Origin of the sequence: Streptomyces sp. NPDC091972 (genome assembly GCF_044756385.1) — a bacterium.
GTDB lineage: Bacteria > Actinomycetota > Actinomycetes > Streptomycetales > Streptomycetaceae > Streptomyces.
This window is the reverse complement of sequence record NZ_JBIVSV010000014.1, coordinates 227,504-311,431: the sequence shown is the minus strand read 5'-3', so window position 1 is coordinate 311,431 and position 83,928 is coordinate 227,504. Positions and strand designations below refer to the sequence as shown.

Genomic DNA, 83,928 nt, shown 5'->3' with positions numbered 1-83,928 from the left:
CCTCCGTGCGGTGCAGTCCTAGACAGCTCCACCACACCGGAGGTCTTCGCCATGATCAAGCCCTGGCGGCGTTAACAACGCTCGTGATCAATACACCTAGGGCCGTCTTCGGCATGCGGCACGCCATTTGCCCCTGCCGTTCACCGGTCGTACCGTCTCGTTGAAGCGCTTGCGTGGAACCGATTCGATTCCCGCCGTCGCGGGAGCGCGACGTGCAGGGCGCGCGAGGCACGCATTGTGGGAGGCGTACATCGCGTCGGCCGCCGCTCCCGCCGCCGCGAGCCGAGCCACCTCTTGGGTTCCGCGCCGCTTCGGTGCGGAGGCGAGGCACTTCTGTGCTGGGCGCGAGGAGAGCGGGCGCGTCTTTCCGTGGGGCGACCTCGAAGCGGGCGGTGCTGCCTGGTTGCTCACCGACATCAGCCGCCTGGTTCATGGTGTCCGGATCGTGCCCAGTGCGAGAGGGGCCGGGCTGCGTCCCCTGCCGGGGCCCTCCGACTTGTTGCACGGCCCCCGGCGAAGGCGTCCGCCTGTCGACTGCCACATCGAGGTGGCCGGCGCGAGAGCGGAGCACGAGCCCCCCGGCGCTGTCCGCGCCGGGGGCGCTGCCCTGCCCGGGACAGCCGTGGGCTGGCGACGGCGGCCGGCCTGCACGACGACGTGAGAGGTCGTGCCCCTGTCCAGCACATACGTTCACGGGGCCGGTGAGTCTTGGAACACGTTTTACGCAACGCACGCAACTGCGACCCGCCCCGTCCTTGTCTGACAGGAGGACGGGCCCGTCAGGGCCGAAGAGCGAGAAGACGGGGCAGTTCGTGGGACGGCGCAAAGGCAGCATATGGGTCGCATTCGTCACCGGGGTGACACTGCTGGGCGCGAGCGCCTGCGGTGGGGGCGGCAGTGACAAGGCGAGCGGCGACGACGCGAAGGTGTCGGGAAAGCCGAGTGCGAGCGCCTCTCCGTCCCCGACGAAGCCGGCGGGCCCGCCGATGCTGCTGGAGACCATCACCCCGCAGACGGGAACCACGGTCGGCGTGGCCATGCCGATCTCGGTGATCTTCACGAACCCCGTCGCGGCGAAGGCGCGGGCCACCGTGGAGAAGCACATGAAGGTGAGTGCCTCACAGCCGGTGGCCGGCGCCTGGCACTGGATGGGCGACAAGCGCGCCGACTGGCGCCCGAAGACGTACTGGCCCTCCGGTACGACGGTGAAGATCGACGCCGACCTGACCGGCGTCAGCAACGGCAACGGACGCTACGGCGTACACGGCTACACGCACACCTTCAAGATCGGCGACGACGTGCGCGCGGACGTCTCGGTGACCGGCCACACCATGAAGGTCACCCGCAACGGCGCTCTGGTACGCACCCTGTCCATCAACGCGGGCAGCGCCGAGTACCCGACGTGGGACGGCACGATGGCCGTCATCGACAAGCAGGAAAAGGTCCACATGACCTCCTGCAGCGTCGGCATCAGCTGCGACAAGGGCAGCCCCGACTACTACGACCTGACACTGCCCTGGGACATCCACCTCACCCAGTCCGGCACCTACGTCCATTACTCGACCGGTGACCCCAACCCCGGCAGTGGCAGCGCACGCGGCTCACACGGCTGCGTCCACCTCTCTCTGCCGGACGCCAAGTGGTTCTACGGCCAGGTCAAGCAGGGCGACCCCATCACCATCACCGGCTCGCCGCGCGGCAAGGCCCCGGCCGACAACGGCTACGCCGACTTCAACCTGGGCTGGGACCAGTGGCTCGCAGGCAGCGCCTCCGGCGAACAGACGACGAGCACCCTCTGACGCACCTCACTGCCTGCGCTGTGCGCGCGATACGGACAGCCCGGCGGGGACTGTCACCGACTGGGCCTGGAGCTGGACGATGGGCGGCTACAGGCCAATGGGACAATGGTCCGGGCGGCGCAACCGGACGGCACAAACGGATGCCGCCGGCGACACCGCGTCACTCCGAGGGAATGCGGAACTCGAAGGTGGGACGGTCCCACGGCACGGCAGGCGGGTTCGCCGGCTCAGTCCCGGTCCGCACCGCACCCACGCGGTGGTAGAAGTCCTCGGCGGGAAGGTGCGAGACGACCTTGACACGGTCGAGACCCACGGCCCCGGCCTCGGCCTGCATGTGCGCGACGAGCAGCCGTCCGATCCCACGTCCTTGTGCTTCGTCGGCGACGAACAGCAGGTCCAGCTCCGGTGGGGCGAGGACGAGCGCGTAGAAGCCAAGGACCCGGCCGCCGTGTTCCTCGCCGCCGACGGCTACGAAGGTGCGGTGGGCTTCGATGTAATCCGGACCGACCCGGTAGCCCGCGACGGCGGCCGCGTACTTGCCCGCGTAGGCCCCTGAGCCCCGCACGAGCCGCGTGAGCCGTTTGGCGTCCTGCGCGACTGCCCGCCGTATCGTGACCGGCGGGCTGCTCGGAAAAGTACGTGAACCCATCGGGAGAGTAAATCGCACCGCGGGGTGCCTTGCCTCGGCGGGTCGGCCCTTGCCTGGGGCCCAGAGCCGTTCGAAGCCCGCGGTCGTTGCATCGCCAGCCTCGGGGACGAGAGCGTCCGCATCCGGATATGGCCACGCGTGCCCGGATGGCACCGTCGCTGACGGATGACACGAGGGAGGTAGGTGCGGAGCGCGACCTGCACCCGGGACAGCCGCCCGGGTCAGGCTCCTTCCGGTAGGCGGTCTCCGGACCGGTCCACCTCGGACGGGTCGTCCGGCAGAGAGCCTCCGGTCGTCCGGGTGACCACAAGACGGCGCACTTCGTAGGACATCTCGGCAGTCTCGGGTTCGGGGGCTGGATGGTAACGGCCCGCGCACACCGACAGGTTGACGATGAGGTAGGCACTCCAACCGGAGCCCACGCCCCGTCTGTCGGCGAAGATCCGCTCGCCTCCGAGTGTCCACACCACACTGCGCCGTCCGAAGGTCACGCCCAGATCGAGGACGGCCCCTGGACGCACCGCGTCATGACGGACGTAGCTCTGGCCCTGCCGGACATGGTTGGCCAGCTCCAGAAGGTCTGGGTTGTCGGGGTGGTACTCAAAGACGTCGACTTCATTGCCACCGTCCCGCCAGGTCCAGACAGCGGGCCACGCACCGAGTCGGGTGGGCAGGCATACCGTGGTCTCCAGGTGGTCCCCCGTGCGCACCATGAAGCCTTCGGCGCTCCCCTCGGTGGTCAGCAGCCCGGCGTCCCACAGGCCGTCCGCCCTGCGCCGGGCCCTGAACGTCCCCAGCCGGGAGTAAGCGGGGTCCGCGGTGAGGTGATCGAGTTTGTTGTCGCCCGGATTGGTCGGCCCTCCGTCCGGATAGGCCCAGGAGCGGCCCGCCACCCACTGGCGTTCCGAGGAGAAATCGGCGCTGAAAACGACGTCTCTCACCTGCGCTCTCCTTGCCGTCTTGCTGTCAGCAACAACACCGCCCCCCGGTGCATCTCCCAGCCGGACCGGCCTCATGCGCCATCTGCCCGCCCTCGGCCCGCAATTCAGCCTCCCGGGTGACGAGGCGCAGGGAATGCGACCAGCGAGGGTCGCTGTATGCGCGTACGCGGCTGGTGGAACCACGTCCACCGGTACCGGAATAAGACATGGTCTCAGAACTGATGGTATGTCGGTCCCGGATGGATCGGCTCTGAGCGGGGATCGTCGGGTATGTGGTGACGAGACGGCAGGAAAGCCTGATCGATGATCGGCTCTGGGAACTGGTAGAGCCACTGATCCCGGAACGGCCGCCACCGAAGGGTCCAGGGGGAGGCCACGGATCGATGATCGTGCCGCGCTGGAAGGGATCGTGTTCGTGCTCAGCACCGGTTGCCGTTGGCGCGACCTCGCCGCGTGTTGGCGCGAACGCGATCTGCAGCCTGCGATCCCTTCTGAGGCACGGAACTCAGGAGTCGCCGCTCACCGACCGATGCTGACGTGGCCGATGGGCCTGCGTTCCGAAGTGACCCACGGTCGCGACCTGATCAGTCGACGGGTTACTGGTCGAAGAACGTCTTCAGCACACGGGCCATGAGTTCGGGGGCGACGACGTGTCCTTGCCCGTCGAGCGTGTGTCGTTCGCTCTGGGGGGTGGCAGCTGCTACCGCGTTCGCGGCGCGGTCGAAGAAGTCGGTCGGGAGGCCCGCCATCTGGGGCTCGGTGATCGGACCCTCGGTGATCACCAGGACCGACTGAGTGATGCGGGCAAGTCGGTTCGTGGGGATCTTGTAGTCATTGAGGACCATGGCGTCCTTGACGAGCGTGTGGGCGAGCGCGACGGACAAGGCCCAGTACGGGTGCTGTTTGCCAGCCGCGATGTCCGCGTCGGGTCCGCCGGTAAGCCTCATGAACAGTTCCAGCATCTCCTCGTCCCGCCCGGCTTTGTATGCCTCGTGGGTGTCCGCGAGGTACTGGTTGAACCTCGGCCACAGGTCGTCCCCGATCACGTACGGCACGTCCCACACCGCGATCTTGTCGATCGCCGAACCTGCCGCTGCTGCCTCCAGCGCGAGGGCGCCGCCAGATGAGGCGCCGTACAAGTGAGCTGAGCCGCCGGCTGTCGCAATCAGCGCGTCGAGGTCTTCCACCTCCCGCGCCACGGCGTACGGCGGTGTATTGCCGCTGTCGCCCCGGCCGCGTCGTGCGTAGTTGTAGACCGTGAAATGATTGGCAAGGAGCCGGGCCAGCGGCGCGTTCTCAGCGCCGTCGTCTAGGGTTCCGCCGACGAGGATCACCGCCGGGCCAGTGCCTTTCCGGTCGTAGGCGATCCTCGTACCGTCGGCGGACGTCACACGAAGTGTCATCTCGTTCACTGCTTCTCTCCATATCTCGATGCGTGGTCGTCACCGTCGGAGCATGTTGACCCGCGCTGTGTGTAGCCGATGACGGTGCCGTCGGCTCAGGTTACGATTCATACTCCTAATTTAGGAGCATTCACTCCTGTTGTCTAGTACACTCGGGTGCATGAGCAAGAAGCGGGTGTTCGACGACCCCTGCGGCATCGCGCGAGCGCTGAACGCGGTCGGCGAGCGGTGGGCGTTGCTCGTCGTGCGGGAGCTGGTCTTCGGCCCGAAGCGCTACTCCGACCTGCACCGCGGGCTGCCGCAGATGAGCCAGAACGTCCTCGCGCAGCGGTTGCGCGAGCTCGAAGCCGACGGCCTGGTGCGGCGAAGGCGCCTGGGACCGCCTGCGCCCGCCGCCGTGTATGAACTCACCGAGCGCGGGCAGGAACTGGAGCCCGTGCTCCGCGCGCTCGCCCACTGGGGCAGCCGCGCTCCGCTGCCCGAGGACGGCGCGGCGGAACTGAGCGTCGACGCGCTGCTGTTCGCCCTGCGCGCGACCTTCGATCCGGCACTGGCGGGTGAGCTGTCGCTGCGCTGCCAGCTGGACGTCGCGGGAGACCGGTTCCGCGCCACCGTTGCGGGCGGACGCCTCGAGTTGGACCGCGGTGAGCACGCCGAACCCGATGCGTGGCTGACCGTGCCGGAGGCAGCGACATTGCGCGATCTGGTGTTCGCCGGTGCGGCGCTGCACGACGCCGTCGAGCGGGCAGACACCGAAGTGGCGGGCGATACCGAGCGGCTCGCCGCGCTGCTGCGCTGCTTTCCCGCAGCCGTGCGGTATCCGGCGCCACAGGACCCCGGGCCGCCGGATCCGGTATCACCGAACGCCGAACTCCCGGATCCCGCCGTCAGCGCAGGAAGTCGTCGAGGGTGAGCGGCAGTCCGCGGACCCCGGACACCGGTGGCGAGGTTACGCCGGCCGACAGTTCAGACTCCGCGGGCTCGCGGAACTCATCGCCGAGACGACAACGCACCACTTGGATAGCGACCCGCAGCTCAACGCCGGGCGGTGGTCCACGACCGAGCATGATCGACTTGTTGCAGTAGCCCATCCCCATAAGAACCAGCCGAGCAGTTCTGAAAACAAGTCTAAGTGCACACCGGCTACTCGCCAGTGGCGCCATCAATGGCCTCACGCAGGAGATCCGCATGGCCGACATGGCGGGCGTACTCCTCGATGACGTGCTCAAGGACGAACCGGACATCGGTGTCTCCGAACTCCGGGTTCGGCACGATTCGCGCGACGTCGACGGTCACCTTCGAGAATGCCTGCCGCGACTCCTCGCACGCCTTGAGGTAGTCCTCGTAGACATTCCTGGCCGGCGTGCCGTCCGACTCGTCATACCATTCGCCGCCATCAGCGGTGGCGTAGGTCCGATAGGGAAAGTAACGAGGGATTGTGTCGGCCAAGGTCCTCTGGAACCAGGCACGTTCAACCCCCTGCAGATGCCGCATGAGCCCCAGCAGGGTCAACGCCGACGACTGAATGGGACGTAGCCGCAGTTGCGCCTCCGACAGTCCCTCGCACTTCCACAAGAAAGTCGCTCGGTGGTAGTCGAGATTCGAGGCGATCACCTCCAGCCAAGGACCCGAAATCGTGCGCTCAGGTCGGATGATCTTCTGCACGACAATGTCGCTCACGCTAAAGTCTCCTCACCGGTCATCAAGCTTGGTCGCGTACGTCCGCACAGGAAGACCTCCCTTCGCATCGGAACTCATCGCTCGATGCCGTTCATGCACCGCAGGACCGTGGAGTAGGTCGGAACAGCGGGATGTGGAATACGGACTCGGCAGTTGCTCATCCTGTCCTCTGGCGCTCGGACGCCCCTGGTGCCCTCATGCGCTCGGCGGAAGCCGATTGGTCGGCATGGGCCGGCAACTGAGCACCGTCGGCGTGCACCGCATGCGCCACGCCCCCCCTACCCCGTTCTGGTGTCCTCGCCGTCTCCTCGGGCCGGGGCGGCGCCGCCCCGGCCCTGGCGGCCGGCTCGGGAGGCCGCCCTCACCACGCCACTGGCACGCACGACCGAGACCGCTGCCGCGCCGCACCAACGGGCAAGCGCGGCGACGCAGACGTCCATGGGCTACATGTCCCCTGAGAAGCGTTCCTTGTGGAAGAAGGAGGCTCCCGCCAAAACGCCGCCACCGCCGCCGGGCGCGGGACATCCTGCGCCAGCGCCACCTCACCGCTCCGCGCGAAAGCTTCCCCAACAGCACCGCCGGAAGCCCTCGCCGACGCACTCCAGCGGTTGGGCCACGCGTCCAACCGATGCGGCGGCGAGGCAAACGGCGTGGAGAAACTAAGCCCAGTGCCCGAACGAACAGTGAAGAAACCAAGGAGATCGATTGTGTGTTCTGGAATTTGCCGGGCACGAGGAGCGACGGAGGTTGATAACTATGGTTCCCCTGCTTGTCGTTCTTCTGCTGGCTCTGCTCCTCTTCGGTGCGGGTTTCGCCCTGAAGGCACTGTGGTGGCTCGCGGTCATCGTGCTGGTCGTCTGGCTGCTGGGCTTCGTCCTGCGCTCCGCCGACTCAGGTGGCCGCAAGGGACGCTGGTATCGCTGGTAACCCGCCCAGCAGCAATATGCCTGTGGCTCCGGCTTTGTCCGGAGCCACAGGCACGTTCGGATCAGGACATCCCTGCCGTAAAACGGTGTAACTGTCACCGGCCTGGGAACCGGGCCTCATAGCTGGGGTCCGGTGAGCAGTGGAACCTGCGCCTCCAGAACACCGGACCTCAGCCACTCCGATGACGCACCCGCCCCGCGAGGGTGCCCCAAGCGCGCACCGGCTCGGAGAGCAGACGGTCGACCTCGCGCCCCGGAACGCCCCGCTGCCGCGCCTGCGGGCTGAGGCATACGCCCGCTCTCTCATCGATCTCCGTCGAAGGGGTACGGGGTGAACGGTGCCTTCCACCGGAGCGGATACTCGATGATCGTGTCGCCGCGGTGCCTGTGCACCGCCTCTGCCGAGTGGTGGCCCTGACAGGGCGGGAAAAGAAAGTGATGGGGGACATGACGAACACACAGGGTCCGGTTGTGCCGGAGGTGGTGGACAGCCCCGCGCTGCGGACCCAGCCCACCAACGGGCTTGCGCGCTGGCTGCTGCGTCACCGGGTCCAGCCGGTGGGGCCGGCTGCCGGCGAAGCGCACACGGAGCCGCAGTCCTGGTGGAAGGTGATGTGCCTGACAGGCGTCGACTATTTCTCCAGCCTGGCTTACGTGCCGGCGATCGCCGCGGTCGCCGCCGGGGCGGTCTCACCGCTGGCGACCTTGCTGATCGTGGCGCTGACATTGCTGGGGATGCTGCCGATGTACCGGCGGGTGGCCAGGGAGAGCCCTCAAGGGGCCGGGTCGGTGGCGATGCTGGAGGATCTGCTGCCGTTCTGGTGGGGCAAGCTGTTCGTACTGGTCCTGCTCGGATTCGTCGCTACCTCATGGATCATCACCATCACTCTGTCCACGGCCGACGCCTCGGTCCACGTCGTGGAGAACCCCTTCTTTCCCCACGCCCTGCACGGCCATGAGGTGGCCCTGACGGTAGGGCTGCTGCTGATCCTGGGCGGGGTGTTCCTCCTCGGGTTCAGTGAGGCGGTCATGGTGGCCATTCCACTGGTGGCCGTCTTCCTGCTGCTCAACGCCGTGATCATCGGTGTCGGCCTGGCCGAGGTGTTCACCACGCCCGGAGCCCTGTCGGCGTGGACGGATCGGCTCGACGACACCGGAGGCGGGTTCGGTGATCTGGCCGGGCCGGCTTTGCTGGCGTTTCCGCTGCTGGTGCTGGGCCTGTCGGGCTTCGAGACCGGTGTCAGCATGATGCCGCTGGTCGCCGCGAGCGGCGGCGATCCCGCACAGCGGCTGGAGGCCCGGATCCGTAACACCCGAAGGCTGCTGACCACCGCCGCTGTGATCATGAGCGTCTACCTGCTGGCCGCCAGCTTCGTCACCACCGTCCTCATCCCCAAGGACCAGTTCCAGCCGGGCGGAGCCGCCAAGGGCCGTGCACTGGCCTGGCTGGCCCACGAACACGTCGGCGAAGCATTCGGCACCTTCTACGACATCAGCACCATCCTCATCCTGTGGTTCGCCGGCGCCTCCGCGATGGCAGGACTGATCAACATCGTGCCTCGCTACCTGCCCGACTACGGCATGGCTCCCGAGTGGGGACGCGCGGTGCGCCCCGTCGTCCTCGTCTACACCGCCATCTCCGTCGCCATCACCATCGCCTTCGACGCCGACGTCGACAAACAGGCCGGCGCCTACGCCACCGGCATCCTGGCCATGATGGTCTCCGGCGCGTTCGCCGTCACCGTCTCCGTCTTCCGCCATCACAAGCGCCTGGCGGGCACCGGCTTCGCGGCGCTGACCGCCATCTTGTTCTACGCCCTGGTGGCCAACATCGTCGACAAGCCCGACGGCATCGCCATCTCCGGTGTGTTCATCGCCGGGATCATCGCCGTCTCGCTGATCTCCCGCGTCTCACGCACCACTGAACTGCGCGCCGACCGCATCGTCTTCGACGAGGCCGCCCGCCGGTTCATCTCCGACACCCTCGCCCACGACCGCTCCATCAACATCGTCGCCAACCGCCGCCAGGCCGGTGACGCCGCCGAATACTCCGCCAAGGAACACGAACAGCGCCACACCAACCCGGTGCCCGGCCGCGCCGACGTACTGTTCCTGGAGATCGACGTCGTCGATCCCTCCGATTTCAGCGAGACCCTGACCGTCCGCGGTGTCGAAGTCGACGGCTACCGGATCCTGCGCGCCGACGCCCCGGCGGCACCGAACGCCATCGCCGCGATCCTGCTCGCCTTGCGCGATGCCACCGGCGTCCAGCCGCACTGCTACTTCGCCTGGGCCGAAGGCAGCCCCCTGGTCCACATGTTCCGCTACTTCCTCCTCGGCCGCGGCGACACCGCCCCCGTCACCCGCGAAATCATCCGCAAGAACGAGCCCGACCCCGCCCGCCGCCCCGGCATCCACGTCGGCAGCTGACCCCACACCCGCCGGACACCAACCGCTCAAGCACGAGCCGTACGAGCCGAAGCTGGAGGTACGGGACGCCGTTACCTGGTCCGCATATGAGGCTGACCGCCCGACGCTGTCTGCCAGGCGACTCTGGGCGTCGTCCGGAACGCCGAGGCGCGGGGCGAGCTGAACGAGGGCGGTCAGCTCGCTCGTGATGGCGGGGTCCTTGAGCCCCTCGTACTGGCCGTGGGCGGACAGCGGACAGCAACGCGTAGCTGGCCGCGATCAGCGTGGAGGAGGCACTGGTGCCGCCGAAGACCATCCAGCCGGTGGCCGAGCGGTAGCGGTCGCAGACGGCGACGCCGGTGTTCGGGTCGGCGACCGCCGATACGTCGGCCACCGTGCGGTTGGCGCAGCCGGAGCCCTGCTGCCGGCTGGGCTTGACGACGTACTTGGAGCAGCCCCACCCCACCCCGCTCCGCTCCAGACCGTGTCGGTCCGTCCGACGTGGAGGCGGTCTTCGGCCAGGTGTCGCGGACTCAGAGCCGCCGTAGCTGTTGGAGACGAATGTGGCGCCCAGTCGGACAGCGGTGTCCAGGGCCGTGCCGAGGTTGGCCATGCTGCCTGAGCCTGCCTCCACGAGCGGGATCTTGCAGTTGGGGCAGGCGGCGCCGACCATGTCGAGGTCGAGGGAGATCTCCTCGGACCAGCCCGAGTCGCCACGTGGACAGCTGGTCCTTCCGGCCATCGCTGGACAGGGCAGGCCCGCGATCAGGGCGAACCGGGACGTAGCTCACCCTCCCCCCGGGCTCACGACGACTCCCGCACCACGAGCTCCGTCGGAAGCGTCACGCGCCGGCGCGGCCTCTCGGGATCGTCGATCTCCTCCAGGAGGATCTGGGCGATCATGGCGCCGATCTCCTCGACGGGCTGGCGCACGGTGGTGAGGGGCGGGTTGGTGTGCCGGGCGATGATGGAGTCGTCGAATCCGACCACGGCCACGTCGTCGGGGACCCCCCTCCCCTGCCTGCGCAGCTCTGCCAGGGCCCCCGCCGCCATGACGTCCGAGGCGACGAACAGGGCGTCGAGCTCGGGGACCCGTTCAAGGAGTGAACGCATTGCCGCCGCGCCGCCCTCCTCGGTGAAGTCGGCCGAGGTCACGAGGCGGTCCGTGGCGTCGCGGCCCGCCTTCTCGAGGGTCTCGCGCCAGCCCTGGAGCCGGCTGCGCGCCACCTCCATGTCGAGCGGTCCACTGATGGTGGCGACGGTGCGCCGCCCCCGTGCGAGGAGGTGGTCCACGGCCGCCGCGGCCCCGCCCGCGTTGTCGGAGTGCACATGGCTGAGCGACTCGTCGGAGGAACGGCGTCCGGCGAGCACCGTGGGCAGCCCCATGCCCTCCAGCAACCCGGGCAGCGGGTCGTGCTCGTGCACCGAGACGAGGAGCACCCCGTCGACGCGCCGTTCCGCGACCGACTGGGTGAGCTGGTCCCGCTCGGCCTGATCGCGTACGAGCACCAGTTGGAGTTGCGTGCGGGTCTCCGCGAGGGCGGTGCTGACACCGCGGATCACCGCCGAGAAGTAGGGCTCCGAGCCCAGTCTGCTCTCCGACTCGGGGATCACCAGGGCCACGGAGTTCGTCCGGCTCGTCTTGAGCCCGCGGGCAACGGAGTTGGGGACGTAGTTCAGCTCGGCGATGGCGGCGAGGACTGCGGCCCGCGCCTTCTCGCTGACGAGTTCGGAGCCGTTGATGACTCGTGAAACCGTGGTGCGTCCGACACCGGCGCGCGCCGCCACGGTGATGATGGTCGGGCGTTGCCTCTCCCCCATGACGCCTCCCTCGCTCGGTGCTGCCCGGACGGCTTTCACCTGCGCATTGTGCCAGACCTGAGGAGAGCGCCCTCGAGGTCCCGGCGAGGGCCCGCGACATCTCTCGGCAACGAAGTGGATTCAACTTCTTGACAGACACCTTACGCGGCGGACAGGCTGCGGACTCCTGGGTGGGCACGTTCCCACCATCGATTGGGAACGTGCCCACCGGACAAATCTCCCCTTTGGGGCGAGTTGTGGGCTCGAACTCCGGTGCGTCAGCGCCGCCGCTAGGAGGACGAAATGGACAAGTTCCGAAGGAAATTGCGTACGAGGCTCGTGGCCGCCGTCTCGGTCGCGTCGGCCCTGGGTCTGGTCGTGGGCTGCGGAGGCAGTGACGGGGGAACCGGTGGTGGCAAGAAGGACGGCAAGGTCACCATCACCATGGGGCTCTTCGGCGTCATGGGCTTCAAGGAGACCGGTCTGCTCGACAAGTACATGAAGGAACACCCGAACGTCGTCATCAAGGCGGACGTCGCGGGCGACGAGCAGACCTACTACACCGCCCTGCAGACGCACCTGGCCGCGGGCAGCGGACTCAAGGACATCCAGGGCATAGAAATTGGTAGGGCCAAGGAACTGTCCGACACCCAGAAGGACAAGTTCGTCGATCTGGCCGGCGTGGCCGGGACGGACCACTTCCTTCCGTGGAAGCAGAGCCAGGTCACCACCGCCGACAAGAAGGTCATCGGCCTCGGCACCGACATCGGCCCCATGGCGGTCTGCTACCGCAAGGACCTCTTCCAGCAGGCCGGCCTGCCCACCGAGCGCGACGAGGTCGCCAAGCTCTGGGAAGGCGACTGGGCGAAGTACGTCGAAGCGGGCAAGCGGTTCAAGCAGAACTCGAAGGACGACAAGGTCGCCTTCATGGACAGCTCCAGCGGGCTGTTCAACGCCATGATCTACGGCAACTCCCAGCAGTTCTACGACAAGCAGGGCAAGCTGATCTACGCCACCAACCCTGTCGTGAAGGACGCCTGGAAGCTGGCCTCCGAAGCGGCCACCTCCGATCTGACCGCCAAGCTCCGCCAGTTCCAGCCCGGTTGGGACCCCGGACTGGCCAACAGCACCTTCGCCAGCACCGTCTGCCCGGCGTGGATGCTCGCGCACATCAGCGAGAAGGCGGGACCCAAGAACAAGGGCAAGTGGGACGTCGCCAAGGCGCCCAAGGGCGCCAACTGGGGCGGATCGTTCCTCGGCGTGATGGAGAAGAGCCCGGTCAAGAAGGAGGCGCAGGACCTCGTCGCCTGGCTCACCGCCCCCGAGCAGCAGGCCTACCTCTTCGAGAAGATCGGCAACTTCCCCTCGTCCAAGACCGCGTTGGAGATGCCAGAAGTCGTCGACGCCAAGTCGGACTACTTCAGTGGCGCCCCCATCGGGAAGATCTTCGGCGCCGCGGCCCAGGAGATCCCCGACGAGCAGGTGCTCGGCCGCAAGGACGGCACCATCAAGGACATCTTCTCGCAGGGCCTGACCTTGATCGAGGCGCAGAACAAGAGCCCGAACGAGGCGTGGAAGACCACTGACGAGCGCATCGAGAAGGCCGCCGGCTGACCTGGGGCCCTTGCCCGCCGCCCGGCGCCCCACGCACCGCCCGCACGGGGCGCCGGGCCCCTGCCCGCCTCTCCATCCCTCCAGGAAGGACGCCTTCCGGTGGCCATCTCCACCTCCACTCCCCCAGACGCGGCGCCCGGTGTCGGCGCGGAGCGTCAGCGGCGCCGTACGCTGCTGCACCGCCTCGACGTCCGGGGAGCGCCGTACGCCTTCGTCGCCCCGTTCTTCGTCGTGTTCGCCGCCTTCAGCTTCTACCCGCTCATCTACACCTCGTGGATCTCGCTGCACCGCGTCGAACTGTCGACCCTGAACCTCATGGAGTGGGTCGGCTTCGACAACTACACGGCGTTGTGGCACGACGACCGGTTCTGGAACGCGCTGTTCAACACCTTCACCATCGGCGTGCTGTCGACCGTGCCCCAGCTGCTGATGGCACTCGGGCTGGCGCACCTGCTCAACTACCAGCTGCGCGGCTCGACGTTCTTCCGCGTCGCCGCCCTGACGCCGTACGCCACCTCGGTCGGGGCCGCGGCCCTCGTGTTCACGATGCTCTTCGAACGCGACTTCGGCATGATCAACTGGATGCTGAGCCTCGTCGGTGTCGACAACATCGACTGGGAGAACAACAAGTGGGCAGCGCAGACCGCCATTTCGTCCATCGTGATCTGGCGCTGGACCGGCTACAACGCGCTGCTCTACCTCGCGGCGATGCAGGCGATCCCGCGCGACCGCTACGAGGCCGCGGCCATCGACGGTGCCTCGCGGTGGCAACAGTTCCTGAAGGTCACCGTTCCCGGCATCCGTTCCACCATCGTGTTCACCATCGTCCTGTCCACGATCGGCGCCACGCAGCTCTTCGGTGAGCCCCTGATCTTCGGCCAGGGCCCGAACGGCATCACGGGCGGAGCCGACAACCAGTACCAGACGCTGGGTCTGCTGCTGTACGAGGAGGGCTGGAAGAACTACCAGATGGGCCGGGCCGCCACGGTCGCCTGGGCGATGTTCCTGCTGCTCATTCTCGTGTTCGTCGTGCAACGAATCGTCAAGCGCGTCGTCACGCGCAGGGCCTGACCGGGAGATCTCCATGACCACAGACAGCATCCCGGTCCAGGCGGCGGACGCAGGCCCCGGGACCGTGCGGAAGACCCGCCGGACCACCCCGTCCGGTGAACGGCACCGCCGGCTGTTCCGGCACCCGGGCGCGGGACGTCAGCACCACGCGGGCCCCGTCGCGTACATCCTCCTGGGCTTCGCGGCGCTGGTCTCGCTGTTCCCGCTGTACTGGACGATGGTGGCGGCGTCGACCGACAACACGCGTGTCACCCAGACCCCTCCGCCGTTCCTGCCGGGGCCCCATCTCCTGGACAACCTCGGCAAGGCCTGGCAGGACGCCGCGCTGGGCAAGGCCATGCTCAACAGCCTGATCGTGGCCGGCGTGATCGCCCTCTCCACGGTGCTGTTCGCCACCCTGGCCGGGTTCGCGTTCGCCAAACTCCGCTTCAAGGGCCGCAACATTCTGCTGATGCTCGTGATCGGCACGATGATGGTGCCGCCGCAACTGGGCGTCGTGCCACTGTTCATGATGATGACGGAACTGGGCTGGGGCCAGAAGCTGCCCGCCGTCATCTTCCCCACGCTCGTCAGTGCCGTCGGCGTGTTCTTCATGCGGCAGTACCTCGCCGAAGCGCTGCCCGACGAGCTCGTGGAGGCCGGACGGGTGGACGGTGCGCACTCCCTGCGCATCTTCTGGAGCATCGTGCTGCCGATCGCGCGTCCTCCCATGGCTGTGCTGTTCATGATCACGTTCGTGCACGCCTGGAACGACTTCTTCTGGCCCTTCATCGTGCTCGACATGACCAACCCGACGGTGCCCGTCGCCCTCACCCAGCTCAGCGCGGGGTACGTGCGCGACCAATCGCTGATCATGGCGGGCGCGCTGCTCGGCACGCTGCCCCTGCTCGCGCTCTTCATCGTCTTCGGCCGCCAGATCGTCGGCGGAATCATGCAGGGGGCGGTCAAGGGGTGAATGCCGTGCCCTCTCCCCCGTGCCGAGCCCCCTGACGACTCCGCACCGCTTCGCCTCTCCCGCCCCGCAAGTCATCTGGAAGGACCCACGTGAGCACCGTAATCCGACGCGTCGCGCCCGCCCCGGAGAAGATCACCACCCGCACCTTTCCGCAGGGATTCACCTGGGGCACTGCGACCGCCGCGTACCAGATCGAGGGTGCCGCCTCCGCCGACGGACGCACTCCTTCGATCTGGGACACCTACTCGCACACACCCGGCAGGGTCCGCAACGGTGACACCGGTGACGTCGCCACCGACCACTACCACCGCTGGCGCGAGGACGTCGAGATCATGGCCGACCTCGGAGTGAGCGCCTACCGGTTCTCCCTGTCGTGGTCGCGTGTGCAGCCGACCGGCCGCGGCCCGGCCGTCGAAAAGGGGCTCGACTTCTATCGTGCCCTGACCGACGCGCTGCTGGAAAAGGGCATCGAACCGGTCGTCACGCTGTACCACTGGGATCTGCCGCAGGAGTTGGAGGACGCCGGCGGCTGGCCGGAGCGCGCCACCTCCGACCGGTTCGCCGATTACGCGACCCTCGCGGCACGTGCTCTGGGAGACCGGGTGAAGACCTGGATCACCCTCAACGAACCCTGGTGCAGCGCCTTCCTCGGATACGGCTCGGGCGTCCACGCGCCCGGGCGCACCGACCCGGTCGCAGCCCTGCGGGCGGCGCACCATCTCAACCTCGCGCACGGCAAGGCCGTTCAGGCGTTGCGCGCAGAACTGCCCGCCCGCGCCCAGGCGTCCATCACCCTCAACATCCATCACGTCCGCGCGTTGACCGAGACGGCCGAGGACCTGGACGCGGCCCGGCGGATCGACGCACTGGCCAACCGTGTCTTCACCGGCCCGCTGCTGGAGGGCGAATACCCCCAGGACCTCCTGGAGGACACGGCGAGCCTGACCGACTGGTCCTTCGTACAGCCCGGGGACACCGCCACGATCCACCAGCCGCTGGACTTCCTGGGCGTCAACTACTACACGCCGACGCTCGTCTCCGCCGCCACCGGCGAGGCCAGCCACGGTTCCGACGGCCACGGCGCGAGCGAGCACAGCCCCTGGCCGGGCGCCGACAACGTCGCCTTTCACCGGCCGCCGGGCAACACCACCGCGATGGGATGGGCGGTCGACCCCAGCGGTCTGTACGACCTGCTGACCCGCCTCAAGGCGGACTTCCCCGCGATGCCCCTGATGATCACCGAGAACGGAGCCGCGTTCGACGACTACGTGAACCCGGAGGGCGAGGTGTCCGACCCCGAACGCATCGACTACCTCCACGGCCACCTGTCGGCCGTGCACGAGGCCATCCGGGCCGGCGTGGACGTCCGCGGCTACTTCCTGTGGTCCCTGCTGGACAACTTCGAGTGGGGTTACGGCTACAGCAAGCGTTTCGGTGCCGTCTACGTCGACTACCCGACCGGCAAGCGCATCCCCAAGGCCAGTGCGCGGTGGTACGCCGACGTGGTCCGCACCGGCACCCTGCCGGAGGGGAGCGGCGGACACCGGTGAACGAGGGGCGGGCGTACGGCTGCCCGATGCGCTCAAGGCCTCGCAACCAGTTCACGGTGACGGCTTCGGAGAGCCCCCGCCCCGCCGACATCCCCCGCCGCCGGTCACGGCCGTGGTGGTGGGGGGCAGAATCTCCGCCCGGTCAGCGACCTTCCGGGCGGCGGCCGGCGCCATCGGCACCACCCTGGCCTTTCGGCCTTCGGTGGTGTCATGGCCTGATTTCGTCACCGGTGGGTCACAGGCTGACGAGCGTGAGAACTGCCAGATGCCCGGCTCTGTCTGGTTCGACGGGAGACGGCGAGAAGCCGCGCTCCGGACAACTGGAAGCCGGGGGACAGCATGCGGTACGTGAACGGAATGCGCGGTTCGATGATGGCGCTCGTCATGACTTCGGCGGCGCTGGTGGTAGCGGGATGTCAGCCCGGCGGGGTGGGTGCGGGCACCGGAGGCAGCGGCGTCACCCCGTCCGGGGCCGCCGGCTCAACGACCTCCTCCATGCCCGGCAGTTCCACCTTCGTTCCCTCGACGCCCTCGGCGTCCCGGCCCGCGCCCGCCGCCTCAACCCCTCCGGCCTCCACACCTGCTCCCGGCAATTCGGCGGCGGCTTGTACGGCGGGCACCCTGAAGGCGACCGCCCGTCAGGCCGCCGTGCGGCCGGCCGGTACGGGAACCGGGGCGGCCGTCGTCGAGTTCACCAACGGGTCCGGGCACACATGCGTCCTCAAAGGGCACCCCACAGTGGCCGGCGCCGGAAACGGCTCCCCCGAGATGAACGTGCCGCTCACCGTCAAGCCGACCGGAGCCGCAGCGTCAGTGGAGATGGCTCCCGGCGGCAGGGCGTGGGTGAAGCTGACGTTCGTACAGGTGCAGGGAGAGGGCGACGGGTACTGCGCGTCCGGTTCGGCCCCCGTGGTCTACCCCACGATGGTCGTCCGGCTGCCGGAATCCGGGGCCTACCAAGTCGCCCTGGACGACGGCCAGTTCGCCGAGTGCGACGACACCGTGACCGTCACCGCCGTATCGGCGCTCAGGCCCTCTTGACCGAGTGCAGGAACGGGGGGCCAGGTCGCGGCATCCGCACATCGCCATTACGGTGATCCAGGGTGCACTGGATGCCGCATCCGAGGGGACAGGCGCGCCAACTGCTCTTCTCCGCGCGGACGTTGGAGTCATTCGATGTCAGTGGGTCCTGGCAGGATCGCACTCATGACTACCTCGATCGTGGAAGAGCTCGTTCTGCGGGGGGCCGAGAAGCACGGCGTTCCCGGTCCTGTGGCGCACGAGCTGCTCGCCGGCTCCCGGCCGTGCCTCCACCTGGTCCCCTTCCCGAGCCTGACGCCCGCCCAGCGGCAACAGGCCCGTCCCGCCGCGCGCACCGGAGGCCTCCCCAGCCTGCCGGACGGCGTCGACTGGCCCGACGGCCGCGATCCTCTGGTACTGACCGTCGACTGTGCGGCGCTCCCGCACGAAGCCCTGGACATCGAACTGCCGCCCGACGGACGTCTGTTGTTCTTCTCCTCGATCGAGTACGAGCCGGAGTCCTCGGTCGTGCTCCACGTTCCCGCCGACGCGGCGACCGCACAACGCTCGGCGGCGTACGAGCTCGACGGGGAGCCGGAGCAGGTCAAGGTCTACGAACCGGATGATCTGTACCCGGTGCCGGGGCTGACCGTCTCACCCGATTGGCGCGACGCCCCGGCGACCAGCGCATTCCTCGACAGTGGCACCGACCGGGACGACATCCTGGACGACTTCGAGGACGCCGTGCGCAGAGCGGCAGCGGGCGGGGCCTCCTACGGAGTCGCCGTCCAGCTGGGCGGTTTCTCCAGCCCTTGGCAGTCACCACCGGACGAGGACGACCTCGTCCTCCTTGCACAGATACACGGACAGTCGATCGACTTCGACGTCTACACCCAGACCCTCGTCGTCGGCACCCGCGAGGACATCGCCGCCCGCCGGTACCAAGCCCTGGAGTTCGAGCAGCAGGTCTGAAGAACGGCATGTTCCGCTGCGTCGTCGAGCGCACGACGGGGTCATCGCTGTCAGGCCCGGCAGCGCGCACCCGACCAGGATCCCGGCGCGTGCCCTGCCCGCCGGCCACACCCCACATCCGGACCGCACGTTGCAGGAGATCGCCGGAAAAGGCTGCGACCTGGTCCTGCTGCGCGGCTCCCTGAAATGTGCCGGGGCACACAACCCGCCGAACCTTGCGGGTAAGTCCTGCGGCCATCCCGACGCCGTCCCGCCGCTCAAAGCGCTGGTCAGGGAGCCGGCCCCGATCGAGCTCGGCTTCGCCCGCCGCAGAAGCTCGCGTCTGCCTCCAGGTCCGCACGGATGACCTTGTCGCCGGACCCGCTACCGCCGCGGTCCCGCGACAGCGTAGGCAGCGCTGCCGCCGACCATGAGGACCAGGGCCGTCCAAGTGCCCGTTGCCGTGCCGGAAGGAAGCAGCATCCACATCGCCACCTCCATCGGCCCACTCGTAGGGGGTGGGGCGAGGAAGGAGAACGAGAGCCAGCCGAACGGCAGCGTCCATGCGTACTGGCCGCCCGCGAGCGCCGCGCCCAGGGCGACCAGTCCCATCAGGCCCGCGCTGTCCCGGACGACGAACGCGGCGGTGGCCATGGACGCGCCCGTGGTCTGCACAGTCAGCAGCGCCGTGGCGACGACCGCGCCGGCGAGCAGCACGTGCGCCGTTCTGCGGGGAATCCAGCGGATCGCGGCCGTCCGGTCCAAGGCGACATCCTGCCCGCCGAGCCCGGGCGAGAAGGCCATCGCTCCTGTGGCGAGAATGAGCACGGGCAGCCGTGGATCACCTGGTTCCGCGCTCTCGTCCCGGGCGAGCGCCCAGACCGCTGCCACGCCGATCACCACCGCGGCGAGCGAGGCGGGTACCTGACGAGAGCGTGCGTACAGCGTCAGCCATCTCACCGGGACGCACCGCCGGACAGCACCTCGAACGGGTCGCCCTCGCAGGAGAGCGCGGCCGCGCGCATCGCCTTGATCCGCGCGAGCTGTTCGGAGCGGGGAAGCGCGGTGAGCTCCCTCCACACCGGACGGGTCTCGGATTCGACCTCACGGCGCATGTTCTCCGGCGTGCCGTCGAGCGGCTTGAGGTCCCCTAGCACCCAGCCCGCCGCGATGGTCTGCGCGTACTCGTCTCCCCCGAAGCCGCTCCAGCCGACAGGGGTGCACCCCGGCACCATGCCCTTGGCGATGAGGGCGCGGGTGAGGTCCCTGCCCTTCGCGGCGGCGACGATGTCGTCGTCGAAGTCGAGGAGTACGGTCTTGCGGGTCCACTGCGGCGTGGACCCCTCCGGCAGTACGGCGGTGTTCTCCCGGACCGAGACCGGCGTCTGGTCACCCAGGGCACCGTGCAGCAGCCGCAGCGCCTCCTTTCCGGGAGACGCGAGGTCCGCGAGACGTGCCTGCTGCGTCCTGCTCACGCACACCGGGCCCTCGCACACCAGCTGCGCCGCGGCCTCGTCGACGACGTACATCCGGCGCGGATCGGAGGGAAGGACGAGCAGGGCGATCGCCGCGCCCGCCAGGACGGGCGCCAAGGCGGTAAGCCGGGCGCGCGGGGTCGCGGCGACAAGCAGCGCGAAGCCGGTGACGGCCATGCCGAGCAGCCAGATCGTCTGCCCGACGTGCACGGGGGCGGAGAGCGTGACGAACGCCTCGCGCACCTCTTCCACGGTGGGCGAAAGGAGCGAGACCCGGTTCGGCTCCGTGCTGGTGAACCCGTCCGCTGTGTTCGTCCGCGTCCGGCCCAGCGACATGTGCATGAGGGCTGTGAACACGAAGGCGCTCATGGCCAGCGCCGGTGGGGTGAGCGGGGACGGCAGGGCCCTTCCGGCTCCCATGCCGAGCACCGCCCCCGCGACGAGGAAGAAGGCCCCCACCAGTGAGACCGGCAGCCAGCCGACGTGCGTGTACTCGCTGTGGGCGAGCACCTGGACCCCGCCCACGAGGACGAGGAACGCGAAGGCCGAGACCAGTGTGATCGCCGTCGCGCCTGCCAGGACGGCCGCCCGGTGCCGGGCCGGGCGCGGCGTGCTGGTCAGCAGCTCGGACATCTTCGAGCGGTGATCGCGGAGTCCTTGCAGGGCCCCGAGCCCCACGGCGAGCGGCCACAGGTAGAACAGCAGGGAGCGGGTCCACAGGGCCAGTGGTGTCCACTGGGCCGTCCATGCCGTGGTGCCGTTCCACCAGGCACCCTCCAGCAGGTACAGGAACGCCAGCGCCGGTACCAGGACCACGCCGCCGGCCCACGGGGCGACCGAACGCCTCAACTCGATACGCAGGACAGAGCCGTTCACCATGTCCCCCTTCCCTGCTCGGGGTTGAGCAGCAGGGCCGAGTAGCCGCGCTCCAGCGGGCTGTCTCCCACGTGTTCGGGGCCGCCCACCGAAGCCAGCTCGTCCGGAGGGCCCTGGAAGACCAGCCGACCCTCGTCGAAGAGCACCACGTCGGTGCAGGCGGCGGCCACGTCCTCCACCAGATGAGTCGAGACGAGCACGCAGGTGTCCGTGCCCAACTCCTGCAACAGCTCGCGAAAGCGCAGCCGCTGCGCCGGGTCCAGGCCGACCGTCGGCTCGTCGAGGAGCAGGATCGCCGGGTCGTTGACGATGGCCTGGGCGATGCCGACCCTGCGCACCATGCCGCCCGACAGGGCCCGCATCCTCTCGTCGGCGCGGTCCGCCAGCCCCACCCGCTCGACCGCGCGCTGCACCGCCGCGGGGATGTCCGCTTTGGGCACCTCCTTCAGCCACGCCATGTACTCGACGAACTCGCGCACCGTGAAGCGCTTGTAGTAGCCGAACTCCTGCGGCAGATAGCCGATCCGGCGGCGGACCGCACGGTGTTCGCCCCTGTCGCCCACGGACTCGCCGAGCAGCTCCAGGCTGCCCTCGGTGGGGCGCAGTACGGTGGCCAGCGTCCGGATCAGGGTGGTCTTGCCCGCCCCGTTCGGGCCGAGGAGTCCGTGGACGCCGGTGCCCAGCGACAGGTCGAGGCCGTCGACGGCCATCCGTTTCCTGCCGACCCTGACCTTGAGCCCGGTGGCCTGGATCTGCCAGGCGTAGGGGGTCGGTGCGATGTCGGCCGCGCTCACGGCGGTCGTCATGGGGTGTTCCTTTCGCATGTTCTTCCCGATGGTCATCGATGAGCTCCCAGCACGGTGTACGCGCCTCTGCGGGCGATCACGACACCGATACCGACCGCTAGGAGCAGCCCCCACGCGGGCAGACCGCCCGTCTGCAGCGTGAAGGCCGTACGGCTCGTGGCGAGGGTCGGCGCCACGACCAGGGCGGCCCAGACGGTGGCCAGCGCGACGGCTGCGCGCCGCACACCGACGACACCGCCGAGCGCCAGGGTCGTCGAGGTGAAGGCCAGACAGGGCAGCAGCCACTGGGCCACCATCACCCCCGTCGCCCAACCGCCCACCGCCAGCACGGGGACGACGACGGCCAGCACGGACGCGGTGCGTCGCAGCACCAGATAGAGCCCGGCCCTGGGCACCGAGGCCGTCAGTTCGTACGCCGGGTCCAGAGCGCGCGACCAGGACGCCGCCACGCCCAGCACCGGCAGGACCGGCGCGAACAACAGCACCCACGACACCTCGCCGGAGCCCGTGCCGGACAGATCGAGCAGCAGCGCCGCCAGTGTCACGCCCACGACCATGGCCAGCCACGGCACCATCGCCGGGGTCATCCACCTCGACAGCGGCGCCGACCAGCGCCTTCGGCGCGGCATCGTGGCGGTGACCGCCAGTCGGGGTTCCAGGCGGGACCACACCGTGTCGACCAGCGATGCCACGCCGGGCGCGGTGGCTTCGACGGCGTCTGACAACCGGTCACGGCACACCCGGCACATCTCCAGGTGCGCCTCCACGGCCCACACCTCGTCGGCCATGAGGCCCGCGCCGCCGCGCACGTATCCCTCGATGATCCGCTTCGACGCGTGTTCGACACTCATGCCAGCGCCCTCCGCATCTCCGTACGGGCCCGGCGGGCACGGGTCTTGACCGTGCCTTCGGGCAGCCCGAGCAGCACCGCGGTCTCCCGGACGGACAGCCCGTCGAGCACCATGGCCTGCAATACCTGTCTCAACTCCGGCGCCAGGCACCTCAGCGCGTCCCCGACGTCACCGTCGACGGTTTCCGCGAGCGCCAACTCCTCGGCGGCGGGCACCACTTCTGGCACCGCCGCGGCCGGCGGCGGCTGCGCGTGGTGCGCTCTGCGCCTGAACGCGTCGACAAGGCGACGCGCCGCGATCGTCCACAGCCAACCGGTGGCCGTGCCCCCGACCGCGGCCCCGGCGAACGCGCCCGCCGCACGCCAGACCGCCAGGTAGGTCTCCTGCATGACCTCCGCGACGATCTGCTCGTCCCCGCACCGGCGGCGCAACCGCACCGCCATCCACGGCGATGTACGCCGGTACAACTCCTCGAACGCGGCACGGTCGCCCTTGGCCACCAGCCGGACGAGACGCTCCTCGTCCACTTCGTGCAGCGCTGCTCTGACTGATCTCACACCTGCTAGACGCCCGGCCCCCGCGACAGGTTTTCCCTTTGCTGTGATCCACGCCACACACGGAGGGCCTTGCCGTGGTGTGGTCCCTGGTGCTGGACAGGGAGACGACGAGGTTCAGCGCAACGCGCCGGGTGTGCCGCGGCAGTGTGACGCGTGCCGTCATCGGACTGAATGACTGAGGGCCACCGCCCGCTCCGCAGCGGCGAGACTGTCGTCCCGACGGCCTCCCGTAGGACCGCGTCTGACCGCGCTTGAGAACCGGGTTCTGGACCCGCGGCCGGCTGTCGACCTGCGGGTCCGGCCTGAGGTCCATGTCCTGGGCGGAATCGGCCAGTTGCCCCTGTGGCTCCCTCCGGTCGGCAGCCCACCCGGCATCGGCGAGGCCGGACCCCCACCGGGCCTGGTCATGGCCGCGGGCCCGTCACGCTGCACCTATGCCCGGATGCCGCCCTCCAGGCTCGCGGCCGGCCTCGTCGCCGGACACTGGCGGCCGCTGACCGGATTCCCGAGGCTTCAGCCGCGGCGCCACTGCTCGATGCGCTTGTGCCAGGCCCGATCGTCCGTGGTCTCCAGGAAGCCGCGGTGGTTGATGAGCAGGTACACCTCGTCGGCCGACGCATGGGTGGTGTGGAGGATGAGGGGCCGGCCGGCGTTCAGCAGGCCGCCGAGGAAGCGGCCGTAGAGGTGGGTGAAGCGGGTTTCCGCCGCGGTGATGTCCGCGCGGGTGAGGGTGAGTTCGCCCTTGCCGGACCAGCCGGTGAGGACGAGCAGGTCCGGGTGCAGGATGATCCGGCCGCGGCGCTGGAAGAGAGTCCTCTGGTCGATGCCGGCCGCGAACTTCGCCGCTGCCCGCTTCTGGCTCAACTCGTGGGCGGTGGCGCCGACGTAGTCGGCTTCGGCGAGCGGTGTGCCGGTTTCGTTCACGGGATCCTCCGGAGGATTCGGTCGTACGGTCCGCGGGGTGTGTGGATCACGGCGTCAGGAGTTGCGTGACCAGAAGGCACAGCGGTGTTCGGCCGCCGCGTCCACGTCGGCGAACGTGCTCCGGGACAGCCGCTGGGTATGTGGGAAGGGCGGCCAGCCCTCGCCGGGTGTGCCGGTTCTGGCGAACGTCGTCCACGCGGCGATCATGCGTCGGGAGAGCGCGGCCTGGCCGTCGTCGAGCCGGAGGTCGCCCATGCCGAACAGATACGGCAGCTCAGCGCTGTGGTAGGCGCCCAGCGGGAAGTCGGGGTGAAGGTCGGGTGCGGGTGGCCGACGGTCGGCGAACTCGTAGCTGTAGACCGGAACATGCCTGGCCAGCAGCCGGTCGGCGGCCAGGGTGGGGCACACCCAGCTGCGGTCGGTGCCGACCTTGGCCCAGGCCAGTGCGGGCGTGGCGCCGGGCGGGTACGCGCGGGCGATGCGGGCTGCCAGCCGCGGGCCGTAGGTTTCGGTGAGCAGGCGGCGGTAGTCCGCCGTCGTCATCGGCCCGTCCAGAGTGAACAAGGCGGCGAACAGCCGGTGTTCGTCACGGGTGTTGCCCTGAAGGACAGGTACGCGGTGGATGTCGCCGGCGGCGAGTGCGCGGGCCGGCGAGCGGGGCAGGACGCTCGTGCCGTAGGCAGGCTGGTGGAAGCGCCCGTTGAGGGACAGCACGTCCTTGACGGGCTTGGCGCGCAGGCACTTGAGGCTCCGGCAGCCCAGAGCGCCGCGGCCCTTGGCGGCCAGTTCGTCCTGGGGTGCGAAATAGGTGGCGGCGGGGTCACCGGGTGCGAGCGTGTTCTTGGGCCAGTTCTGCAGGCAGGAGCCGCTTTGGACGACCGCGCGATGGAAGAGCCCGGCGGCCTTCGGCGAGGTGAGCTGGGCGCACACGCTCGCGCCTCCGGAGGACTCTCCCATGAGCGTGACATTGCCGGGATCACCGCCGAACGCGGCGGCGTTGTCCCGTACCCAGCGCAGCGCCGCCTGCTGGTCCTGCAGGCCGAAAGCCCCGGAGTCGGGCAGGTCCGGATGGGCGAAGAAGCCCAGGGCGCCCAGGCGGGAGTTGACCGTCACGACCGTCACGTCACCCTGCCGGGCCATGTGGGTGGCGTCGTACTGATCCCCGGAGCCCGAGCTGAAGGCCCCGCCGTGCAACCAGACCACGACCGGCCGCGGGGCCCCGCGGTCCGCTCCCGCGGCGGGCGTGGTGACGTTGAGGTACAGGCAGTCCTCCGCGGAGTCCGCCGCCTCGGGCTGCGCACAGGCCGGTCCGGGCTCGACCGCCGCCCGCGTGCCGTTCCAGGTGGGCGGCGCGGCGGGCGGCCGCCAGCGCAGGGGGCCGACCGGAGGCGCCGCGTAGGGGATGCCCTGATAGGTGGTGACACCGTCGGCACTTAACCCCTCCAGGCGGCCCTGGCGGATACGGACGGTGTACGACCGGGCTTCGGGATGCTGATCGTGGACACGCTGGGGGTGCGCGTGCTGTCCGGCCGTTCCGGGCGAGGTCTGCACCGCATCGGCCGCGCCCGCCACCGCCACGAGGAGAGCTGCACTCATTGCGGCGCCGACAGTGGAGCGTCGCTTCGGCATGATCCCGTCCTCTCCCCCTTGCCGCTGCGGCGTGCACGCGGCCCGGCATTTTTTGCAATACGTTCGTATTGCAAAAGCGAGATTAGGCTGATCCGCCCAGGAAGGCAACCATCAGGAACGGAGGTGCCCGTCGACGTGCCGCGACAGGTAGACCACAAGGCCCGCCGGGACCAGATCGCCGAGGCGCTCCTCGACATCGTCGCCGACCATGGACTGGAAGCGATCTCCGTGCGGGCCGTGGCGGCGCAGGCGGGCGTCTCACCCGGACGCGTCCAGCACTACTTCGCCAACAAGGACGAACTGCTCGCCTACGCCATCGAGTACCAGGACTGGCTGGTCCAGCAGCGGTGGAACGAGCAGGCATGGCCCGAGGGCGAGCCCACTCCCCGCGAGGCGCTGCGCTGGGTGCTGCTGGAGACGATCCCCAGGGACGACCGGCGCCGCCGCGAGTGGCTCGTCGGTGTCGCGTACCTCATCCGCATGCTCGCCAACCCCAAACTGCGAGCCCTTTACGTCGACGGGCTGCCCCGCCTCTACCGGCTTCTCGCCGACCTCGTCCGCGCGGCCCAGGAAGCCGGCGACATCGCGCCGGACCGCGACCCCGATGTGGAAGCGGAACTCCTCTTCGGCCTCGCCGACTCGCAGGGACCGCCCGTCGTCCTGGGCCTGCGCACCCCCGAACAGGCCACCGCCACCATCGACTACTACCTTGACCATCTGTTCCGGTGACGGCCGACGGTCAGGCATCCGGTAGGACCACGGCGAACCTGCGCGCAACAACCCGGCGGCAGCCTAAGAGTCGGTCAGCGGCTCGCTTACGCTGCTCCGTCGAGGACCTGGCGCAGTCGATGCGCGAACTCGTCCGGCTTCCCCGCATAGCCGAACTCCCCGCCCATGAACCCGCCGTGATGGCTGGGGAACACGGTCACCTCCTGTCCCAGCAGTTCAGCGGTCGCGACGGCGGTGCGTCCGGTCAGCATGCCTTCGGACTCCTCGCCCACAGCGATCACGACGCGGGTCGGCGCGGCGGCGATCGCGTCGACATCCGGCCGATAGCCGCTGACCGCCCACGACCGGTCCGACAGCAGCGGATTGTCACGTGAGCCGTCATCATCCGTGGGCATCCCGAACGCGGCGGGGTCGGCCTCCGGCTGTGCGAAGTACGCGTCGGTGAACTCTCCCTTCCACGAGGTCATCGCCACGAACGCAGCCATCCCCGCACCCCATCCCCGCTTTTCGTAGGCCTCCGTGACCCCGGCCCGCGCCCGCACGGCCGCCGCTGCGTCCGGCGTGAGGGTGATGAGCGGCGGCTCGTGCGCGACCAGGACAGTCACGTCTGCGGGATACGTCGTCACGACCGCGAGCGCGGTGACCGCTCCCCCGCTGCTGGCGAACATCTCGACCGGCCCGGCCCCGAGCGCCTCGATGACCGCGTGCACGTCGTCTGCCTGAGTCTGGGGCGTGTGGTCGACCCGCCCGTCCTTACGGGTGCTGCGACCGAGGCCGCGCGGGTCATAGGTGACCACGGTCCGGTCAGGAAAGCGCGCGGCCAGCGCGGCGAATCCACTGGCGTCCATGGGCTGCCCGATCATGAACAACGGCGGGCGTCCGTCTGCGGTGGGCAACGGCCCGCGAACGTCGTAGACGAGGTCCGCGCCGGCTGTTTCGAGGGTGTGAGTCTCCATGCCTGTGCAGACTGGTCCCGGCCCCGAAACTCATCGGCGCGCCGGGCATCGCTCCGCAAGAGGGCCACACTCCCGCCTCGCGGCACGCCCCCGCCTGACGATGGGAGCGCTACCGGGAGATCCGGCACCGCGGGCGGCCGACGAATCGGGCACGTCCATCCGGACCCGGTCGGGCACCTTCGCCCCTCCCCGCTCCCCTGGCGAGAGCCATCGGCTTCCCCTACGGCGGTGGCGGATCAGCTCCCGCCACGCCACCGGGTCGCGCCCCTGAGACGCGGTCTCGACAACCCCCGGCGCCCCATCGGCAGGGCGGTGGTCTCCACTGTCGGCTCTGCTCGATCACCAGATCCGCGAAGAGTGACGTGAGGATGCACGAAGCCCCGTCGGGAAGGGTGACCACATGAGGCCCTGCCCGACGGGGCTCGGTCCGCCAGGCGGCGAGCTACTGGCGTCCGGCCGAGACCGGCTACCGGCGTCCGGTTGAGGCCGACGCTGTGTGCGGTGCCTTGCGGATCAGGCGAAGTTCACGTCGCTGCACCACATGTAGGCCTGGTCGAGGTGCGAGGCCTGCCAGATCACGAACAGGATGTGGTGACCGGTGTAACCGGAGGTCTGGACCGGGAACGTGATGTCATTCGCCGGGGCGAAGCGGCCGGTCTGCGTGATGAAGTCGAGGTTGCTCCAGCCCAGGGTCTGGGTCTTGGGGTCGAAGCCCTGCTTGCTCACGTAGACCTTGAAGTAGTCGGCACCGTGGGAAGCCTGGTCGTACAGGTGGACCGAGAAGTTGTTGCCGATGGTGGTGGTCTTCCACGGTCCGGGCTTGTCCAGGCTGGCGTTCCTGGACAGGTTGTTGCTGCAGAGCGTCCCGTCGGGGGTCCGGGCCTGGAACTGGCCTGCGAGGCCGTCGCGGAGCGCGCTCATCCAGTTCCACATGGTGTCGGCGTTGGCCTGGAAGGCCTGCCAGCACATGGGGTCCTGGGTCTGCATGGCCGGGTTCGTGTGTTGGCTACCCCACGTCTTCCAGCACTGGTACGCGCGGGTGGCGGGGCCGACGACGGTGCCGTGAGCCTGGGCGGGGGTCGACCAGGCGAGGGCACCGGCGACCACGGCGAACAGCATGACGAGCGCTTCGAGAGGCCGCCGGAGGGACGCTCGGGAACGTCCGGTTAACGGAATCTTCTTACGCATGTGGGGGGACTCCTTTCAGTTGCAAGGCTGAGATGGGAGCGCTCCCAAAGTTAGGTCTTCCGAGCGAGATGTCAATGAAGTACACAGAGTTGATTACAGAGATGACTGACGAGCAGGGAATCAGCCGTGAGCCACGGGTCGGAATGGTTCGTGGCTCCTCGCAACGAGGTGCGGGACGACCGCGTCAGGTAGGTCGCTCCCGATGGGCAGCCAGTCGCATCGCAGCAGGTCTCTTTTCAGCCACGCCTCCGCAACGTCCCTGCGCGAAAAGGTACTTCCGTACAGGATCATGCACCTGACATCTTGCATCCACCACTCGTTTCGTACGGCTCGGCCCGTGCCCTCAGCACGGCTGGGCCGTCTCCGGAGGATGCATTGATACCCCCCATATCCAGCCGTCCCAGACGCACGCTGGTGCTGGCGGCCACGCTCGGCGCCGCCCTTGTGTTCGGCGCCCCGGGTGCCCTCGCGGGCACGCTCCCGATTGGCCCCTCCACCGCGTCGGCCGCCAAGGCCCACGCTCCGGCCGCCGCGCCGGCTTCCCAGAGTGCGACCTGGGTGGCCGGGACGCGTGCCTACCTCGTGATCACCGCGCCCGGTGACAGTTCGGCGGTCCGCTCCGCGATCACGGCCAACGGCGGCACCGTCTTCTCGAGCTTCGACGCCATCGGCGTGATCGTCGCCCACTCGACATCCAGCACCTTCGCCACCACCATGCGCGGCGTCACCGGCGTGCAGCAGGTCGGTGCCACGCGTACCTCGGACGTCCCGGCCGACGCCTACAACCCTGCGCTCCCGCCCAATCCGGCCCAGGCCTCGACCCCGGCCGGAGAACCGGTCCGGGCCGACATGAGCCAGATCAAGGCCGACCAGGCCTGGGCCGTGAACCCGGGCTCCCCCTCCGTCACGGTCGGTGTGCTGGACACCGGTGTGGACGACCAGCACCAGGACCTGGCGCCCAACTTCGACGCGGCCGACTCCGTCTCCTGCGCCTACGGCAAGCCCGACACCCGTGCCGGCGCGTGGCGGGACGTCGACACGCACGGCACCCACGTGGCGGGCACCATCGCAGCGGCCAAGAACGGCAAGGGCGTCGTCGGTGTGGCACCCGGAGTCAAGATCGCCGCGGTCCGGGTCGCCGAGCCGGGCAACTCCTTCTTCTTCGCCGAGAACACCATCTGCGGCTTCGTCTGGGCCGGTGACCACGGTTTCAAGGTCACCAACAACAGCTATTACACCGACCCGTGGCAGTTCAACTGCCCGGACAACATCGACCAGGCCGCCATCATCGAGGGCGTCAAGCGCGCCCAGGCGTACGCCGAGGGCAAGGGATCCCTCCAGATTGCCGCGGCGGGCAACGAGAACTACGACCTCGCCCACAAGACGACGGACTCCGCGAGCCCGAACGACTCGACGCCGGTCACCCGCACCATCACCAACGCCTGCCTCGACATCCCCACCGAGCTGCCGGGTGTGGTCACCGTCGCGGCCAACGGCACCGGCGTCACCAAGGCCTCGTTCTCCAACTACGGTCAGGGCGTCATCGACGTCGCGGCGCCGGGCAGCAACGTGTACTCCACCGTCCCGGGCGGCGGCTACGGCAGCAAGAGCGGCACCTCGATGGCCACCCCGCACGTGGCCGGCGTGGCGGCACTCATCGCCGGCGCCAACCCGGGCATCACCCCGGCGCAGATCCGCGCCAAGCTGGCCGAGCAGGCCAACGACATCGCCTGCCCCTCGGACAGCCGCTGCACGGGCACGACGGCCGACAACTCGTTCTTCGGCGAAGGACAGGTCGACGCCCTCAAGGCCGTCGGGACCACTCCGCCGCCCGGCAAGTACTTCGAGAACCTCGCGGACTTCGCCATCAACGACAACGCGACCGTCGAGAGCCCGATCACCGTGTCCGGCGTGACCGGCAACGCCCCGGCCACCCTCAAGGTGGGCGTGGACATCAAGCACACCTACATCGGTGACCTGAAGGTCGACCTGGTGGCGCCGGACGGCACCGTCTACACGCTGCACAACCGCGCCGGCGGCAGTGCCGACAACATCGCCCAGACCTACACCGTGAACGCCTCCTCGGAGGTCGCGAACGGCACCTGGAAGCTGCGCGTCAACGACAACGCCGCCTCCGACACCGGCAAGATCGACGCCTGGAACCTGACCTTCTAGCGCAGGAACCGGCAACGCCCGCGTCAGCACGCACAGCGCCGACGACGGCTCCCCGCCCGCGGTCGCGGACAAGGCGGGTTGCGGATTGCTGGGCGGCAGAGGCGTATGGGCCCCGGCGACGGTGCAGACCGCGCTTGGGGCCCATACGCCGGAGGTGTCCAGGACTGGCCATGACGTGCACGCTCAGCGGTCCTGGGCTCGGTCGCCGGAGGTCCTCGGCGTCGGATCGGCGAGGGTGGGCAGGCGCCGAATCGGCGAGGGTGGGCACAGCCATGGCGGGTACACGCCACGGGACCTTGTCGATGTCCGCGTCCAGCTCGCGGCGCAGCACCGGGAGACCACACATGAAGGTGCGCCGATCAGCCTCGTCCACGGCGCAGGGCACGCCGGCCGAAGTCGTGGCCGACCGATACCGGTTGGAAGCGAAGCTCGGCTCCGGTGGCGCCGCCGACGTGTACCAGGGAATCGATCTCCGCCTCAAGCGTCCGGTGGCCGTCAAGGTCTTCCGGCCCGACGGCGAGCCGACGCTGCGGCAGCGCTTCGCGGACGAGGCGGTGCTGCTGGCGCGACTGCGGCACCCGGGGCTGGTCACCCTCTACGACGCGGGGCAGCACCAGGACCGCCCCTTCCTGGTGATGGAGCTGGTGAAGGGCCAAACCCTGGCTCAGCGCATCGCGGCAGGGGTGATGGAGCCTTCGCACGTGGCCCGGCTCGGCACCGCGCTCGCACGAGCTCTCGCTCACGTGCACGCAGCGGGCATCGTGCACCGTGACGTCAAGCCGTCGAACGTCCTGCTGGACACCGCGGACGTCCCGCACCTCGCCGACTTCGGCATCTCACGGATGGTGGGCGCCACCCGGCACACGGCTTCCGGTGCGCTTCTCGGTACCGCCGCCTACCTGGCGCCCGAGCAGGTGCTGGGCAAAGGGGTGGGACCGGCCGCCGACATCTACGCGCTCGGCCTGGTCCTGCTGGAGTGCTTGAAGGGTGAACTCGAATACGGCGGCACGCCGCTCGAAGCCGCTGTGGCGCGCCTGCACCGGCCCCCCGTGGTTCCGGTCTCCGTGCCTCCGCGGCTGGCCGAGCTCCTGCTTGCGATGACGGCGCTCGAGGACCAGGAACGGCCTGACGCCGAGCAGTGCGCCGAGACGCTCTCCGCGCTGTCCGCCGAGGCCGTCGTGCCGACCGCGGTGAACGCTGCCGACAGCGGCTGGGACGCGGTAGCCGGAGCAGGGGCGCGAAGTGAGGAAGGCCCCGCACCGACTGCCGCCGGGCCCGGGATCCGGCACCAGGCACCCAAGCCGCTCCGCTCCCGTCGCCCGCTGCTGGCCACCGGTGCGGCCGTGCTCACAGCACTGCTCGGCGCCACCCTGGTCGTCTCCGCGGACGGTGAGGGGAACAGCGCCGGCCGATCCGCCGCGGGCTCGCCCGGATCGACGCCCCTTCAGCAGCCCTCGTCCCCCGCCTCCCCAGAAGGCCCGGAGACGGCGGCCGGGCAGCCGGCCGCATCGACCGCGCCCTCATCGAAGGCTCATCGTCTCGCGACGTCGGCTGCTTCCGGCCCGCAGGCCCGTACGCCGTCGGTCGATCCGACAAGCAAACCCGGCCCGGGAGCGTCAGCTGATCGCAAGGACGCGCAGAACACCCGCCCCCGCCCGGACGCCGCACAAGCCGACGACAAGAACCCGCCCGAGAAGGCAGCGCACCCGAAAGGCCCGACCGCGGAGAAGGAACACCGCTGACTTACCTACGACGATGTCCGTGACCCGAGGTTGCCGCGACGTTTCAGGCAACAGCCGCACAGGGTCGAGTCGGAGCGCTGCCATCCGCCGCCTACACGTCTTCGGCGCCCCGGGCGGACCCTGCGCACCCGTCTCACCTGAAGGCAGAGCTCGCCACGTTTCCCGCAGAGGACACGCGGACTCGGGACTCCGCCGCTTCACCTGGTCGGCGCGGAGGTCGTCGGGACGGACTGGACGGCATAACTGTCGGTGAGAGAGAGGGCGGCCACGTAGCGGTGCGTGGTGTAGGCGGACCGGCTCACCGCGAAAGTCGACAAGGGATGCCAGGCGAGGTAGACGGCTCCCTCATCCGCAGCCTTCGTCACCGTGCCGCCCGTCTGGATGTCGCCGGTGTCCGTAGGGGGCATGCACGGGCGCTCCCCCACGGACACGCGCAGCCGGACGCCGAGACCGCCGTGTGCCATCCCCTGCTTCTGCGTCGCCGGGCCGTATGTGGTGGACAAGCAGGTCGGCTGCGAACCCGGGGAGGCGGTACTTCCCTGCTGCGACACGGCTGGGGACGGGTCACCGCCGGCCTGGCTCAGCCACGTGGCCATCCCGGTCAGCGTGTGCGGAGACTGCCCTGAGCCCACCCACTTCTGTTCGGCCAGCACCGTGTCGAGTTGCTGGAGGCGCGTGCCGATGTCCCCGTCGAACGCGAGGTAAACGACGCTGCTGCGAACGCAGTTGATCGGCGCCCAGTGCGCAGGCCCGAAGAACGGGTTCTGGTCCTCCGTCCGGCAGGAGTCCGCCACCGACGTTCCGACGGGGACTGCCCACGGCAGTGCCGACGTCAGCTTCGTCAGACGCGCGGAACTCCGCCGAGCTGCGGCCTCGCCGGCGGTGCGGGTGGGTGCGGAGTGCGCGAAGGCGCCGACGTCGGGCGGCGTGCGGTCCAACGTGCGGTGGATCTGCCACAGCACGTACAGCACCACAACGCACACCGCACCGACGGTGGCGAGCAGGGCGATCACGCATCCGCGTGGCAGTGCCCCTCCTCCACCGCGTCTGCCCATCGGGTGATCCATGGCTGCATGGTCGCGGCCCGACACGGGGTTTGGGGCAACGGATCGGTCTCCTTACGGTCTCGCACGGTGTGCAACCGTGCTGCCGTGGTGTGTCCGGACAGTGGACGAGTCGATACCCAGCGGAAAGACACGCCGGAAGGTGATCAGTGGTCGGCGCAGCACGGTGTCGGGTCCGGCACCTCGAAGGGGACGAGGGTGCCGCCGACGGCCGGCATGGCGGCCAGCACCAGTGCGCCGTCCTGCCACTGGGGCCGCACGTGGTCCCTCGTGACCAGCGAGGTCCGCGGGTCGGGCCGACCGGGCGCGCCGAGGACCGTCACGCGGTCGATCGCGGAGCGGGCGAGCAGCTCCGCGATCGTCGTCGTGCCGGTGAGGGACGCGACACCGGGATAGACCACGGCACGGCCGACCGCGTCCGGCAGGCCGTCGGCCACCTCGTGTCCACGGGCCGTCAGCCACTCCCGGGCGGTGCGCGGGAGCGGCGACGGCAGGGCGAGGGACACGACCACCCGCGGCCGGTCCCCGCGCACCAGGTGCGTACAGCCGAACGCACCCTCAGGCAGGGCTAGTTCGGCCGCCAGCGTGTGGAGCAGGTGATCGGCCGCGCGCAGGTCGCGGACTCCCGCATCCACGGTGAGGGCGTACGGTGTCACGAGGGCAGGACCCACACCGGGTTGGAGTAGAACCACAGGTCGCGCCACGGGTCGGCGTCACCGACGACGTCGATGGCCGGGCCCGCCGGATCGACCGCCGCGCCCATCGGGCCCACCCCGGACCGGTTGCCGTCGGTGCCGCGCAGACGGACGTACAACGGCCGGTCCACCCGCCCGAGTTCGTACGTCAGGCGGACCGTGCCGGCCGTCTTGCCGATCTCGTACGACTTCACGACCCTGGCCGTCGGAGCGGTGAACGTGTCCCGGTCGGAGACCGGACCGGTCACATCGCCCCGGATGACGTCCACGCGGGCCAACTTCGGCGTGAAGCCCGCCCAGTTGGGGCCGCCGGCGAGAGCCACGTCGACGCCGAGCGTGACGGTCGTCCCCTTCTTGACGCGCAGCGCGCCGCCGAGCGTGGCCCAGCGGCCGCCGCCCGAGACCCGTACGTCGAGGCCGCTGATCAGTTGACCGTGGTCGACCCACACGCGGCCGGCGCGGATGCCGTCCATGACGGCGGCGTACGAGAAGCCGTCGGCGCCGACGTGGGTGCGGCTGTACTGGCCGGGCCAGTAGTCGCCCTGGGTGATGTCGATCCGGCCGCCGTAGACCGGGTCCTGGTAGCGGCCGTCGGTGTCGAAGTCACCGGGGCCCCGCACCGCGGTGTCGGCGTACACCTGGTGGGAGTCGGAGTTGGCGGTGATCCACCAGGGCTTGCCCTCGGCGAGGAGGCTGTCCCACAGGCCGCCGACCGTGGCGGTCATCCAGTCGAAGCCGCCCCAGGTGCGGTAGCTCTCCGGCGGGTAGCCCGCGAAGGAGTTGGCGCTGGGGCTGTTGTCGTAGATGCCGCGGGCGCGGGCCATGCCGAGCGGGGCGGGCAGGCCCGCGGCCTGGTGGCCCGGCGCGCCCTCGAAGCCGACCGCAATCTGGTGGCCCGGGTCGGTCGCGTCACGCCAGGCGCGGATCTCGTGCGGGGAGTCGACACCGCGCCGCGCCGGGTGGTTGGCGAGCATCAGCGCGTCCTTGACCTTGCGGCGGCGGACCTGCTCGCCGAGGAAGGCGAGACCTGCGACGGCGAGGGCCTCGTTGGCCGGCGTCGAGTCGGAGGCGCCCTTCACGCTGCCGTCGTAGTCGGTCTCGAACTGCTTGAGGACCGACACCTCGTGCTTGCCGGGGTGCACGAAGACAGTGCCGTGCTCGGCGCCCGGGATGTTCCACTCCAGCCCCTGGAAGACCAGGGTGTCCTCGTAGGCGTCCCGCGCCGCCCTGATGTCCGGGTTGACCTTGTCCACGCCGATCCTGGCATGCGTGGCGCTGCCGTGGTCGGTGATGACCAGCCAGTCCATGCCGTGCCGGGCACCCTGTCTGACCTGGTCGACGACGCGGTACTTTCCGTCGCTGCTGTACTGCGTGTGGATGTGGTGGTCACCGGCCAGCCAGAGGAAGCCGCGTGTGCGGCGGCCGTCGGTGGCGGCCTGGGCGGGAGCGGCCGCGACCGGGCCGAGGACGCTCCCGGCGGTCAGCCCCGCGCCGAGAAGTCCGGCGCGTCGCAACAGCGAGCGCCGCGACTGCTGTTCGGGGGTGAGGGCCTCGTCGGGGACGGAGGTGTCGAAGGCGGCGGGCAGAGGGGCGGTGGGCGTGTGCCCGTTGTCGTGGTCATGGCCGTGCTCGTGGCCGTGTCCGTGGTGGTGATGCCCGTGTCCCATGAACGCCTCCCGGGTGCCGCTGCCTTCTGCGGCACCTCTGCGCCGCCTGTGGAGGATCGAGGCGGGACATGAACTCCGGAGGACGCGGACGTGATCGGAGGTCATCGGCGGGTCGACAGACGTCGGTCGACCCACCACCAACTTCCCGTCACTTGACAGCCGTTGTCCTGGCTGGACGTCTCGTGTTCCACTAATCTCCGTCCACCACATCGATCACCCGCTCCCGGGCGGGCGGGCGTCCACGGGGGAGATGCGTGTATGAGGACCTGGGATTCGAGAGACTCCTCGACGCGGACGGTTTCTTCGCGCACTTGTTAGGGCGGTCGCCGTCGGGTGCCGACCGCAAGTTGTTGTACGGCCCCGACCTGCCCGTGGTGCTGCTCACCGGCGGCCCGGGAATGGGCAAGGGGCGGCTGCTGCGGGCGGTGCACGACCGATTCGCCCGCCAGGTGCCGGTGATCCGCCTGGACTGCGCCTCACCTGTCTACGCGGACCGGGCCGGGTCGGAGCCCGATGCCCGCTCGGCGGCGACCGAGGCCCTGGTCGAGACCGCCCTGCTGCTGCACACCTGGCGGGGAACGGGCGGCGCGTTCACCTTCCCACGACTCTTCGCGGGCCTGGCGGTGATCGCGACCGGCGTCGCGGACGGCACCGGTGCGTCGATCAGGACAGAGGTCGAGCGGTACGAGGAGCTGATCCAGCAGCCGCGCCTGCTCGGCCTGGGAACGCGTGACTTCTGGCGCGGCGCGCTCCTCGGGGCCGTACGGAAAATGCTGGAGGTGCTGGCCGGACAGACGCTCGGCCCGTACGGGGCGGCCGCGCTCACCGCGCTGCTCGACGCCCTCTTCGATCGCGCGGCGCCCCGGGTCGAGGCGGAACTGACCCGGATCTACGGCGAGTATCCCGGCGCGGCCGGCCAGCCCAAGCACGGGCTGCGCAGGCTCGCCGAGGACTTCCGGGCCGGCCGCGAGCGACGGGAGGACCGCGAGCGGCGCGAGGACGCGGAGCGCTTCCTGTTCCGGGCGCTGCGCGAGGATCTGGAGGCCGCGTACGGCGGTCTGGGTGGCTGGCTGGGCCGGGTCGGCCGCCCGGGACTGCTCCTGGACCACGCCGATCAGCCGCTCGGCGAACGGCTGCTGCGCGCCGTTCTCACCGACCGCCGGGCCGGGCAGCGCGACCGGGTGGTGATCGTGGGCACGGCGCGCCGGGCGGACGGCGGTGACTTCCTGCACGGAGGGCTGCCACCGAGGGAGATGGCGGTGTTCCGGCCCGCCGACGGGGTGCCTGCCACCTGGTCCCGTCGCAGGGACCGTGAGGGGGACCTGGGGCCGTTGTCCGCCGGGGTGCTCATGCTGCGGATGCAGTTCCTCACCGGCGACCAGCTCCGCAAGGCGACGGAGCGGATCCAGTTGGGCGCGGAGCGGGAGGGCGGTGCGCATCGCCGCCGTATCACCGCCGCCGTGGCCCAGTTGAGCGGCGGACGGCCGCACACGGTGATCCGGCTGGCCACCGCCGCCGCCGACCACCGGATGGAGTCGGATGCCAACGACCGGGCCATCCTGGACGCCACGCTGCACTCCCCGGACGGCGGCCCCGAGCGGCGGGTGACGGACGTGCTCCTCCAGGAGCTGGTCCTCGACCAGCTGCCGGTGCGGCTTGCGGGCGAGCACCACGACCAGTGGCTCGATCTCCTCACCCATCTGTCGGTGGCGCACGACCAGGAGTGCGCGGACGTGCTGCTGCGCCACCACCAGGCCGGCCGCGTTCTGCGTCTGACGGCACACGAAGTGGCGCGACTGCTCAACGACACCGGGTGGCCCCACTGCAAGCGGCACTTCATCGGGGACTTCGGGCTGCGCCAGTTGCTGGTGCACCGGCTGTACGGGCTGGAACGCGACGGTGCCGCCTGGTACGCCGACCACCACCTGCTGCGCGACCACTACGCCGTGAGCGAGCCGGGCGGCAGCGCGTTCCGTTCGGTGACGACCCACCAGATGAACCACCACCTCGTGTCCGGCGGTGTCGACGACGTGGTCCGCCACCTCGTCAGAGCTCTCCCCGGCCGTCCCCGTCAGTGGTGCGAGGAACTGCTGGAGATCGCCCAGGCGCCCTATCCAGGCGGGGCGGACGAGCGCCGCAGGCGTGCCCAGGGTGAGGTGCCGCTCGACGGACCGCCGCTGCGCCGCACCGTCGACCAACTCCTGCACGCCGTGTGGCTGTGCGAGGAGCGCACCAGGCCGACCGGCGGCGAAATGGCGAACACCCTGGAGCAGTTGCTGAGGCAGCTGTCGGCCATGGACTTTGACGGCGCCGGAGAACTCGGTCCGACAGCGACCGCGTGGAGCCAACTGGCCGTGAACGAGCAGCCGTTGCTGCGCTGCGACTGCACCGATCAGCTCGGCCGAAGGAGGTAACGGGGATGCCCGGCTGGATACCCAGGTGGAACAGGCTGCCCAGGTGGGGCAAGATCCTCTACGCGGTGGCGGGCGTGGCGGTGTTCGTGGCCGCCGGCGTGTACGGCGTTCCCGCCCTCCAGAAGCCGGACACCTGCCGCGACGGCATCGAGAAGGTCGGCGGCGAGTGCATCGGCGTCGACGGCACGGGCTACGACTTCGGCACACCGGAGATCAGCGCCGTGGCCGAGGCCATCTCGGCGGAGAACAAGAGGATCGCGAACCAGCCTCACGTCACCGTGGCGATGATGCTGCCCCTCCAGTCGGACATGGCGGCGCTGCGGCGGCAGATGCGCAGCGACCTCCAGGGGGCGTACCTGGGGCAGCGGCAGGCCAACTCGGGCGAGGGTCAAGTGCCGAAGATCCGCCTGGTGTTGGCCAACCCCGGGCTGAACTACGGCCATCAGGACAAGGTCGTGGGCACACTGCTCGACATGGCCGAGTCCGACGAGGACAAGCTGAGGGCCGTCACGGGCTTCAACCTGACCCTCGACGCCACCGAGGAGGCCGTACGGCGTCTGACGGCGAACGGTGTCCCGGTACTCGCCTCCCGGATCAGCGGAGACGGGATCGCGAACGTCGACGGGCAGAAGCAACGATTCCCCGGTCTGGCCCGGATCATCCCCACCAACGGCAACGCGGCACAGGCCCTGGCCAACTTCAACGGCGAGCGGGGCAAGCGGAACGCCAGGACGGTGCTGGTCCACGACACCCGTCCGGACGCCTACGACGAGTCGCTGGCGAGGGCGTTCCGGGGGATCAAGGAGACCGGCCCGGCGGGCCCCGCCGACATGCCCTACGAGTCTCCGGGGATCAGCGAGGCCGGCTCGACGGGCAGCCAGTTCGAGCAGATCGCCAACAACATCTGCGGTTCCGCGGCCGACACCGTCTACTTCGCGGGGCGCACGCTGCACCTGCGGATCTTCGCACTCACCCTCGCCAAACAGACCTGCGCGGACCGGCACTTCACTTTGGTCAGCGGCTCGGACGCCGCTTCGCTGCGCCAGACCATGTCCGAGAAGGACTGGGCGCAACTGCGCGGCGAGGACGGCGGGGCCAAGGTGACGGTCCAGTACGCCGCCCCCGCGCACCCGGCCGCCTGGGACACCGAGCTGGCGGCCTGGACCAAGCGGTGGAAGGCGGCCCACCACCGCGAGCCCACCGCCGCCGAACTCCCCCAGTACCTCACGGAGCCGAAGGCGGCCCTGAACGCCCTCAAGGACCTGATCAAGAGCACGAGCGCGGCGGGCACGGACCTCGGTTCCACTCCGGACCTGGAGGACTCCCGCACCATGCTCGTCCACGACGGGCTCGTCACCATCGGCACGGCCCTGCACGAGGTGCAGGGCAACGACGCCGGGCAGTCGCCCAGCCTCGCGGACGTCCGCCAGGAGTGGTCGAAGCTCCAGTCGGTCCACCGGGTGCGGGGCACGAGTGGCCTGATCTGCCTGACCAGCGGCGGGAATCCGTACGACAAGCCGGTCGCGGTGGTTGAGCTGAACCCGGGGCAAGGCGTGCGCGGGACACTGAAGTTCGTCGGTCTGGGCTGGCCCGCCGGCAAGGAACAGCCGAAGAACTGCGTGATCCCGAGCGGCACTTCCTGACCTGTGCAGGGCCACCCCGATCCGCCGAAGACGGCGGCCCTCCGCTTCGGTGCGAGGGCCGGAGGCTGCCTCCGTCCGCCTGGTAGGCGAACGCGCCTCAACCGAGTCCGCGATGGGCGGCCCACAGTGTCCCGGCCCGGTGGGCGGCGTCGACGACCAGAGCCGCCAGCGCCGGTTCGTCGGGGACCGGGAACGAGACGTACGCGCCCCGCCCACCGCCGACTGGCCGTCCATAGGCTTTCACTGCGAGGTGACCGTCCGGGAGGAGCCGGATGTTGAGTGTGGTCAGTTGGAACTCCTCGCCACGTCGCGTGTCCGTCCAGCGGAGCGCCTGCGGGATCGTGACGTTGATCGCCAGAGCGCTCACTTCCAGGTCACTGCTCATGGGCGGATGATCTCATGCCGGTGACCGAGCCGTCGTGGCGATCTTGCGACGCCGGCCGGGGCGGGACGGGCAGGACAGGACTCGGGCAGCGACGGTCATCGCGTCAGCCCGCGGGCCGTTCCGGCATCACAGTCCGGCCGCCTGGGCCAGCGACGCCCGGTCGCCGTCGTCCAGGTGAAGGCCGGCCAGCAGTCGTCGCACCAACGCCGCGTTGGCCGCGAACGCAGCTCGGCACAGGGCCCGTTCCGGGTGGTCCTCCTCAAGGCCACCGACCGCCAGGTCCCACGCGTTGTCAGGGTCGGTCGGTGCGGACAGCGCGGCGGCCACGAGCACGATCCCGACCAACTCGTTCCGGCGTGGGGTCGATGGATCGACTGCCAGTCGGAGCAGGTACGGAACGACAGCGTGCATCGTGCAACTGATGGACATCGGCCCTGACATCACCAGCCAGTCCAGTGCCCGCTCTGCCGTCTCGGCCGCGTCGGGATCGAGGAGTCCGCGCAGGACGACAGAGACGTCAACCGGGCAGCCAGGAATGGACGACCACTCCACTTGCTCGCACCCTTCCAATGCCGGATGCGCGGAGACCACTTGCAGCAGGTGCGGGTGGGCCGCCGTCAGAGCTGCTGTCGCGGTCACCGCGGCGGCCTCGTGATCCACCTTGCACATGAGCGTGCCCTCTCTCCACTCACTCGCTGTGTGGCAGCAGACGTCAACTCCCGAGCTCTTTCAGGCCGCCGTGCGCCCGGCCGTCGGCGGGGCTACGTCGATTCCCGGACGATCAGCTCGTTCGGCATGATCACCGGGTGCAGGGCGCCGCCCTCGATGAGCTTCAGCAGCAGGCGCACCGTGGCCGTGGCCTGATCCGCCATCGAGCTGCGTACGGAGGTCAGCGCGGGCGTCGTGTAGGAGGCGGCCTCTATGTCGTCGAAGCCGACGAGGGCCACGTCGTCGGGAACCCGGCGGCCCGCCTGGTGCAGTGCCCGCAGGGCCCCGATGGCCATGAGGTCGTTGGCCGCGAACACCGCGTCCAGCGCCGGGTCATCCTCGAGGAGCTGGCGCATGGCCTCCGCACCCGAGGACCTGGTGAAGTCGCCGAGCGCGACGATGGAACGGCGCCCGGTGTCGCGGAGGGTCGCCCGATACCCCTCCAGCCGCTCACGGGCTTCGAACAGGTCGAGAGGGCCCGTGATGGTGGCGATGCGGCGCCTGCCCTGGTCCAGGAGGTGCTGGACGGCGAGCCTCGCGCCGCCTGCGTTGTCCAGGGCCACGTAAGGAACGCCCGCCGCGGAGGTGCGGTTGAAGGAGGCCACGGGCAGGCCCATGCGGGCGAGCGCGGCCGGCAGGGGGTCCGCGCCGTGCAGGGCCACGAGCATGACGCCTTCCACGTGGCCGCCGGCGACGTAGCGCTCGACCCGCGCCCGGCTCTCGTCGGACTCTGCCAGGAGGAGGGTCACGCGTTTGCCGACGGCTTCGAGTTCCCTGCTGACGGTGCGCACCACGGTGGAGAACAGCGGGTCGTCGGACACCACGCCCTTGGGCGGATCGGACACCACCACGGCGACGGCGTCCGTACGACGGGTGACCAGATTGCGGGCAGCGGCGTTCGGCACGTAGCCGAGTTCACGCACTGCCTGCATGACGACGTCCCGGATCTCCGGCGCGACGGTGGTCTCACCGTTGACCACCCGCGAGACGCTCGACTTGGACACGCCCGCCCGGGCGGCGACCACCGCAAGCGTAGGTCGTTTCATCGCCTTCCGATCGCCCGAGCCCGGCCAACCCTGTGCGCCAGGGAGCGTTTTCCCATCAGGATGTCCGCTTCCCGGTGACGTGTCAACGCCCGGTCGGGACGTGCACTCCGGCAGATATCGCCGTGCCACATGCGGCAGCCCGTTCCGTCGCCGGATGCCGCAAGTGGCCCGCGCAACAGCTGTGAGATCGTTCCCTCAGCGCTCCCAGCCGCCTTCGTGGCCCAACTCCCCCTTGTGCAAGAAGCCTTGACACTCCTTGCGCACCGGCCCATTCTCAGCGCTCAGGGAACGCTCCCTCACTCTCACCCCCACTGAGGAGTCGCCCGTGCGTCCTCCGCTCCGTCGCCTCGGCCTGTTGATCGCCGTGGTGGCCACCCTTCTGACGTTCACGTCCCTGCCCGCTCCTGAAGCACGCGCCGCCGAGGCCCTGTTGTCGCAGGGCAAGCCCGTCGTCGCATCCAGTACCGAAGAGCCCTTCAACGCCCAGGGCGCGGTCGACGGCGACCCCACGACGCGCTGGTCCAGCGGCTTCGCCGACCCGCAGTGGATCAGGGTCGACCTCGGCGCCCAGGTCTCCATCACCAAGGTGACGCTCCAGTGGGAGGCCGCCTACGGCAAGGCCTTCCGGATACAGGTCTCGAACGACGCGGAGGCCTGGTCCACGGTCTACGAGACGGCCGCGGGCACCGGCGGCACCCAGAGCCTGCCTGTCACGGCCACCGGCCGCTACGTGCGCATGTACGGCACCCAGCGGGCCACCCAATACGGCTACTCCCTATGGGAGTTGCAGGTCTTCGGAAGCGGCGGCTCCGACAGCGGCGGTGACACGCTGCTCTCCTACGGCAGGACAGGTGCGGCCTCGTCCTCGCAGAGCGACGGGAACTGCTGGGAGTGCACCCCCGCCCGGGCCTTCGACCGCGATCCGGCCTCCCGGTGGGCGACCAGCTCCACCACCGGCTGGACGGACCCGGGCTGGATCTCCGTCGACCTCGGCGCGACCGCCCAGATCCACAAGGTCGTCCTGCAATGGGACCCCGCCTACGCCAAGTCCTTCCAGATCCAGGTCTCCCCGAACGGCTCCGACTGGACGCCGATCTACTCGACGACGACCGGCACCGGCTTCAAGCAGACCCTGACCGTCTCCGGCACGGGCCGGTACGTCCGGATGTACGGCACCGAACGTGCCACCGCCTACGGCTACTCCCTGTGGGAGTTCCAGGTGTACGGCACCGGAGGCGCTCCCCTGCCCGCACCGCCGCTGCCCCCGGACCCGGCACAGCCGCCGCGGCTGGTCTGGAGCGACGACTTCGAGGGGCCGGCCGGCGCGAAGCCCGACCAGTCGAAGTGGCGGGCCGACCCCGGCACCGGGCAGAACGGCGAGCTTCAGTACTACACCGACCAGCAGAACGCCGCGCTGGACGGCGGCGGGCACCTCGTCATGGAAGCCCGCAAGGAGGCGAGCCCCGGCAGGTCCTGCCCGCCCGACCCGCTGACCGGCAGCACCACCTGCCAGTACACCTCGGCCCGCATGAACACGGGCGCCACCTTCCAGTTCACCTACGGGCGGGTCGAGGCCCGGATCAAGGTGCCCAAGGGCAACGGACTGTGGCCCGCGTTCTGGATGATGGGCGCCGACTTCCTGACCGGCCGACCGTGGCCGTACAACGGCGAGGTCGACATCATGGAGGTCCTCGGCAAGGACGTGAAGACGGCCTACTCCACCGTGCACGCTCCCGCCTACAACGGCGGCAACGGCATCGGTTCGCCCTACCAACTCCCCCAGGCCGCCGACTTCTCCGACGACTTCCACACCTGGGCCGCCGACTGGAACAGCAAGGGCATCGTCTTCAGCGTCGACGGGCGCACCGTCCTCACCCTCGACAAGGAGCAGGTGGAGCGCACACGCGGTCCCTGGATCTTCGACCACCCGCACTACATGATCCTCAACCTCGCGGTCGGCGGTGACTGGCCCGGCCCGCCCGACGGATCGACCCCGTTCCCCTCCCGCATGCTCGTCGACTACGTGCACGTCTACCAGTAGTCAGGCCCGAGCCCCTCCGTGTCCGCGCCCGGCCCGACCCACTCCAATGAGGAAGTGACATGCACAGATACTCCTTTCATCTCAGTCCCGTGTTAGCGGGAGCGCTGGCGATGGTGGTGGCAGCCGCCCTCAGCATCACGCTCGGCGCTCCGTCGGCGAACGCCGCTGCCGTCACCGTCCAGGCCGAGTCCTACGCGGCCCAGTCCGGGGTCGGCCTGGAGGCGACGGCGGACACCGACGGCGGCCAGAACGCCGCCTTCCTCGCCGAGGGCGACTGGATGCGTTTCGACCAGGTCGACCTCGGGGCCGCCGGCCGTCTGACGGTCTCGGCCCGCATCGCCTCAGCCACGGGGTCGGGCTCGATCGAACTGCGTACCGGTTCCCTGACCGGCCCCCTGCTCGCCGTGCTCCAGACCAGCCCCACCGGCGGCTGGCAGAACTGGGTGACCCGCAGCGCCGACGTCACCACCCATCCGACGGGTCCGCAGACCGTGTTCGCGGTGCTGCACAGCTCCACGCCCGGCGACTTCGTGAACATCAACTGGTTCTCCTTCGTCAGCGGCGGCGACGGCCCCGCACCGGGCTGGGTCGACGTCGACCAGGCGAAATGGGAGGCCCAGCTCACGCAGTTCCGGGCGATGACCCCGGCGGCGGTACCCGGCAACGCGGTGCGCGTCCCCGAGTTCAACGCCACCTGCACCTACAGCCACTCCAAGCCGGACGACCCGATCGTCGCCCCCGGCCTGCCCGGTGCCTCCCACATGCACAGCTTCTTCGGCAACAGGAGCACCGACGCGTCCACCACGGCCCAGAGCCTGCTGGCCAACACGGCGACGAGCTGCACACCGGCGAAGGACCTCTCCGCCTACTGGGTCCCCACCCTGTACGAGCGGGGCAAGGCGGTGGAGCCCGACGGTGTCATCGTCTACTACGGCTCCCGGCTGCCCGACCCCACGGCGACCGTGCCCTTCCCCCAGGGCTTCCGCATGATCGCGGGCAACGCCAAGTCCCAGGTGCCCACCCCGGCGGGCTCCCCCAACCAGTTCTTCTGCGCCGGGCCGGGCGGGGAGACCGGACGCAGCGCCGACGGCAACTGGCCGCTGTGTGCTCCGACGGCCAAGCTCGTCCACCAACTGGTCTTTCCCGACTGCTGGGACGGCAAGCACCTCGACAGCCCCGACCACAAGTCGCACGTCGCGTACACCTACGACGGCAAGTGCAGCGGTGCCTACCCGATCGCCATCCCCTCGGTCTCCTTCGTCATCAGCTACCCGACCAGCGGAAGCAGTGACGGCTTCACGCTGTCGTCCGGTATGGCGTCCTCCATCCACGGCGACTTCTTCAACGCCTGGGACAACGCCGCCCTGGGGCAGCGGGTGAAGGACTGCATCGTGCAGAGCGCCAAGTGCAACTCCGCCGGAACGTTCTGACACGGCGGGCGGTGGGAGGTCTGCTCCTCGCACTGGCGGTCGCCGGCTGCACCACGCAGCCGGCGGCCGACCGGACGAGGCCGACGACCTTCAACGACACCGACACCGCCTGGATCCAGTTGATGATCCCCATGGACGAACGAGCCCGGCTGCTCACCGACCTGGCGCCCGGACGTGCCGGGCGTCCGGCTCTGGCCGACTGGGCGGCGGAATCGGGAAGGGGACTGGAAGACGAACTGGGCAAGCTCCGCGAGCTGCTGAAACTGTCAGGAATCCCCGACACCCGTCCCCATGAGGGCCACAACATGCCCGGCATGGTCACCCTGGACACCATCGGGCAGGCGAAGGCCACGACGGGCGAGAGGTTCGACCGGCTCCTCGCCAGGAGCCTGCGCGCGCATCTCGTCCAGGTACGGGCACTGTGCACGAGCGAACGCACCTCGGGCAGTTCGCAGCGGGCGCGAGACCTGGCGGCCGAGATCGAGAAGAACGCCGCCGAACGGATCACCCGCCTCGCCGGGACTGGTTGACGACTGCCTTCCGTGCCGGTGCGAGGACAGGTTCCCCTCCTCGCACCGGCCGGTCCCGGGAGCGCGCATGCGCCGTCCGGGGTGAGCCCTATCGGTACAGCGCGACAGCGCCTCCCCACAGGGCGCCCGGGTTCAGGCGGTCGGGGAACCGTTCCAGCATGGCGTTGAAGAAGCCGAGCGGTTCCTCGTGCTTGGCAAGCAGTTCGTCGACGGCGTCGAGGTAGAGCCGGGTCTCTGCGATGGCGCGCTCGGCGTCGTCGTCGAGTGTCTTGTTCTTGTGTCCGGTCACGATCCGGCGCGGTCGCAGGTCCTCGACGACGGTGATGGCCTTGCGCCAGGCGTCGCGGCCGCCGTTCGCGGACTCGGCGAGGTACTGGTGCACGCCGTTGTAGATGACGTCGCCGGCCACGACCAGCTCGAGGTCGGGTACGTGCAGGACGCTGGTCTCGTCCGTGTCGCTGTGGCCGACTTCCACGATGCGCAGCTCGTGCCCTTCCAGGGTGAACCGGTTACCGGGCACGGTTGCGGCCGTGACGGAGGTCTCCGGGATCTGTCCGGGGAACAGCGCGTCCCAGAAGTGCGGGCGGAGGGAGACGTTGCGGTGCATCTCCCTGACCGTGCCCTCGGAAGCGACGACCTGCGCGCCGAAGCGCTTGGCCAGGACGTCGGCGGTGAACCAGTGGTCACCGTGACCGTGGGTCGCGAAGATGTGGGTCAGGTTCTTGCCGGTTGCTTCGACCCAGTCACCCACCTCCAGCGCCTGGGCGGAGGTCAGCGGCGGGTCCACCAGGACGGCATCCCGTTCGCCGTGGATGAGGGTGACGGAGAGAGGCGAGAACATGCGCCGGTCCCCGTTGGGAACCAGATCCGTCACGTTCTGCGGGATCGGGTCTGCGATGAAGACGTCATAGGCGAGGGGACCACTGGTGGGCATGGTGCTTTCCTAACTGAGATGACTGATGCCGTCGTCGGCGTCGGACGACCGGTCGGCGGCGGCAAGGGCGGCGTAATAGGCCGGCCCCCGAATGATCGAAACCGCGTCCTGGGCGACGAACTCACCGTCCGCGTCCCGGAACTCGAGGTGCACCGGGCGTTCTCCGGCGGCCGCGTAGACGACTCCCTGCCCCGCCTCCTGCGGGAGATGACGATCTCCCCATTCGCTGAGGGCGACCAGGACCGGCAGCACATCGCGTCCGGCCTGCGTAAGGGCGTACGCCTCCCGGCTGCGCTCCCCTTCTTCCTGGTACGTCACGCGCTCCAGGAGCCCGGCGCACACGAGGTCGTTCAGGCGCTGGCCCAGGGTGGCGTTGGGGATGCCGATGCGCTGGAACTCAGCGAAGCGGGTCCGGCCGAGGAAGGCCTCCCGGAGCAGCAGAAGATTCCACTTCTGTCCCAGCACGCCGAGGGTTCGGGCGATCGAGCAGTACCGGTTCGCGGGCAGTGACATCGCTTCCATGTCCTCCAGCGTAACGCAGACTCTGAAAAATGAACCCAGATGCTGGCAATAATTTTTGAATCCAGCCTCGGGCGGCTCGCCAGAAATATCCATCACGGGCGTTTCCGGAGGAAGGCGAGGCTCCGTCGCCGGAGAGACCCGCCCCCGCCGAGCCCCGACGGAGTCGGACACCTCTGCTCTGTCCGCGGCGTCGGCACACTCGGGCGGCAGGCCTGCCTGGGGACTGTCGCGGAGCAGGTGGTCTTCGACGACCGGCCGCACAACTCCCGCCGCAGACCGGAATCTGACGGAAATTCACCATGGCAGGTACATGACGGAAAGGGATGGCAGGGCATACCATCGCAACGCCCCGGAGGGGCGGTCGACGGTGCGTCCGGCCCCCACCGGACAACCCGTACCGCTCCTTCGCGTACCCGGCCCCGCCGGGGCCGGATTCCCCCCACGGATGAAGGAGCAGCAATGCCCCTCGGCACCTGGCTCAAGGCCGGCACTTGCGCCGCAGTCCTCGTCCTCGCGACGGCGGGCGCCGCGACGGCCGCCCCCGCCCCAGCTTCCACGGGTGAAGCGTCCACCGCGCAGGCGGCAGCGGTGACCCTTCGCTACGACGACAGCCGCGCCGCAGGCTGGGAGGCCGCGATCGCGGCCGGCGTCGCGTCCTGGAACGCGAACGTGAGCAACGTCCATTTGGTCGAAGCGGCGCCCGGCTCCGCGGCCGAGATCGTGATCGTCGCCACGACGGGCTGGCCGCAGGCCACGCTGGGCCCCGTACGGCCGGGCCGCCAGGTCCGCGTCGAGCTCGGCAGTCAGGCCGTGGACCAGGGCTACAACAAGACCCGCATCGCCGCGCACGAGCTCGGGCACAGCCTCGGACTGCCGGACACCAAGCCCGGCCCCTGCTCGCAGCTGATGTCGGGATCCAGCGCCGGCACGGCCTGCACCAACGCCACACCGAACGCCACCGAGCGCTCCCGCGTCCAGTCCGCCTACGCGAGCGCAATCGCCGCACTCGCTCCCACTGACGGCCGGATGCTCATCGACGCGCCCTGACCGGGCGGCCACAAAGCTGAGGCGCGTCCCGGGGTCTAGTCGAGATCCCGGGACGCAGTGAGCAGCAGGTGGCCGACGGAGGTGCTGACAGGACAAGAACCTATTGCTGTCGGTCTTCGACGCCGGGTGGTTCACCGGCGCGAGTGATCTCGGTGCCGTGAAGCCCGGACCAGGCCGAGACAGGTCGGTCAGCGCCAGGTTGATCCTGGCTTCGGAGCGGTGCGCGTGGGTCTCGTTGTCGCGGGCTCGGCATCGTTGGCCACCGCACGCTCACCTACGCATCCGCGAACCACGGGCGGCCTTCGGCCCAGTGGGTCGCCCACCCCGCGAACCCTGGCGTGCCCGGCATCAGAGAGGTGTCCGGCCGGGTGCCGAAGGGTATCGCGGCGTTCTCGTCGATCAGCCACACGTGACCGCGCTGCGGGCCGGTGACGATCAGGTGCCAGTACATGCCGCAGCCGTCGGTGCCCAGCAGCAGCGAGCCGTGGTCGAACACGGAATCCAGCCGGGCCTCGAACTCCTGCTCCGACAGAGCCTCCTGGGTGGCCTCCTCTTCCTCCCACAACCATGCCGCCGTGAGCGGAAACGGTTCGGCGAGCAGGCGCTCAGGCCGGTCCGTGCCCCAGTCCGGAGGCGTCAGCGCGAGGGGCAGCAGACCGTAGTAGGGCGGTCCTGCGCGCAGTCCGTCGCAGATCTCCGCCACAAATGTGCGATAGGGCTCCGGGAGCACGATGCCGTGCTCCGCCTCGAACGACCGCACCGCCTCCCAACCGGCCGGTGGAACCGCCTCGGACCGGGAAGCGAAGATGTCGCGGAGGGCGGCCAACTCGGCCGGGTCGCAAGTTTCCGTGTTCATGCCGGTCATCATGCAAGATCCGTAAGCGGAAGGATCACGGCCGGCCCTCAACGAAGCCATCGCCAGCCGGCATCGCCCCACACCTCACGCACGCGAGCCATGCCCTTACACGGTCCGCGGCTACCGCCTGCTCGCAGTGCTGGCCTCTGTGTCGACAGTCATCAGCGGTGCACCGTTTCAGGCCGTCTTCGCGGAGCCAGCACGGGCTGGACTGAATCAGTGACGATCCCCATTTGGAGTCCTAGGGCGCAGCGTGGCCTGTTTCCCAGGCCCAGGCCGCGATTCCCACACGGTTGCGGGCACCCAGCTTGCGCTGGACGGCCGCAACGTGGTTCTTCACTGTGCCCGGCGCGATGAAGAGCTCGGAGGCGATCTCGGCGTTGGTCCGGCCCTGGGCTACCAGGCGGGTGATCTCCAGTTCGCGGTCGGTGAGCCGGTCGAGGACATCGCGGCGAGGGTTCGGCGTCGGCGCTGCGAGGTCGCGCAGCAGACGCACGGTGAGCTGCGGGCTGATGAGCGTGTCACCAGCCATGGCGGCGCGCACGGCCTCGGTGAGCAGGGCGGGACCTGAGCGCTTGAGCAGAAACCCGCAGGCACCGTTGCGCAGCGCGGTGTGGACGTACTCGTCGAGGTCGAAGGTCGTGACCACGATGACACGGATCGGTTCGCCGTCCTGGGGCGCGGCCAGGATCCGGGTGACCTCCAGACCGTCGAGCCGTGGCATCCGGATGTCGGCGAGTACGACGTCCGGTCGCAGGGCGCGGGCCTGCTCGACGGCCGACACGCCGTCGCCCGCCTCGGCGATGACGGCCATGTCGGGTTGCGCGTCGAGGATGATCCGAAAGGCGCCGCGGATGTTCTCCTGGTCATCTGCGATCAGCAGCCGGATCGGTCCGGTTGTCCCGCTCACCTGGGCCGGCCCCCTTCCCCGTCAGGGTTCAGCGGCAGGACGGCGGTGACACGCCACCCCGGCGGATCGTGGGGGCCGGCGGACAGGGATCCACCGATCGCCTCGACCCGCTGGGTCAGTGCGCGCAGGCCCCGGCCCCCGCCGACTCCTATCGCCGGGAAGGCGGTCCCGGAGCGGGCGTCATTGGTCACGGTGACCACAAGTGCCCCAGCCTCATGGTGAAGAGTTACATCCACCATGCGCGGGGCCGGGGCGTGACGTCGTACGTTCGTGAGCGCTTCCACGACGACGCGGTAGGCGGTCGTGGTCACGTCCCGCCGTGTGGTGTCCAGCAGTTCCGGGTCGATGTGGAGGTCCACCCGCGCGGTGCTGGAGGCGGAGAAACGCGTGACCAGTTCGGGCAGTTGCTCCACGTCAGGAAGCGGCGCGCGCATGGCCGGCTCCCGGTCTCTGTCGCCGCCCGCGTAGGCGCCCCCGTCCCGCCCGTCGGCGGCCTCGTCGTCGTCGTGAAGCATCCGTACTGTCCGGTCCAGCGAGGCCAGGGCCTGCAATCCAGCCTGTTCGATGTGGTGAAAGGTGTCCGCCTGCGCGGTCTGTGATGTCTTCCCCGGGTGCTGCTCCGCCAGGAACTGTCCCGCTTGGGCCAGCGCCAGCATTTCGCTCACGTCGTGCGCCACGAAGTCGTGCAGATCGCGGGCGAGTTGCAGGCGCTGCGCACGGCGGCCCTCGGCCACGGACCGGATCCGCGCGTTGTCGAGCGACCGCAGGTAGAGCCCTACCGCGACGGCGAGCAGGGCGAGCAGCGTCCAGAAGGCGCCCCCTCCGAGGGCGGCGAGGCTGGGAGGCCCCGTCCAGAACCGCGTCAGCGTCACCGGTACGGCCGTCGCGGCCACCGCCGCCGAAACCGCCTCCCGGCCGCATCTCGCTGCTCGTACCGTCAGGGCGGTCAGGACGAGCAGCGCCGCGGACTCGGCGAGTATCCAGCCGCCCCCGGATCCCGCGTCCCGTCGCCGTTCGCCGAACAGCAGGACGGCGGTGGTGGCGGCCATTGACACGACGCCGGCCGCACCGGCGAGGACAGTGAGCCTCCGGCGGGCGCGGCTCCACAGAAGCAGCACACCGACCGCGCTCGCCGACGCGAACGCAGCGGGCAGCGTGACCAAAGGGCCGAACTCCGGCGCGGCTCCGACTCCGGCGAGGGCCACCGCGCACACGACGGCCACGCCGATGCTCTCCCGACCCGCGCGCGAGCGCCCAGCTCTCCTGCGCATGTCCCCACTCTACGGACCGCTCCCCTTGAACTGCCCCCTGCCGAACGGCACATGGGGACGTACGTCAACGGCGGGAACAGCCCGAACGGCACATGGCCGCTCTCCGCGCCCGGTCCCGAAGCTGATGTCCACACCGCACATCGGCTCCGGTGTGAACGCCGGAAGCGCAGACAGGAAAGGCCGTCCCATGACGACAACCGTTTCACCACGTACCCCAACACCGGGGGACTTCAAGGCCACCGTGCCCCGCTGGGCCGTGAGGGCAGCCCACGCCGTGCCGCTCACCGCCCTGCCTTCCGGGCTGTGGCGGCTGGCTCTCGGAGCGGGCATCCCAGTGGGTTTCCACGGAGAGATGGCCGAGCTGTACGACGGTCCCGGCTGGATCACCCTGTATGTGATCGTGCTCAGTGCCGTCGCGGAGGGCCTGGCGCTGCTGACGCTCGGGCTAGTCCAGCCATGGGGAGAAGTGGTGCCGCGGTGGATCCCCTTCCTCGGCGGCAAAACGATCCCGGTCATGGCAGCAGTCGTCCCGGCCGCCCTGGGCGCACTCGCGGTCACCCTGTTCAGCGTCATGGGCGTCCATGAGTGGATCGACCCTGACATGACCCAGCAGGAGATCCAGGACTCCCCCCACGGGGTGGCGGGCGTGATCATGACCGTGGCCTACGCGCCTCTGCTGGCCTGGGGTCCGCTGCTGGGCGCGGTCACTGTCGCTTACTACCTCCGCCGCCGGCGTCAGGCGAAGGGGAGGAAGCGATGATCAGGCGCCGACGCCGGCCGACGCTGCACAAGGGGGCGTGCATGAGGCCGACGCCCACTTGACGGACGGTGCTTGGAGCATGGTGAAGTCGGCGCAGGTCTGCTCGACGGCGTCGGGGGCATGCCCCGCACCGGGCGTGCTCGGCGAGCGCGCGGCAACTGTGCGCGACGCAGGGGGAATTCAGGCCGACCAGTCGGTCAGGTCGGCGACGAAAGCGGTGCGGGCGTGAAGTTACGCGGCCCCGAGCGAGATCCTGGTCCAGATCGGCGTCCTCGATGCGAGCGATGGCGTCGCCGCTCAGGGGGCCACCCAGTACACGGACGGTGCTGGTCAACGGTCCTTGCTACTTGTGCTGAGCTACACGTGACGGATGACGTCATACATGGTCGTGGACGCGGGCGCCGGGTGCGGAACGTTGTTCCACCCGATCCCTTCCGCCCGCTTCTCGATCGCCTTGCGTGCGGCTTGGGCGGCGGCCTCGTCCTCGAAGAAGGCGATGCTCAGCCCGTTGCCGGTGGCAGGATCAACGAGGTGATAGCCGCCCTTGACGCCGGGCACACCGGCAGCGGCGTCCAGCACCCAGTCACGCTCGTCGGTCGGCATCGGTTCCCATACAGCTACTCGTGCGATCATCGCCGCCCCCAGTTCGGTCGGGTGTTTCCAGGCTGGCGCAGGCAGGGCCCCAAGTAGTGGCCCACGACCACTGTGACACCAGCTCTCCGACTGGCGCCCTCAGCGGCAGGCAAGGCACCGTCACACCAACGGCGTACCGCATTCCCTAATGATCGACCCCAACCACTCCCCCATACAGGCCGTGATCATCGCGCTCGAGGGAACCCTGCGGATACAGGCGTGTGTCGGTGGGAGCAAGGGCAGGCGTCGGTCATGCGACCTTCCCCACGAGAGAACCCCTCGCCCACCCACTCCACGCAAGGGGCAGACGGAAGCGAGGAGTCCCAGCAGCTCGTCGACACCGCTGCCGAGCTGCACAGGGAACGTGAGCAGCTGAAGCGGGCGATGGAGAACCGACCCGTGATCGACATGGCCCGCGGTGTGCTGGCGGCCGGCTACGGCTGCCCACCTCAAGAGGCCTGGCAGATCCTGGTGACCGTCTCCCAGCACACCGACACCGCACTGCACACCGTGGCCGAAGCCGTCACCCGGGCCGCCACCGGCACCCCCCTGCCCGAGCACCTCCAGGAACACCTGGCAGCAGCTGTAAGAGCCTGCGAGGCCAGTCGTGAACCTGGATCATCCGCGTAGCCGGGATGATGCCTGACCGAGATCGGCCCCTGCACAGACTTCGGTTGCAGACCAGCGGAACCGCACCCGCGTCAGCCCGATCCGCCAGTGATGCCTGTGATCGGTGAGGACAGGTGGGGATCGAACGCTCATGGACGCTTGCCCGACGCACAAAGCCTTGGCAGGGCGGCGTCACACCCGGTGGGCGTATTGTCATTTTATGGGTGATCTGCGGTATGGCCGGTGCGGAGCTGGGCGGTCGAGCCCAGCGGCACCCGGGCTCCGTCACTCTCGGCCGCCGCACCGGCAGTCCACATGGCATGCCCGGCGCCGATGGCACGAGGCTGCACCCGAGCACAATGCGGCGGCCGTGGCCGGCACGGCTCTGCTGATGCACGTCAAGCCGCTCTCAGGGCACCGGCGAGCTGCACCGTGACCTGGGGTCCCGCACGGGATGGCACTGCGCCAGGGTCGCAGCCCGTATCCCTGATCTGGCCGGCAAGCCGGTGCAGGCGGCCGTTGTCACGGACCGGCCGACCTGGGCGAGCCGGATCGAGGGCGGTGCGGGGTTGGGCATCAGCACCGAGACGGTCCGTGCCCGTTCCGGCCGCGACCGCCGCATGGAACAGTCCGGCCGGAGTGAGAGCGAGCAGTAGGGCCATGCAGCAGCCGGCCACCCCCACTGAAGGCGCCGGTCCCGGCATGCCGTTGCCGGATGCCGTACTCGCCGACGTGATGCGGGACACCGGTGCCTCGGTGGGGCTGCTCTACCTGTTGCCGCCGGCGGAGCGGGTGCTGCGACTGGCCCTGGTGGGCGGGGTGTCCGGGCAGATCGCCGCTCCATGGGCGCGCATCCCGCTGGAAGCCACCATTCCGGTGGCGGACGCCGTGCGGGAGCGGCGTCCGCTCTGGCTGGGCAGCCAGGAGGACATCGCCCGCCGCTACCCGAGGGTCGGCCTCGTGCTCCCTTACGACTTCAAGCTCGCCGCGGCCCCGATCACCAGTGATGGCACTGTATGGGGCGGCATCGTGCTGCTGTGGCCCATCTGGCACCCCGCCGATCTCAGCACGGCCGACCAGGAAACGCTCACCGCCTGCTGCCGCCGTGCCGCAGCAATCCTGCACCGGGCCGCCGACAGCGGCCAGGCACCGCAGGCGCCGGAAGAGCCCCGCCTGCTCCCCGCCCCGCACCACCAGGAGATCGACCCCGCACAAGGCGCCGCAGCCCTGGCCTTCACCGCACGCCTGCCCGTGGGCTGCTGCGCCCTGGACCTGGAGGGCCGGCTCACCTTCATCAACGCCGCCGGCACCGACCTGGTCGGTGCCCCGCCCGGGGCATTGCAGGGCCACCGCCCCTGGGTGGTGCTGCCCTGGCTGCGCGATCCGATGTTCGAAGACCGTTACCGGGCGGCGGTGGTCAGCCGCCAGCCCACCTCCTTCACCGCCAGACGCCCGCCCGACACCTGGCTGCTCTTCCAGCTCTACCCGGACAACAGCGGCATCAGTGTTCACATCACCCCCGCCGACACGCTCCAGACCGACACCGCACCCCACCTGCCACAGCCGGCCGAGCCCATCGGCGCGACGGCGTTGTACCACCTCACACATCTGGCCACCGCCCTGGCCGAGGCCGTCAGTGTGCACGACGTGGTCGAACTGGCCGCCGACCAGATCGTGCCCGCTTTCGGCCCCAAGGCCCTGGCCCTGCTGACCGTCGAAGCAGGACGCCTGTGCGTCACCGGATACCGCAACTACAGCGCCGAGCTGATGACCCGCTTCGACGCCGCCCCCATGAACTCCGACACCCCCGCCGTGCGCGCCATCGCCACAGGAACGCCCGCCTTCTTCCCCACCTTCGCCGACCTCAAGAAGGCCTACCCACCAGCCGTGCACCAGGACGGGATGGCCTCCTGGGCGTTCCTCCCCCTGATCGTCTCCGGCCGCCCGGTCGGCTCCCTAGTCCTCGCCTACGACCTGCCGCGCATCTTCCCGCCCACCGAACGAGCCCTGCTCATCTCACTGGCCGGACTGATCGCCCAGGCCCTCGACCGTGCCCGCCTCTACGACGCCAAACACGCCCTCGCCCACAGCCTCCAGACCGGCCTGCTGCCACGCACCCTGGCGCACGTCCCCGGCCTGGAAACGGCCGCACGCTACCGGCCCGCCGGCCATGGCGTCGACATCGGCGGCGACTTCTACGACCTCATCCCCGGCCCGAACGGCACCGCCGTCGTGGCCATCGGCGATGTCCAGGGACACGACACCAGCGCCGCCGCCCTCATGGGTCAGGTCCGCACCGCCGTACGCGCCCACGCCACCGCCGGCTCCTCACCGGGCGACGTACTCGCCCGCACCAACCGCCTGCTGACCGACCTGGACACCGGACTGTTCGCCAGTTGTCTCATCGCCCACCTCGACCTGCCGCGTCACCGCGCCCACCTGGCCACCGCCGGTCATCCCCCAGCCCTGCTGCGCCATGTCGACGGCCGCACCGCCACCCTGCACCTCTCACCCGGGCTCCTGCTGGGCATCGACCCCGACGCCGACTACCCCACCACCGACGTCGCCCTCTCCCCCGGCACCGTCCTCGCCCTCTACACCGACGGCCTCGTCGAGACCCCCGGCACCGACATCGACGACGCCACCACCGCACTCGCCCACCGGCTGAGCACCGCACCGGCCCAGAACCTGGAAATGCTGGCCGACGCCCTTCTCGACCACGCCGAACGATCCGCCCCCCGCAACGACGACATCGCGCTGCTCCTCGTCCGCCCACACAGGTGATCGTGGGTCGGCGTACCGACCTGCTGACCGCGCCGCCGATGGCAGCGTGCCCCGCAGGTCTTCGGTTCCCATGACAGGCGACATCCCTGGGTTGGCCGCAACCGCCGTGTCAGACCCTCGGTACGTTCTCAGACAGTCCGTACGACGGTGCCGAGGGTTTCGAGTGCGGTGACTTCGGCGGCCGGTGCAGTGGTGTCCGTGACGAGGGTGTGCGCGAGGGTGCAGGGGCCGACGTAGGCGTAGGCGGTGTGACCGAACTTGCTGCCGTCCGCCGCGACGATCACCCGGCGGGCGGAGGCGATGGCCGCCTTTTTCACCGCGGCGTCGTCGAGGTCGTAGGCGGTCAGGCCGTCGTCCGCGTTCAGTCCGCAGCAACCGATGACGGCGGTGTCGAAGCGCAGAGCCGCCAGGGATGCCAGGGTGAGGGGACCGGTGAGGGCTCCCTCCGCGGCGCGCGGCTGCCCGCCGGGCACCACCAGCGTGGCCGGGCCCGGTGTCTCGCCCAGCAGGTGGATGGCCTGCAGGGACAAGGCCATCACGGTGACGGGCCGTTCGCGCAGGAGGCGGGCGACCTCCAGGCAGGTGGTGCCGCTGTCCAGCAGGACGCTCTCGCCGTCACCGATGAGCCCGGAGATCTCCGCCGCGATCCGGACCTTGGCGTCGACCGCTTCGTGGGCGCGCAGTGCGAAGGGGGGTTCCTCGCCCCGCAGGAGCAACGAGCGTGCGCCGCCACGGACGCGCTCGAGTACGCCCTGCGCGGCCAGGATGTCGAGGTCGCGTCGGATCGTCATCTCGGAGGCCCCCGTCAGCCCCGCGAGCTCCTGGACCGTGGCGCCACCGGAGTCCCTGACGGTCTTCGTGATCAGCCCGTGCCGGTCTGCGTTGCTCATGCCGCGATTGAACACCATCAGACAATGAACAAACAACTTGTTCGAAAACGGCACTTTCGAACATGCAAGTTGTTCGTTACGGTGGGCGGCATGGAACGTTCGCTTCGAGCCGCCCGTGTGGCCACCTACGTCTACTTCGTCCTGTGCGGCACCCTCATGGGCGCGTGGGTGGTGCACATCCCCGCCATCGAGGAGCACGTGGGCATCAGCCATGCGACGCTGGGCGGCCTGCTGGTCCTCCTGGGCGTCGGGGCCTTCACCGGCATGCAGGTCGCCGGGCGGCTGACCGACAGCCTCGGGGTGCGTGTCGTCGTACCCGCGAGCGCAGCACTGTGCGGCGCGGCCCTGGCGCTGCCCGGTCTTGCCCGGGATCCATGGACCCTTGCCGGGTCCCTGCTGGTCTTCGGCTTCTGCAACGGCAGCCTCGACGTGAGCATGAACGTCCACGCGGTGCATGTGGAGAAGGCGTACGGCCGACCCGTCATGTCCGGCTTCCACGCGACGTTCTCCGTCGGCGGGGTTCTCGCGGCGCTCGTGGGAGCCGGTGCGGCGAGCGCCGACCTGGGTACGGCCGCCGGACTGGCCGCTCTGGGGGCCGTGGGCGTCGTGGTCGCCCTGGCCTCGGCACGTGCCCTCCTGCCGGCCGCCCCCACGCCGGCCGCCAGCGGCTCCGGGGATCAGGAGCAGGAACAGCGGCAAGAACACACCGAGGCGCCGTCGGGCGCCAGGCGCCCCGGCGCCGGCGGGCGCGTCTGGCTCATCGCCGTCCTGGCGCTGATGGTCATGCTCTGCGAGGGCGCCGCCAATGACTGGAGCGCCTTGCACCTCAAGGACGTCCTCGGCGCGTCCGCCGGCACGGCCGCCTTCGGCTACGGCACCTTCGCCGCGGCCATGACCACCGGCCGACTGCTCGCCGACCGCCTCGCCGCGCGGTTCGGATCCATGGCGATCCTGCGGTACGGCGCCGCCCTGGCCGCCGTCGGCATCACACTGGTGGCCCTCGGACCCTGGCTGTGGGCTGCGTTCACGGGCTGGGCGCTGTTCGGCCTGGGCCTGTCCGGCTGTGTCCCGCAGCTTTTCAGCGCGGCCGGGCACGCGGACCCCGCGGCCGCGGGCGCCAACGTCTCACGCGTCGCCGGACTCGGCTACGTCGGCATGCTCGCCGGCCCCGCCGTCATCGGCTGGTTGACCCACCTCGTCGCCCTCAACCACGCCTTCGTCCTGCTGACCCTGCTGTGCGTGACCACGGCTGTCGCCGGCGGGCTCCTGCGCACCGGATCGGACGCCACCCGCGAGAGCGAACTGGCGCCCAGTGACCACTGACTGCCTGTGCGGCACGGTCCCTGACAGCCGTGCCGCACAGGCCTCCTTCCCGCCGCCATCAGGGCAGGGAGTCACACCCTCAGCCGATCGAAGGAGCCCCGCATGTCCGAGTCCCCCGCGCCACCGGCCCGCGGCCGTGTCGGTGTCATGCTGCCGCTCGACCTCCCCGCCGGCGAGGTGCTGCCCTACGTCCGGCGTGCCGAGGCGCTGGGGTTCGACGAGGTCTGGGTGGTGGAGGACCTCGGCCGGCGCGGCGGTGTCGCCCAGGCCGCGACCGTCCTGGCCGCCACCGCGAGCCTCACCGTCGGGATCGGGATCATGCCCGCCGGCGCCCGCAACGCGGCCTTCGCCGCGATGGAGCTGGCCACCCTCGCCCAACTACACCCCGGCCGGCTCATGGCGGGGATCGGCCACGGCATGCCCGGCTGGATGCGCCAGGTCGGGTCCTGGCCCGAGAGCCCCCTGACACTGATCAGGGAGTACGCGAGAGCGCTCCGCCTGCTCATCGCCGGTGAGCCCGGCCCCTCGAACGGCCGGTACGTCCGCTGCGAAGGCGTGGTCCTCACCGAGATCCCGGACATCGCGCCCCCGGTGATCCTGGGTGTGCGCGGTCCCAAGTCCCAGCGTGTCGCGGGCGAGGTCGCCGACGGGCCTGCTGGCCGAGCCCGCCGCACCCGCCTACATCGCCGCCTCCCTGCGGCATCTGGGTCCAGCCGCCACCGGGAAATCCCGGGAGATCGTCGTCTACGAGGCCGCCGCCGTGGACGACGACGAGGAAGCCGCCCTGACCCGCGTCCGCGCCGCCCTGGAATCGGTCGGTGAGCCGCAGTGGGCCGCGCACATCGACTCCCTGCCCTTCGCGGAGGAACTGCGCGCACACCGGGCCGCCAGCCCCGACACCCGGCACTTCGCCAAAACGATGCCCGCCGACTGGATCCGTGAGTTGAGCGTCTCCGGCACCCCGGCCCAGGCCCGTGCGGCGATCGACGCCCGCCATGCCGCCGGCGCGACCAGCGTCGTTCTCGCCCCGGCGGGCCCCGACCGCCTGGCCGCACTGGACTCGCTCGCCCGCGCCCTGCCCCACCGGCCCTGACCCGAACACCCCCGAAACCCCGAGGGAACGGACCCCTATGTCCACCGACCGCCGTCGCATCCTGCTCTTCGACCTGTTCGGCGTCATAGCGCGCCACCAACGCCCGGGCGCCCTGGAGAAGATGGCCGCCCGCTGCGGCACCTCCGCCGACGCCTTCACCGCGGCCTACTGGACCCACCGCCCGCCTTACGACGCCGGCCGCCACACCGCGTCCGCCTACTGGACCGACGTCCTGCACGCGCTGTCCCGCCGCGCCGACGCCGACACCATCGAGGAGCTGCGGCTCACCGACATCGAGAGCTGGTCGCGCGTCGACGACCGCATGGTCACCTACGTACGGGGCCTGCGGGAGCGGGCCCGGGTCGCCCTGCTGTCCAACATCCCCGCGGACCACGCCGACGCCTTCCTCGCCGCCCAGCCCTGGCTGCACGACCTCGACCACCTCGCCCTCTCCGCGAGGATCGGTGCCGCGAAGCCCGACCCGGCCGCCTTCCGGCACTGCGTCGTCGCTCTGCGGGCGGCACCCGCCGACTTCCTCTTCGTCGACGACCGCGAGGAGAACATCCGCGCGGCCCGGGCTGCCGGCATGGACGGGCACGTCTTCCGGACCCAGGAAGTCCTCACGGCCGCCGTCGACGCGTGGCTACCGGCCCGTTGAGCACCTGCACCGAGCCGAGGTACGGCCCCCCGTAGCAGGCCGGACTGCCGAAGAACACCTCGGACGACAACCCGCCCCTTCGCCGCACGAGTCACACCACGTCAGGTGCGCTCGCACCGGCGGGATCGCTGGATGCCCGCTGATCCGGACCGTCGACCGGGGCAGCGGCCCGCAGTGCCGCCTCGACCCGGCGGTTGCTGGTCATGGAGGCGGTGACGGCCGTCATCGCCAGGAGGAGGACAGCCGCTGCGTAGAGCGGGGTACGGATGTCATAGGCGGTGGCCAGCCAGCCGCCGAGGAACGCCCCGACGGGGGCGGCGCACATGGCCAGCATGCGCGAGGTGGAGGCGACCCGTCCCATGAGGTGGGCCGGGACGATCGCCTGCCGGAGCGAGGGCCCGAGCACCATCGTGGCGCCCATCCCGGCCCCGCAGACGGCGAGTGCCAGCCCCGCCGGGTACGGGTTCGAGGCAGCGGCCAGGCCCAGCACGGCAAGCCCCTCGACGGCAGCCGTGCAGGTGAGCGCGGTGCCGGTACCGAGTCGTCGGCCGAGGTGGGAGGCCATGCCCGCACCGAGCATGCCGCCGGTGGCCTCCGCCGCGAGGAGCAAGCCGAAGCCGTAGGTGTCGATGCCGAGACGGTCGTGCGCGAAGAGGGCGAGGACGGTCTCCACGGCGAGGAAGGCGACATTCCCGACCGCCGGGCGCAGCGCGAGCCCGAGCAGCACCCGGTCCCGGAAGACGTACGACGCGCCGGCCCGCGCCTGCCGAAGCAGCGACTCGCGGATCTGCGGCACGGGCCGGGGTACGGCGGGAAGTGACCGGACGAGCAACGCGGAGAGCATGAACGACACCGCGTCGGCGAGCAGCGGCACGGCTCGCCCGAGCGCGAGCAGCGCACTGCCCGCAGGTGGTCCCGCGAAGCCTGACATGGCGGTCTGGGCGCCCCGCAGGCGGGAGTTGGCCCGCTCCAGGAGTGCCGGATCACGGCCGAGCAGGTCGGGCAGATAGGCCGTGGCGGCCGTGTCGAAGAAGAGTCCGCCGAGGCCGAGCAGGAAGGCGACGGCCGCGAGCAGTGGAATGCTCAGCGCGTCGAACGCGGCCGCTGCCGCCGGTATCGAGAGCAGCGCCGCACGGGCCGCGTCCATGCCCCACATCGTGCGCCGACGGTCCCAGCGGTCGACCAGCGCACCGCCGAGCACTCCGAAGAGCAGCCAGGGCAAGGTCCCGGCCGCCGTGACGACGGCGAGCGCCATCGGGTCCCGCGTCAACGTCAGTGCGAGCAACGGCAATGCGGCATGTGACACCCCGTCACCGAGCGAGGACACCGTCTGCGCAGTCCACAGCCGCCCGAACCCGGACGGCAACTTCCCTGACTCTGCGCTCACTTGGCGTCCTCCCCGCTCTGCCGGCGCGGTGCCGGGCGGAACAGTGCGAACACGAGTGACGCGTCCGGCAGCGACGGATCGGACAGCTCGCGGTACTCGTCCGCCAGCGCCTCCAGCCGCGCCCCCAACTCCGCGAACTGCTCCTCGGTGAGCCGCAGATGGGCCATCCGGACGTGCCGCTCGCCGTCCGCCGGCGACTCCTCCAGGTCCGCCACCGCATGCCGCATCAGCACGTCGGGGCCGCCCTCGCCCGGGTCCGGCAGCTCTATCGACCGTGCGGCCATCGCGTAGTACCGCTCGGTGACGCCCCGCACCTTCCGCGTCCGCACCACCTTCACCAGGCCGGCCCGCTCAAGCAGCCGCACGTGATAGCTGGAACTCCCCTTCGCGAGGCCCACCCGCTCGGCGAGCTGCGTGATGGTCGCCGGCTCGAAACGGAGCGCGGCCATGATCCGGTGGCGCGTGAGGTTGGAGACGGCGCGCAACTGCTCGTCCGTGGTGACGTGAAACGTCTCGGGAAGGTCATCGGAAGGCATGGGCGCAATGGTCAACAAATCTTGACCATTGCGCAAGGGATATACCGCGCGGCCTTGCAGAGACTGCCGAGTACCGCTTCTCCGTCACCGATGAAGGAGCGGCCAGCATCGACTGGGCCTTCTCGGCGCGTGCCGTGGACCGCAGCCAAAACCGGTCCGCTGGCGGCCTGTTGGGGGGTACCTTTTCAGCGATCGCATCCTGTACGACCGCGATCCCTACTGGGTCGAGATCCAGGACTGAGGACCGGCGCACCTGCCCCGGAGGGAGGGGGCGTCCGCCTCGGCGGCGGGCGCCCCCTGCCGCCCGTCGGCCACTTCCTTCGCCGTCCGGTTCCGCGTACGGTCCGCACGAGGACCTGCCCGACCGCCCGCCAGAAGGGCAAGGCGGTCTTTCGCTCATGAAGTCCAGCGACAGGGCGTTCACGTCGCCCAACACCGGTTCTGCCACGCGTAGCGCAAGGGCACTGAGCGGCGTCCGCGCGTCGGGGCGCAGCCGGCCAGTACGTGCCTCCGTCAGCCCCCGCGGCTCTCCCGGACGCCTGGGACCTGGACGTCCTGGAAGGCGGCGTCAGACGAGTTCCAGGCCGCCGTCCACAGTGACGATCTGGCCGGTGGCGTGCCGTCCCGCGGGGTCGGCCATCCGAAGTACCCAGTGGGCGATCTCCTCGGTTCCCGCGATGCGGTGGGTGGGGATGCGGTCGCGTTCGTAGGCGTACATGTCGTCGGCGGCCTCGGGGGAGAGTCCGGCGTGCAGCATGACGTCGGTGCGGGTGGGGCCGGGGGCGACGGCGTTGACGCGGACTCCCTCCTCCGCCAGTTCCAGCGCCCAGCTGCGGGTCAGCTGTTCCACGGCGGCCTTGGTGGCCGCGTAGTGCGCGCCGCCCGGCATGGGCCGGTGCCCGTAGGTGCTGGAGAGGTTGATGATGGTGCCCGAGGTCGCGCGCAGGTGTGGCAGAGCGGCGTGGGCGAGGAGACTCGGCGCGACGACGTTCAGGGCGAGCAAGTTCGTGACAGTCTGCTCGTCGGTGTCGGCGAGTCTCATCACCGCTGTGGCACCCGCGTTGTTGACCAGGTGGTCGATGCGTCCCCACCGCCCTACGGCGGTCCTGATCACCTCTGCGGGGGCTCCCTCGGCGCAGACGTCGATCGCCAGGACGTCGATGCGGGGATGAAGCGCGGCGGTCTCCTTCAGCGGTGCCTCGCGCCGTCCCACTGCGAGCACCTGCGCGCCCGCTTCGGCGAAGGCGACTGCCGTGGCCCGACCGATGCCGGAACCGGCTCCGGTCACGACGGCCACGTGGCCCGCAAAGGTCGAAGTGGAAAGGTCTGCGGACATCACATGTTCCTTCTGTCTTCACTGGTATGCACACTGGACATGATGCGCCTCACCTAACGGTTAAACCTTGAACAGTGTGACACGGTTGGCCGCTCGCCACGCGGCGGGGGCAAGCACCTTCACCAGGCCGTCCAGGTTGCCGGTGCGGGCGGCTATCCGGAAGGCCGCAGCGAGGCGGCGGTGCGACTCGACGGGGACCGGACGCTCCCTGCCGGACTCCAGCCGGGCCTGTGCCCGGTGCACCACCACGCGCGCGTTCGGGGCGCTGATCCGCAGCAAGGACGCGAGTTCGGCGTAGCCGTAGCCGAATCCCTTGCGCAGGACGTAGGCGGCCAGCCGGTCCGGCGTCAGTCGCGCCATGAGCAGGGCCAGGGCCCCGTCGACCGCAACGCTGCGCTCGACGCTCAGTACGGGGTCCGGGGCGGCCCCGTCGCCGAAACCGGCCAACTGCGGCTCGACCGGGACCTCGTGGCGGTGGCGGGCCGAGCGGACGACTTTGATGGCCAGCCGGGTGGTCGTCGTCACCAGGAACGCGGTCGGGTTGTCGACCTCCGCGCGCTGGGTGAGCTGCCAGCGCAGCCACGCCTCCTGGACCACGTCCTCGGCTCCGGTGACGTCGCCGAGAATGCGGTAGGCGATACGGACGAGCCGCGTCCGCAGGCTCAGGAAGGTGTCGAGGGCCGCGCCCAGGTCGTCCTCCCCGGCTGACCGGGCGAGCGCGGGTTCGGTCGTCGTGGTCTGCGGGTCGGTCGCGGGCATGGGGAACTCCTCGTGGTGGAAACGGGCCGCCCGTCCAGGGCGCGCCTCCACCCTCTCCATGGGACCTCCGCCCCCGCGCCCCTGACTCCCCGTGGTGGAGTCCGTGGGTGACCGGGGGACTCCCCAGGGGGTCGCTCCCCCACCTCGTGGGGCTTTCTCGTCCGCCCCCGTGGGGCCCGTGGCCGAATCTGTGGGGTCCGCTCATGACCCGCCGTCCGCCCCGGCCTGTAACGACTACCGCACGCATACGTCGACGCCATGGGCGGCAAAGATCGCAAACGGGCGGCCGCTCTGGCGTACTCCCTCCCTGGCCACCGGGGTGCGGCGGGATGCCGTTCCGCCGTGCCCTGTACTCGTCGCCGACCTGATCCGGGCATGCCGGCCGACGCCGGGTCGCCGCGGCGACTCGTGCGAGGGGGGAAGGGACGTCCGGTTCAGTTCCTGGCGCGGCGCTGCGGCGCGGCCGGTGTTTCGGGCAGGTGGCGGGACGCCCAGCCGGCCAGCTCACCGAGGATGGGCATGAGGGCCGAACCGTCCGGGGTGAGCCGGTAGCGGACCATGACCGGCGGTCCGGGCTCGACCTCGCGCACGGTCAGTCCCGCGCCGGACAGCTCGGAGAGGCGCTCCGAGAGGACGGAGTCGCTGATGCCGTCCACCGCGCGCCGCAACTCGGCGTAGCCCAGGGGTCCGTGCTGCAACGTGGCCAGGATGACGCCGTTCCACCGCTTGCCGAGGAAGCCGAACGCCCTCGTCAGAGCCCCGTCGCAGGCCGCCGGATGATGCTGCCCGATGAGGGCGTCGCCCGCGCGGGGCGATCGGGGGTCCGCTGCTTCCGTCATGTCTCCAGGATAGCGAGGGTGCTACGCTCCCCTTCGTCACTCTGTTTTTCGAAGTGGCATTGCAAGACAAAGCTGCTTCGTATTTCCCAGCTAGGAGAGTTCGACGTGACCATCTCGGTCCCTCTTTCCCGGGTCGGCGCCGACGCCCGAGCCGCGCTCTTCACCGACGCGCGCACCGCCTACTCCTTCACCGACGAACCAGTCGACGACGCTACGCTGACCGACATCTGGGAGCTGGCCCGCTGGGCCCCGACCGCCGCGAACCTTCAGCCCCTGCGCGTCCTTTACGTCCGCACGCCCGAGGGCAAGGAACGCCTGCTGCCGCACCTCGACGAGGGGAACCGGCCCAAGTCGGCCTCCGCCCCCGCCGTCGCGGTCCTGGCCGTGGACAACAGCTTCCACGAGCACATCCCGCACATCCTGCCGATCAAGCCCGAGCTGCGGGAGCACTTCGCCGCCGACCCCACCCAGCGGGACGGCATCACGTCCTTCAACGGCCCCCTCCAGGCGGGCTACTTCATCCTCGCCGTCCGCGCCTGCGGCCTCGCCGCCGGACCCATGGCCGGCTTCGACGCGGCGGGGATCGACAAGGAGTTCTTCCCCGACAGTTCCTGGCGCTCCGTACTCGTCGTGAACATCGGCCACCCTGCGGGCCCTCCGGCGTTCGACCGCATGCCGCGCCTTGCGCACGAGGATGTCGTCGCCTGGGTCTGAACCGACTGACTCTCCTCGCTGACGACCGGGCAAGGCCGCTTACCGTGTCGGTTGCCGGGGAGCGGGCTCAAGGCGCACGGTGATGTCGCTCTCGGCACCCGGCGTGGCGGTGTGGATGACGAACCGCTGCGCCTGGGGCGACAAAGGGCCGACAGTCCGGCTTGCCCTGCTGGGTGGAGGAAACGCTTGGGCGCGCAGGACGGCCCCAGGACGGGGCGCTCGCGCTCCGAATGCCCGCAGGTGCACAGGAATGACGATCCTCTCCGCTCTCATCGTGAGTCGCGGCGGGAGTCAGGGGCGGGTGCTCACGAGGAACAGGGTGCCCACGAAGGTCAGCAGGGTCAGGGCGGTCACAGCGATGAGCAGCCACCGCATCCACCGGAGGGCGCTGCGGTGCCGGGCCGAGTCGGCCTGGGCGATGCTGTCGGCGATGTGCTGTGTCACCGTCCCGGCGACGTACCTCTGCTCGTCGAGGTACCACTCCTCGATGTCCCTCATCTGCCGATGGCTCAGCCCGGTCGACTGCGCGAGGAACGCGGCCACACGCAGCCGGGCGGCGCTTAGATGGGCCTCCTGGTACAGGTAGGCCTCCAGGTCGGCCAGCCCGCGGGCGGCCTGCTCATCCGTACTCATGAATGCGCTCCTGAAGTAGGCGGCCCGGCGTTCGCGGCGGAGCCGGGCTCGCGAGGACGGCTCGGTGCTGCGGGCACCGCGCCTCTTTTCCCCGGCGGTTCAGCCGGTGGCCGTACCGCCTCGGGGGGGGGGGGGGGGGGCGGGGCCCCCCCCCCCCCCGCCCCCCCGGGGGGGGGGGCGCCCCCCCCCCCCCCGGGGGCGGGGGGGGCGGGGGCCGGGGGGGGGGGCGGGGGGGGGGGGCCCCCCCGCGGGGTGGCGGGGGGGGTGCCGGGGGGGCCCCGCCCCCCCGGGCGCGGGGGGGGGGCGCCGCCCCCCCCCCCCTCGACGGCAACCGTGTGGGAGGACTCGACGGTCACGACCGTGGCCTTCGTGCGCTCGGCCATGAAGATCCGCACCTGGGCCGGGGTGTCACTGTCCTCGGTCGCCACCACGGCTCAGGGCGAGATGTCCCGCCAAGGTGGAGCAGCAGCGGCTCTCCAGTGGCGTTTACGAACTCCTGCGCGATGCGTTCGAGAACGATGTCACTCATGGCACGGTCCTTCACGGACGGTCGGGAGGCCCTTCCCTCCCTATGGACCGTGCCGGGGGGCCATATGTGACGCGTCGGGCATCGTTGTTGCCCATCTCGTCACCATCCGCCGCGGCACAGTGTTCGCGCCCATTCATCAACTGCTCTCCCATCAGGACAGGTGAAGGGGCGCAGGTGTGACGCGAGGGCGGTCTGGTGTCAGCGTGCGACGACGTTCTCCAGTTCCCTGCCCGCGGCGAACCGGGCCAGCTGCCGTCGCACGAGCGCTTCGAGACGGGGCCACAGGCCGGGGGTGAACGCGCCGACGTGTGGAGTGACCAGGACGCCGGGCGCGGTCCAGAGCGGGTGGCCCGGCGGGAGCGGTTCCGGGTCGGTCACGTCGAGGGCGGCCCGCATCCGGCCGCCGTGCACCTCCTTCAACAGGGCGTCGGTGTCGACGACCGCGCCCCGGGACACGTTGACGAGCAGGGCGCCGTCCTTGACGCGGGACAGCAGTGCGGCATCGAAGAGTCCGCGGGTAGCCGCGGTCAGCGGAGTGCACAGCACGATCACGTCGGCGTCCGCGACGAGCCGGGGCAGCAGGGACACGGAGCGCACCGGCCCTCGGGGCGTGTCCCTGTCCGCGCGCCCGACGCGGGTGACGGCACAGCCGAAGGGCGTCAGGAGCTCCTCCAGGGCAGAGCCGACGGCGCCGTGACCGACGATGAGCACGGACCGATCGTGCAGGGTGGAGAAGGTCCGGGGGTCCCAGACCTCTCGGTCCTGGGCGCGGAGCGACTCCGGTATGCCGCGCAGGCTGGCCAGGATCAGCGTCAGGGCCAGCTCGGCCGTGCCGGCAGCCGAGACCCCCTTCGCGTTGCACAAGGTCACCTCGTGGGGCAGCCGTTTCAGTGCGGACCGCAGCTCGTCGGTTCCGGCGCTGAGCGCCTGCACCACCCGCAGCCGGGTCATCTGGGCCAGCGGCCGGGCAATGACGCCGATGTCCTTGGTCAGCGGGGGCACGTAGAACTCGACCTCCGCCGGGTCCGTGGGAAAGGCCGAACGGCCGTCCCAGCGGGCGTAGTCGAGGCCCCGAGGCAGATCGGCGAGGTGCACGAACTCTGCGGGCAGCCATACCTGTGGGGATCGCGCGGTCAAGACGACGTACTCCGCTCTCACGACGTATTCCGAGGCTCCGCTCCGGTCCTGGAACATCCCGAAAGGGCGCGGACGGAGCCGGACTATTGACTGCGCACCGTGTGCTTCTGTGACAATGGTCCGCACTGCTGTCGGTCCCCGCTGTCACACACCATGCTCAGACGTTGTCATGTCGGGCATGCGCACTATTCTCAGCGGACCGTCGGGCCTTCGACGGGAATCCGACTCCTACGCGGTCACCGCAGAGTTCTACGACATCTTGCAGGCCGACGCGGACGAAGTCCGGGTCCGTAGGCTCTACGCACGCCAGATCGCCGACGCCCGCACCGGCGTGCTGGACGTCGGGGCCGGTACCGGGCGAGTGACGATGCTGGCCCTCGCCGACTCCCGGGCCGACGTGCACGCCGTCGAACCGGCCCGGGCCATGCGTACGTCGCTGCTGACCCGGCTCGCAGCCCTGCCCTCCGAGCAGCGGGACCGGGTCACCGTGCACCCACACCCCCTGGACGAGAGCGCGCTGGAGGCGGTCGCGGACGTGGCCGTCTGTCACAACATGGTGGGCTGCCTTCCACCTGGCGTACGGGAGAAGTTGTGGCCCGCGCTCGGCAGGGCCCTCACCCCCGGCGGCTCGCTGTTCGTGCAGCTGCCGCCGGCCCGGCTCCCGGCCCGCACCGTCGTGCGCCTGCTGGCGGACAAACGGGTCGGCGCGCACGTCTACGGCGGGCGCATGACGATGACGGCCGCCGGCTACCGGATCCGGACCCGCGCCGACTACTGGGTCAGGGACGCCGAGGACGTGCTGCGGGAACACAGCGAGACGTTCTGGATGTGGCCCGCGACGCGCGCCCAGCTGACCCGCGAGCTGGCAGCGCACGGGTTCGCCCCGCTTCCGGGGTACGAGGAATCGGAGCTGCTGGCAGTGACGCTGCGCGGCCGCCGGTGAGACGCCGCACCTCAAGAGCCCCCTCGGCTGCCGCACTGCCACAACCGGGACCGCCGCCCGGTCAATCGCACGTGCCCACCGCGCGGTGCGCTGTGTGCGGATCACACCGACTGGGACGGGATGCACCGTGTCGCATGTGAAGATGTGCGTGATGGTCGGGGGCGCTCCGGTCGCCGGCACGCCATGGGAGAGCCCGTACCACCGCCGGTGCGTCTCGTCGGTATGGCGCTCCCCTGTCAGAGGGCCACCCGGCATCGACCGCGCGCCCTCCACCAAATGCCGCCGCTCATCGCGCAGTTCGCGAGCGGTAGGGCACCGCCGATGTGCTCAGTACCGACTCTCCACCCGCAGTGTCGCGTCACACACTGTCGGCTCGAACCTCGGCACCTCGACCCACTCAGTGGCAATAGAGTGTTTCATGTGAACGGGCCGCCCCTGAGGGCCACTTGCCCCAGGCCGCTGTCGCCCTCACGTACCGAAGGGAATCATCATGCGTACCTCAGCACGCACCGCGGTCGTCGGAGCCTGCCTCATAGGGCTCTCGCTCGCCTCGACGACCGCCCAGGCCACGCCCGGTGGACCGGGCGTTAGCGGCCGGGTCCTGGCCCAGCGGACCGTCGGCGACACCGACTACGTACTCCGCGAGATCACCATCCCGCCCGGCCAGGCGACCGGGTGGCACTACCACGACGGCACCCTGTACGCCTTCGTCAAGCAGGGCACGCTGAGTCACTTCGACGCCTCCTGCGCCTCCGACGGCGTGTACAAGAGGGGTGACTTCCTGAAGGAGCCGTCGGGCGCGGACCACGTCCACCTCGGCGAGAACCGGGGAGCCACGGACGTCGTCCTGGAGGTCCTCTACGTCCTGCCGCACGGCGCCCCCTTCTCTGAGGACGCTCCGTCCCCGGGCTGCGAACTGCCGTGACCCGGCGCCGCACAGCGGCTGTCACAGCTCTCGCCACTACCTGGTCAATGCGGTACCAGCGGCTCGTGGCGGTCCGTGCCCCGGCCCCGCGGCGACGAAGGAGGAGCATGGCAGGGACTTTCATCACTCGCGCCCGGGAGACCGCCGGTCCGCCGGAGCCCGTCCACCGGACTTCCGACGCGGGCCGAGGAGGAACACGAGGATGACTCGAGACACCGACCGACGGACCGACCCCGCCGCCGTCGCCGTCCTGCTCGCCGCGGAGGCCGCGGTCCTGGAGGGACGCATCGGGATGCTTCGGAGGGAGATCGACGAAGTGGACGCCCGGATCCACGCGGTGTCCGAGAAGATCAAACGGTCGCCCGCATAGGGCGGCACGAGGCGCCGCGGGCCGGGAAGGAAGCACCACTAGACTCGCTCCCTTCCCGGCCCGCCGTCCCTGACAGCTCGATCAGCGGAGCGGTCTGTGTGGGACCGCCCGCTGTGTTCTCAGCCGACGGGGCCACTGCATCCGGCGTTCGCCGGCGACCGCCAGGTGCACCGTGACCGGCGACCGCCCTGCCGCCGTCACCCCGACCGGTCGACGCCTGCAGGTCGCTCGACGCCCGTCAGGCCCGTACCGCGCCCTCATGCCGTGAGCCGGCCTCCGGGCTGTTCGGGCTCTTCTCCTCGGCGTTCGCCGCTGGAGACGAACGCCTCCCTCGGGTGCTGGACCGACGCCAGCGACACGATGTCGCGACCGTAGAGAAGGGCCGTGACCCACACGGCGAACACACGCGTCTTGCGTTCCCAACTCGGTATGGCCAGAACGTGGTAGCCACGGTGCATCAGCCAGGCCGGGAATCCCTTGATGACCAGGCGCCGGTACTGGAAGATGCCGCGGCCGAGCCCGAGTGTGGCCACCACACCGAGACTGCTGTGCACGTAGTCCTTGGGCGGACGGCCGCGCAGCGACGCCAGGATGTTCTTCGCCAGCAGCTTGCCCTGACGGACGGCGTGCTGGGCATTGGGCACGGTGTGCGCGCCCGGCCTGCCTGCCGCAAGATCGGGCACCGAGGCGTCGTCCCCCGCCGCCCAGGCGTCGGGCACCACCTCGGTGCCGGTGGTCACCCGCAGATCCGCTCGTACGGTGAGCAGGCCTCGCTCGTCGACGGGCAGGTCGCTGTGGTTGTGCACGATCGGGTTGGCGGCGTTGCCGGCCGTCCACACCAGCAGGCCCGAGTCGTACTCGGTGCCGTCCGACAGCCGCACCCGGCCGTTCTCGGCGGAGACCAGCTGGGTGTTCAGGTGCACCCGCGCCCCCCGTTTCTCCAGTGAACGCACCACCCAGGCGCCCGGCCGGTCCGCGACCTCGGGCAGGATGCGGTCCCGTGCCTCGACCAGGTGGAAGGCCGGTTCGTCCGCGCCGATCTCCGGGTACTGCTTGAGCAACGCGGTCGCCAGGGCCAGCAGTTCACCGAATCCCTCCACTCCGGAGAATCCGCCACCGACGACGGTGACGGTGAGCAGTTTGGTGCGTTCGGGCCCGCGTTGCAGACCGGCCGCACGGTCGAACGAAGTGAGGAGGCGGTCGCGGATCGCCACCGCCTCCTCGACGTGCTTGAGTCCGTACGCCTGATCGCTCAGCCCCGGGATCGGGAAGGTCCGGGTGACCGCCCCCGCCGTCACCACCAGCACGTCGTAGTGGAGGTCGAAGGATGGCCCGGCCTCCGGGCGGACCGTGACCGTGCGCGCACCGTGGCGGATCTCCGTCACCGAACCCGCCACCAGACGCGTGGAGTGGAGGTGACGGCGGAGCGAGACCGCCGCGTGCCGGGCCTCCACCGAACCGGCCACGACCTCGGGCAGGAAGGGCTGGTACGTCATGTAGGGGCGCGGGTCGACGACGGTGACGCGCGCCTCGCCCGGCCGCAGTCTCTTCTCCAGGCCCCACGCGGTGTAGAAGCCCGCGTACCCGCCGCCCACGATCAAGATCTCACGCACGGTGTCCTCTGTTCCTCTCGGTCCTGACCCTGTTGACCAGTCGTCGGCACTCGGTGTGACACAGTGCCCGAAGCACGTGCCGGGGCACCGCTCACATGTGGCGGTCGGCGAGCGCGGCGAAGCCCCCGGGCGATCCGTCGGCGGGGCAAACGAGTGGTGGCGCCGGCGTGCGGGGTGGAAGGGCAGCCCGTGGTTCGGGCCGGCTGCGGCTCAGGCCGGGAAGCCGAACAGCCGGTACTCGGATGCCGTCATGAAGCCGAAGCGCCGGTACAACGGTTCGCCCGCAGGGCTGGCCACCAGCGCGGCGCAGCCCATCCCGCGCTCCCGCCCCACCTGGAGCGCGGCGGCCGTCATGGCTGTGCCGACGCCCCGCCGGCGATGTGCCTCGGCCACGTGGACGAGGAAGATTCCGGCCACCCCGTGGGCGGTGATCACCACGGTCGTCCCGACCACTCGGCCGTCGAGCACGGCGGCCAGCCGGATGATGTCGTCGTTGTCCTCACGCCCCGACTCGATGCGCACCATCTCGGGCTCCAGCCCGGGCCCGATACCCATCGACGCCCGGTACGTCCCTACGAACTCGGCCAGCCGTTCATCGTCCCGGACCGGCTCCACCCGCAAACCAGAGCGAACGGTGTGCGGGACTGTGCCCGGGTCGGCCGGTTCCTCGAGGGGGAGCACCATCACCGGGAGGGCCGTGAGCTCTCGTCCACCGCGGCGCCGCAGGACGTCGGCGGTGTCCTCGGGACTGTCGGGTCCGACCCACCACCACCAGGGAACGCTCCCGAACTCCTTGCGGACGGCCGTCACGTCCGCCCCCTCCGCGGACACCGACCGTACGCGTACGACGCCGTTGAACTGCGGCGTGGCAAGCCCGCTGCGGAACCGGTCGACGGTGTTGCCCGCTCGGCTCTGTGTGCCCCATCCCATGAGGTACTGACGGAAGTTGGCGAACACCGAGGCCGTGTCACCACGTTCCCGCGACACCTCAGTCCTTCGTGCCCCGTTGTTCGGCGTGCTGATCGGGTTGGCCGGATCCACCGTTGCCACTGTCTTCCTGTCTCGCCCTGTCTCGTGCACAGTCATGGGCCGTAGGCCGTCGCCCTCAGAGGCGCGGCATCCGCGGATTCGTGCGGGCTGTCGGTGCCATCTCACCGTGCCCGCGCACTCTCGAGGACGGCCGGCAGGGCTCGACGCGAGCTGATGCCGAGCTTCGTGTAGACCTTCCGCAGGTGCCATTCGACGGTGTGCGGACTGATGAACAGCTCGGCGCCGATCCGCGCGTTCGTCATGCCGTCGGCCGCGAGGGTGGCGACCTGCGACTCCTGAGGGGTGAGGGCGCCGGCCGACCTGGGCTGTCTCGTGGTCACCTGTTCGCCGGCGGCGATCAGCTCGCGGCGGGCCCGTTCGGCGAACGCGTGCGCCGGCATCGCGTCGAACATGTCGTGGGCCGTGCGGAGATGCTCGCGGGCCTGCGCCCGGCGCTGTACGCGCCGCAACCACTCGCCGTACAGCAGGTGGGTGCGCGCCACTTCCACGACGACCCCGCCCCGGCCGAATTCCTCGATCGCCGTCCGGTACAAGCGATCGGCCGCCTCACCGTCGGCCAGCAGCGCCGCGCTGCGGGCGCTCGCACCCCGGGCCCACCCGGAGTCGGCGGCTCGGGTGAGCTCGGTGAGGCGGGCCAACGAGGCGCGGGCCTGGTCGAGTTCACCGCAACGCGTCGCGGCCTCCACATGCTCGACCAGCGACAGACCGGTGAAGTTGAACCCGTCGTGCTCGATACCCGTGCGGGCGGCATCCATCGCCTCTTCATAGCGAGCCAGACCGTTGAAGAGCACACCCTGGATGTAGCCCATGGCACCGAGCAGGGACACTTCGCCCCGCTGCACGGCGCGCTCTCTGGCTTCTTCGATGATGCCGGCGGCGACATCCGCCTCACCCCGCCACGCGGCCAGGACGAGCGTGGCGTATTTGTGCGGCGCGTGGCCGGTCGCGGCGGCGATCGCGTCGGCCTCGTCGATCATCCGGTCGGCCTCGGCGAAGTCGCCGTAGTGGATGTGCACCCCGCCCGCGTAGATCAGAGCCGGCGGCAGGCTGCCGAGTGCTCCGATGTCCCGTGCCAGGCGCACTGCGCGAGTCGAGAGTGTGTCCCAGGCGTGCAGGTCCCAGGCCCAGTGGATGAACGACTCAAGCGCGACCGGGGCCAGCAGCAGCCACCGCACGGTCTCCTCCCGCGTACGGAGCTCTTCGTGCTCGAGCAGGTCGAGTGCCTCGCTCAGGGCCGGGACGGCCGTCTCCCAGCCGTCGGCGAGCAGGGCCGCCACACCGTCCAGGAGAGCGTCGGCGGCCTTGGAGCCCGAGGAGGGCGCACCGGAGGCGCGGGCTGCGACGGCGGCGGCGCGGGCGCCTGTCGGACCATGGACCCGGCCGGCGAAGATGGTCGCGCTGATCGCCTCCAGATACGTCTCCCGCGCCAGGGGAGATCCAGCCGCGGTGAACTGTGCCGCCGCGTTCAGGAGCAGTGGTGCCGCCTCATCGCTGCGGCTGCGAGCGAACAGGATTCTGGCCCGCAGACGTGCCAGGCGGGCCCGGTCCAGGGCGCTGAGGGGATACAGGTCGGCCACCGCGGCCAATTCCGTGGCCCGTTCGGGCGCGGCGGCCGAGAAGTGCGCCTCGGCCGCCGCAAGGGCACGGCGCCCTCGCGGCCAGGGATCGGGCGTCACCTCCACCGCGCGTTCCAGCAGGACCGCCTCGGCCGCGATGCCTCCGCGCTGCCGGGCGCGGTCGGCGGCCTGCTCCAGGCCCGCGGCAACCTCCTCGTCCGGCCCGTCGGCTGCCTGCGCGGCGTGCCAGGCGCGCCGGTCAGGGTCCAGGAGGGGGTCGGTGGCTTCGGCCAGGGCTCGGTGCACCGCACGGCGATCCTCCGGCTCGGCTCCGTGGTAGACCGCCGAACGGACCAGCGGATGCCGGAACCGTACGGGCTCGCCGAACTCGATCAGGCCCGCTGCCTTGGCCGGTGCGGCGTCCGGAGTGATGCCGAGGGAAGCGGCCGCGCGGATCAACAGGCGCACGTCGCCCACCGGTTCCGCCGCGGCGATCAGCAGCAGGGTGCGGGTCGCGGCGGGCAGGGCACCCAGCCGCCCGGCGAAATCACGCTCGACGCGGCTGGCCACCGGGCCTTGGACGACCGGGGCACTCGACGCGTCGACGCCGTAGGCGAGTTCGGCGGCGCTGCGGCCGCGGGAGAATTCCAGCAGCGCCAGCGGGTTGCCGTGCGTCTCGGCCACGAACCGGTCCCGGACCCGCTCCTCCAGCCGTCCCCCCACAGCTCCCTCCAGGAGTTCCCCGGCCGAAGCCGCGTCAAGTCCCTTGAGTTGCAGCGCCGGCAGGCCCTCCAGCGCGGACTGCCCCTCGGGGTCGCGGACCGCGAACACCAGGGCGACCGGCTCCGCGAGCAGTCGCCGGGCCACGAACTCGAGTGTCTGCAACGACACTTGATCCAGCCACTGGGCGTCGTCCACCAGCACCAGCACCGGCCGGGTCTCCGAGGCGCGGGTGAGCAGGGTCAGAACGGCGAGACCGACCAGGAAGCGGTCGGGCGGATCGCCGACCGCCGTCCCGAATGCCACGCGCAGGGCGTCACGTTGGGGTTGCGGCAGTTCTTCGACACGGTCCAGGAACGGCGCACACACCTGGTGCAGGCTCGCGTAAGGGAGCTCCATGTCGGCCTCGACACCGCGCGCCCAGGTCACCTGCATCCGGGACGCCTGCGCAGCCAGGTACTCCAGCAGCACCGACTTGCCGATGCCCGCCTCGCCCCGGACGACCATGACGCGGGAACCGCCGGCCCGAAGGCCGGCCAGCAGGTTGTCGAGCGCCGTGCACTCACGCTGCCGGCCGACCAGAGCGGGAAGCGGGCTGGCGATCATGCGACTCGGCTCCTCGGGCGGGATCCGGGAGAACTGTGCTCCCACAACGGTGTTCGGAAGAATCCTTGTCACGATACCCGCGGCCCCTCCCCCGCGGCGGGGGCAAACAGTGTGACTACTTCCACGCCCGGAAACACGCTGAACTTGTCACAAATCGGGGGCCTGTCCGGTCGATCCCAACCAATGATCCAGTCCGTTGTCTGTCGCAGGATCGGGCGCCTGCCCCGACCACATTTCCGACCTCGGGGAGCGACGCTCGGCTGACACGTCGCGGCCGGGCCGCCCGAGCCTATGGATCCGGTCTCGTCGACGGTTCGCGCCACCTCGTGCACGCCGACGCGGTGATCCTCTCCGTAGACAGCATCCGGCGGCACACCTCTTCGCGCCGTCACGAGAACACCGGTCGCTCCCCACAAGCCGGCTGGCGAGGCTGGTGCTAGGTTGCCCGATCCCGACCTGGTGCAGTTCCACCCCGGGCGGTGAGCACTGTGGATCGGACTGCGGCCCGGGGTCCGGCCGTCCCGGCACCGCGCCCGCCCCGCCGGACGCCATGGTGTGGCCCGCGGCGTCCGGCGAGCGCCGCACACCCTGTGGCCCACCCCGACCGTGATCAGTGGGTCACTGCGCGATGCGTCCGACGATGCCGGGCCCACCGTGTGAGGGCGGTCGACAGCGGCGCGAGATCTTGCTGCGCCGCCTTGTCACAGATATCAGGGTCGCCCGGTCAGGTAGGTACGAGCCATCGACATCGGTGCCGTGGACGAGGTCGCCGCAGACCCACCGGGCACCGTGCGAGATCAGTGAAGGGAAAGTCCATGAAGGTCGTAGTGATCGGCGGAACCGGACTCATCGGTTCCAAGGTCGTCTCCAAGCTCAACGAACACGGGCACGAGGCAGTGGCCGCCTCCCCGAACACCGGAGTCAACACGGTCACCGGCGAGGGCCTGGCCGATGCCCTGAAGGGCGCCTCCGTCGTCGTCGACGTCTCCAACTCCCCCTCCTTCGACGACGACGCGGTGATGGAGTTCTTCCGCGCCTCCACCACCAACCTGCTCGCCGCCGAGGCTGCCGCCGGCGTCACACACCACGTGGCCCTGTCCGTCGTGGGCACCGACCGCCTCCAGCAGTCCGGCTACTTCCGCGCCAAGCAGGTCCAGGAGGACATGATCCGGGACTCCGGAGTGCCGTACTCGATCGTTCACGCCACGCAGTTCTTCGAGTTCGCCAAGACCCTCGCGGACTCCGCGACCAGCGGTGACACGGTGTCCGTCGCCCCCATCAAGATTCAGCCCATCTTCTCGGGCGACGTGGCCGCGGCCGTCGGCCGCACGGCGGTCGGCACTCCGGTCAACGGAATCGTCGAGGTCGCAGGACCCGACACCTTCACCCTGGAGGAATTCATCCGCAAGGGCCTCGCGGTCCACAACGACCCCCGCACGGTCGTGACGGACCCGAAGGGCCTCTACTGGGGCGCCGCCCTCAAGGAGTCCGACCTGCTGCCCGGTCCCGACGCACGACTCGGCGAGACGCACTTCTCCGACTGGAGCAGCAGGCAGTAACGGCGAGCACGGAGCCCACCGCTCCGAGATCGCTGCAACAGCAGGTCAGTTCACCGCCCATCACTCGACTCTCAGGATCCCTACATGGACGCGCGCGTCAACTACTTCGGCAACGCCCTCGCGGGCAAGGTCATGAAGCACCTCAACTCGGCCGGGGCCGCTGTGCACTCGGCGCTGCCCGTGGCCACCCAGGAACTGGTGAAGATCCGGGCCAGCCAGATCAACGGCTGCGGGTTCTGCACCGACATGCACACCAAGGACGCCGTCGCCGCAGGTGAGGACCAGCAGCGACTGCACCTGGTCGCCGCCTGGCGCGAGGCCACCGTCTTCACCGACGCCGAGCGCGCGGCGTTGGAGGTCACCGAGCAGGGCACCCGCATCGCCGACGCGGCGGGCGGGGTGTCGGACGACGCCTGGGCCAACGCCGCGAAGCACTACGACGAGGACCAGCTCGCCGCGCTGATCTCGTTGATCGCGATCATCAACGCCTACAACCGCATCAACGTCATCAACCAGCAGCCCGCAGGCGGCTACACGCCGGGCATGTTCGGCTGACCCGCCCGCTCCGGCCCCACCGGACGCCCATCGTCCGTCTCCCGCTCACCCCGGCCCACCGAGCGGGAGACGGGTCCTCGGCCACCCCCGCGTCCACGCGTCGCCGCACCGCGAACCACCCCACCCCGGGTCGCACGGCAAGGTGCGTCCGCGAACCGCCGCGCCCCGGGTCCCACACGAAGGTTCACCCCCGAACCGCCGCACTCCGGCCCCGGGCCGTACGCGACGCGCCACCCACCACTCCCCCACCCGGCGCACCCGTGCGTCCCGCGACAACCGACCCGCCGCACCCGCTGCCCGGCACGAACGCACCGGCCGCCTCCTGGCGCCCCGTCCCAAGGAGACGACATGCACCACTCCCCAGGCCCGGGCGACCCGGCCTTCCTGCGCATCGCCAGCGCCCGCGGCCGCTGGACCCTTCTGGCCACCGTCCTCGGCTCCAGCGTGGTGCTGCTCGGCTCGACCGTCACCAACGTCGCGCTGCCGCACATCGGCGACGACTTCAACGCCGACCTCGCTGCACTGCAATGGACCGTCAACGCCTACATGCTGACCCTGGCCGGGCTCATCCTGCTGGGCGGATCCCTGGGTGACCGCTTCGGCCGACGACGGATCTTCGTCCTGGGCATCGTCTGGTTCGCGGCGGCGTCCCTGCTGTGCGGACTGGCCCCCGACACAACCACGCTCATCGCCGCCCGCGCCCTCCAGGGCGTCGGCGGCGCGCTGCTCACCCCCGGCTCACTGGCGATCATCGAGGCCTCCTTCCACCCGGACGACCGGCCGCGTGCCATCGGCCTGTGGTCCGGGTTCGGCGGCATCGGGGCGGCACTCGGGCCGTTTCTCGGCGGATGGCTGGTCGACGGCCCCGGCTGGCGCTGGACCTTCCTGCTGACGATCCCCCCGGCGCTGCTGTGCGTGCCCCTGGCGATGCGCCACGTCCCGGAGTCCGTCGGCAGAACTCATCAGCCCACTGTCCCGGCCGGTACCCGGACCGCGTCCAGGCGGGGCTTCGACCTCACCGGTGCGGCGCTGGGCGCGCTGACGCTCGCACTGGCCACCTACGCACTGACCGAAGCCCGTTCCGGCGGCCCCGTCGCCCTCGCCGCGGCCGCGGGCAGTATCGCGGCCGGGGCCGCGTTCCTGCTGGTGGAGCGGCGCAGCAGCGACCCGATGATGCCCCTGTCGATCTTCTCGTCACGGCCGTTCACGGCCATCAACCTGATCACCCTGTGCGTCTACGCCGGACTGGGCGGGTTCTTCTTCCTGACCGCCCTGCAACTGCAGATCGTCGCCGGCTACTCGGCGCTGGCGGCGGGCGCCGCCATGTTGCCGAGCACGGTACTGATGCTGCTGTTCTCCGCCCGCTCCGGGACGCTCGCCCAACGCCTGGGACCGCGCATCCCGCTCACCGTCGGCCCTGTGGTGTGCGGTGCGGGCATGCTGATGACGGCGCGGGTGGGCACGCACGCCTCCTACTTCGCCGACGTACTGCCCGCCCTGCTCGTGATGGGCACGGGCATGGTCGTCATGGTCGCTCCGCTGAGCGTGACGCTGCTGGCCTCGGTCGAGGCCGCCGACGCGGGCCTGGCCAGCGGAATCAACAACGCGGCCGCCCGCGCGGCCGGGCTGGTCTCCGTGGCCGCACTGCCGCTGCTGGCCGGTATGGGCCCGGACGCCTACCGCTCCCCCGGCTCCTTCGACGCGGCGTTCAGCCGGGCCATGCCCCTGTGCGCGGGCCTGCTGGCCATCGGCGCGGTGATGGCCTTCGCCCTGCTGCGCGAATCCGCCGAGACCACCGGCGCACCGCACGGCCGGGCTCACGGCTGGCTGATGGAGCCGCCGCTGGTGTCGCGCTTCTCCCATCACCGGGCTCTCGACTAGGTCGAGAGCCGAGATCCCCCGGCCGGGACGCAGCGCCGGCCGGCTCCCGCCCCCGGCCCGGCGGGAACCTGCTCTCAAGGCCGGGTCCTGCGGCTTGGCAGAACATCACACCCGGCCCCTCGTGCCGCAGGACAGATGAAGCACCGCCACGTCGTCCCGTAGCCCGCCGAACGGGGCGGCCAGCAGCGACACGCCGCCTACCAAGGCATCGACGAACGTTTGCGCCTCCAGATGCGCGAGCCGACCGGCCAGCCTCAGCAAACCCTCCTCCCCGAGCCGTCCGCCGGCCGCACGGCCTTCGTAGAGTCCGTCGGTGAACAGCACGATGCCGTCCCCCTCCGGCATCGCCATCTCGCTCTCGTGCCAGTCCCCCTCCCCGGGGAAGAGTCCCAGCGGGAGACCCGGCGGCGGCTCCACCCAACGGACCTCCCCCCTGTGCCGGTGCAGAAAGCCCGGATGGCCGGCGGTGACCGTCCGCAGGGTGCGGCGGTGGGGCGACAGGACCAGGGACACCACGGTCGCGTAGGTCTCCTCCTCCGCTCGTTCCGCGGTCAGGACGCGTTCGAGCAGACGGAGTTGTTCCAGCTGGCTCTGCCCGCACAGCACGGCCGTGCGCCATGCCAGGCGCAGATGGACACCGAGAGCGGCCGCGGCGGCACCGTGCCCGGACACATCGCCCATGACCACGTGGGCGCTGCCGTCGTCGCCGCGCACCACATCGCAGAAGTCACCGCCCAGCAACGTGTGCGCGCGACCCGGCGCGTAGTGGAAGGCGGTCGTGAAGCCGTCCGCCTGCACCGTCGGGTCGGGCAACAGGCCCCGTTCCAGCAGGGCGTTGTCCCGCGCGATCTCCTCGCCCGTCACGGTACGGCCCGCAACGGCACGTTGCAGAGCGACCCAGATGTTCCGGCAGAACTCGTCGGGAGCGCTGCGGCGGTGATCGGCACGGCCCTGCACCGAGCCGGCGACAGAGCGGAAGGCGTGGGAACCATGCGCGCCCTCGAGAACGAGAACGGCCGCGTCGGGGACGTGGCGACGTACCCGGGTGACGACGTCGGTCAGGGTCCGTCCGGCCGGAGTGCTGCCCACCAGAACGCACAGCGGGCCGTGGGTGCCGAGCGTGCCGCATCCTTCCTCGACGCTCGTGTGCCGAACCAGCGCATCCGCCAGCCGGGCCGGAAGCAGCCGCCGGACGTGGATCTCGTCCTGTTCGTCCTGGGACAGCAGAACCACGCGGAGGTCGCGGCAGAAGGAGAAGTCCCCACGGTGACGGGCCTCGCGAGCCCGATGTCCTCCACAGCGATCGACGGCCGGAACGTCCGGCCGCGGAATGGGGATGCTCATGTGTGGTCTTTCGTGCGGCGAGAGGCGATGGCGGCTCCACGCACGAGTGTCGGCGGCTCGCGGAACGAACACCCTTTTCTCCTGCCTGGCCCGATCTGTTCGCTCATGAGACAGGGGCACACATGAATCTGTGACACCGAAGGCCCCATCCACGAGCCGTGCCGCGGCAGTTGAGGGACACAGCTGCAACGGGCCGGTTCGCTGTCACGAACCGGGGCGCTGTCCAGTCAATGAGGAAAGGGCGGAACTCCTCACGGAGCCCCACCCACATTTGCCGCCATCGCCGCCGGCAGAGAACGGAGATGAGCCCTCATGTTCAGCGCCCCCGAACACTCCCGCACCTGGTTGGTCGGACTGCCATGCCGGTCGGACGGCTCCCGGGTCGTCTGGCTGTACTACGTCGTCGGCGAGGCTCCGGACGGCGCCGAAGCCCTGTGCGCGGCGGTGCGCCGGGCCAACAGCGCCTCCGAGCGGGACGCCCGCGGCCAGGTGCCCGTGGAACCCGATCGCGCCGAGGTGCGGCGCATACGACAGCACATCCTGGGCGACTTCGCCCTGGAAGCCTGCTGAACCCCGGACCGGGCAGCCACGGCCCCGCCCGGTCATCCGCCCCACTGCGGGTACGACGCCTTCGGCTGTCACAACCGCGCCCCCTGTCCGGTCAGTACGGGGATCGGTGTCCGACACGTCCGAGGAGGACCGGAAAGATGTCCCGAAGCGTTGATCTTCAGGCGGACCCCGCCACGGTGGCGGCAAGGCTCACCGCCGAGGCGACGGCTCTGGAGGGGCGGCTGCTTCAGCTCCGTGAGGCCGTTCACGTCGTGAACACACGTATCGCGTCGATCGCCGAGTCCCTCCAGACCCTGCGCGGCACCGCGACGGCAGACGGCACGGGTGAGCATCCCTCCGGATCCCCGGAGGACGCCCTCCCTCGCGGTTGAACACCGTATGAGCTTCTCAGGGCCGAGCCGGCACCTCCTGAAGCACCCACTCGTTGCCGTCCGGGTCGCTGAACTCGGCGTACGAGTGATAGTCACGACGCTGCGGGTCGGGCCCCTCGACCCGCTTCTCGTCGGTGCTGCGGTGGAACACACCGCTCGTGTCGTGGAAGATTCCGCCGGTCACCACGCCCCTCGCGTGCAGTTCCCGGCAGGCCTGCTCGATGTCGGAGACGACGAGGTGCAGGCCCCGCACCGACCCCGGGGCAGCCGTGGTGACCCCGGTCCCGAACAGGATCGAGCAGGCCGATCCCGGGGGCGTCATGTGCACCACGCGATAGGAGGCGTCGATGGCATGGTCGGCGTCCAGTCGGAACCCGACGGCCTCGTAGAAGGCCTTCGCGCGGTCGACGTCCGAAACGGGCAGTACCAGGACGGCCAGCTTCAGCTGCATGGCCTCGGCACTCTCACCGGCGGTGAGCTTGCCCGTCCCGGCCGACGCATCCTCGGCTGGGCTGTCGGCCCGCGCGGCGTCCTCCACCTCCTCGATCTCCACCTCGTACCGGTGGATCCCGGTCCGCGGACTGTGGGCCACGACGGTCCAGCCTTCCACCACGCGCCACATCGCGTCCGTGCCTTGCAGGTACGTCCCGTCCGGCGCGGCGGCGGCTCGCAGTTCGGCATCCAGTGCCGCGGACCGTTCGTGCGGCACGCGGAGTTCCAGGGCGAGGCGGCGCAGCGACCGCGTGCCGTGCGCGGCTTCCGCGGCGGGCAGTGGTACGGCGGCTATCTCGCGGAGGCCGCCGAGCAGGGTGACATGAAGTGTCGTCATGAGACCGTCACCGGTTCCCTTCCGTGCCGGCCCGCGCGATCACGAGCGCTCCTCGTCGTTGACCCAGCTCATCAGCTTGCGGAGCTGCTTGCCGGTGGTCTCCAGCAGGTGCTCGGAGTCCTGCTGCTTGTACTCGTCGTACTTCTTCAGACCGCCGTGGTACTCGGCCATCCACTCACGCGCGAAGGTGCCGTCCTGGATCTCGGCGAGGACCTTCTTCATCTCGGCCTTGGTGGCGTCGGTGATGATCCGCGGGCCGGTGACGTAGTCGCCCCACTCGGCGGTCTCGGAGATCGACCAGCGCATCTTCTCCAGGCCGCCCTCGTACATGAGGTCGACGATCAGCTTCAGCTCGTGCAGGCACTCGAAGTACGCGATCTCCGGCTGGTAGCCCGCCTCGGTCAGCGTCTCGAAACCCGCCTTCACCAGGGCTGAAACACCGCCGGCGAGCACGGCCTGCTCACCGAACAGGTCGGTCTCGGTCTCCTCGGTGAAGGTCGTCCTGATGACGCCCGCACGGGTGCCGCCGATCCCCTTGGCGTACGACAGAGCCAGCGGGAAGGCGCTTCCTGTGGCG

The 83,928-nt window shown here is 70.2% G+C and carries 73 protein-coding genes and 2 pseudogenes (1 of these 75 running past the window's edge); 35 read left to right on the top strand and 40 right to left on the bottom strand.

The genetic code is table 11. The features are described 5' to 3' along the window. The first annotated feature begins 812 nt into the window (after positions 1-812). Complete coding sequence (locus ACIQJT_RS34355) at positions 813-1,799, top strand: Ig-like domain-containing protein (RefSeq protein ID WP_402649690.1); 987 nt, start codon at positions 813-815, stop codon at positions 1,797-1,799. A gap of 160 nt (positions 1,800-1,959) precedes the next feature. On the opposite strand, the gene ACIQJT_RS34350 is transcribed toward ACIQJT_RS34355, so the two are convergent. Both ACIQJT_RS34350 and ACIQJT_RS34345 read right to left on the bottom strand, forming a co-directional pair. After that, the gene (locus ACIQJT_RS34350) at positions 1,960-2,448 is read right to left on the bottom strand and encodes a GNAT family N-acetyltransferase (RefSeq protein ID WP_402649689.1); all 489 of its coding nucleotides are present in this window, start codon (positions 2,446-2,448) and stop codon (positions 1,960-1,962) included. Positions 2,449-2,669: 221 nt separating this feature from the next. After that, a complete protein-coding gene (locus tag ACIQJT_RS34345) occupies positions 2,670-3,389 on the bottom strand; it encodes a beta-glucanase (protein ID WP_402649688.1) in 720 nt (239 codons plus the stop codon). A gap of 272 nt (positions 3,390-3,661) precedes the next feature. Between ACIQJT_RS34345 and ACIQJT_RS34340 the strand changes: the two are divergent. Continuing rightward, a pseudogene (locus tag ACIQJT_RS34340) lies at positions 3,662-3,852 on the top strand (transposase); the annotation flags it as partial. A 133-nt stretch (positions 3,853-3,985) separates the two neighbouring features. Here the strand turns inward: ACIQJT_RS34340 and ACIQJT_RS34335 are convergent. Continuing rightward, positions 3,986-4,792: an alpha/beta fold hydrolase gene (locus tag ACIQJT_RS34335; protein WP_365463849.1), complete on the bottom strand. Its 807-nt coding sequence runs from the start codon at positions 4,790-4,792 to the stop codon at positions 3,986-3,988. A gap of 160 nt (positions 4,793-4,952) precedes the next feature. On the opposite strand from ACIQJT_RS34335, the gene ACIQJT_RS34330 reads away from it, so the two are divergent. After that, positions 4,953-5,705, top strand: a complete 753-nt coding sequence (locus ACIQJT_RS34330) for a helix-turn-helix domain-containing protein (RefSeq protein ID WP_365463741.1) — start codon at positions 4,953-4,955, stop codon at positions 5,703-5,705. A gap of 230 nt (positions 5,706-5,935) precedes the next feature. Here ACIQJT_RS34330 and ACIQJT_RS34325 read toward each other — a convergent pair whose 3' ends face one another. After that, on the bottom strand, positions 5,936-6,472 hold the full coding sequence (locus ACIQJT_RS34325) for a DinB family protein (protein ID WP_365463738.1): 537 nt from the start codon (positions 6,470-6,472) through the stop codon (positions 5,936-5,938). Between the two features lie 756 nt (positions 6,473-7,228). Here ACIQJT_RS34325 and ACIQJT_RS34320 point away from each other — a divergent pair. Both ACIQJT_RS34320 and ACIQJT_RS34315 read left to right on the top strand, forming a co-directional pair. Further along, complete coding sequence (locus ACIQJT_RS34320; RefSeq protein WP_053847868.1) at positions 7,229-7,399, top strand: hypothetical protein; 171 nt, start codon at positions 7,229-7,231, stop codon at positions 7,397-7,399. A 446-nt stretch (positions 7,400-7,845) separates the two neighbouring features. Next, positions 7,846-9,828 (top strand): amino acid transporter, encoded by a 1,983-nt coding sequence (locus tag ACIQJT_RS34315; RefSeq protein ID WP_402649687.1) that lies wholly within the window; start codon positions 7,846-7,848, stop codon positions 9,826-9,828. Positions 9,829-10,611: 783 nt separating this feature from the next. Here ACIQJT_RS34315 and ACIQJT_RS34310 read toward each other — a convergent pair. After that, positions 10,612-11,628 (bottom strand): LacI family DNA-binding transcriptional regulator, encoded by a 1,017-nt coding sequence (locus ACIQJT_RS34310; RefSeq protein ID WP_402649686.1) that lies wholly within the window; start codon positions 11,626-11,628, stop codon positions 10,612-10,614. A gap of 282 nt (positions 11,629-11,910) precedes the next feature. Between ACIQJT_RS34310 and ACIQJT_RS34305 the strand changes: the two genes are divergently transcribed. From ACIQJT_RS34305 to ACIQJT_RS34280, 6 genes are all read left to right on the top strand, one after another. Continuing rightward, the gene (locus ACIQJT_RS34305; RefSeq protein ID WP_365463730.1) at positions 11,911-13,221 is read left to right on the top strand and encodes an extracellular solute-binding protein; all 1,311 of its coding nucleotides are present in this window, start codon (positions 11,911-11,913) and stop codon (positions 13,219-13,221) included. A gap of 99 nt (positions 13,222-13,320) precedes the next feature. Then, positions 13,321-14,292: a carbohydrate ABC transporter permease gene (locus ACIQJT_RS34300; protein ID WP_402649685.1), complete on the top strand. Its 972-nt coding sequence runs from the start codon at positions 13,321-13,323 to the stop codon at positions 14,290-14,292. A 13-nt stretch (positions 14,293-14,305) separates the two neighbouring features. Further along, positions 14,306-15,247: a carbohydrate ABC transporter permease gene (locus ACIQJT_RS34295; protein WP_365463724.1), complete on the top strand. Its 942-nt coding sequence runs from the start codon at positions 14,306-14,308 to the stop codon at positions 15,245-15,247. 89 nt (positions 15,248-15,336) lie between these two features. Next, entirely contained in the window at positions 15,337-16,797 is a 1,461-nt protein-coding gene (locus ACIQJT_RS34290) for a GH1 family beta-glucosidase (protein WP_402649684.1), read from the top strand. Positions 16,798-17,136: 339 nt separating this feature from the next. Next, complete coding sequence (locus tag ACIQJT_RS34285; protein WP_402649683.1) at positions 17,137-17,838, top strand: DUF4232 domain-containing protein; 702 nt, start codon at positions 17,137-17,139, stop codon at positions 17,836-17,838. Between the two features lie 165 nt (positions 17,839-18,003). Continuing rightward, positions 18,004-18,789 (top strand): DUF1963 domain-containing protein, encoded by a 786-nt coding sequence (locus ACIQJT_RS34280; RefSeq protein WP_402649682.1) that lies wholly within the window; start codon positions 18,004-18,006, stop codon positions 18,787-18,789. Between the two features lie 363 nt (positions 18,790-19,152). On the opposite strand, the gene ACIQJT_RS34275 is transcribed toward ACIQJT_RS34280, so the two are convergent. The 7 genes from ACIQJT_RS34275 to ACIQJT_RS34245 all read right to left on the bottom strand — a co-directional run bounded on the left by ACIQJT_RS34275 (position 19,153) and on the right by ACIQJT_RS34245 (position 25,853). Further along, the gene (locus ACIQJT_RS34275) at positions 19,153-19,728 is read right to left on the bottom strand and encodes a hypothetical protein (protein WP_402649681.1); all 576 of its coding nucleotides are present in this window, start codon (positions 19,726-19,728) and stop codon (positions 19,153-19,155) included. Continuing rightward, positions 19,725-21,119 (bottom strand): hypothetical protein, encoded by a 1,395-nt coding sequence (locus ACIQJT_RS34270; RefSeq protein ID WP_402649700.1) that lies wholly within the window; start codon positions 21,117-21,119, stop codon positions 19,725-19,727. The genes ACIQJT_RS34275 and ACIQJT_RS34270 overlap by 4 nt, the downstream gene beginning before the upstream one ends. Then, positions 21,116-21,925 carry an ABC transporter ATP-binding protein gene (locus ACIQJT_RS34265; RefSeq protein WP_402649680.1) on the bottom strand — a complete coding sequence of 270 codons (810 nt, stop codon included), beginning with the start codon at positions 21,923-21,925 and terminating at the stop codon, positions 21,116-21,118. Before ACIQJT_RS34265 ends, ACIQJT_RS34270 begins: the two co-directional genes overlap by 4 nt. A 32-nt stretch (positions 21,926-21,957) precedes the next feature. Next, positions 21,958-22,776, bottom strand: coding sequence for a zf-HC2 domain-containing protein (locus tag ACIQJT_RS34260; RefSeq protein WP_402649679.1), 819 nt, complete (start codon positions 22,774-22,776; stop codon positions 21,958-21,960). Then, a complete protein-coding gene (locus ACIQJT_RS34255; RefSeq protein ID WP_402649678.1) occupies positions 22,773-23,333 on the bottom strand; it encodes an RNA polymerase sigma factor in 561 nt (186 codons plus the stop codon). Before ACIQJT_RS34255 ends, ACIQJT_RS34260 begins: the two co-directional genes overlap by 4 nt. Positions 23,334-23,846: 513 nt before the next feature. Then, a complete protein-coding gene (locus tag ACIQJT_RS34250) occupies positions 23,847-24,257 on the bottom strand; it encodes a hypothetical protein (protein WP_402649677.1) in 411 nt (136 codons plus the stop codon). A 54-nt stretch (positions 24,258-24,311) separates the two neighbouring features. Beyond that, positions 24,312-25,853: a carboxylesterase/lipase family protein gene (locus ACIQJT_RS34245; RefSeq protein ID WP_402649676.1), complete on the bottom strand. Its 1,542-nt coding sequence runs from the start codon at positions 25,851-25,853 to the stop codon at positions 24,312-24,314. 168 nt (positions 25,854-26,021) lie between these two features. On the opposite strand from ACIQJT_RS34245, the gene ACIQJT_RS34240 reads away from it, so the two are divergent. After that, complete coding sequence (locus tag ACIQJT_RS34240) at positions 26,022-26,615, top strand: TetR/AcrR family transcriptional regulator (protein ID WP_402649675.1); 594 nt, start codon at positions 26,022-26,024, stop codon at positions 26,613-26,615. 86 nt (positions 26,616-26,701) lie between these two features. Here ACIQJT_RS34240 and ACIQJT_RS34235 read toward each other — a convergent pair whose 3' ends face one another. Together ACIQJT_RS34235 and ACIQJT_RS34230 are read right to left on the bottom strand one after the other, a co-directional pair. After that, complete coding sequence (locus ACIQJT_RS34235; RefSeq protein WP_402649674.1) at positions 26,702-27,571, bottom strand: alpha/beta fold hydrolase; 870 nt, start codon at positions 27,569-27,571, stop codon at positions 26,702-26,704. A 513-nt stretch (positions 27,572-28,084) separates the two neighbouring features. Then, on the bottom strand, positions 28,085-28,690 hold the full coding sequence (locus ACIQJT_RS34230; RefSeq protein WP_402649673.1) for a lytic polysaccharide monooxygenase: 606 nt from the start codon (positions 28,688-28,690) through the stop codon (positions 28,085-28,087). A gap of 483 nt (positions 28,691-29,173) precedes the next feature. On the opposite strand from ACIQJT_RS34230, the gene ACIQJT_RS34225 reads away from it, so the two are divergent. Together ACIQJT_RS34225 and ACIQJT_RS34220 are read left to right on the top strand one after the other, a co-directional pair. Further along, the gene (locus ACIQJT_RS34225) at positions 29,174-30,934 is read left to right on the top strand and encodes a S8 family peptidase (RefSeq protein WP_402649699.1); all 1,761 of its coding nucleotides are present in this window, start codon (positions 29,174-29,176) and stop codon (positions 30,932-30,934) included. Positions 30,935-31,278: 344 nt separating this feature from the next. After that, positions 31,279-32,676, top strand: a complete 1,398-nt coding sequence (locus tag ACIQJT_RS34220) for a protein kinase (protein ID WP_402649672.1) — start codon at positions 31,279-31,281, stop codon at positions 32,674-32,676. Positions 32,677-32,873: 197 nt separating this feature from the next. On the opposite strand, the gene ACIQJT_RS34215 is transcribed toward ACIQJT_RS34220, so the two are convergent. The 3 genes from ACIQJT_RS34215 to ACIQJT_RS34205 form a co-directional block, all read right to left on the bottom strand. Beyond that, complete coding sequence (locus ACIQJT_RS34215; RefSeq protein WP_402649671.1) at positions 32,874-33,743, bottom strand: hypothetical protein; 870 nt, start codon at positions 33,741-33,743, stop codon at positions 32,874-32,876. A 143-nt stretch (positions 33,744-33,886) separates the two neighbouring features. Beyond that, entirely contained in the window at positions 33,887-34,375 is a 489-nt protein-coding gene (locus tag ACIQJT_RS34210) for a hypothetical protein (protein ID WP_402649670.1), read from the bottom strand. A 17-nt stretch (positions 34,376-34,392) separates the two neighbouring features. Continuing rightward, entirely contained in the window at positions 34,393-36,102 is a 1,710-nt protein-coding gene (locus tag ACIQJT_RS34205) for a PHP domain-containing protein (protein ID WP_402649669.1), read from the bottom strand. 254 nt (positions 36,103-36,356) lie between these two features. Here ACIQJT_RS34205 and ACIQJT_RS34200 point away from each other — a divergent pair, with 254 nt between their 5' ends. Next, a complete protein-coding gene (locus tag ACIQJT_RS34200; RefSeq protein WP_402649668.1) occupies positions 36,357-38,516 on the top strand; it encodes a hypothetical protein in 2,160 nt (719 codons plus the stop codon). Positions 38,517-38,521: 5 nt separating this feature from the next. After that, entirely contained in the window at positions 38,522-40,159 is a 1,638-nt protein-coding gene (locus tag ACIQJT_RS34195) for an amino acid ABC transporter substrate-binding protein (protein WP_402649667.1), read from the top strand. A 97-nt stretch (positions 40,160-40,256) separates the two neighbouring features. Here ACIQJT_RS34195 and ACIQJT_RS34190 read toward each other — a convergent pair whose 3' ends face one another. The 3 genes from ACIQJT_RS34190 to ACIQJT_RS34180 form a co-directional block, all read right to left on the bottom strand. Beyond that, a complete protein-coding gene (locus ACIQJT_RS34190; protein ID WP_402649666.1) occupies positions 40,257-40,544 on the bottom strand; it encodes a hypothetical protein in 288 nt (95 codons plus the stop codon). A 126-nt stretch (positions 40,545-40,670) separates the two neighbouring features. Next, on the bottom strand, positions 40,671-41,213 hold the full coding sequence (locus ACIQJT_RS34185; protein ID WP_402649665.1) for a hypothetical protein: 543 nt from the start codon (positions 41,211-41,213) through the stop codon (positions 40,671-40,673). A gap of 92 nt (positions 41,214-41,305) precedes the next feature. After that, the gene (locus ACIQJT_RS34180) at positions 41,306-42,298 is read right to left on the bottom strand and encodes a LacI family DNA-binding transcriptional regulator (protein ID WP_053850133.1); all 993 of its coding nucleotides are present in this window, start codon (positions 42,296-42,298) and stop codon (positions 41,306-41,308) included. Between the two features lie 325 nt (positions 42,299-42,623). On the opposite strand from ACIQJT_RS34180, the gene ACIQJT_RS34175 reads away from it, so the two are divergent. The 3 genes from ACIQJT_RS34175 to ACIQJT_RS34165 all read left to right on the top strand — a co-directional run bounded on the left by ACIQJT_RS34175 (position 42,624) and on the right by ACIQJT_RS34165 (position 46,299). Continuing rightward, complete coding sequence (locus ACIQJT_RS34175; protein WP_402649664.1) at positions 42,624-44,339, top strand: discoidin domain-containing protein; 1,716 nt, start codon at positions 42,624-42,626, stop codon at positions 44,337-44,339. A 110-nt stretch (positions 44,340-44,449) separates the two neighbouring features. Beyond that, positions 44,450-45,769, top strand: coding sequence for a DUF1996 domain-containing protein (locus ACIQJT_RS34170; RefSeq protein ID WP_402649663.1), 1,320 nt, complete (start codon positions 44,450-44,452; stop codon positions 45,767-45,769). 11 nt (positions 45,770-45,780) lie between these two features. Beyond that, on the top strand, positions 45,781-46,299 hold the full coding sequence (locus ACIQJT_RS34165; RefSeq protein WP_402649662.1) for a DUF305 domain-containing protein: 519 nt from the start codon (positions 45,781-45,783) through the stop codon (positions 46,297-46,299). Between the two features lie 88 nt (positions 46,300-46,387). Here the strand turns inward: ACIQJT_RS34165 and ACIQJT_RS34160 are convergent, their stop codons facing one another. Next, on the bottom strand, positions 46,388-47,233 hold the full coding sequence (locus ACIQJT_RS34160; RefSeq protein ID WP_365463650.1) for an MBL fold metallo-hydrolase: 846 nt from the start codon (positions 47,231-47,233) through the stop codon (positions 46,388-46,390). A 9-nt stretch (positions 47,234-47,242) separates the two neighbouring features. After that, complete coding sequence (locus tag ACIQJT_RS34155; RefSeq protein WP_402649661.1) at positions 47,243-47,755, bottom strand: winged helix-turn-helix transcriptional regulator; 513 nt, start codon at positions 47,753-47,755, stop codon at positions 47,243-47,245. A gap of 459 nt (positions 47,756-48,214) precedes the next feature. Between ACIQJT_RS34155 and ACIQJT_RS34150 the strand changes: the two genes are divergently transcribed. Further along, on the top strand, positions 48,215-48,802 hold the full coding sequence (locus ACIQJT_RS34150; RefSeq protein WP_402649660.1) for a snapalysin family zinc-dependent metalloprotease: 588 nt from the start codon (positions 48,215-48,217) through the stop codon (positions 48,800-48,802). A 274-nt stretch (positions 48,803-49,076) separates the two neighbouring features. On the opposite strand, the gene ACIQJT_RS34145 is transcribed toward ACIQJT_RS34150, so the two are convergent. From ACIQJT_RS34145 to ACIQJT_RS34135, 3 genes are all read right to left on the bottom strand, one after another. After that, entirely contained in the window at positions 49,077-49,670 is a 594-nt protein-coding gene (locus tag ACIQJT_RS34145) for an SMI1/KNR4 family protein (protein ID WP_402649659.1), read from the bottom strand. Positions 49,671-49,899: 229 nt separating this feature from the next. Beyond that, the gene (locus ACIQJT_RS34140; RefSeq protein WP_365463639.1) at positions 49,900-50,568 is read right to left on the bottom strand and encodes a response regulator transcription factor; all 669 of its coding nucleotides are present in this window, start codon (positions 50,566-50,568) and stop codon (positions 49,900-49,902) included. Further along, the gene (locus ACIQJT_RS34135) at positions 50,565-51,839 is read right to left on the bottom strand and encodes a sensor histidine kinase (RefSeq protein WP_402649658.1); all 1,275 of its coding nucleotides are present in this window, start codon (positions 51,837-51,839) and stop codon (positions 50,565-50,567) included. Before ACIQJT_RS34135 ends, ACIQJT_RS34140 begins: the two co-directional genes overlap by 4 nt. 187 nt (positions 51,840-52,026) lie before the next feature. On the opposite strand from ACIQJT_RS34135, the gene ACIQJT_RS34130 reads away from it, so the two are divergent. Beyond that, on the top strand, positions 52,027-52,599 hold the full coding sequence (locus ACIQJT_RS34130; RefSeq protein WP_402649657.1) for a hypothetical protein: 573 nt from the start codon (positions 52,027-52,029) through the stop codon (positions 52,597-52,599). Between the two features lie 357 nt (positions 52,600-52,956). Here ACIQJT_RS34130 and ACIQJT_RS34125 read toward each other — a convergent pair whose 3' ends face one another. Beyond that, positions 52,957-53,202 carry a hypothetical protein gene (locus ACIQJT_RS34125; RefSeq protein ID WP_402649656.1) on the bottom strand — a complete coding sequence of 82 codons (246 nt, stop codon included), beginning with the start codon at positions 53,200-53,202 and terminating at the stop codon, positions 52,957-52,959. A 282-nt stretch (positions 53,203-53,484) separates the two neighbouring features. On the opposite strand from ACIQJT_RS34125, the gene ACIQJT_RS34120 reads away from it, so the two are divergent. After that, positions 53,485-53,862: an ANTAR domain-containing protein gene (locus ACIQJT_RS34120; protein ID WP_402649655.1), complete on the top strand. Its 378-nt coding sequence runs from the start codon at positions 53,485-53,487 to the stop codon at positions 53,860-53,862. Positions 53,863-54,501: 639 nt separating this feature from the next. Continuing rightward, complete coding sequence (locus ACIQJT_RS34115) at positions 54,502-56,625, top strand: SpoIIE family protein phosphatase (protein WP_402649654.1); 2,124 nt, start codon at positions 54,502-54,504, stop codon at positions 56,623-56,625. 128 nt (positions 56,626-56,753) lie between these two features. On the opposite strand, the gene ACIQJT_RS34110 is transcribed toward ACIQJT_RS34115, so the two are convergent. Continuing rightward, positions 56,754-57,515, bottom strand: a complete 762-nt coding sequence (locus ACIQJT_RS34110) for a DeoR/GlpR family DNA-binding transcription regulator (RefSeq protein WP_365463618.1) — start codon at positions 57,513-57,515, stop codon at positions 56,754-56,756. Between the two features lie 90 nt (positions 57,516-57,605). On the opposite strand from ACIQJT_RS34110, the gene ACIQJT_RS34105 reads away from it, so the two are divergent. The 3 genes and pseudogenes from ACIQJT_RS34105 (at position 57,606) to ACIQJT_RS34095 (ending at position 60,589) form a co-directional block, all read left to right on the top strand. Beyond that, on the top strand, positions 57,606-58,838 hold the full coding sequence (locus ACIQJT_RS34105; protein WP_402649653.1) for an MFS transporter: 1,233 nt from the start codon (positions 57,606-57,608) through the stop codon (positions 58,836-58,838). Positions 58,839-58,940: 102 nt separating this feature from the next. Next, positions 58,941-59,931 (top strand): annotated as a pseudogene (locus ACIQJT_RS34100) (LLM class flavin-dependent oxidoreductase). Between the two features lie 37 nt (positions 59,932-59,968). Then, positions 59,969-60,589, top strand: a complete 621-nt coding sequence (locus tag ACIQJT_RS34095; protein ID WP_402649652.1) for an HAD family hydrolase — start codon at positions 59,969-59,971, stop codon at positions 60,587-60,589. A gap of 91 nt (positions 60,590-60,680) precedes the next feature. Here the strand turns inward: ACIQJT_RS34095 and ACIQJT_RS34090 are convergent, their stop codons facing one another. From ACIQJT_RS34090 to ACIQJT_RS34070, 5 genes are all read right to left on the bottom strand, one after another. Then, positions 60,681-61,955 carry an MFS transporter gene (locus ACIQJT_RS34090; RefSeq protein WP_402649698.1) on the bottom strand — a complete coding sequence of 425 codons (1,275 nt, stop codon included), beginning with the start codon at positions 61,953-61,955 and terminating at the stop codon, positions 60,681-60,683. Between the two features lie 17 nt (positions 61,956-61,972). Continuing rightward, entirely contained in the window at positions 61,973-62,512 is a 540-nt protein-coding gene (locus ACIQJT_RS34085; protein ID WP_402649651.1) for an ArsR/SmtB family transcription factor, read from the bottom strand. A 568-nt stretch (positions 62,513-63,080) separates the two neighbouring features. After that, entirely contained in the window at positions 63,081-63,848 is a 768-nt protein-coding gene (locus tag ACIQJT_RS34080; RefSeq protein ID WP_402649650.1) for an SDR family NAD(P)-dependent oxidoreductase, read from the bottom strand. A gap of 60 nt (positions 63,849-63,908) precedes the next feature. Beyond that, positions 63,909-64,607 carry a sigma factor gene (locus tag ACIQJT_RS34075; RefSeq protein ID WP_402649649.1) on the bottom strand — a complete coding sequence of 233 codons (699 nt, stop codon included), beginning with the start codon at positions 64,605-64,607 and terminating at the stop codon, positions 63,909-63,911. A gap of 434 nt (positions 64,608-65,041) precedes the next feature. Then, positions 65,042-65,446 carry a winged helix-turn-helix transcriptional regulator gene (locus ACIQJT_RS34070; RefSeq protein ID WP_402649648.1) on the bottom strand — a complete coding sequence of 135 codons (405 nt, stop codon included), beginning with the start codon at positions 65,444-65,446 and terminating at the stop codon, positions 65,042-65,044. Between the two features lie 105 nt (positions 65,447-65,551). Between ACIQJT_RS34070 and ACIQJT_RS34065 the strand changes: the two genes are divergently transcribed. Next, positions 65,552-66,160, top strand: coding sequence for a malonic semialdehyde reductase (locus tag ACIQJT_RS34065; RefSeq protein ID WP_402649647.1), 609 nt, complete (start codon positions 65,552-65,554; stop codon positions 66,158-66,160). A gap of 291 nt (positions 66,161-66,451) precedes the next feature. Here ACIQJT_RS34065 and ACIQJT_RS34060 read toward each other — a convergent pair whose 3' ends face one another. Both ACIQJT_RS34060 and ACIQJT_RS34055 read right to left on the bottom strand, forming a co-directional pair. Further along, positions 66,452-66,793, bottom strand: coding sequence for a hypothetical protein (locus ACIQJT_RS34060; protein WP_402649646.1), 342 nt, complete (start codon positions 66,791-66,793; stop codon positions 66,452-66,454). Positions 66,794-67,520: 727 nt separating this feature from the next. Beyond that, positions 67,521-68,459: a 2-hydroxyacid dehydrogenase gene (locus ACIQJT_RS34055; RefSeq protein ID WP_402649645.1), complete on the bottom strand. Its 939-nt coding sequence runs from the start codon at positions 68,457-68,459 to the stop codon at positions 67,521-67,523. Between the two features lie 178 nt (positions 68,460-68,637). Between ACIQJT_RS34055 and ACIQJT_RS34050 the strand changes: the two genes are divergently transcribed. The 3 genes from ACIQJT_RS34050 (at position 68,638) to ACIQJT_RS34040 (ending at position 70,697) form a co-directional block, all read left to right on the top strand. Next, positions 68,638-69,402: a class I SAM-dependent methyltransferase gene (locus ACIQJT_RS34050; protein WP_402649644.1), complete on the top strand. Its 765-nt coding sequence runs from the start codon at positions 68,638-68,640 to the stop codon at positions 69,400-69,402. A 490-nt stretch (positions 69,403-69,892) separates the two neighbouring features. Beyond that, positions 69,893-70,327, top strand: coding sequence for a cupin domain-containing protein (locus ACIQJT_RS34045; protein WP_365459623.1), 435 nt, complete (start codon positions 69,893-69,895; stop codon positions 70,325-70,327). 202 nt (positions 70,328-70,529) lie between these two features. Continuing rightward, entirely contained in the window at positions 70,530-70,697 is a 168-nt protein-coding gene (locus ACIQJT_RS34040; protein ID WP_365459626.1) for a hypothetical protein, read from the top strand. A gap of 257 nt (positions 70,698-70,954) precedes the next feature. Here the strand turns inward: ACIQJT_RS34040 and ACIQJT_RS34035 are convergent, their stop codons facing one another. From ACIQJT_RS34035 to ACIQJT_RS34025, 3 genes are all read right to left on the bottom strand, one after another. Beyond that, on the bottom strand, positions 70,955-72,310 hold the full coding sequence (locus ACIQJT_RS34035; RefSeq protein WP_402649643.1) for an NAD(P)/FAD-dependent oxidoreductase: 1,356 nt from the start codon (positions 72,308-72,310) through the stop codon (positions 70,955-70,957). A 210-nt stretch (positions 72,311-72,520) separates the two neighbouring features. Next, positions 72,521-73,297, bottom strand: coding sequence for a GNAT family N-acetyltransferase (locus ACIQJT_RS34030; RefSeq protein WP_402649642.1), 777 nt, complete (start codon positions 73,295-73,297; stop codon positions 72,521-72,523). 164 nt (positions 73,298-73,461) lie between these two features. Continuing rightward, the gene (locus ACIQJT_RS34025) at positions 73,462-76,242 is read right to left on the bottom strand and encodes an AAA family ATPase (protein WP_402649641.1); all 2,781 of its coding nucleotides are present in this window, start codon (positions 76,240-76,242) and stop codon (positions 73,462-73,464) included. Between the two features lie 815 nt (positions 76,243-77,057). Here ACIQJT_RS34025 and ACIQJT_RS34020 point away from each other — a divergent pair. The 3 genes from ACIQJT_RS34020 to ACIQJT_RS34010 all read left to right on the top strand — a co-directional run bounded on the left by ACIQJT_RS34020 (position 77,058) and on the right by ACIQJT_RS34010 (position 80,237). Further along, positions 77,058-77,801 (top strand): SDR family oxidoreductase, encoded by a 744-nt coding sequence (locus ACIQJT_RS34020; protein WP_365459638.1) that lies wholly within the window; start codon positions 77,058-77,060, stop codon positions 77,799-77,801. 84 nt (positions 77,802-77,885) lie between these two features. Beyond that, a complete protein-coding gene (locus ACIQJT_RS34015; RefSeq protein ID WP_365459641.1) occupies positions 77,886-78,356 on the top strand; it encodes a carboxymuconolactone decarboxylase family protein in 471 nt (156 codons plus the stop codon). Between the two features lie 348 nt (positions 78,357-78,704). After that, positions 78,705-80,237, top strand: a complete 1,533-nt coding sequence (locus tag ACIQJT_RS34010) for an MFS transporter (RefSeq protein WP_402649640.1) — start codon at positions 78,705-78,707, stop codon at positions 80,235-80,237. Positions 80,238-80,342: 105 nt separating this feature from the next. On the opposite strand, the gene ACIQJT_RS34005 is transcribed toward ACIQJT_RS34010, so the two are convergent. Further along, a complete protein-coding gene (locus ACIQJT_RS34005; protein WP_402649639.1) occupies positions 80,343-81,470 on the bottom strand; it encodes a PP2C family protein-serine/threonine phosphatase in 1,128 nt (375 codons plus the stop codon). A 423-nt stretch (positions 81,471-81,893) separates the two neighbouring features. Here ACIQJT_RS34005 and ACIQJT_RS34000 point away from each other — a divergent pair, with 423 nt between their 5' ends. Both ACIQJT_RS34000 and ACIQJT_RS33995 read left to right on the top strand, forming a co-directional pair. Beyond that, positions 81,894-82,151, top strand: coding sequence for a hypothetical protein (locus ACIQJT_RS34000; protein WP_365459650.1), 258 nt, complete (start codon positions 81,894-81,896; stop codon positions 82,149-82,151). Positions 82,152-82,288: 137 nt separating this feature from the next. After that, positions 82,289-82,522: a hypothetical protein gene (locus ACIQJT_RS33995; RefSeq protein WP_365459653.1), complete on the top strand. Its 234-nt coding sequence runs from the start codon at positions 82,289-82,291 to the stop codon at positions 82,520-82,522. A gap of 16 nt (positions 82,523-82,538) precedes the next feature. Here the strand turns inward: ACIQJT_RS33995 and ACIQJT_RS33990 are convergent, their stop codons facing one another. Continuing rightward, positions 82,539-82,973, bottom strand: coding sequence for a VOC family protein (locus tag ACIQJT_RS33990; protein ID WP_365460169.1), 435 nt, complete (start codon positions 82,971-82,973; stop codon positions 82,539-82,541). Between the two features lie 417 nt (positions 82,974-83,390). After that, positions 83,391-83,928, bottom strand: partial view of a ketol-acid reductoisomerase gene (gene ilvC / locus ACIQJT_RS33985; RefSeq protein WP_402649638.1) — the 3' portion only. The gene runs 467 nt beyond the window's last position; the window shows 538 of its 1,005 coding nt (coding positions 468-1,005); its start codon lies off the right edge, out of view; its stop codon occupies positions 83,391-83,393.

Excerpts from the sequence above, each read along its gene's own strand:
- ACIQJT_RS34350 (WP_402649689.1), bottom strand. The coding sequence starts at position 2,448 with ATGGGTTCACGTACTTTTCCGAGCAGCCCGCCGGTCACGATACGGCGG.
- ACIQJT_RS34335 (WP_365463849.1), bottom strand. The coding sequence starts at position 4,792 with ATGACACTTCGTGTGACGTCCGCCGACGGTACGAGGATCGCCTACGAC.
- ACIQJT_RS34330 (WP_365463741.1), top strand. The coding sequence starts at position 4,953 with ATGAGCAAGAAGCGGGTGTTCGACGACCCCTGCGGCATCGCGCGAGCG.
- ACIQJT_RS34320 (WP_053847868.1), top strand. The coding sequence starts at position 7,229 with ATGGTTCCCCTGCTTGTCGTTCTTCTGCTGGCTCTGCTCCTCTTCGGT.
- ACIQJT_RS34315 (WP_402649687.1), top strand. The coding sequence starts at position 7,846 with ATGACGAACACACAGGGTCCGGTTGTGCCGGAGGTGGTGGACAGCCCC.
- ACIQJT_RS34310 (WP_402649686.1), bottom strand. The coding sequence starts at position 11,628 with ATGGGGGAGAGGCAACGCCCGACCATCATCACCGTGGCGGCGCGCGCC.
- ACIQJT_RS34305 (WP_365463730.1), top strand. The coding sequence starts at position 11,911 with ATGGACAAGTTCCGAAGGAAATTGCGTACGAGGCTCGTGGCCGCCGTC.
- ACIQJT_RS34295 (WP_365463724.1), top strand. The coding sequence starts at position 14,306 with ATGACCACAGACAGCATCCCGGTCCAGGCGGCGGACGCAGGCCCCGGG.
- ACIQJT_RS34285 (WP_402649683.1), top strand. The coding sequence starts at position 17,137 with ATGCGGTACGTGAACGGAATGCGCGGTTCGATGATGGCGCTCGTCATG.
- ACIQJT_RS34280 (WP_402649682.1), top strand. The coding sequence starts at position 18,004 with ATGACTACCTCGATCGTGGAAGAGCTCGTTCTGCGGGGGGCCGAGAAG.
- ACIQJT_RS34265 (WP_402649680.1), bottom strand. The coding sequence starts at position 21,925 with ATGACGACCGCCGTGAGCGCGGCCGACATCGCACCGACCCCCTACGCC.
- ACIQJT_RS34260 (WP_402649679.1), bottom strand. The coding sequence starts at position 22,776 with ATGAGTGTCGAACACGCGTCGAAGCGGATCATCGAGGGATACGTGCGC.
- ACIQJT_RS34245 (WP_402649676.1), bottom strand. The coding sequence starts at position 25,853 with ATGAGTGCAGCTCTCCTCGTGGCGGTGGCGGGCGCGGCCGATGCGGTG.
- ACIQJT_RS34235 (WP_402649674.1), bottom strand. The coding sequence starts at position 27,571 with ATGGAGACTCACACCCTCGAAACAGCCGGCGCGGACCTCGTCTACGAC.
- ACIQJT_RS34230 (WP_402649673.1), bottom strand. The coding sequence starts at position 28,690 with ATGCTGTTCGCCGTGGTCGCCGGTGCCCTCGCCTGGTCGACCCCCGCC.
- ACIQJT_RS34220 (WP_402649672.1), top strand. The coding sequence starts at position 31,279 with ATGAAGGTGCGCCGATCAGCCTCGTCCACGGCGCAGGGCACGCCGGCC.
- ACIQJT_RS34215 (WP_402649671.1), bottom strand. The coding sequence starts at position 33,743 with ATGGATCACCCGATGGGCAGACGCGGTGGAGGAGGGGCACTGCCACGC.
- ACIQJT_RS34205 (WP_402649669.1), bottom strand. The coding sequence starts at position 36,102 with ATGGGACACGGGCATCACCACCACGGACACGGCCACGAGCACGGCCAT.
- ACIQJT_RS34195 (WP_402649667.1), top strand. The coding sequence starts at position 38,522 with ATGCCCGGCTGGATACCCAGGTGGAACAGGCTGCCCAGGTGGGGCAAG.
- ACIQJT_RS34190 (WP_402649666.1), bottom strand. The coding sequence starts at position 40,544 with ATGAGCAGTGACCTGGAAGTGAGCGCTCTGGCGATCAACGTCACGATC.
- ACIQJT_RS34185 (WP_402649665.1), bottom strand. The coding sequence starts at position 41,213 with ATGTGCAAGGTGGATCACGAGGCCGCCGCGGTGACCGCGACAGCAGCT.
- ACIQJT_RS34180 (WP_053850133.1), bottom strand. The coding sequence starts at position 42,298 with ATGAAACGACCTACGCTTGCGGTGGTCGCCGCCCGGGCGGGCGTGTCC.
- ACIQJT_RS34170 (WP_402649663.1), top strand. The coding sequence starts at position 44,450 with ATGGTGGTGGCAGCCGCCCTCAGCATCACGCTCGGCGCTCCGTCGGCG.
- ACIQJT_RS34160 (WP_365463650.1), bottom strand. The coding sequence starts at position 47,233 with ATGCCCACCAGTGGTCCCCTCGCCTATGACGTCTTCATCGCAGACCCG.
- ACIQJT_RS34155 (WP_402649661.1), bottom strand. The coding sequence starts at position 47,755 with ATGGAAGCGATGTCACTGCCCGCGAACCGGTACTGCTCGATCGCCCGA.
- ACIQJT_RS34150 (WP_402649660.1), top strand. The coding sequence starts at position 48,215 with ATGCCCCTCGGCACCTGGCTCAAGGCCGGCACTTGCGCCGCAGTCCTC.
- ACIQJT_RS34145 (WP_402649659.1), bottom strand. The coding sequence starts at position 49,670 with ATGATGACCGGCATGAACACGGAAACTTGCGACCCGGCCGAGTTGGCC.
- ACIQJT_RS34135 (WP_402649658.1), bottom strand. The coding sequence starts at position 51,839 with ATGCGCAGGAGAGCTGGGCGCTCGCGCGCGGGTCGGGAGAGCATCGGC.
- ACIQJT_RS34130 (WP_402649657.1), top strand. The coding sequence starts at position 52,027 with ATGACGACAACCGTTTCACCACGTACCCCAACACCGGGGGACTTCAAG.
- ACIQJT_RS34125 (WP_402649656.1), bottom strand. The coding sequence starts at position 53,202 with ATGCCGACCGACGAGCGTGACTGGGTGCTGGACGCCGCTGCCGGTGTG.
- ACIQJT_RS34120 (WP_402649655.1), top strand. The coding sequence starts at position 53,485 with ATGCGACCTTCCCCACGAGAGAACCCCTCGCCCACCCACTCCACGCAA.
- ACIQJT_RS34115 (WP_402649654.1), top strand. The coding sequence starts at position 54,502 with ATGCAGCAGCCGGCCACCCCCACTGAAGGCGCCGGTCCCGGCATGCCG.
- ACIQJT_RS34110 (WP_365463618.1), bottom strand. The coding sequence starts at position 57,515 with ATGAGCAACGCAGACCGGCACGGGCTGATCACGAAGACCGTCAGGGAC.
- ACIQJT_RS34105 (WP_402649653.1), top strand. The coding sequence starts at position 57,606 with ATGGAACGTTCGCTTCGAGCCGCCCGTGTGGCCACCTACGTCTACTTC.
- ACIQJT_RS34095 (WP_402649652.1), top strand. The coding sequence starts at position 59,969 with ATGTCCACCGACCGCCGTCGCATCCTGCTCTTCGACCTGTTCGGCGTC.
- ACIQJT_RS34085 (WP_402649651.1), bottom strand. The coding sequence starts at position 62,512 with ATGCCTTCCGATGACCTTCCCGAGACGTTTCACGTCACCACGGACGAG.
- ACIQJT_RS34080 (WP_402649650.1), bottom strand. The coding sequence starts at position 63,848 with ATGTCCGCAGACCTTTCCACTTCGACCTTTGCGGGCCACGTGGCCGTC.
- ACIQJT_RS34075 (WP_402649649.1), bottom strand. The coding sequence starts at position 64,607 with ATGCCCGCGACCGACCCGCAGACCACGACGACCGAACCCGCGCTCGCC.
- ACIQJT_RS34070 (WP_402649648.1), bottom strand. The coding sequence starts at position 65,446 with ATGACGGAAGCAGCGGACCCCCGATCGCCCCGCGCGGGCGACGCCCTC.
- ACIQJT_RS34060 (WP_402649646.1), bottom strand. The coding sequence starts at position 66,793 with ATGAGTACGGATGAGCAGGCCGCCCGCGGGCTGGCCGACCTGGAGGCC.
- ACIQJT_RS34050 (WP_402649644.1), top strand. The coding sequence starts at position 68,638 with ATGCGCACTATTCTCAGCGGACCGTCGGGCCTTCGACGGGAATCCGAC.
- ACIQJT_RS34045 (WP_365459623.1), top strand. The coding sequence starts at position 69,893 with ATGCGTACCTCAGCACGCACCGCGGTCGTCGGAGCCTGCCTCATAGGG.
- ACIQJT_RS34040 (WP_365459626.1), top strand. The coding sequence starts at position 70,530 with ATGACTCGAGACACCGACCGACGGACCGACCCCGCCGCCGTCGCCGTC.
- ACIQJT_RS34025 (WP_402649641.1), bottom strand. The coding sequence starts at position 76,242 with ATGATCGCCAGCCCGCTTCCCGCTCTGGTCGGCCGGCAGCGTGAGTGC.
- ACIQJT_RS34020 (WP_365459638.1), top strand. The coding sequence starts at position 77,058 with ATGAAGGTCGTAGTGATCGGCGGAACCGGACTCATCGGTTCCAAGGTC.
- ACIQJT_RS34015 (WP_365459641.1), top strand. The coding sequence starts at position 77,886 with ATGGACGCGCGCGTCAACTACTTCGGCAACGCCCTCGCGGGCAAGGTC.
- ACIQJT_RS34010 (WP_402649640.1), top strand. The coding sequence starts at position 78,705 with ATGCACCACTCCCCAGGCCCGGGCGACCCGGCCTTCCTGCGCATCGCC.
- ACIQJT_RS34000 (WP_365459650.1), top strand. The coding sequence starts at position 81,894 with ATGTTCAGCGCCCCCGAACACTCCCGCACCTGGTTGGTCGGACTGCCA.
- ACIQJT_RS33995 (WP_365459653.1), top strand. The coding sequence starts at position 82,289 with ATGTCCCGAAGCGTTGATCTTCAGGCGGACCCCGCCACGGTGGCGGCA.
- ACIQJT_RS33990 (WP_365460169.1), bottom strand. The coding sequence starts at position 82,973 with ATGCAGCTGAAGCTGGCCGTCCTGGTACTGCCCGTTTCGGACGTCGAC.